At 60.2% G+C, this 114370-nt stretch carries 109 protein-coding genes, 1 tRNA gene and 3 pseudogenes (1 of these 113 only partly in view); 57 read left to right on the top strand and 56 right to left on the bottom strand.

Translation table 11 applies throughout. From position 1 onward, the window contains the following. Positions 1 to 10: 10 nt before the first annotated feature. The 5 genes from RVM27_RS12715 to RVM27_RS12695 all read right to left on the bottom strand — a co-directional run bounded on the left by RVM27_RS12715 (position 11) and on the right by RVM27_RS12695 (position 4979). Positions 11 to 259, bottom strand: coding sequence for a YkoF family thiamine/hydroxymethylpyrimidine-binding protein (locus RVM27_RS12715; protein WP_008958845.1), 249 nt, complete (start codon positions 257 to 259; stop codon positions 11 to 13). A gap of 19 nt (positions 260 to 278) precedes the next feature. Beyond that, positions 279 to 1091, bottom strand: coding sequence for an alpha/beta fold hydrolase (locus RVM27_RS12710; protein ID WP_498956751.1), 813 nt, complete (start codon positions 1089 to 1091; stop codon positions 279 to 281). A 104-nt stretch (positions 1092 to 1195) separates the two neighbouring features. Next, the gene (dinB, locus tag RVM27_RS12705) at positions 1196 to 2242 is read right to left on the bottom strand and encodes a DNA polymerase IV (protein WP_498956750.1); all 1047 of its coding nucleotides are present in this window, start codon (positions 2240 to 2242) and stop codon (positions 1196 to 1198) included. Positions 2243 to 2477: 235 nt separating this feature from the next. Next, positions 2478 to 3971, bottom strand: coding sequence for a protein adenylyltransferase SelO (locus RVM27_RS12700; protein WP_498956749.1), 1494 nt, complete (start codon positions 3969 to 3971; stop codon positions 2478 to 2480). Between the two features lie 141 nt (positions 3972 to 4112). Further along, entirely contained in the window at positions 4113 to 4979 is an 867-nt protein-coding gene (locus tag RVM27_RS12695; RefSeq protein ID WP_498956748.1) for an SIR2 family protein, read from the bottom strand. A 96-nt stretch (positions 4980 to 5075) separates the two neighbouring features. Between RVM27_RS12695 and RVM27_RS12690 the strand changes: the two genes are divergently transcribed. Then, on the top strand, positions 5076 to 6248 hold the full coding sequence (locus tag RVM27_RS12690) for a UbiH/UbiF/VisC/COQ6 family ubiquinone biosynthesis hydroxylase (RefSeq protein ID WP_287807123.1): 1173 nt from the start codon (positions 5076 to 5078) through the stop codon (positions 6246 to 6248). A 178-nt stretch (positions 6249 to 6426) separates the two neighbouring features. Here RVM27_RS12690 and RVM27_RS12685 read toward each other — a convergent pair whose 3' ends face one another. The 19 genes and pseudogenes from RVM27_RS12685 to RVM27_RS12595 all read right to left on the bottom strand — a co-directional run bounded on the left by RVM27_RS12685 (position 6427) and on the right by RVM27_RS12595 (position 24818). Next, complete coding sequence (locus RVM27_RS12685; RefSeq protein ID WP_498956747.1) at positions 6427 to 7425, bottom strand: IS5 family transposase; 999 nt, start codon at positions 7423 to 7425, stop codon at positions 6427 to 6429. An 804-nt stretch (positions 7426 to 8229) separates the two neighbouring features. After that, positions 8230 to 8883 carry a DsbA family oxidoreductase gene (locus RVM27_RS12680; protein ID WP_044628900.1) on the bottom strand — a complete coding sequence of 218 codons (654 nt, stop codon included), beginning with the start codon at positions 8881 to 8883 and terminating at the stop codon, positions 8230 to 8232. Positions 8884 to 8947: 64 nt separating this feature from the next. Next, complete coding sequence (locus tag RVM27_RS12675) at positions 8948 to 9889, bottom strand: cation diffusion facilitator family transporter (RefSeq protein ID WP_287807111.1); 942 nt, start codon at positions 9887 to 9889, stop codon at positions 8948 to 8950. A 63-nt stretch (positions 9890 to 9952) separates the two neighbouring features. Continuing rightward, on the bottom strand, positions 9953 to 10573 hold the full coding sequence (locus RVM27_RS12670; RefSeq protein WP_287807109.1) for a PAS domain-containing protein: 621 nt from the start codon (positions 10571 to 10573) through the stop codon (positions 9953 to 9955). A gap of 127 nt (positions 10574 to 10700) precedes the next feature. After that, positions 10701 to 11486 carry an MBL fold metallo-hydrolase gene (locus RVM27_RS12665; RefSeq protein ID WP_498938777.1) on the bottom strand — a complete coding sequence of 262 codons (786 nt, stop codon included), beginning with the start codon at positions 11484 to 11486 and terminating at the stop codon, positions 10701 to 10703. Between the two features lie 101 nt (positions 11487 to 11587). Continuing rightward, a pseudogene (locus RVM27_RS12660) lies at positions 11588 to 11905 on the bottom strand (RNA-guided endonuclease InsQ/TnpB family protein); the annotation flags it as partial. Positions 11906 to 11929: 24 nt separating this feature from the next. Then, positions 11930 to 12967 (bottom strand): IS630 family transposase, encoded by a 1038-nt coding sequence (locus tag RVM27_RS12655; RefSeq protein WP_498940534.1) that lies wholly within the window; start codon positions 12965 to 12967, stop codon positions 11930 to 11932. A 41-nt stretch (positions 12968 to 13008) separates the two neighbouring features. After that, a pseudogene (locus RVM27_RS12650) lies at positions 13009 to 13812 on the bottom strand (RNA-guided endonuclease InsQ/TnpB family protein); the annotation flags it as partial. A 116-nt stretch (positions 13813 to 13928) separates the two neighbouring features. Next, the gene (locus RVM27_RS12645; RefSeq protein ID WP_044628905.1) at positions 13929 to 14099 is read right to left on the bottom strand and encodes a hypothetical protein; all 171 of its coding nucleotides are present in this window, start codon (positions 14097 to 14099) and stop codon (positions 13929 to 13931) included. A gap of 302 nt (positions 14100 to 14401) precedes the next feature. Next, the gene (locus tag RVM27_RS12640; protein WP_287807104.1) at positions 14402 to 14701 is read right to left on the bottom strand and encodes a CcdB family protein; all 300 of its coding nucleotides are present in this window, start codon (positions 14699 to 14701) and stop codon (positions 14402 to 14404) included. Then, complete coding sequence (locus tag RVM27_RS12635) at positions 14701 to 14946, bottom strand: type II toxin-antitoxin system CcdA family antitoxin (RefSeq protein ID WP_287807102.1); 246 nt, start codon at positions 14944 to 14946, stop codon at positions 14701 to 14703. Before RVM27_RS12635 ends, RVM27_RS12640 begins: the two co-directional genes overlap by 1 nt. A gap of 181 nt (positions 14947 to 15127) precedes the next feature. Beyond that, the gene (locus tag RVM27_RS12630) at positions 15128 to 15430 is read right to left on the bottom strand and encodes a type II toxin-antitoxin system RelE/ParE family toxin (protein ID WP_230715935.1); all 303 of its coding nucleotides are present in this window, start codon (positions 15428 to 15430) and stop codon (positions 15128 to 15130) included. After that, positions 15418 to 15675: a type II toxin-antitoxin system Phd/YefM family antitoxin gene (locus tag RVM27_RS12625; RefSeq protein WP_022990189.1), complete on the bottom strand. Its 258-nt coding sequence runs from the start codon at positions 15673 to 15675 to the stop codon at positions 15418 to 15420. The genes RVM27_RS12630 and RVM27_RS12625 overlap by 13 nt, the downstream gene beginning before the upstream one ends. Positions 15676 to 16052: 377 nt before the next feature. Continuing rightward, positions 16053 to 17204: an IS91 family transposase gene (locus tag RVM27_RS12620; protein ID WP_498938785.1), complete on the bottom strand. Its 1152-nt coding sequence runs from the start codon at positions 17202 to 17204 to the stop codon at positions 16053 to 16055. Continuing rightward, positions 17197 to 18054, bottom strand: coding sequence for a tyrosine-type recombinase/integrase (locus tag RVM27_RS12615; RefSeq protein WP_213262753.1), 858 nt, complete (start codon positions 18052 to 18054; stop codon positions 17197 to 17199). Before RVM27_RS12615 ends, RVM27_RS12620 begins: the two co-directional genes overlap by 8 nt. A gap of 341 nt (positions 18055 to 18395) precedes the next feature. Beyond that, complete coding sequence (locus tag RVM27_RS12610) at positions 18396 to 19262, bottom strand: DUF7281 domain-containing protein (protein ID WP_498956746.1); 867 nt, start codon at positions 19260 to 19262, stop codon at positions 18396 to 18398. Beyond that, positions 19259 to 20536, bottom strand: a complete 1278-nt coding sequence (locus RVM27_RS12605; RefSeq protein WP_498956745.1) for a hypothetical protein — start codon at positions 20534 to 20536, stop codon at positions 19259 to 19261. Before RVM27_RS12605 ends, RVM27_RS12610 begins: the two co-directional genes overlap by 4 nt. Continuing rightward, on the bottom strand, positions 20533 to 21162 hold the full coding sequence (locus tag RVM27_RS12600) for a condensin complex protein MksE (RefSeq protein WP_498956744.1): 630 nt from the start codon (positions 21160 to 21162) through the stop codon (positions 20533 to 20535). Before RVM27_RS12600 ends, RVM27_RS12605 begins: the two co-directional genes overlap by 4 nt. After that, positions 21159 to 24818 (bottom strand): ATP-binding protein, encoded by a 3660-nt coding sequence (locus tag RVM27_RS12595; protein ID WP_498956743.1) that lies wholly within the window; start codon positions 24816 to 24818, stop codon positions 21159 to 21161. Before RVM27_RS12595 ends, RVM27_RS12600 begins: the two co-directional genes overlap by 4 nt. A 135-nt stretch (positions 24819 to 24953) precedes the next feature. On the opposite strand from RVM27_RS12595, the gene RVM27_RS12590 reads away from it, so the two are divergent. Both RVM27_RS12590 and RVM27_RS12585 read left to right on the top strand, forming a co-directional pair. Next, on the top strand, positions 24954 to 25328 hold the full coding sequence (locus RVM27_RS12590) for a type II toxin-antitoxin system RelE/ParE family toxin (protein ID WP_100732022.1): 375 nt from the start codon (positions 24954 to 24956) through the stop codon (positions 25326 to 25328). After that, on the top strand, positions 25321 to 25626 hold the full coding sequence (locus RVM27_RS12585; protein ID WP_039180230.1) for a helix-turn-helix domain-containing protein: 306 nt from the start codon (positions 25321 to 25323) through the stop codon (positions 25624 to 25626). Before RVM27_RS12590 ends, RVM27_RS12585 begins: the two co-directional genes overlap by 8 nt. Here RVM27_RS12585 and RVM27_RS12580 read toward each other — a convergent pair. After that, complete coding sequence (locus tag RVM27_RS12580; RefSeq protein ID WP_498956742.1) at positions 25623 to 26663, bottom strand: histone deacetylase family protein; 1041 nt, start codon at positions 26661 to 26663, stop codon at positions 25623 to 25625. The two genes, RVM27_RS12585 and RVM27_RS12580, sit on opposite strands and share 4 nt — an antisense overlap. Then, complete coding sequence (locus RVM27_RS12575; protein WP_498956741.1) at positions 26660 to 27352, bottom strand: GntR family transcriptional regulator; 693 nt, start codon at positions 27350 to 27352, stop codon at positions 26660 to 26662. Before RVM27_RS12575 ends, RVM27_RS12580 begins: the two co-directional genes overlap by 4 nt. A gap of 216 nt (positions 27353 to 27568) precedes the next feature. Between RVM27_RS12575 and RVM27_RS12570 the strand changes: the two genes are divergently transcribed. From RVM27_RS12570 to RVM27_RS12545, 6 genes are all read left to right on the top strand, one after another. Continuing rightward, positions 27569 to 29128: an ABC transporter substrate-binding protein gene (locus RVM27_RS12570; protein WP_498956740.1), complete on the top strand. Its 1560-nt coding sequence runs from the start codon at positions 27569 to 27571 to the stop codon at positions 29126 to 29128. A 61-nt stretch (positions 29129 to 29189) separates the two neighbouring features. After that, positions 29190 to 30167, top strand: coding sequence for an ABC transporter permease (locus RVM27_RS12565; RefSeq protein ID WP_144982292.1), 978 nt, complete (start codon positions 29190 to 29192; stop codon positions 30165 to 30167). Then, positions 30164 to 30997 carry an ABC transporter permease gene (locus RVM27_RS12560; protein ID WP_016914894.1) on the top strand — a complete coding sequence of 278 codons (834 nt, stop codon included), beginning with the start codon at positions 30164 to 30166 and terminating at the stop codon, positions 30995 to 30997. The genes RVM27_RS12565 and RVM27_RS12560 overlap by 4 nt, the downstream gene beginning before the upstream one ends. A gap of 9 nt (positions 30998 to 31006) precedes the next feature. Further along, on the top strand, positions 31007 to 32659 hold the full coding sequence (locus RVM27_RS12555) for an ABC transporter ATP-binding protein (RefSeq protein ID WP_498956739.1): 1653 nt from the start codon (positions 31007 to 31009) through the stop codon (positions 32657 to 32659). 119 nt (positions 32660 to 32778) lie between these two features. Beyond that, positions 32779 to 34161, top strand: a complete 1383-nt coding sequence (locus RVM27_RS12550) for an FAD-binding oxidoreductase (protein WP_498956738.1) — start codon at positions 32779 to 32781, stop codon at positions 34159 to 34161. A gap of 25 nt (positions 34162 to 34186) precedes the next feature. Beyond that, entirely contained in the window at positions 34187 to 35296 is a 1110-nt protein-coding gene (locus RVM27_RS12545; RefSeq protein ID WP_498938804.1) for a pyridoxal phosphate-dependent aminotransferase, read from the top strand. A 95-nt stretch (positions 35297 to 35391) separates the two neighbouring features. On the opposite strand, the pseudogene RVM27_RS12540 reads toward RVM27_RS12545, so the two are convergent. The 6 genes and pseudogenes from RVM27_RS12540 to RVM27_RS12515 form a co-directional block, all read right to left on the bottom strand. After that, positions 35392 to 35802: pseudogene (locus RVM27_RS12540) on the bottom strand (class II histone deacetylase); the annotation flags it as partial. Further along, a complete protein-coding gene (locus tag RVM27_RS12535) occupies positions 35799 to 36830 on the bottom strand; it encodes a histone deacetylase family protein (RefSeq protein WP_287808538.1) in 1032 nt (343 codons plus the stop codon). The pseudogene RVM27_RS12540 and the gene RVM27_RS12535, both read right to left, overlap by 4 nt. Before the next feature lie 35 nt (positions 36831 to 36865). After that, entirely contained in the window at positions 36866 to 37810 is a 945-nt protein-coding gene (lhpI, locus tag RVM27_RS12530) for a bifunctional Delta(1)-pyrroline-2-carboxylate/Delta(1)-piperideine-2-carboxylate reductase (protein ID WP_287808537.1), read from the bottom strand. A gap of 222 nt (positions 37811 to 38032) precedes the next feature. Beyond that, complete coding sequence (locus tag RVM27_RS12525) at positions 38033 to 38800, bottom strand: helix-turn-helix transcriptional regulator (protein ID WP_287808535.1); 768 nt, start codon at positions 38798 to 38800, stop codon at positions 38033 to 38035. 119 nt (positions 38801 to 38919) lie between these two features. Next, entirely contained in the window at positions 38920 to 39276 is a 357-nt protein-coding gene (locus tag RVM27_RS12520; protein ID WP_039180261.1) for a RidA family protein, read from the bottom strand. A gap of 157 nt (positions 39277 to 39433) precedes the next feature. Beyond that, the gene (locus RVM27_RS12515) at positions 39434 to 46003 is read right to left on the bottom strand and encodes a calcium-binding protein (RefSeq protein ID WP_498956737.1); all 6570 of its coding nucleotides are present in this window, start codon (positions 46001 to 46003) and stop codon (positions 39434 to 39436) included. Positions 46004 to 46214: 211 nt separating this feature from the next. Here RVM27_RS12515 and RVM27_RS12510 point away from each other — a divergent pair, with 211 nt between their 5' ends. After that, positions 46215 to 46538 carry a DUF4124 domain-containing protein gene (locus RVM27_RS12510; protein ID WP_498956736.1) on the top strand — a complete coding sequence of 108 codons (324 nt, stop codon included), beginning with the start codon at positions 46215 to 46217 and terminating at the stop codon, positions 46536 to 46538. A gap of 62 nt (positions 46539 to 46600) precedes the next feature. Here RVM27_RS12510 and RVM27_RS12505 read toward each other — a convergent pair whose 3' ends face one another. The 3 genes from RVM27_RS12505 to RVM27_RS12495 are packed head-to-tail and all read right to left on the bottom strand — an operon-like array spanning position 46601 to position 47597. Beyond that, entirely contained in the window at positions 46601 to 47071 is a 471-nt protein-coding gene (locus RVM27_RS12505; RefSeq protein WP_498956735.1) for a hypothetical protein, read from the bottom strand. 50 nt (positions 47072 to 47121) lie between these two features. Next, positions 47122 to 47454: a hypothetical protein gene (locus RVM27_RS12500; RefSeq protein WP_498956734.1), complete on the bottom strand. Its 333-nt coding sequence runs from the start codon at positions 47452 to 47454 to the stop codon at positions 47122 to 47124. Then, entirely contained in the window at positions 47454 to 47597 is a 144-nt protein-coding gene (locus RVM27_RS12495; RefSeq protein WP_498956733.1) for a hypothetical protein, read from the bottom strand. The genes RVM27_RS12500 and RVM27_RS12495 overlap by 1 nt, the downstream gene beginning before the upstream one ends. 455 nt (positions 47598 to 48052) lie before the next feature. On the opposite strand from RVM27_RS12495, the gene RVM27_RS12490 reads away from it, so the two are divergent. The 11 genes from RVM27_RS12490 to RVM27_RS12440 all read left to right on the top strand — a co-directional run bounded on the left by RVM27_RS12490 (position 48053) and on the right by RVM27_RS12440 (position 57127). Next, a complete protein-coding gene (locus tag RVM27_RS12490; RefSeq protein ID WP_498956732.1) occupies positions 48053 to 48262 on the top strand; it encodes a helix-turn-helix domain-containing protein in 210 nt (69 codons plus the stop codon). Beyond that, positions 48259 to 48945, top strand: coding sequence for a hypothetical protein (locus RVM27_RS12485; protein WP_498956731.1), 687 nt, complete (start codon positions 48259 to 48261; stop codon positions 48943 to 48945). Before RVM27_RS12490 ends, RVM27_RS12485 begins: the two co-directional genes overlap by 4 nt. Before the next feature lie 388 nt (positions 48946 to 49333). After that, positions 49334 to 49669, top strand: coding sequence for a hypothetical protein (locus RVM27_RS12480; RefSeq protein WP_144982335.1), 336 nt, complete (start codon positions 49334 to 49336; stop codon positions 49667 to 49669). Positions 49670 to 49680: 11 nt separating this feature from the next. Next, a complete protein-coding gene (locus tag RVM27_RS12475) occupies positions 49681 to 49779 on the top strand; it encodes a tail virion protein G7P-2 (RefSeq protein ID WP_498956730.1) in 99 nt (32 codons plus the stop codon). Positions 49780 to 49888: 109 nt separating this feature from the next. Beyond that, a complete protein-coding gene (locus RVM27_RS12470; protein WP_498956729.1) occupies positions 49889 to 50152 on the top strand; it encodes a major coat protein in 264 nt (87 codons plus the stop codon). A 61-nt stretch (positions 50153 to 50213) separates the two neighbouring features. After that, positions 50214 to 51920: a hypothetical protein gene (locus RVM27_RS12465; protein WP_498956728.1), complete on the top strand. Its 1707-nt coding sequence runs from the start codon at positions 50214 to 50216 to the stop codon at positions 51918 to 51920. Continuing rightward, complete coding sequence (locus RVM27_RS12460) at positions 51921 to 52271, top strand: DUF5455 family protein (protein WP_096922218.1); 351 nt, start codon at positions 51921 to 51923, stop codon at positions 52269 to 52271. It begins immediately after the preceding gene. Next, positions 52271 to 53335: a P-loop NTPase family protein gene (locus tag RVM27_RS12455; RefSeq protein WP_498938822.1), complete on the top strand. Its 1065-nt coding sequence runs from the start codon at positions 52271 to 52273 to the stop codon at positions 53333 to 53335. Before RVM27_RS12460 ends, RVM27_RS12455 begins: the two co-directional genes overlap by 1 nt. After that, positions 53316 to 54737, top strand: a complete 1422-nt coding sequence (locus tag RVM27_RS12450) for a secretin GspD/PilQ domain-containing protein (protein WP_498956727.1) — start codon at positions 53316 to 53318, stop codon at positions 54735 to 54737. Before RVM27_RS12455 ends, RVM27_RS12450 begins: the two co-directional genes overlap by 20 nt. A 69-nt stretch (positions 54738 to 54806) precedes the next feature. Beyond that, positions 54807 to 56099, top strand: a complete 1293-nt coding sequence (locus tag RVM27_RS12445; protein WP_498938825.1) for a phage replication initiation factor — start codon at positions 54807 to 54809, stop codon at positions 56097 to 56099. Positions 56100 to 56101: 2 nt separating this feature from the next. Beyond that, positions 56102 to 57127, top strand: a complete 1026-nt coding sequence (locus RVM27_RS12440) for a site-specific integrase (RefSeq protein WP_498938826.1) — start codon at positions 56102 to 56104, stop codon at positions 57125 to 57127. Positions 57128 to 57181: 54 nt separating this feature from the next. Here RVM27_RS12440 and RVM27_RS12435 read toward each other — a convergent pair. Next, positions 57182 to 57268, bottom strand: a tRNA-Leu gene (locus tag RVM27_RS12435). Between the two features lie 112 nt (positions 57269 to 57380). Between RVM27_RS12435 and queA the strand changes: the two genes are divergently transcribed. The 5 genes from queA (at position 57381) to secF (ending at position 62957) form a co-directional block, all read left to right on the top strand. Further along, on the top strand, positions 57381 to 58412 hold the full coding sequence (gene queA, locus RVM27_RS12430; protein WP_144982356.1) for a tRNA preQ1(34) S-adenosylmethionine ribosyltransferase-isomerase QueA: 1032 nt from the start codon (positions 57381 to 57383) through the stop codon (positions 58410 to 58412). Between the two features lie 53 nt (positions 58413 to 58465). Then, on the top strand, positions 58466 to 59593 hold the full coding sequence (gene tgt / locus RVM27_RS12425; RefSeq protein ID WP_498956726.1) for a tRNA guanosine(34) transglycosylase Tgt: 1128 nt from the start codon (positions 58466 to 58468) through the stop codon (positions 59591 to 59593). 74 nt (positions 59594 to 59667) lie between these two features. After that, positions 59668 to 59994 carry a preprotein translocase subunit YajC gene (gene yajC, locus RVM27_RS12420; protein WP_016914910.1) on the top strand — a complete coding sequence of 109 codons (327 nt, stop codon included), beginning with the start codon at positions 59668 to 59670 and terminating at the stop codon, positions 59992 to 59994. A 134-nt stretch (positions 59995 to 60128) separates the two neighbouring features. Further along, a complete protein-coding gene (gene secD, locus RVM27_RS12415; RefSeq protein WP_287808443.1) occupies positions 60129 to 61982 on the top strand; it encodes a protein translocase subunit SecD in 1854 nt (617 codons plus the stop codon). 48 nt (positions 61983 to 62030) lie between these two features. Then, positions 62031 to 62957, top strand: coding sequence for a protein translocase subunit SecF (gene secF, locus RVM27_RS12410; protein WP_287808444.1), 927 nt, complete (start codon positions 62031 to 62033; stop codon positions 62955 to 62957). Between the two features lie 206 nt (positions 62958 to 63163). Here secF and RVM27_RS12405 read toward each other — a convergent pair whose 3' ends face one another. Next, positions 63164 to 63958, bottom strand: coding sequence for an inositol monophosphatase family protein (locus tag RVM27_RS12405; RefSeq protein WP_039180303.1), 795 nt, complete (start codon positions 63956 to 63958; stop codon positions 63164 to 63166). Between the two features lie 141 nt (positions 63959 to 64099). Between RVM27_RS12405 and trmJ the strand changes: the two genes are divergently transcribed. The 15 genes from trmJ to RVM27_RS12330 all read left to right on the top strand — a co-directional run bounded on the left by trmJ (position 64100) and on the right by RVM27_RS12330 (position 78272). Then, positions 64100 to 64855: a tRNA (cytosine(32)/uridine(32)-2'-O)-methyltransferase TrmJ gene (trmJ, locus tag RVM27_RS12400; protein WP_144982376.1), complete on the top strand. Its 756-nt coding sequence runs from the start codon at positions 64100 to 64102 to the stop codon at positions 64853 to 64855. A 119-nt stretch (positions 64856 to 64974) separates the two neighbouring features. After that, positions 64975 to 65838 (top strand): serine O-acetyltransferase, encoded by an 864-nt coding sequence (gene cysE, locus RVM27_RS12395; protein WP_498938850.1) that lies wholly within the window; start codon positions 64975 to 64977, stop codon positions 65836 to 65838. A gap of 76 nt (positions 65839 to 65914) precedes the next feature. Further along, positions 65915 to 66382, top strand: a complete 468-nt coding sequence (iscR, locus tag RVM27_RS12390) for a Fe-S cluster assembly transcriptional regulator IscR (RefSeq protein ID WP_039180312.1) — start codon at positions 65915 to 65917, stop codon at positions 66380 to 66382. Positions 66383 to 66413: 31 nt separating this feature from the next. After that, on the top strand, positions 66414 to 67604 hold the full coding sequence (locus tag RVM27_RS12385; protein WP_287808446.1) for an aminotransferase class V-fold PLP-dependent enzyme: 1191 nt from the start codon (positions 66414 to 66416) through the stop codon (positions 67602 to 67604). Between the two features lie 28 nt (positions 67605 to 67632). After that, a complete protein-coding gene (locus tag RVM27_RS12380; protein WP_016914918.1) occupies positions 67633 to 67959 on the top strand; it encodes a HesB/IscA family protein in 327 nt (108 codons plus the stop codon). Positions 67960 to 68127: 168 nt separating this feature from the next. Beyond that, positions 68128 to 68553, top strand: a complete 426-nt coding sequence (gene ndk, locus RVM27_RS12375) for a nucleoside-diphosphate kinase (RefSeq protein ID WP_039180317.1) — start codon at positions 68128 to 68130, stop codon at positions 68551 to 68553. Between the two features lie 81 nt (positions 68554 to 68634). Beyond that, positions 68635 to 69813, top strand: coding sequence for a dual-specificity RNA methyltransferase RlmN (gene rlmN, locus RVM27_RS12370; RefSeq protein ID WP_039180320.1), 1179 nt, complete (start codon positions 68635 to 68637; stop codon positions 69811 to 69813). Between the two features lie 101 nt (positions 69814 to 69914). Beyond that, a complete protein-coding gene (gene pilW / locus RVM27_RS12365) occupies positions 69915 to 70646 on the top strand; it encodes a type IV pilus biogenesis/stability protein PilW (protein WP_144982379.1) in 732 nt (243 codons plus the stop codon). Positions 70647 to 70686: 40 nt separating this feature from the next. Then, on the top strand, positions 70687 to 71634 hold the full coding sequence (locus tag RVM27_RS12360; RefSeq protein WP_039180325.1) for a RodZ domain-containing protein: 948 nt from the start codon (positions 70687 to 70689) through the stop codon (positions 71632 to 71634). Between the two features lie 8 nt (positions 71635 to 71642). Beyond that, positions 71643 to 72758: a flavodoxin-dependent (E)-4-hydroxy-3-methylbut-2-enyl-diphosphate synthase gene (ispG, locus tag RVM27_RS12355; protein WP_039180327.1), complete on the top strand. Its 1116-nt coding sequence runs from the start codon at positions 71643 to 71645 to the stop codon at positions 72756 to 72758. Between the two features lie 68 nt (positions 72759 to 72826). Then, positions 72827 to 74143 carry a histidine--tRNA ligase gene (hisS, locus tag RVM27_RS12350; RefSeq protein ID WP_287808450.1) on the top strand — a complete coding sequence of 439 codons (1317 nt, stop codon included), beginning with the start codon at positions 72827 to 72829 and terminating at the stop codon, positions 74141 to 74143. Positions 74144 to 74226: 83 nt separating this feature from the next. Then, positions 74227 to 74886: a YfgM family protein gene (locus RVM27_RS12345; protein ID WP_287808451.1), complete on the top strand. Its 660-nt coding sequence runs from the start codon at positions 74227 to 74229 to the stop codon at positions 74884 to 74886. Continuing rightward, the gene (bamB, locus tag RVM27_RS12340; RefSeq protein WP_287808452.1) at positions 74886 to 76067 is read left to right on the top strand and encodes an outer membrane protein assembly factor BamB; all 1182 of its coding nucleotides are present in this window, start codon (positions 74886 to 74888) and stop codon (positions 76065 to 76067) included. The genes RVM27_RS12345 and bamB overlap by 1 nt, the downstream gene beginning before the upstream one ends. Then, positions 76064 to 77467 carry a ribosome biogenesis GTPase Der gene (der, locus tag RVM27_RS12335; protein WP_039180340.1) on the top strand — a complete coding sequence of 468 codons (1404 nt, stop codon included), beginning with the start codon at positions 76064 to 76066 and terminating at the stop codon, positions 77465 to 77467. The genes bamB and der overlap by 4 nt, the downstream gene beginning before the upstream one ends. Before the next feature lie 190 nt (positions 77468 to 77657). After that, complete coding sequence (locus RVM27_RS12330) at positions 77658 to 78272, top strand: hypothetical protein (protein ID WP_039180342.1); 615 nt, start codon at positions 77658 to 77660, stop codon at positions 78270 to 78272. Here the strand turns inward: RVM27_RS12330 and RVM27_RS12325 are convergent. Beyond that, positions 78263 to 79150: an ATP-binding protein gene (locus RVM27_RS12325; protein WP_498956723.1), complete on the bottom strand. Its 888-nt coding sequence runs from the start codon at positions 79148 to 79150 to the stop codon at positions 78263 to 78265. The two genes, RVM27_RS12330 and RVM27_RS12325, sit on opposite strands and share 10 nt — an antisense overlap. Before the next feature lie 97 nt (positions 79151 to 79247). On the opposite strand from RVM27_RS12325, the gene RVM27_RS12320 reads away from it, so the two are divergent. Further along, positions 79248 to 80051 carry a M48 family metallopeptidase gene (locus RVM27_RS12320; RefSeq protein WP_287808455.1) on the top strand — a complete coding sequence of 268 codons (804 nt, stop codon included), beginning with the start codon at positions 79248 to 79250 and terminating at the stop codon, positions 80049 to 80051. A gap of 26 nt (positions 80052 to 80077) precedes the next feature. Continuing rightward, positions 80078 to 80335 (top strand): hypothetical protein, encoded by a 258-nt coding sequence (locus RVM27_RS12315; protein WP_016914931.1) that lies wholly within the window; start codon positions 80078 to 80080, stop codon positions 80333 to 80335. Here RVM27_RS12315 and aroE read toward each other — a convergent pair. From aroE to RVM27_RS12290, 5 genes are all read right to left on the bottom strand, one after another. Continuing rightward, positions 80332 to 81153, bottom strand: a complete 822-nt coding sequence (gene aroE / locus RVM27_RS12310; protein WP_287808458.1) for a shikimate dehydrogenase — start codon at positions 81151 to 81153, stop codon at positions 80332 to 80334. The two genes, RVM27_RS12315 and aroE, sit on opposite strands and share 4 nt — an antisense overlap. After that, positions 81150 to 82109, bottom strand: coding sequence for an oxygen-dependent coproporphyrinogen oxidase (gene hemF / locus RVM27_RS12305; RefSeq protein ID WP_287808460.1), 960 nt, complete (start codon positions 82107 to 82109; stop codon positions 81150 to 81152). The genes aroE and hemF overlap by 4 nt, the downstream gene beginning before the upstream one ends. A gap of 77 nt (positions 82110 to 82186) precedes the next feature. Beyond that, complete coding sequence (tsaC, locus tag RVM27_RS12300) at positions 82187 to 82744, bottom strand: L-threonylcarbamoyladenylate synthase type 1 TsaC (RefSeq protein WP_193460972.1); 558 nt, start codon at positions 82742 to 82744, stop codon at positions 82187 to 82189. Positions 82745 to 82791: 47 nt separating this feature from the next. Beyond that, complete coding sequence (dprA, locus tag RVM27_RS12295; RefSeq protein ID WP_498956722.1) at positions 82792 to 83958, bottom strand: DNA-processing protein DprA; 1167 nt, start codon at positions 83956 to 83958, stop codon at positions 82792 to 82794. A gap of 112 nt (positions 83959 to 84070) precedes the next feature. Beyond that, complete coding sequence (locus RVM27_RS12290; protein ID WP_498956721.1) at positions 84071 to 85114, bottom strand: LysM peptidoglycan-binding domain-containing protein; 1044 nt, start codon at positions 85112 to 85114, stop codon at positions 84071 to 84073. Positions 85115 to 85308: 194 nt separating this feature from the next. Between RVM27_RS12290 and def the strand changes: the two genes are divergently transcribed. From def to RVM27_RS12250, 8 genes are all read left to right on the top strand, one after another. Next, the gene (gene def, locus RVM27_RS12285; RefSeq protein ID WP_016914937.1) at positions 85309 to 85821 is read left to right on the top strand and encodes a peptide deformylase; all 513 of its coding nucleotides are present in this window, start codon (positions 85309 to 85311) and stop codon (positions 85819 to 85821) included. A 136-nt stretch (positions 85822 to 85957) separates the two neighbouring features. Beyond that, positions 85958 to 86950, top strand: coding sequence for a methionyl-tRNA formyltransferase (gene fmt, locus RVM27_RS12280; RefSeq protein ID WP_287808463.1), 993 nt, complete (start codon positions 85958 to 85960; stop codon positions 86948 to 86950). Beyond that, complete coding sequence (gene rsmB, locus RVM27_RS12275) at positions 86947 to 88278, top strand: 16S rRNA (cytosine(967)-C(5))-methyltransferase (RefSeq protein WP_498956720.1); 1332 nt, start codon at positions 86947 to 86949, stop codon at positions 88276 to 88278. Before fmt ends, rsmB begins: the two co-directional genes overlap by 4 nt. A 59-nt stretch (positions 88279 to 88337) precedes the next feature. After that, positions 88338 to 88544 (top strand): dodecin, encoded by a 207-nt coding sequence (locus tag RVM27_RS12270; RefSeq protein WP_016914940.1) that lies wholly within the window; start codon positions 88338 to 88340, stop codon positions 88542 to 88544. Between the two features lie 111 nt (positions 88545 to 88655). Then, the gene (gene trkA / locus RVM27_RS12265; protein ID WP_039179559.1) at positions 88656 to 90029 is read left to right on the top strand and encodes a Trk system potassium transporter TrkA; all 1374 of its coding nucleotides are present in this window, start codon (positions 88656 to 88658) and stop codon (positions 90027 to 90029) included. Positions 90030 to 90059: 30 nt separating this feature from the next. Continuing rightward, positions 90060 to 91508, top strand: a complete 1449-nt coding sequence (locus tag RVM27_RS12260) for a TrkH family potassium uptake protein (protein WP_081136610.1) — start codon at positions 90060 to 90062, stop codon at positions 91506 to 91508. A 74-nt stretch (positions 91509 to 91582) separates the two neighbouring features. Next, complete coding sequence (locus RVM27_RS12255; RefSeq protein ID WP_498956719.1) at positions 91583 to 92827, top strand: TraB/GumN family protein; 1245 nt, start codon at positions 91583 to 91585, stop codon at positions 92825 to 92827. Between the two features lie 243 nt (positions 92828 to 93070). Next, positions 93071 to 93736, top strand: a complete 666-nt coding sequence (locus RVM27_RS12250; protein ID WP_498956718.1) for a DMT family transporter — start codon at positions 93071 to 93073, stop codon at positions 93734 to 93736. On the opposite strand, the gene RVM27_RS12245 is transcribed toward RVM27_RS12250, so the two are convergent. Then, positions 93737 to 94513, bottom strand: a complete 777-nt coding sequence (locus RVM27_RS12245) for a tRNA-uridine aminocarboxypropyltransferase (protein ID WP_096923404.1) — start codon at positions 94511 to 94513, stop codon at positions 93737 to 93739. It abuts the gene before it with no gap. A gap of 168 nt (positions 94514 to 94681) precedes the next feature. Between RVM27_RS12245 and bioB the strand changes: the two genes are divergently transcribed. Genes bioB through bioA form a run of 6 tightly spaced genes read left to right on the top strand, consistent with a single transcriptional unit; the run spans position 94682 to position 100384 of the window. Continuing rightward, positions 94682 to 95770 (top strand): biotin synthase BioB, encoded by a 1089-nt coding sequence (bioB, locus tag RVM27_RS12240; RefSeq protein ID WP_498956717.1) that lies wholly within the window; start codon positions 94682 to 94684, stop codon positions 95768 to 95770. Further along, the gene (gene bioF / locus RVM27_RS12235; protein ID WP_498956716.1) at positions 95763 to 96902 is read left to right on the top strand and encodes an aminotransferase class I/II-fold pyridoxal phosphate-dependent enzyme; all 1140 of its coding nucleotides are present in this window, start codon (positions 95763 to 95765) and stop codon (positions 96900 to 96902) included. The genes bioB and bioF overlap by 8 nt, the downstream gene beginning before the upstream one ends. Continuing rightward, on the top strand, positions 96899 to 97609 hold the full coding sequence (locus RVM27_RS12230) for an alpha/beta hydrolase family protein (protein ID WP_498956715.1): 711 nt from the start codon (positions 96899 to 96901) through the stop codon (positions 97607 to 97609). Before bioF ends, RVM27_RS12230 begins: the two co-directional genes overlap by 4 nt. After that, positions 97606 to 98391, top strand: coding sequence for a methyltransferase domain-containing protein (locus RVM27_RS12225; RefSeq protein ID WP_498956714.1), 786 nt, complete (start codon positions 97606 to 97608; stop codon positions 98389 to 98391). The genes RVM27_RS12230 and RVM27_RS12225 overlap by 4 nt, the downstream gene beginning before the upstream one ends. Then, a complete protein-coding gene (gene bioD, locus RVM27_RS12220) occupies positions 98388 to 99110 on the top strand; it encodes an ATP-dependent dethiobiotin synthetase BioD (RefSeq protein ID WP_498956713.1) in 723 nt (240 codons plus the stop codon). Before RVM27_RS12225 ends, bioD begins: the two co-directional genes overlap by 4 nt. Then, positions 99107 to 100384 carry an aspartate aminotransferase family protein gene (bioA, locus tag RVM27_RS12215; protein WP_498956712.1) on the top strand — a complete coding sequence of 426 codons (1278 nt, stop codon included), beginning with the start codon at positions 99107 to 99109 and terminating at the stop codon, positions 100382 to 100384. The genes bioD and bioA overlap by 4 nt, the downstream gene beginning before the upstream one ends. A 41-nt stretch (positions 100385 to 100425) precedes the next feature. On the opposite strand, the gene RVM27_RS12210 is transcribed toward bioA, so the two are convergent. The 12 genes from RVM27_RS12210 to RVM27_RS12155 all read right to left on the bottom strand — a co-directional run. Next, positions 100426 to 101139: an SIR2 family NAD-dependent protein deacylase gene (locus RVM27_RS12210; protein WP_486997171.1), complete on the bottom strand. Its 714-nt coding sequence runs from the start codon at positions 101137 to 101139 to the stop codon at positions 100426 to 100428. A gap of 2 nt (positions 101140 to 101141) precedes the next feature. Beyond that, positions 101142 to 102908 carry a bifunctional isocitrate dehydrogenase kinase/phosphatase gene (aceK, locus tag RVM27_RS12205; protein WP_498956711.1) on the bottom strand — a complete coding sequence of 589 codons (1767 nt, stop codon included), beginning with the start codon at positions 102906 to 102908 and terminating at the stop codon, positions 101142 to 101144. Between the two features lie 203 nt (positions 102909 to 103111). Then, positions 103112 to 105103: a polysaccharide biosynthesis protein gene (locus RVM27_RS12200; protein ID WP_498956710.1), complete on the bottom strand. Its 1992-nt coding sequence runs from the start codon at positions 105101 to 105103 to the stop codon at positions 103112 to 103114. 115 nt (positions 105104 to 105218) lie between these two features. Further along, complete coding sequence (locus RVM27_RS12195) at positions 105219 to 106385, bottom strand: UDP-glucose 6-dehydrogenase family protein (RefSeq protein ID WP_498957776.1); 1167 nt, start codon at positions 106383 to 106385, stop codon at positions 105219 to 105221. Positions 106386 to 106396: 11 nt separating this feature from the next. Beyond that, a complete protein-coding gene (locus RVM27_RS12190) occupies positions 106397 to 107605 on the bottom strand; it encodes a DegT/DnrJ/EryC1/StrS family aminotransferase (RefSeq protein WP_498956709.1) in 1209 nt (402 codons plus the stop codon). A gap of 38 nt (positions 107606 to 107643) precedes the next feature. Then, positions 107644 to 108264 carry an acetyltransferase gene (locus tag RVM27_RS12185; protein WP_498956708.1) on the bottom strand — a complete coding sequence of 207 codons (621 nt, stop codon included), beginning with the start codon at positions 108262 to 108264 and terminating at the stop codon, positions 107644 to 107646. Further along, a complete protein-coding gene (locus RVM27_RS12180; protein WP_498956707.1) occupies positions 108261 to 108854 on the bottom strand; it encodes a sugar transferase in 594 nt (197 codons plus the stop codon). The genes RVM27_RS12185 and RVM27_RS12180 overlap by 4 nt, the downstream gene beginning before the upstream one ends. Positions 108855 to 108886: 32 nt before the next feature. Further along, positions 108887 to 110146: a glycosyltransferase family 4 protein gene (locus RVM27_RS12175; protein WP_498956706.1), complete on the bottom strand. Its 1260-nt coding sequence runs from the start codon at positions 110144 to 110146 to the stop codon at positions 108887 to 108889. A gap of 2 nt (positions 110147 to 110148) precedes the next feature. Continuing rightward, complete coding sequence (gene wecB / locus RVM27_RS12170) at positions 110149 to 111216, bottom strand: UDP-N-acetyl glucosamine 2-epimerase (RefSeq protein ID WP_498956705.1); 1068 nt, start codon at positions 111214 to 111216, stop codon at positions 110149 to 110151. Between the two features lie 23 nt (positions 111217 to 111239). Then, a complete protein-coding gene (locus tag RVM27_RS12165; protein ID WP_498956704.1) occupies positions 111240 to 112739 on the bottom strand; it encodes a hypothetical protein in 1500 nt (499 codons plus the stop codon). Then, positions 112729 to 114021: a tyrosine-protein kinase family protein gene (locus RVM27_RS12160; RefSeq protein ID WP_498956703.1), complete on the bottom strand. Its 1293-nt coding sequence runs from the start codon at positions 114019 to 114021 to the stop codon at positions 112729 to 112731. The genes RVM27_RS12165 and RVM27_RS12160 overlap by 11 nt, the downstream gene beginning before the upstream one ends. Before the next feature lie 26 nt (positions 114022 to 114047). Continuing rightward, positions 114048 to 114370, bottom strand: the 3' portion of a protein-coding gene (locus tag RVM27_RS12155; RefSeq protein WP_498956702.1) for a hypothetical protein. The gene runs 49 nt beyond the window's last position; 323 of the gene's 372 nt are visible here — the last part of the coding sequence; its start codon lies off the right edge, out of view; it ends in the stop codon at positions 114048 to 114050.

Genomic DNA, 114370 nt, shown 5'->3' with positions numbered 1-114370 from the left:
ATGGCGTTATTTACCGAGGCCGCCGATCACCTTCTAAAAAGTTAGCCGTAAACACGGCTTTGCCGTGGGTCTCGAACGACCACTTCATCACGTCGCTTAGTGCCGCCATTACCTCATCGAACTCGCCAAATACCTGGGTGCTCATTCGGTTGGGATGAACCTCTAGACCTGTAGCCTCTAAACGTTTGACCACCTCTTTCACCACGGGCTTGAAATCATCGGCCAGCGGGTAGTAGCTCAGCTGTACGGAAAGATACATATCGTCTCCTTAATCGCTTCTATGGCTGTACCGTTTGAAACTGCTGCCACGCGGCCAGTATCGCCGTGCGTGTCTCCTCCGGGTGCTCCATCGGGAACATGTGTGTGCCGGGCACCATACTCACCGGCAGCCCGCGACGAGCGATGCGCTTGAGCCGTGAAGGCGTCATCAAGTGCGATTGCTGTCCCGCCACCAATTGAATGGGCACACCCACGCGCTGCGGCAGGTTAGAGAGGTGATCTGGCAGGTGGCGGAAAATTTCCAGCTCGATGCGCGGGTCGAAGGTCAGCTCGGCGCTACCGTCGTCCAGTAGTCGCGTGCCTGCTTCAATGTAGTCGTTGAGTGCCTCGGGGGTAAAGCGACGAAACAGCCCTCGCCGCCGCAGCGAGGTCGCCATCGCCTCACGGCTGGGCCACACCGTGCGCCGCCCTTTGGTTTTACCCGCGGGGGTGATACGGTCCATGAACCCAAAACGCTTGGCCGCTTTCATGGCCCAGGCGTCTGGCCCCAGCATCAGCGGCGGGTCGAGCATGATCACACCGCGAAAACGCTCCGGCTGCTTATCCGCAGCCATGGCCATCAGCGTGCCGCCCAGCGAATGCCCCACTCCCAAGAGCGGTGCATCGGTGTCGGGCAGGTAGCTCAACAACTCCTCTACCAAGTTGCCCCAGTTGTGATTCACCGGGTAGTCCGGGTGGTGGCCTAGCCGATCTAGCGGGTGTAAATCGAACGATTCTGCCAGCGGGTCTAACAGGCTGCGGTAGCTCAAACCGGGAAAGCCGTTGGCATGGGCAAACACTAAGCGGGGGCGTTGGGTGGCATCGGCAGGCATGGCAGGCTCGCAGTTAGGCTAACGGGAAGAAGCGCTATCTATCATACGTCTGTTTTAACGCGAGCCCGAGTACCCGTCAATCCACCCAAGGGTTAACAGGCTAATTAAAACAGCGAGAGCTGCTGGGCAGCGGTCTCTTCCGCCAACCGATACCCCACCCCCAGCAGGCGCACGGGGCGCTCACCCCTTGCCCATCCCACGTTCAGCAAGGTTTCGAACTGTTCCAAGTTGGGTGCGGGGTCGGCGTGTTCGACAGTGGTTTGGGTGAAGTCGTTGAATTTGATCTTCACCATTACTCCGCGCACGGCGGGTGCCGGGTCTAGGCGGGCGTAGCGGCGCTCTAAATCGCTAATCAGCTCGGGGAGCTGGCGGCGGCAGGCTGCCAGGGTGGGTAGGTCTTGGGAGTAGGTTAGCTCGGTGCTGATCGACTTGCGCTCGCGGTGGGTTTTAACTGGGCGCTCATCGCGCCCATGGCTGAGTTCATGCAGGCGATGGCCAAAGCGGCCAAAGCGCTCTATCAGCTCGGTAAGCGGCCGGGCGCGCAGATCCGCGCCGGTCTGAATGCCCAACTCCGCCAGTTTTTCAGCGGTGCGCGGCCCTACCCCGTGGATTTTTTTCACCGGAAGCTGCTGCACGAAGGCGTCGATATCGTCTGGCGTAATGACAAACAGCCCATCGGGCTTGCGCCAGTCGCTGGCGATCTTGGCGAGAAACTTGTTGGGTGCCACACCCGCCGAGACGGTAATGCCCACTTCCTGCTTCACCCGATGGCGAATGGCTTCGGCCATACGGGTGGCGCTGCCGTGGTGAAGCGTGACATCCGAGACATCCAGAAAGGCTTCGTCCAGCGAGAGCGGCTCGATCAGTTCGGTGACATCACGATAGATGGCAAACACCTGGCGTGCCACGGCCTTGTACTTCGCCATGTCGCCACGAATCACCGTGAGATGGGGGCAACGTTTGAGCGCCTGAGCCATGGGCATGGCGGAGTGGATGCCAAACGCGCGGGCAGGATAGTTACAGGTGGCCACCACCCCGCGCTGCTCCACACTGCCGCCAATGGCAATAGGGATATCGGTTAACGCGGGGTTATCGCGCATTTCTACCGCCGCATAGAAGCAGTCACAGTCGCAGTGGATAATTTTGCGCACAGGCCGACCTTGCCTCCACCCTTACCTGTAAAAAAGCACAGTTTATCACAGGGTATGCTGCAGCGCTGATAAGCAGCAAAACCCTAGGCGGGGGCGCTGTGAATCCCTCCCTGGACGCTACTTTCGCCATCTGACCACCATGGATGGTGGAAATACCGAAATAGTAGGGAACGTTATTCCGGCCCTGGCGAAAGACCCCCGCTACGGTTTTTCCGCCCATATTCGCTGATCTAAATCAAGTACCACAAAAGGTGCGCAGCACCTGCTCGCTTTCCGTGGCCGGAGCGGCCAAGCGGCGCGCTTCTGCGGATTCATCAAAGGGCTGCGTGACCGCCGCGAGCAGCGTGTGGAAAGGCGCGAAATCGCCTTCTGTTGCCGCTTCAATCACCTCTTGAATGCGGTGGTTGCGGGGAATCACCACCGGGTTGGCGCGGCGCATGGCCTCCAGACGCTCACTCTGCTGGCTGGCTTGCTGGGCGTTTTCCCAGTCGGCCAGCCAAGCGGTCAGGCCAGCGGGCTGCGTGGTCAGCGCCAGCAGCGCCTCTTTTTGGGAGTGGGCTGACGTGTCCGCGCTCAAGGCTTGGGCACCCAGTGTTTTGGCATAGTGCGTCAACGCGTCGAACGTCGCGGTCATGTCCATGCGGCCTTGATGCATCTGGATCTCTAGCGCTTCCATCAGCGCCACGGCGCGATCACTTTCCGGGGCAAGGCCCAGCTTTTCGGCATGCAGGCGGCGCTGCTCGGCGCCAAAACGAGCGGTAAAGCCGCGAAGTACCTCGGTGGCCTGCTCTACCAGGGCATCGCCCTCTTCAAGCATCAGCGGCAGCAGGGTTTCGGCAAAGCGGGCCAGGTTCCACTGGGCAATGCCCGGCTGGTTGTCGAAGGCGTAGCGCCCGCCCTGGTCAATGGAGCTATACACCTTCTGCGGGTCGAACTGCTCCATAAACGCGCAGGGGCCGTAATCGATGGTGTCGCCAGCAATGCTGCAGTTGTCGGTGTTCATCACGCCGTGAATAAAGCCCAGGCTCATCCAGCGCGCCACCAGCGCCGCCTGGCGGGCAGTAACGGCTTCCAGCAGCGCAAGGTATGGGTCTTCAGCGTTGGCCGCCTCTGGGTAGTGGCGGGCGATCACATGATCGGCCAACGCTTTGAGTGCTTCTTCATCGCGGCGAACGGCGGCAAACTGGAACGTGCCCACACGAATATGGCTGCTGGCTACACGGGTCAGCACGGCTCCCGGCTCGGCCATTTGGCGCACCACGCGCTCGCCCGTAGAGACGGCCGCCAGCGCCCGGGTGGTGGGTACGCCCACGGCGGCCATAAATTCACTCACCAGGTATTCCCGCAGCACCGGGCCAAGGGGCGAACGACCATCGCCACCCCGAGAAAACGGCGTGCGGCCGCTGCCTTTTAGCTGCACATCTCGGCGCTCACCCTGCTGGTCCACCACTTCGCCCAATAGCAGCGCGCGACCATCGCCAAGCTGGGGTACGAAGTTACCGAACTGGTGCCCGGCGTAGCCCAGCGCTCTAGGCTGGGCCCCTGGCGGTAGCTGGTTACCGCTGAACCATTGGGCCAGCGTGGCATCGTCGGGCCGCGTTTGCATGCCTAGCGCCACGGCCAAGGCATCGTTAAACGCGATCAGGCTGGGCTGCGCCACGGGCGTAGGCTGGCAAGCCACCCATAAAGGCTCTGGCAGCGTGGCAAACTGGTGTTCAAAGGTCAGCACGGGCAACTCCGCTTTTCAGTTTATCGTCTAGGAATACCCTAGCAGTTTACTCAAGTAATTGGCGATAGCCTGTCGCAGAGAGCCTCTTAACCAATATGAAATTGCTCGCTTCGATAGTAACCCGCCGGTATCCAAAACACGTTAGCCCTTTTTCAGACGCCCAACCGCATATTCCAGCACCGGCGTTAGCGGCGCGCGCCACTGGTGGGTTAAGAACCCATCGGCACGGGTCACGCCCAGCGAGAGCGACGCCACGGGCAGGCCCATGGCGTGGGCATCGCGGCAGAAGCGGTAGCCGGAATAGACCATCAACGACGTGCCCACTGCCAGCACCGCGTCGGCTTGCTGTAGCGCCGCCTGGGCCGCCAGCCGCCGCGCTGGAGGCACCACATCGCCGTAATAGACCACCTGCGGTTTGAGAATGCCCTTGCAGCGCGGGCAATCCAATACGTTAAAGGTGGAAAAGTCGGTTTCCAGATCCGCATCGCCATCCGGCGCGTGGCGGGCATCCAACGCGGCAAAGGCTGGGTTCATACGGGCCATTTCACTGTGCATGGCGTGGCGCATCATTTGATAGCCACAGGCCATACAGGCCACCACATCGGCCCTGCCGTGCAGATCAATCACCTTTTTTGAGCCTGCCCGCTGGTGCAAACGGTCAACGTTTTGCGTGACGAGAAGCTCCACATGGCCCATGGCCTCCAGCTCTGCCAGCGCCCGATGCGCCCCGCTCACCTGGGCTTCACGCATGGCTTTGAAGCCCACCAGCGCTCGCGCCCAATAGTGCTGGCGAACGGCGAAGGAACTCATGAAATCGCCGTGCTGCACCGGCGGCGGGCGCTTCCACTGGCCATCGGCATCGCGGTAATCGGGGATTCCGCTGTCGGTGCTTACGCCCGCCCCGGTAATCACCCAGAGTTTGGGGTAGCGCTTGATAAAGGCGGCCAGTGCTTCCCCGGCTGCCTCGCTGCTCTCTCGTTTTTCGACACTTTCCACGGCCTGCGTCAATGGATCACCCTAGGCAATACTGCGACAAGTCAACGATACTGTAGGACAATATAAGCACATGCAATGTGCCCTCGATAGCGGATTAAGGAGCCTCTCATGCAGTGGGATCACGAGATTGTCATTGTTGGTGGCGGCATGGTGGGCGCGGCCCTGGCGGCCAGGCTGGGCCAGGCGGGCATGTCGGTTGGCCTGGTAGAGCGCGCCAGCGCCCCCACGCCCCCCAGCGGCGATTACGACCTGCGTATTTCATCACTCAACGCCCGCTCGCTGGCGTTCGTGAAAGCCAGCGGTGCGGTCCTGCCGGGAGAGCGCTGCTGCCCGTTCCGGCACATCGATGTCTCCAACCTGGATGGCAGCGGTCACTCGCTGTTCTCGGCCCACGACAGCGGCATGAACGATTTCGGTATTTTCATCGAAAACCGCGCCCTGCAGTACGCCCTTTGGCAGCGCCTGGAGCAGCTTCCTAGCGTCACCTGCTACACCCAATGTGCCCCGGTGAGTACGCTGGCCGCCAGCACCCATCGGCTGCTGGAGCTGGACAACGGCAAGACCCTCAGCGCCCGGTTGATGGTGGCCGCAGATGGCGCACGTTCAACCCTGCGTGAGCTGGCAGGCATCTCCACCAGCAGCTACGACTACCACCAGCGGGCGATGATCATCAACGTCGAGACCGAGCTGCCCCAGCAGGATGTCAGCTGGCAGTACTTTACCCCCAAAGGCCCGCTGGCCATGCTGCCGCTGCCCGGCCACCGCGCCTCGTTGGTGTGGTACGACAGCGATGAGGCCACCAAGGCCCGCGAACAGCTTTCCAACGACGCCCTGCAACACGCCATAGAAACCACCTTCCCCAAACGGCTGGGAAAATTGACCCGGGTGGTGGCACGGGCCAGTTTCCCCATCAAGCGCCAGCACGCCAAGCGCTACATCGGCAAACGGCTCGCGCTGATCGGCGACGCCGCCCACGTGGTGCACCCGCTGGCAGGTCAAGGCTTGAACATCGGCCTGCACGACGCCGACACCCTGGCCGAGCTGATCATCAAAGGCCGTGACCCTGGCGACCACATCAGCCTGCACCGTTTCGAGTGCCACCGGCGTTTGGCCAACCAGGCGATGATTGCCGCCACCGACAGCTTCCACCACCTCTTCACCGGGGCCAAGCCGCTCCGCCAACTGGGTGATCTCAGCCTGCACCTCGCCGAGCGAGTGCCGTTTGCCAAACGCATGATGATGCAGCAGGCCAATGGGTTGAATCCGTTCAGAATGTTTTAGGGGTACTTGATGTCTTCAGAATCAGCTAATTTGGCAGCGTTAGGGAACCACTGAACAAATCGGTTCTGCGCGGCTGAACCGTTCAGCCTGACTAGATCATCGTCTCAGCGGTCATTACATGACCACGTCAAGTGGCCTGTTTACCTGGCAGCCGTGTTATCCGGCTGCCAAGCCGGATTCAGGACACACTGACCCCGTCAGCATCCCCCTCGCACCTTCTCGCCAGCACCAGGTTGCCGAGGGCGAACAGGGTGAACAGCTGCGCCTGGTTCTTGGCCAGCCCCTTGTAGCGAACCTTCCGATAGCCTAAGAGGTTCTTGATGACATGAAACGGGTGCTCCACCTTGGCGCGGATGCTGGCCTTGGCCTTCTCGAATGCCAGCAGCAGCGTTTTCCTGGGGCTGCCTTCCATCTTCTTGATGGTGCCGCGCTTGGCGGCGACACAGCATCGGGAGTTCGGGGCGTCCTTTTCCTCGTTCAGGTATTTCCCCATGCCGGTGTACCCCGCATCGCCGTATACCCGCTTGTCATCATCGCGGACCAGGGCGCCGGTCATAGTAACATCGGCGACGTTGGCCGAGGTCGCGGCAACACTGTGGGTCAGGCCGGTGACCGCATCAACGCCGATATGTGCCTTCATACCGAAAAACCACTGGTTGCCCTTCTTGGTCTGCTTCATCGCCGGATCGCGTTGCTTGGCCTTGTTCTTGGTGGAGGGCGCAGCGGCCAAGATGGTGGCATCGACGATGGTGCCCTCGCGCATGAACAGGCCCTGTTCGGTCAGGCTGGCGTTGATCTCCTCGAAGATCCGCTGGGTCAGCGCATGCTTCTCCAGCAGATGGCGGAAACGCAGCAGCGTGGTGGCATCGGGCACGCTTTCGATGGCCAGGTCGATACCGATGAAGTCACGCATGGCCTGGCTGTCATAGATGGCATCTTCGAGCGCCTCATCGGCAAGTGCATACCACTGTTGAAGGAAGTAGATCCGCAGCATGCGCTCCAGACCAATCGGCGACCGGCCCCGTTTGCCTGCCGCGTTGGGGAAGTAGGATGGCGACAGTGCGTCGATCAGGCGTTGCCATGGCACCAGGGCATCCATCTGGGTCAGGAACCGCTCTCGGCGGGTAACCTTCTTCTTGTTCTGGTGCTCAGCCTGGGCGAACGAGATCTGCTTCATCGGATAGCTCTGTCAGTAGGTGTTGAACGGGTCAGATTCTACCCCGCCGGTGGCCACGAGACAGCTCTGGCGGGATTTGTGCAGCGTTTCCCTAACGCTATCTATGCTGAGGGAGTGGCTGCCATCAGCAGACAAGGCTTCGGACTCTATCAGAGGCTCAAATGCTTACCGCCATCCGGCACTTCGCAGTTTTAACAGTAGCGCCCATAACCGGCTGCCCCCCGCTGAGCTTAAAAGCAAAACGGCTCCCACGACCACAGAAGTCCCCCCACGCCCTAACAAGTAAGCGCTAGCGTTTGGCCGCTGTTGCGCGAGAAACTCCCCCAACAGCACCGTGCCAGCAGCGATAAAATAAATACCCATGAGCGCTGTCCCCACCGCCATGCAGGCCCGGGGGCTTACCAATACACCTGACCCTTGCGGCACCAGCCATCGGCTCAATGCCTCACGCCACAGAATAAGACTCAGCCCGATCAGAGTATTGCTAAAAAAATGCACAAACTGAGCCATCAATACGCTTGAAGAAATGTCCTCTTGGCCAGCCAGAGCGATCAACAGAGAAACGGCGGCATCCGGTAGTGGACGTAGTGCCATCCATAACCCCAATAGCGCCAACAAGCTGGCCATCAACGGGCGTACTTGCATCCTTTGCATTATGACTCCCTTACTCGTTGCATTGTTGGCTGTGAAAGCTCCATCTGGCTACTCCAGATCTCCGGTAAGCACGACTGTCAGCCAGCGGCGCAGACCTTCGTCGCCCACCGGATCTCGATACCACATACTTCAGGCAGCGCTTTTCACACATTAGCCGCTGGCGTTTTCCTCGGCCACCTGACGCAGCGCATCAACCAGCACATCGGCGGGCTGGGCGCCGGAAATCAAGTAGCGGCCATCGAGAATGAAGCCCGGCACGGCACTGACGCCCATGTCCATAAAGCGCTGCTCTGCCTCACGCACTTCTTCGGTGTACTGATCGGAGCGAGCGATGGCCTCGACGGTGTCGCCATCCAGCCCCACCTCGATAGCTTTTTCGCGAAGCACCAAGGGGTCGGCGGGGTTTTTCGCCTCGCCGAAGTAGGCCTCGAACAGCGCCAGTTGAAGCGCCGTTTCCTGATGCTGCGTGCCTGCCCAGGCCAGCACACGGTGCGCGGCGAAGGTGTTGTTCGCTCGGCGCTCCAGCGCGCCACGGAAATTCAGGCCCAGCGCTTCGGCGGCAGCCATGATCTCGCGCTGGGACTGTTCCATGGTGGCCGCGTCCTTGCCGTACTTGCGGCATAGATGCTCCAGAATCGGCTCGCCCTCGGGCGGCATGTCCCGATTCAGTTCGAAAGGCTGCCAGACCAGCTCGACCTCTATTTCGCCAGCGAGCACCTCCAACGCCTGTTCCAAGCGCCGATAACCAATCGCACACCACGGGCAGGCCACATCGGATACCAGATCGATTCTTACCTTTTGCATGGGGTGTCTCCTTTGGGTTCATTCATCATGGGTAACATCCGGCAGATGGGGCCATGCCACTGCCTCAATCCGCCCACTCCAGGTCTCCGGTAAACACGACCGTCAGCCAGCGGTGCGGCCCTTCGTCGCCCAGCAAGTCACTGACTTCGTTACGCAGGGCATCCCATTCGCCAATGGTGCGCGGGGGCGCATCGGCGGGGACGATAAAATAGAGCTCGATTTCCCTGGAGCGACCCACCCGCGCAATGTAGGCGCGGTAGGTGGTAAACCCGTGCTGTTGCACGAAAGCCTGTGCCACCTGATCCACATGCTGCTTCAAGGCGCTCGGGGTGACCAGGAAGATATCCGCCAACGCGCGGCGCACGGTGGAAATCGGCAGCGGAATGATGATGACGCACACCACCGCCAGCACCGCCGGGTCGATGTAGGGCGAGATCCACTCCCACGACGTGCCCTGCACCAGATAGCCCAGCGAGAACGCCACCAGCAGCGCCGCCGTGATGCCTGCCGACATGATCCAGCCACGCACGTCCAGGCGCACGAAGTCAGAGCCGATACGGCGATTGGCACGGGCCTCCACGATAGCGGTGGCAACACACGCCACCAGGGTGATCACCGCATAAACGATTGCCCAGCCAAACTCCAGCTCGCGCCCGCCTTCCAGCAGGCTGCTGATGGCGTTGATCAGGGCATACACCGCCACGCCAATCAGCAGCGTGCCGTTGACCCCCAGCACCATGGGTTCCAGGTGCCAGAAGCCCACGGAAAAGCGCTCTCTCAGCTTGCGCGACAGCCCTTTCGACGACACGAACGAGGTAATCAGGTTCACCACCAGCAACGAGAGCAGGCTCATGCTGGCATCCACCAGGGCATAGATGCCGTCGAACATGATCGAAAACGACCCCGACATCAGACCAAAGCCGATGCCCAGCCCCGCAATCACCAGCGTGACGGCGATGGACGTTCTCAGTACGCCGCTCTCGTCGTTCAGGTCGAAACTACGCATGACGTTATCCCTTTCAGTGCGAAAATCCGCTCATCCTTCCGTTCTCTCAACCCTGCAGCTCTTTCAATCCTGCAGCTCTCTCAATTGCTTCATCAATCCCGTAATCACTTTTGCCGAGCTGCTGGTGTCATCCGCCAGGCGGCGCACGTGTTCGGCAACCACCGCGAAGCCTTTGCCGGCCTCGCCTGCCCGTCCCGCCTCGATCCCCGCGTTGATGCTGAGCAGTTGCAGCATCTTCAGTGAATGGGCAATTTTCTCGGTTTCGGTGGCAATGTCTCGGCTGATGGCACTCAGCTGCTCCTCGCTTTGCCGCCGCTGCTGGATGTCGGTGACCACCCCTTCCAGGTAGATGACGTTGCCCTCGTCATCTTTCACGGCACCGCCGTACTCGCTCACCCAGCGCAGGCGGCCATCTTTACAGCGCACCCGATAATCGGCTTGCCAGTTCTTGTCAGCGTCGATGGCCTGATCCAGCCCTGGCGCATCCTCAGCGTAGATCAACGCCACGTAGGATTGCAGGCGGTTGTCGATCAAATCGTCGATGGCATAGCCGGTCAGTTCCTGAACCCTGCCGCTCAGGTTCAGCATGGTGTAGTGCTCATCGTTGCGGCAGCGGTACAGAAACCCGTTCATGCGCGACGCAATGCTTTCATAGATACTGTCTTGCTCAGACATGCTGGTCATGGCCCTTCATGTTGGAATGCAGCGGTACGTCAGCCCTTTACCCAGCGACTTAAGTCGTACTCTTCGAGGGGCACTATGCCGAGACCGCACCGCCAAGTCCAACGCCAAACTCACTTGCAAGCAACGATTAACTAGGCGGCTCCTGGGTTTGCTCGGTGACGCGGCCCGCTTTATCCAGGTGGTACTCGCTAAAGTCCTGCGCGAGGAAGAGCGCGCCTGAGTAAACGCTTTGCGCCTCGCGTTGGATGTCCTCGATGGAAGGCACGGAATGGGAAATGAGCGGGTAGCGGGGGCTGAAGTGGGTCAGCACCAGGTGGGGCAAGCCGACCTGCTCGGCAAACGCCGCCACCTGCCTGCCGTAGCTATGCCCTACCTCACCGGCTTTCTCGGCCATCGCTTCGGTGTAAGTGGCTTCATGCACCAACACCTGCGCCCCGGCGCAGGCTTGCGCCAACAGCTCGGGCTGGTCGTTGTCTCCGGCAATCACCACTTTTCTGGGGGCGTGTTTGAACAGCAGGTAATCCTGGCTGCGCAGCGGCTTGCCCTCAAATGCTATTTCCCTCCCCTGCTTCAGCTGCCCCCACAACGGCCCTCTGGGAATGCCGTGCCGATCCAGTTTATCCACATTCAGGGCGGCCTCCACGTTGCGCTCGGTGAACGTATAGGCGTAGCACGGCACGCGATGGGAAAGCGCGCACGTTTCCACCGCCATGTTCTCGAACTCGATGCTGGGCAGGTCATCGGCGCAGATGAACTCCAGCGCGAAGGGCAGGCAGAGCTGGGTGACCGCACAGGTGGCTTCCAGCCAGGTTTGGATACCCTTGGGTGCCACAAGGGTCAGCGGCGCCGTGCGCCCACCCATGGCCGCACTGGCCAGAATGCCCGGCAGCCCGTAGCAGTGGTCGCCGTGCACATGGCTGACACTCCCCGCCCGCCGCGCTTCGCGCTTTGGGCGAGGGTTCTGAGATCACCCCCAGAACCTTCCTGCTTCCACACGCCTTCACTAGACAGCAGCTAGGCCGCTGCCCCCGCTCCGATCGCTCCACAGGCTAACCCCGCCAGCCCGGCGGTTTGTATATTCCTGGCCGCGTTGATGTCGCGGTCAATGGGATAGCCGCAGCTTTCGCAGTGCCAGTGACGTTGCGACAGCGGCAGTTTCTCAACCTTGTAGCCACAGCCATGACACCGCTTGCTGCTGGGGAACCACTGGCTCACTTTCACCAGTTGGCGCCCCGCCCAGGCGGCCTTGTATTCCAGTTGCCGGACGAACTCACCCCACCCGGCATCGCTAATGGATTTAGAAAGCCGTCTATTCTTGATCATACCAATGATATTATTAACCCGGCAATAAAATAGCTATGATGCGGCGTATCGAATTGACGGGGCTTTGAAGTATTTCGCGACTCGCCTCGGGAGCTTCTGAAGCTTCCGAAGGTGAGACATCGCCTTCCTCTTCAGCTGGTCTCTGCTGCGCGCCGGAGTACCGCTATGCACGCCGGCTTTGAGGTCGCAGTTCAGATACTCATCGGGGTTCAATTCCGGCGAGTAGGGTGGAAGGTAGAACACTTCAATCTCATCCCGATGCTCCGCCAGCCAGGCCTTGACGATCTTGGCGTGATGGACCTTGAGGTTGTCCAGGATCAGGAAGACCTTCCGCTTGGCATCACGAATCAAGCGCTTCATGAAGTCGATCAGAATTTGCGCATTCATGGTGCCGTCGAAAAACCGGAACCGTACCTTGCCCTGGTTAGTGACGGCGGAAATGAGATTGATCGTCGCTCTTCTCGCATTGAGCCGGAGGACGGGGGTGACGCCTTGGGGTGAGTAGCCACGCACATGCTGGCTATCGCTACGCAACCCGGTCTCATCGCCCCAGTAAATCTCGGCATCTTCGGCCTTGGCTCGGGCATGAATGGTTGGGTAGTCCTCCTCCAGCCAGCGCTTTACTTCGGCTGGACGCTGCTCATAGGCCTGCTTCTTGGGCTTCTGAACAGTGAACCCCCAGCGTTTCAGATATTCGCCAATGGTGCGAATTGGCACCCACTTCCCGGTTTCCAGCTTGATCAACTCCTGTACGGCCTTGCGTGTCCACAGGGCATACTGAAGCTTCAACTGGTCAGGTGTCTTGTCGACCAACATGGCCTGGAGTCGACTTTCTTCATCAGGGGTGAGCTGGCGGCCAGAGCCCTCTCTTCGCCCACGAACCTGGGCGAGCAAGGCCTTTAGACCGCCTTCACGGTATTTCGTAAGCCACCGGCCGACGGTGAGAGGGTGAACGCCAACCTCCTTGGCGATCTCTTTGTTCTTCATCCCACGCTTGGAAAGGCGAACCGCAAGTTTTCGCTTTTCTTCCTGAGCGGCGGGATGGAGTGTGCGAGCATCTTCTCTGTTCATGCTTAAGCATTATAGCATATCTATTTGGATGCCGGGTTAATAAGTGACTCGACGCACAGGACTTGGTTTTCGTTAATGAGTGCGCGGGTCGCTTTGTGGGTGGCGTCACGGCGACAGTCGGCGATCTTGGCATGTAGCCGTGCCACTTTCCGGCGGTGTTTGTTGCGGTTGTTTGAACCTGTCTGTTTTTTCGCCAACCGGCGCTGCAAGCAGGCCAGCTTCGCCTCGTAGCGTTTCAGATGACGCGGATTGCCCGATTTTGCGCCGTCACTGGTAATGAACAAATCGCTCAAGCCAAGGTCAATGCCGACCGTTTTGCGCGTGACCGGAAGCGCTTTTGGCACGAAATCACACAGGCAACTGATGAAGTAGCGTCCAGCACGATCGCGTGAAATCGTGATGGTAGAGGGTGCAGAGGGTAGTGACCGGCTCCACCGGATGGGTAACGGCGTCTTCGCTTTTGCGATAGTGATCTCACCATCCCGATAGCGGAACGCGGCCTTAGTCAGCCGGATCGACTGCCGGCAATCCTTGCGCTTGAAACGTGGGTAGCGCGCCTTGAGCTTTGGGTTGAAGAAGTTGTCGAAGGCGGCTTTCTGGTCGCGGAGCGTTTGCTGCAGGATCACGCTGGAAACATCCCGCAACCACGGAAACTCCGCCTTTAAGCCCACCAGTCGCTTTTCCGCCGATGAGTGCGAGACCGATTCACCGCGCTGCTGATACGCCTCGGTGCGATAGGCCAGGGTATTATTCCAGACAAAACGGGCACACCCGAACGACTGCGCCAGCAGCTCAGCCTGTTCGGAGGTGGGGTAGAACCGTTCTTTGTAGGCACGCTTTGTCATGCTGTATAAATATCAGGGTAATGAGGCGAAGTCAATCTGGCACCGCTACGCGGTGCGCGCTTGTATCACCACCCGACTGGGCGATGCTTTACGCGCTGCTTAGTAAATAAGGTTCATCACATATCAGCTAGCTTTTTGAAAGTCTGCTTATGCGTTCTGAGGACCAATTTCGTTTCAGACTTGACGATCTGCTGCCCAGACTCACCAGAGAGGTCAAGCTGCTTGCTAGCAACAATTCTGGGACGTTTAACAGCCTTAACGCCATACACTTCAATCTTTGTGTTCATGAGCACCTCCGAGCAATTGATTCAGATTATACACCTGGCCCCGCATAAAAAAAGCGACGCCCTACCCTGCACCCGCTCTGCGCTGCCGCTTTGAAATCCCAGACGCGTCACAGCGTCATCACAGCCCATGACGCACCACAGAACCGTAGAAAGGGGATGAGCGCAATCCACGGCTGAGCGCACTGGTCAGAATGCTCGGCTTTGGAATGGAGGCGCAACCGCAACCGCAATGAAAAAGGCGTCACATAACTGGCTTTGTTAGGACACTTCGGCATGCCGCTGAAAATTAAGAATTTCTTGCATCAAAAGCCCAAAAACAGCATGTCCAACGCTGCAGAGATTTCGTCCTGCTGCTCAGCAAGGTTACCAACACAAGAACGCAATTCGCCCTTGGGTACAGCCGCCATGTATTGAGTGGCTATGACGAAACCCTGACCTTCAATACTAAAGACAGGATTCAGCCGCTGGGCTGGGGGCGGCGCAGAAGATTGGGGCAACAGAGGCACGACAACCCGGGTGTTCAAGCCGCCGAGAAGGTCTGATTGAACGTCCAGTAGATAGCCGCCCCCACCCTCATTGTCGAAGATATCGAAGCGGGCCATCAGAATTGACGGTGCCGCGCGAGAGGCAAACCGTTAGCTTCAACGTATGCGTTCGAGCTTGCCAGAGCTTTGGCATTCTCTTTTAGCCACTTCTCCTGTTTATGCCGTTTCACAGCCTCCGCGATCCCCGCCTCTGCGGACCGCGAGACATTGATACCCAGAGCTTTTGCCTCTTTCAGAAGCGCACTATCTAGCGATAGGTTCGTTGGCTTTCGGAGAGGTTTCGTCACTTCAGGAGCAGGCATGGCTCAGTCCTCGCGGGGAATGATGCACCTACAATATGCGCATGCTACTTGCACATCAATCCTGCGCGACGGTAAGACTTTTCGCGCTATAGACCCCATGATTCGGCGGCATAACGCCGAAGCGCACCGGTGACTTTGACGTAGCGAAGCGGAGACAAAGGCATCCGAGTGACGCGCCTGATTAGCTGTTCCCAAGCATGTACGCCCGAAGCTGCCGCTCCTCTCGCATGACATAGAGAACGAGAACCCGCTGCCCATCCTCACGATAAAAAATGCGACATGGTGGAACCACTACCTCCCTGTATACCGAATTAGGGAGCTCTGGAGGAATCCGTCCGGATTGGGGAAAATCTTCCAAGCGCTCGGTCTTATCGAAAACTTCTTTAACCAGATGACTTGCGGCAGCAGGATTATCCAGAGCGATGTACTCAGCGATGGCATCCAGTTCTTGAAGGGCAGGCTCCGTCCAGATTACTTCAGCCATTTACTCATTTTCTCCCTAGCCTCACTTTGGCTGTACGTTCTTCCCTCAAGTACAGCACGCTCTCCCCGTGAGAGCCCCTCAAGCAGCTCAAGCCGGCGCTGCATAAACTCGTAATCCTGCACATCGACAAGGTATGCGGATGGCTGGCCATGCTCCGTGATCAGTACCGGTTCTTTAGACAGGTGCAGATCGGCCAGAATTTTTGTGGCTTGGCGCTTGAGGTTCGTAACAAGCTCGACTTTCATGGGCTCACCCTGAATCAGACTGTTAGTGGCACTATAGTATCACTTTTCGGGTGGGACAATCACAGCTAACAGTGAAGCATTTATTCGCCGTGCGGAGCATGGCGAATAAATGCCTGTTGGACTAAGGCGCGCCCATCAGGCGGCTATTTAATAGGGAATTGTATTGACTGACAGGTGGCCTGAGGTGCCAAACGGCGCATTGGCAGGTCGGGGGGCACGCGCTCTGATCGTCCGTTTCGTCATTATGTCGACACTTCCAAATCCAATTTAACCCAATGTAGCGCGTCTGATGGCTAAAATCCATCATCGGGACGAGCTTATCCATGACTCGCTAGCGAGCCGGTTAGCCAGGTCTGTTGTTGTCGTAGGGCGTTACATCATGCTCGATAGTGTTGCTCCTTGTCGTTAGGCGGCTGATCATGGAGGGGGCGCTGGGGTGTGAGCGTCCCGATCATCCGTAAGGTGGGCTGCTTGCAGTGTGGACAGGTGTAGGTCGGCTCCGCATCGCTGGCGGCTGTATCGACATGGGGGGCCTGGTCAACCATCGCTAGCGCTCGACGGATCTGTACCAGACGTTGCCGTCGGCAGCGATTGGCCAGAAAGCCGTAATGCCGCACTCGCATCAGTCCCCTAGGCAGGACGTGGAGCAGGAAGCGACGCACGAACTCCTCGCCATCCAGAATGAGTTGCTTGTGTCGGTCGTGGTCGCGGTAATCCTTGTAACGTAGGGTCACTTGCTGGTCGTCTACGGCGAGGATACGTGCGTTGCTGATGGCGATCTGGCGCGTGTAGCGCGCCAGGTAGCGTACTACCGCCTGGGTGTGTTCAAGGCAGTCCTTGCTGTCAACCACCCAGTCAGTGGCCATCAGTGTGTTCAATTGAGCATCGACATCGCCGGGCCGGGTAACCCGGTGGAGATCGCCAGCATGGGCGGCCTTGCGCAGAGCGCTCACCATGTGCCCACGGAAGTGGCGTGACAGGGCCCGCACGGGGAACAAGTAGTTGCTTCGCGCTTCATGCCACTTGCCATCGTCACTCAAGGCACCGCCTGGAACCAGACAATGCAGATGCACATGCTGGCTCAGGTTCTGGCCCCAGGTGTGAAGCACCGCGATCATGCCCATTTCGCCGTTGAGGCGTTTTGGGTCTCGTGCAAACGTGCACAGCGTTTGCCAGGCACTCTGGAACAGCAATCGGTGAATCACCTCGGGATGAAGCTGAACCCAGCCATTAAGACTGTGCGGTAGCGTGAATACGACGTGGTAATAGCGCACCGGCAGCATATTGGCCTGCTGACGCTCAGCCCATTGCGCCATGGCGCGGCCCTGACACTGTGGACAGTGACGATCACGACAGCCAAAGTAGCGTGGCTGTACATGAGCGCAGTCAGAGCACTGTAAGACCATCCCACCCATCGCCTTCGTTCGGCAGGCCAGCAGATGGGTACACACCCGTTGGCGCTGGCGATCAAGACCGCTTGGGTCGAGAAAGCGGGTCAATGCCTGTTGCAAGGTAGCGGCCTTAGTCATGGCTCACCTCCAGGGCGGCCACCAGGTCAATATGACACTGATCTCCCCCTTGCTGGTTCGGTAGCCAGTGCAGGTAGCGCATCGTCGACTGGAGGTTACGGTGGCCCAGTAGTCGCTGGAGCTGATGGACGGGCAGGCCTTGCTCCAGAACATGGGTGGCATAGGCATGGCGCAGACTATGGATGCCACCCACCCGCTCGACCCCGGCCAGACGCTTGGCCTGGGTAAAGGCCTTCTGTGGCGCACTGGCGTGCAGGGCTTGATCGGGAAACAGAGCGCTCGGGAACAGCCATGTGACTGGCCGATAGGCGCGCCAGTAATCGCGCAAGCGATCAAGCAGGGTCACGGGTAGTAACACCATACGATCCTTGCCGCCCTTGCCCTGCGTCACACGGAGTTGGTAACGCTGGCTGTCGATGTCACTAACTCGCAGGTGGCAGACCTCGGTCACACGCAATCCGCAGCCATAGCACAGTTCGAGCATCATGCGATGCTTGGCGTTTTGGCAGGCGGCCAGGATCCGCCGAACCTCGTCGCGGGTCAGCAGTTCTGGAATCCGCTGCGGTTTTTTGGGGACGGTGAGCGGCACATCAAACGACGGCCACTGCAACACGTGCAAATACAGGAACCGCACGCCGTGCAGATAGACACGGCAACTGGCGGCAGACAAACCGCGCTCCTGAACCAGGTGATTGAAGAAGTGTTGCAGGTCGTCGGTACTCAACGTGTCTGGCGAACGGTGGAAATAACGTGCCAGATCAGTGACCACCATCAGGTAGGTATTGTGGGTACGTTGCGCAAAGCCACGCTGACGCATGGCCGCGATCATCTTCTGTCGCAGGGCAGTCATCGTCGTCACTCCTGTTGATTGACCCACGTGGGTCAATCAATAGTGTGGCCCGATGAGGCGAAAAACGTGATTCGTCAACAGCTACCGCGAAGCGGTTTAGTTCAACAGTGATTATACGGAACGCTGTATAACCCCAATAAACGCGCGCGCTCATTCATTGAGGTTATGTAGCCTGCTCCATTGACTCTATCCCAGTGATTCGCCTGAAAGCAAAGGAAAAATAGGCAGCACAGTCCAAGTCCAAAGTTGCATGCTTGCGCGTTTTGCTTTCCCCCTGCGTACCGCAAGAAAAGCACTGCACGGCTGATTCTCCCAGCCAAGCCCAGGCAAGAGGCAATCCACTAACCAACCCCCACCGCCACCAAATCCCCCTCAAACCACTGCTGTTTGAGGCCGCGCTGTTTTTCCAGCAGTGTGAGGTAGGGCCTTAGCGGGTGTTGGGGCGGTAGGCTGACGTGGAGTTGGCGCAGCCGCCGTTGGTAGGGGAGCTGCCCGGCGGGCTGGTGCAGGGGGGTGGCGTGTTGGGTGAGCCACGCGATGTCGGGGAGCAGCAGGTGCGTGGCGCCGCTGTCCAGCGCGAGGGTAACGCCCTTGGCGTCGAAGTCGCCTGCGTAGAGGTGGGGTCGGCGGGTTTTGCGCCACACCTCGGCCAGGTGGGCGAAGCCGCCGCCGTAGTGGCTGTCGCCTCGGTAGGCGATGAGCGGCTGGGCGTAGCCGCTGAGGGCGCTGATGTTCGGGTTGAAAGCGTAGAAGCTGTCGAGGTTTTCCACCTGCACCAGCGCGCCGAAAGCCCCCAACGTGAGGTGTCGAACGTCCACGTCGCGACTGCAGCGCGGCTCGTTGGAAAGCCCCGGAGTGGGTTGCGGCGGCAGGCTGAGCAGTACGCGCCAGGCGCGGGGGCCTTCGCGGGTGGCTTTGTCTTCTTCCACGCCCTCTTTGGCCTGGGCGGCGCTGCTCAGGCCGCTGAGCGAGCGGCCCAGCGGGGCGAGGTGGGCGCTGGCCAGAACGCTATCGATCTGCGCCAGCAGCTCGGTATCGAAGCGCAGGGCCTGGCTGGAAAGCCGCATGCCGAGATCGATATCCTGCTGGCGGCACCAGGCCACCACGTCTTCCACCCACTGGCGGCGGGGCTTCTCCACCGTGGACTGGCGGTTGAGTTCCCGGGCCACGCCGTTGAGCCCTGCCCGTGCGCGGCTGGGCAGGTTCATACCGCCACCGCCAGGGCCACATCGTGAATCAGCCGCAGGTCGTTATAGGCGCTGGCCCTGCTCTCTTCCTGGTGAAGGCGGAAGGCCTGCTGCTCGCGGCGCGGCAGCCCTTGGTACTCGGCGATTACCTGGAACAGCCAAATCTCGTCCGCCCACTCCAGGCCGCTCTCTTGCAGGTACGCCAGGGCGCTGACCGGTTCGGCGGGCGGCTGGTCGAGCACCGCGAGGTAGAAGCGCTCGACGTCCAGCTTGAGGGCCTGCTGGCGGGCGGCGGCCAGGCTCTCTTCGGCGAGCTGCACGGGGTTGGCCACGGCCACGTTTTGCGCGGCGTGGCGCGGGGCGGGCAGCTCGTGCAGCAGCTCGGCCAGTACCCGGGTGTCCAGGGCGCGGTCCAGCGCCGGGGCAGCGGCGGGGTTGAGCGGCGCGGCGCGGTTGAACAGCGCGGGCACCTCGCTGCGCTGGGCGTAGTTGCCGGGCACGAAGCCCGGGTGTTCGCGCAGGAAGGCGGCCATGCCGGTCATCAGACGGCTGCGGGCCTGCTGCTTGCGGAAGCGGGCCATGAGTTCGATCAGCCGCCGCTGCACTTCCCGCAGGCTGGTGTAGTGGTGGCTCAGGCGGTTCTGAAGCTGGCTGATGAGCAGCTTGCGCAGGCTGCCGTCGCTGCCCACCAGTTCGATCAGCTCGTCGAAGTCGATCAGCGCGAGGCCGTCGAGCAAACGCACGATCTGCTTCTGGGCGCGGTCGTTCTCGCGAATCTTGTCGTTGAGCTGGCTGACGAAGCCGAAATCGCTGTTGAGCCGCTGCCACAGGCTGTCGATGGCGTCGGCAAAGCGACCGTTGAGGCCATCCACCTCCTGGCGCAGGCGCAGTAGCTGCTGTTCCTGGCGCCAGTGTTCGCCCTTGCTGCGGGCTTCCCGGTAGCTATCTACCTGAGTGCGAATCAGCTCCAGGGTTTCGGCCACGTCGGCATTGACGTGGCGGCGGGTTTCGTCGGCGAGCATTTCGGCGATCAGGTCGCGCACCTTGGGCGAGAGTTTGACGCCGCTCTGCTCGTCGGGCCGCCATAGCACCCGGGCGGCCAGCAGCTTGCGCAACGCGCCGTCGCTCAGGCCTTCCAGCGGTACGTCGTCGCGGGTGTAGGCCTGCATCAGCCGTTCGGCGTGCTTGCCCAGCAGCGCCAGGCGTTCCGCGCCGGTCTTGAGCAGGCGGCTCTCCAGCTCGCTCACGCCACTGCCCACCCCATTGCCTAAAGCACTGTTCTCACGCCGACTCACAGCAGGGCCTCCTGCGTGCCCGTGTCCTCGTCGGCATCGATGGGCAGATTCTCTTCGTCGCGGATGAAGCGCACCACGTCCACCAGGTAGTCCATCTTGCCGGTCACCACGAACACTTGGCGTTCGCTGTGGGGCTGCATCAGGTAACCGTGCTCTTTCAGCCGTTTGAAGATCTGCTTCACCTGGGCATCCAGCTGGTCGCTCTGGGAGCCAAAGAAGTTGTCCGTGGCTAGCCGTTCCAAACGCTCGCGCAGGCTCTGGTTGTCTTCGCACTTGGCGCTGAACTCGGCGGGCTTGAGCACATCACCAGGGGCGGCCAGGGCGTCGCGGCCCAGCGCTTCCTGCACCAGTTGCAGCCACTCCAGCATGGGCAGCAGGCTGTTGAGGGTGTCGGCCAGCTGGCGGGAGAGCTGCTCTCGGGCGGTGTCGTTGAGCTGCCGCCAGGCGAGGAAGTAGACGCTGGCATCCTCGTTGCTGGCCAGCCGCCGATTGAGCGGGCGCAGGTAGGCGTCGATGGCCTCGCGGGTCTCTTCGTTGGCCAGGTGGCGGTAGGCGTTCTCTTCACTGATGGCGCAGACGAAGTCGCCTGCCAGCAGGCGTTCGAGCAGGGGGCCGTGTTCGATCATGCGCTCACCTCCTGTTGGCGCTGCTTGATTTTCTGCGCCAGCGCGCTGAGGCGTGGCTCGATACGCTTGAGCTGACGCTGTTGCTGGGCGTCCCGTTCGATGAGGTAGCGGTTGGCGAACAGCAGCAGTACGTCAGATTCCGGGTTGGGGAAGGCCCCGACGATATGGATGCGGTTGCTGTCGCAGGCGTCAAACAGTTTTTCGACGTTGTGGTAGGCCAGGGTGCCGATCTCATCGATGGGCCAGTGGATGGCGATTTGCGCATCGCCCCGCAGCAGGCGGGTAAAGGCGAGCAGGAACTTGCACAGAATCAGATACGCCATGCCGTGGCTGGAGGACTCCAGCAGCTGACGGTCGTTCTTGATCACCAGGTCCGTGCCGCCCTCGTTCAGGTGCAGCTCCAGGCGCAGCAGGCTTTCGAAGCTGTACTGCTGGTCGCTGCGCAGCAAATCGACCACGTCGGCCAGGGCGTTGAGGTAGTCGTCGCTGGGCAGCGTCTGGCCGGACTCCCGCCACGCCTTGTAGCGCTGGGCGAACAGCTTGAGCGGTTCCCAGAAGCCCAGCTCGTCGATGGTGGATTGAATTCGCACTTCCGCCTTGGTGATGCCTTCCAGGCGCAGGTCGTCGGCGACCTCCTCCGAAAGCCGACGGCTCTGGGCGCTGATGCGCCGGTTCAGGTCGCGGAAGACGATGAAGAACTTGTCCAGGTCGTCGCTGAGGTTGCGGCCTTCCTGAATCAGCTGCTGCTGTTGGTCTTCCAGCAGCTTGAGCATGCCGCGCAGCAGCGGCAGCAGTAGCCGTGGGCTATCGCTGGGCAGCTTGTCGCGCTCGCTTTGCAGGGCATCGGCAAAGCCGCTGCTGGCGTCCTTGATCAGTTGGCTTTCGACGTCCAGGCAGCCTCGGCGCAGTTGCTCCAGCTGCTGGTGGCGGCTGGCCAGGGCCTGGTGGGTGCGCTCGATGCGCTCGTCCACGTCACCCACGCTAGCTTCCGCTGGCGCACCTTCGGCCACCAGCTCCAAGCTTTCCAGCTGGTTGAGCAGCGGCGTCAGGGCTTCCAGGGTGCCTCGGGCGCTGTCGCGCTGGGCCTTCAGGCCGCTCACTGCCTGCTGGTGGGCCTCTCTGGCGGCGTGGAAGGCGTTTTTCAGATGCGCTTTGTCGCGCTTGAGCTGCTGGTCGCGCTGGGCCAGCTCGGCCTCTTCCGCCACCAGCTGGGGTTTGTGCTGGCCCCACTCGATACGCATGAAGCGCTGGTACTCGGCCAGCTCCTCCTGGCGGGCGGCGGTTTTGCGAATGCGCTCGTTCTGCGCTTCCAGGCGGGCTCGGGTGGCCTTGAGCTGGGCGGGGTCGACGCCCTGTTCGGCCAGCTCCTGGCTGAAGGCCTCTTCCAGCTCGGCGCGCTGGCGCTGGTGTTCGGCATTGGCATCGCTGAGCTGCTGTTTGTAGGTGCGTAGCTGGGCATCGAGGCTATCGAGCTGGCTCTGGGCGTCGGCCTTGAGCTCCAGCAGCTGGCCCTGGTGGGTCTCGGATAGCTCGGCCAGGGCGTCGCGCTTCTCTTCGCGCAGCTCGGTTTGGGCCTGCTCCTGGCGGGTCAGGGCGGCTTCGATGTGGGCACGGCGGGCTTTCTGGCTTTCCGCGTGGCGGGCCTGCTGCTGGCGGCGCGCTTCCAGGGCGTACTCCACCTCCTGCTCGGCGCGCTGATGGGCCAGACGGGCGGTGTCCTGGGCGTCATCGGCCTGCTGTACCCGCTCGTTGTGCTGCTTGAGGGCCTTTTCAGCGGCGGTGCAGGCGGTGTGGGCACGGGCCTTGGCGCTCTCGGCTTCCTCGATAGCGGCCAGCAGGCTGGCTTCGTCCTGGGCGTAGTCGGGCAGCGCGATGGCGGAGAGGTCCAGCGTCAGCCCGAACAGGTCGTCGCTGGCGTTGTCGGCCAGTTGGGGGGCGAGGTCGCGGCGCTCCAGCAGTTCCGGGGCGATCACCTTGCCGAGCTGCTGTTCCCAGCCGGGGCGGTGGTAGCGCAGGAAATGGCGCAGGCTGCCCTGCTCGGGGGTCTGCTGCTGATAAAGGGTGTAGCAGTGCTGCTCGGCACGCTCCCGCTGCTGGCGGCACTGCACGAGATGCTGCTCAGCGATGTCGCGCTCGCGCTTGTGGGCTTCCAGCTCGCGGCGAAGCGCTTCCAGGGTGGCCCCAGCCGCACTGCGGGCCTGCTGGGCATCGTCCAGCCGCGCCTGGGCCAGCTCGGCTTCCTGGGCTTCTTCGCGGGTTTGGCTGGGCATGGCCAGCTGGGCCTTCAGCTCGGCCAACTGCTCGACGCCTAGCTCTAGCTGGGCCTGATACTCGCTCTCCAGCCGCTGGCGGGCCTGCTGGTAGCGCTCGTTATGCTGCTGCTCGGTTTGCCACTGCTGCTCGCGGCGCTCGGCTTTCTCCTCCACCAGCGCGTCGATCAGTTCCTGGTTCTCTTGAGTCTGGCGGGCGAGGTTTTCAGAGAGTTCGCGCAGTCGGCCATCCAGGCGCGCCTGGCTTTCCTTGACTGCGTCCTGCATCACTTGCAGGTGTTGCTGCAGCTGGTCGCGCTGTTCGCGCCACTGGGGCAGCGCGTTGATGTCCCGCTCCAGGCCGGGCATGTCGGCCTCGGCGTACTGCTCGAAGCGGGTTTGCAGGTCGTTGAGGCGGTGCTGGGTGTGCTGCAGCTGGCTTGCCACTTCGCTGTGCTGGTCGTTGAGCGCATCCCGCCGTTCGCCGTAGGCCTGCTCTTCGGCCTGAAACTCCCGCTGGTGGCGGTTGAGTTCACCTTCCAGGTCGGCGACCTGCCGCTGGGCCTGTTCGCGGTCGGCGGCCAACTGGGGTTTGAGTTGCCACAGGGTGGTATCAAGCTCGGCCAGTTCACGGTCGATGCCGGAGAGCTTGGCCAACGCGGCCTGCAGCGGCTCCAGGCGCATGGATTGGCGCATCTGGTGAATCCACTCACGGGCCTTGGCACTGCGAATACGAGTGACCGGCAGCTCGACACCGTCCTCTTCGAAAATCGCCGCCAGCATGGTCTTGAGGGTGTCCATCTTGCCCTCTTTGGCGTGCACCGCCGAGACCAGCTTTTCGATATGGCGAATGCGCCGCTCGGGGTTGACCAGGCTGAACTGGGCGGCGATCTGGCGCAGCTTCAGGCCATCGCGGCTGTTGCCGTGGAGCTGGGTAAAGTCGTTCTGGATCACCGAGCGGAACTCGGAGGTGGCGCCCAGCTTGGGCGACACCGGCGTACCGCTGCGGCGCAGCCCGCTGGCCCACTGGGTGTAGTCCAGCGCCAGCGGGCCCTGCTCGGTCTCTACCAGGTAGTCTTCCGGGCGGTAAGGCGCGCCGACGAAGCGATACTCCACGCCGCCTTCCTGCTTGCGGGTCAGCACCGCCTGGCACACGTTGCCCGCTTCGCGGCGGTATTCGTATACCAGGTAGCTGTTGCGATGGGGCAGATAGAACGCATCGAATTTCATGCGGGTTTTCGGCACCACCTTGTTGGGCAGCTCGCCGTAAAACACCGGCACCAGCCGCTGGAGCGTGGTTTTACCCGACGCGTTGGTGCCGCAAATATTGGTGTGGCCGTCCACACTGAGTTCGACCACGCCGTTCAGGTGGCCGTGAATCATCACGATGCGTAGCAGATGCGCCATGCCGTGTCCTTGATCGTTTAACGTCCGAAAACGCTATCTTGCCAGACACAGACCAAAGCAGCTACGCGGCTGCACAACACTGGCATGGTGTGTCACTTAGTGCTATACATATTAAAGTGATAAAAAAGGGATCCGATGCGAGTATTTAAAAACAAGGCGTTCAGTAAGTGGGCAGCCAAGGAAGGGCTGGATGATGCTGCTTTGCTCGCCGCCGTTGAGGAAATGGAGCGCGGCCTGATTGATGCCGACTTGGGTGGCCATGTGGTGAAAAAGCGCGTGGCAATCGGTAGCCGAGGCAAGAGCAGTGGTGTCAGAACCCTACTGGCTTACAAGATCGGCAATAAAGCATTTTTCGTTTACGGTTTTGCCAAAAATGCTCGCGCTAACATCAGTGCCGAAGAGCTTAAAGCATTAAAACATTTAGCCAAAGAATTGCTGGGCTACAGTGACACGGCATTGACCGAAGCCATCAGGTATGGCGCATTGATCGAGGTTAAAAACGATGGATAAATCAATTCTGGATATGGTGCATGAAACGGCTCAAGACCTGCACACGGCGGGTGTGATGAAAGACACCACGCTACGTGAGTTCGATGCGCTCTGTCTGCCGCCTGTCAAAGAGTACACAGCCATACAGATCAAGCAGATCCGTACCAGGAATCACGCCAGCCAAGGCGTGTTCGCCGCCTACCTGAACACTAGCGTGTCTACCATCCAGAAGTGGGAACAAGGCCAGAAAAAACCCAATGGTCCTTCGCTCAAGCTGCTAAACCTGGTGGCCGAAAAGGGGTTGGAAATACTGGCTTAATCGTTCTCCCTTCCTTCTTTCGCTCCCAGCAACCCTTCAAAAAAGCTCACCGCGTTGGCTTCCAGCCCTTCCAAGTAGTAACCGCCTTCCTGTACCACCAGGGTGGGCACATCGAGGTTTGCGATGGTGCGTCCCAACTCGCCAAAGCCTGGTGTCGATACCGCTACTTTGGCCTGAGGGTCGCGCTCATGAATATCGAACCCCAGCGCCAGCACCAGCGCATCGGGCTCGAACAGGCGAATGGCCTGGCAGGCTTGGGCCAGGCGGTCGAAGAACACCGCTTCTGCCGAGCCGTGGGGCATGGGCAGGTTGAGGTTGTAGCCCAGCCCGGCCCCTTCCCCGCGCTCCTCTTCGAAGCCGGAGACCGCCGGATAGAAGTTGGTGGTATCGCCATGGATGGAGATATAGAGCACATCGTCGCGCTGGTAGAAGATCTCCTGTATGCCCTGACCGTGGTGCATATCCGGGTCGAGCACGACGATGCGCGGAAACCGCGCGGTGAGATGCTGAGCCGCAATGGCGGCATTATTGAGAAAGCAGAAACCACCCGCTGAGTCGATGCCCGCGTGGTGGCCCGGTGGGCGTGATAATGCATAGGCAAACCGATCTCCAGCCAGCAACGCCTCGGCACCCGCCACGGCACTTTGCGCCGACCAGTACGCCGACTGCCAAGTGTGCTGCCCCACTGGCGCGCTGCCATCGGCCAAGTAGCGCGCCGCTTCGGCCAGGATGCCGCGCAGGGCGTTGGGCGAACGCACGAAGATATTGGAGATCACCTCCTCCCCCCAATCTTCGCCCACCGCCTGCCAGCGCCGATGGGCGCTTTCCAGAAAACGCAGATAGGGCAGCGAGTGCACGGCCCTGATCGGCCCCACGCCGTGATCCGCAGGGCTCCGAATATCAAAGCCCAGCCGCTTGGCAGCGGCCAGCAAATGCATGGCGCGTTCGGGCACTTCTTGAGGCGTGCGCATTTTGCCCCGGGAGAAGTAGGTCTGCGGATGATGAAGCGCCTGATCCGCGTGAAAGAACGTCTTCATGGTAAGGGGGCTCCGCTGTCGCTCACCCCTTTCACCACGAAATCGCGGGCGACGCCGATGTGGTAATCGATGGCATCGCGGCACGTGGCCGCCTGGCCACTGGCTAGGGCATCCAGCAGCTTGAAATGACTGGTGGCGATGGTGTCGGGGGCTTCGTGGGTCTTGGTGATGAGCGTGATACAGAGCCGCAGCTCGTGGGTCAGGTTATCGAAGGCGCGCAGCAGCCGCTCGTTGCCTGCGTAGTGCAGCATCAGGCGGTGGAACGTCAGGTCTTCTTCGATGCGGCGCGTGCCGTCGTTGCCGGCGGCAGCCTCGCACAGCACGGCTACCTGCTGCTTCAAGGCCTGTTCGGCCTCGGGCGTGTAACGCTCGCACAGGCGCTGAATGGCGTGCCGCTCCATGCACAGCCGCAGGTCGAAGACATCCTCCAGTTCAACGGTATTCAACGCACGTACGAAGAAGCCCTTGCGCGGCTTCGAAATCAGCAAACCGCGGCTCTCCAGCAAGCGCGCTGCTTCACGGACTGGCGCACGGCTCACCCCCAGCGCGCGGGAAAGCTGCACTTCAGAAAGCCGTTCGCCGGGTAAAAAGTGTTGCTGAATAATTGCTTGGGTCAGGTAGTCCGCCACCTGCTCGACCAGATTGTGCTGCTGGATAACCGCCTGCGGCGCCGTTGGCAAAGGGGCCATAAAGTCTACTCTTGGTCGCCATGACATGGCTTGAGTATGACAAAAAAACCGCACTTGTCGACGGACGATTGACGACTGTCGACAGCTTTACCAGCCGCTGCTATGGTCAAAAAGGGCCGCCAACAAACACCACAATCAGGCCCAGACACGTCACGCCTCGCTCGACTAACGACGACGTAAAGCTTTTACGTACCAATAAACCGAGGAGCAGGAAACATGAAAACACCTTTGGCTTTGGCACTCTCTGCCGTCACGCTTGCACTGGGTTCCACATCCGTGCTGGCCGCAGACCCGCAATCCGGTGGAACGATCAACACCATCATTCAACCCGAGCCGCCGGGGCTGGTACTGGGCATGATTCAGAACGCCCCCACGCGTACCGTGGCGGGCAATATCTATGAAGGCCTACTGCGCTACACCACCGACCTGGAGCCCATGCCCCAGTTGGCCGAGTCCTGGGAGGTAAGCGACGATGGCCGGGTCTATACGTTCCATTTGCGCGATAACGTCACCTGGCACGATGGAGAGCCCTTCAGCGCCGACGACGTGGTGTTTTCTGCCGATGTTTTCCACCGTGAGTTGAATCCCAGCGCGCGGGCCGTGTTACAGCATGTGGAAAGCATCGAGGCCACCGACGACCACACGGTGGTGTTTACCCTGACCGAGCCCTTCGGCCCCTTCCTGATCTCGTTCGAGGCGGGCACCTTCACCATGGTGCCCAGGCACTTGTACGAAGGCACCGACTTCCGCAATAACGAGCACAATGACCACCCGATTGGCACGGGGCCGTTCAAGTTCGCCAACTGGGAGCGTGGCACGGTCATCGAGCTGGTCAGAAACGACGACTACTACGAAGAGGGCCTGCCTTACCTGGATGGGGTCAACTGGCACGTGATTCCCGATGGCGGCTCTCGGGCCGTGGCCTTCGAGAATGGCACCATCGATGTCCTGCCCAGCGGCACCGTGGAAAACTTCGATATTCCGCGCCTTTCGGCTATGGATAACGTCTGCATGACCGAACAGGGCCATGAGTATTTCAGCCCCTTTGCCATGTTGTGGATGAACAACCGGGAAGGCCCCACCGCCGACAAGCGCTTCCGCCAGGCCGTGATGTACGCCATGGACCGCGAATTTGCCCGCGACGTGCTCTGGAATGGGCTGGGCAATGTACCGCTGTCGGCCTTTGGTTCGAATGCCAGCTTCCAGTATGACGGCCTGGAGCCCTACGACCACAACCCCGAGCGCGCTCGGGAGCTGCTGGCAGAAATGGAGTACGACGGCGAAGAGATCACCATTCTACCGCTGCCTTACGGCGAGACCTGGACTCGCTGGGCAGAAGCCGTGCAGCAGAACCTGCGTGAAGTAGGCATCAACGTCCGCACCCAGGCCACCGACGTGGGCGGCTGGAACCAGCGCCTGGGTGACTGGGATTACGACCTGGCCTTTACTTATCTTTTCCAGTACGGCGACCCTGCGCTGGGCATTTCACGTACCTACCTGTCTGACAACATCGCCAAGGGCTCCCCCTGGAATAACGTTCAGGGTTATGAGAACGAGCGGGTAGATGAGCTGTTCAATGCCGCTGCCACGGCGTTTCCTGATGAGGAGCGCGAAGCCCTCTACCGTGAAGTGCAGGAAATTCTGCATGAGGATGTCCCGGTTGGCTGGCTGATGGAGCTTGGCTTCCCCACCCTTTATCGCTGTGATGTTCAGGACCTGGTGACCTCAGGGGTCGGCGTGAACGATGGCTTCAAGGATGCCTGGCTGGACCGCTAGGTAGGTGCCACCCGGGCCGCCATGGCGACCCGGGTGTTTCAGCTATGTCAGGAATATGCTCATGTTATATGCCCGCTTGATCGTCATGCGGCTGTTCAAAGCCGTGATCGTCCTGTTTTTGATCGTGATCTTCAACTTCTTCCTGATTCAGATGGCCCCCGGCGACCCGGCGGCCATTCTGGCCGGGGAAGCCGGTGCCGCCGACCAGGAGTTTCTCGACCAGCTGCGCGTGCGCTTCGGCCTCGACCAGCCTATCTACGTGCAGCTATGGCGCTACGTCTCCGGCATTGCCATGCTGGATTTTGGCTACTCCTACCGGCTGGGCACGCCCGTCTTCGACCTGATCATGGCGCGCTTGCCCGCCACGCTGCTGCTCACCGGCACCGCCTTTGTGCTCTCGCTGGTGCTGGGCATCATTGCCGGTTCCATGGCGGCGGCCAGAGCCAAGAAACCGTCGGGCTCGCTGATCATGGCGCTGGCGCTGGTGTTTTACGCTACGCCGCTGTTCTGGGTGGCGCTGATGTCCGTGGTGGTGTTCTCGGTGTACCTGGGCTGGCTGCCTGCCTATGGGTTGTACACCGTGGGCGCTGGCCATACCGGGCTGGCCCTGGCGCTGGACGTGGCGAAACATCTGGTGCTGCCTGCCACGACCCTGGCGCTCTTTTTCATGGCGATTTACACCCGCATGACGCGCACCTCCATGCTGGATGCCGCTCAGCAGGACTATGTCAAAACGGCCCGGGCCAAGGGGCTCAAGCCGAGCGTCATCCAACGCCGCCATGTGCTCAGGAATGCGTTGCTGCCGATCATCACGCTGGCGGGCCTGCAGGCCGGGCAAATGGTGGGCGGCGCGATCCTCACCGAAACCGTGTTCGCCTGGCCCGGCATCGGCAGGCTGATGTTCGAAGCGCTGCAACAGCGTGACTACAACCTCTTGCTGGGTATTTTCTTCTTCTCTGCGGCGCTGGTGATCGTGTTCAACATTCTCACCGATCTGGTGTATCGCCTGGCAGACCCACGCATCAAGGGGGCCTCATGAGCTTTTTTGCACGTTTCGCCCAGAACCGCGGGGCGCTGGTGGGGCTGGTCATCCTGCTGGTGATCATCGCCATGGCCCTTCTTGCCCCGCTGCTGTTTCCCGAATCGCCCTGGCGCATGGTGCAGCGCCCCTTCCTGCCGCCGTTCTCGCAAGAGGGGTTCCCCCTGGGCACCGACACCATGGGCCGCAATGTGGCGGCAGGCCTGATGCATGGCGCCTGGGTATCGCTGCTGATTGGCCTGGTGTCCACCAGCGTGGCGCTGCTGATTGGCGTGCCGCTGGGGGCCATTGCCGGGTATTACGGAGGCTGGATCGATGACGTGCTGATGCGCATCACCGAGTTTTTCCAGACCATCCCCAACTTTGCCCTGGCCATCGTGCTGGTGGCCATCATGCAGCCCAGCGTGACCTCCATCGTGCTGGCCATTGCCCTGGTGAGCTGGCCGCCCGTGGCCCGCCTGGTGCGGGCGGAGTTCATGTCGCTGCGCCACCGGGAGTACGTCGAGGCCGCTCGGCTGGTCGGCCAGTCCAATACCACCATCATCCTGCGTCAGATCCTGCCCAATACGCTCTCGCCCATCATCGTGCTGGCCTCGCTCATGGTGGCCACGGCGATTCTGCTGGAGTCGTCGCTCTCGTTTCTGGGGCTGGGCGACCCGAACGTCATGTCCTGGGGCTACATGATCGGTGCCGCGCGTACCGTGATTCGCCAGGCATGGTGGCTGAGTTTCTTCCCTGGCGTGGCCATTCTGCTGACCGTTCTGGCACTCAACCTGGTCGGTGAAGGGCTGGACGATGCGCTGAACCCCAAACTTTCCCGTGAGCGTTAGGAGCCTGCCATGAACGATGTCGTGCAACCCGCTGGCCAGGACGAGGCGCCCGCCGTACTACAGATCGAAGGCTTGAGCGTGGCGTTGCCCAAAGGCGCAGACCGGCCGCTGGCGGTGGAGAATGTCAGCTATAGCGTCAACCGTGGCGAGATCATGTGCGTGGTCGGGGAGTCCGGGTCGGGCAAGTCCATGGCCGCCAACACGGTCATGGGCCTGCTGCCCAAGGGCGTTCGCCCCGTGCAGGGCAGCGTCACGTTCGAAGGCCAGAACCTGCTGGCCCTGAGCGAAAAGCAGCACCGAACGCTGCGCGGCCTGAAGATCGGCATGATCTTTCAGGAGCCAATGACAGCACTGAACCCCTTGATGCGCGTGGGCGCACAGATTGCCGAAGTGTTCGAGGCCCATGGCCAGCTCAGCCCCCGGCAGCGCCAGGCGCGGGTGCTGGAACTGCTGGTGGAAGTGGGTATCCCGCAGCCAGAGAAGGCCATCAGCGCCTACCCCTTCGAGCTTTCCGGCGGGCAGCGGCAGCGGGTGATGATTGCCATGGCGCTGGCGCTCGAACCGGTGCTGCTGATTGCCGATGAGCCCACCACGGCGCTGGATGTGACCACCCAGGCGCAGATTCTGGCGCTGATTCGTGACCTGCAACAGCGGCGTGGCATGGCCGTCATGTTCATCACCCACGATTTTGGCGTGGTGGCGGAAATCGCCAACCGTGTCTGCGTCATGCGCCATGGCCGCATCGTCGAAATCGGCAATGCCCGTGATGTGCTGGAGAACCCGCAGGATGCGTATACCCAGGCCTTGATCGCCGCCATTCCCAGCAACGCCCTTCCCCCTCACCGGGCACCTGCCACCTCGGCGCCCCTGCTGGAGATCAAGGGGCTCAACAAGGTGTTTCGTTCACGCGGGGGCTGGTTCAAGGCCACTCGGGAAGTGCGCGCGCTGGATGACGTATCGCTGACGCTGGCCAAAGGCGAGACCGTGGGTATCGTGGGCGAGTCCGGCTCGGGAAAATCGACCCTTGGCCGCTGCGTGGTGCGCCTGGAGCACCCGGATGATGGCGAGCTGCTGCTGGATGGGGTCAATTTTTCGCAGTTGAACGGCAGCGCGCTGCGCCGCGAACGCCACCGGGTGCAGATGATTTTTCAGGACCCTTATGCGTCCTTGAACCCGCGCACCCGGGTCGGCATGGCCATCGCCCAAGGCCCCATGGCCAACGGCACGCCGAAGGCCGACGCGCTCCGCCAGGCCGGTGAGCTGTTGGAACTGGTAGGGCTGGGTGCCAGTGCCGTGACGCGTTTTCCCCATGAGTTTTCAGGCGGCCAACGCCAGCGCATCGGCATTGCCAGAGCGCTGGCGCTCAACCCTGAATTGATCGTGGCCGATGAGGCGGTCTCTGCGCTGGACGTCTCCATTCAGGCGCAGGTGCTGGAGCTGCTGGAATCGCTGAAACAGCGGCTGTCGCTGTCACTGCTGTTCATCACCCACGACTTGCGGGTGGCCGCCCAGATTTGTGATCGTATCGTCGTCATGCAGCATGGGCGAATCGTCGAGCAAGGCAGCGCCGAGCAGATATTTCTGGCCCCCCAGGCGGCCTATACCCGTTCGCTGCTCGATGCGATTCCGGGGCGCGAAGCGCCTGCCGCCGCGTCTGCCTGATTAGCCTTTGATGCGTCACACGCTGTTTCATCAGCGTTGATTCATACGTCTTTATTCACACAACTGTCTTCAAACAACTGTCTTCACAAAACAATGGAACGCCACGTAAGGAAACAGGCATGCAGATTACCCTGGAGGCGCTTCGCGCCATCGTCGGCCCCGCGCACGTACTCACCGGAGACGATGTGCGTAGCCGCCGTGTCGACTGGATGACCGGCTCCCCCTGCCTTGCCGGTGCCATCGTGCGCCCGGCCAGAACCCAAGCGCTGGCCGAGGTGATGCGCGCTTGCCACGAGGTCCGACAGCCGGTGGTGACCCACGGCGGGCTGACCGGGCTGGTGCACGGCGCCGACGCCAGCGAAGAGGAGCTGGTGATTTCACTGGAGCGCATGACCGCCATCGAAGAGATCGACCACGTTGGCGGTACGCTGACCGTCCAGGCCGGTGCCCCTTTGCAGCGGGTACAGGAAGCCGCCAGCGACGCGGGCTTGCAGTTCCCGCTGGATTTGGGCGCCCGGGGCAGTTGCACGATTGGCGGTAATATCGCCACCAACGCCGGGGGCGTGCGGGTGATCCGCTATGGCATGCTGCGCCAGCAGGTGCTGGGGCTGGAAGCCGTGATGGCCGATGGCCGTATCGTGAGCTCCATGAACCGCATGCTGAAAAACAATGCCGGGTTCGACCTCAAGCAGCTGTTCATTGGCAGTGAAGGCACGCTGGGTATCGTGACCCGCGCGGTGCTGCGCTTGCAGCCGCCCACGCCCAGCGAACAAACCGCGCTGGTGGCCTGCCCCTCGTTCGAGGCCTTGACGGCCCTGCTCCGCCACATGGGCAAGGCACTGGGAGGCAGCCTGGGGGCTTTCGAGGTCATGTGGCAGAACCATTACCGCCTGCTGACGGAAACCTCGGGACGCCACACACCCCCCATTGCCACCAACCATCCGTTTTATGTCATCATCGAATCATTGGGCAGCGATGCCGAGCGCAATACGACCCAGTTCCGTGAGGCCCTGGAGAGCGCGCTGGAGAACGAGCTGATCGTCGATGCGGTGCTGGCTCAGTCAGCGGCCCAGCGAGACGGCCTGTGGGCCATTCGTGAAGACATCGAAGGCCTGGTCAAGGCCATGACCCCGGTATTGACGTTCGATGTCAGCCTGCCGATTGCCGACATGCAGCGCTACACCGATGCCCTGGAGCACCAGTTGACCCAGCGCTGGCCCGATGCCCGGCTCGTAGTCTTTGGCCACCTGGGCGATGGCAACCTGCATATTTCGGTGTGCGTGGGCAGTCATGAATTGGCGGTACGCCGGGAGGTCGAGACCCTGGTGTATCAACCCCTGGCGGCGCTGGGCGGCTCGGTGTCTGCCGAACATGGGATCGGCCTGGAAAAGCGCCCATGGCTGGAGACCTGCCGCTCGGCAGAGGAGGTTGCGCTGATGCACACCCTCAAGCAGGCACTCGACCCTCATAAGCTGCTGAACCGTGGCAAAATATTGCGTTGAACATTGAACTGATCAGGACCTGATTATGCCCCGCTACCCCGACCACCTGACGGGCGTTGGCCCCGTGAACCCTTTCCCCGGCATCAAGGTGCTGGAGCGGCGGCTCGGCCGTGAGATCCCTCACCGCCTGGGCTCCAACGAGGGGCTGGACATGCCCCACCGTGCGCTGCGGGAACACTACGGCGATGCCGTGGCACAACACGTGTATTGCTATGGCGATGCCGAAGCGCTGGGCGTTCGCCAGCGGATCAGCGCCCAACAAGACATTCCCCTCGACCACCTGCTGGTGGACGCCGGTGCCGACAGCCTGATCGCTCTGGCACTGCGCACCACCTGCATTGTGGGCGAGGCCGTGGTGAGTACCGCAGGCACCTACCCCACCTTCGGGTACTTTGCCCAAGGCCAGGGCTGCCGGTTGGTCGAGCCCAGCTACCATGAAGCGCCTGGCGTGCTCGCCCCCGATCTGGAAGCGCTGGCGGCAGCGGCCCATCAGGAGCAAGCGCGGCTGGTGTACCTGGCCAACCCGGACAACCCCAGCGGCCACCTGCACAACGATAGCGCCATTCTCAAGTTTCGCCAGGCACTCCCCAACGACTGCTGGCTGCTGCTGGATGAGGCCTACGGGGATTTTCGTGACGATGCGGGAAGTGAGTTTCTGGGCCAGGCGCTGCCGGGGGTGATTCGCCTGCGCACGCTCTCCAAGGCCCATGGTCTGGCGGGCATGCGGATTGGCTACGCAATTGCCGAGCCCGACGTGCTGGCGATGATGATGAAAGTGCGTATTCACTACGCGGTCTCTTCCTTCACCCAGGCCGCCGCCGAGGTCGTGCTCGACCACCCCGAGGAAGTGCAGCAGCATATTACGGATGTCAAAGCGCGCCGTGAACAGCTGGCGCTGCACTTCACGGCGCTGGGGGCAGACGTGCTGCCCAGCGCCACCAACTTCGTCGGCATCCGCCTATCCAGCGCCGAGCTGGCCGCCGCCGTGCATCAGGAACTGCTGGACGATGGCGTGCTGGTGGCCCGCCTTGCTCACCCGCAACTGGCCAACGTGATTCGCATCACGGCAGTAGAAGAGGCACTGCAGCCGGGCAGGTTGGCGGCGCTGGAAAAGGCGCTTCGACAGCACGGCTAGCCGCGCAGGCCCCGGCGCCACTCCCCTCTCATGCCGGGGTCAGCCAGTGCTGGTAGGCCTCCAGCTCGCCGCGTACCACCTGGTGATAGAGCTGCTGCAGCTGCGCCGTGACGCTGTGGGCGGGTATCGGCTCGCTGGGCGACGGCGTCTACGGCGGCGATGGCCAAGCCCGCCGAGTGGGTCGCTGCGGCCCAGCTGCCCGGCATGTAGGGCGCGCAGTCGCCGCCGTTACCGCCCCTTGCCGCATCGCCTGCTTGAAGCTCTTCCAGGTAGCGTGGCGTGTGAAAGCGCAGCAGGTCTTCCAGTATGGCGGCGGGCGGCTTGACCACGTAAAGCTCGTCGATCAGCCCGCTGACTTCCAGAATGTTTTTCAGCCGTCGCTTGCTTTCGGGGCTTTCCGAGGCGGCCTGGGGCTGCAAGAACTCACCCGGCGCCGAGAACACGCCGATGGCCCCCTGGTCGTGCCAGAAGCAGCGTTCGTGCCAGTAGAAGCCGGTACCGCTCATGCGTTAAACCCCTTCATGAAGGCCGCCAGGTTGGCGCTGAGATATTCGGTGGGGTAGCCGCCTTCCTGCACGATCACCATAGGGAGCGACAGCGCGGCCAGGCGTTTGCCTACCTCGATAAACGCTTCGGTTTCCACGTTCAAACCGGCCAGCGGGTCTGCCTTATGGGCATCCAGCCCCAGAGCGACCACCACCGCTTCCGGTTCGAAACGCTGCAAGTGATCGATCAAAATCGCCAGCGCGTCCAGATAGACCTCACCGTCGCTGCCTACCGGCAGGGGGAGGTTCACGTTGGCGCCCACGCCGTCATCGCTGCCTTCTTCGTCAGCCCCGCCCCAGAAAAAGGGGTAGAAGTCGCTGGGGTCGGCGTGCAGGGAACCGGTCCATACATCGTTTCTGGCGTAGAAAATGTCCTGGGTGCCGTTGCCGTGGTGCAAATCCACATCGATGATCGCCACTCTGGCAAAGCGTTCGCGCAGCACGGTCGCGGCCAGCGCCGAGTTGTTCAGCAGGCAAAAGCCGCCTGCCCGCTCGGGCCCGGCATGGTGGCCGGGTGGGCGGCACAGCGCATAGGTCACCGTCTCACCTGCCAACACGGCTTCTGCGGCTGCTTCTGCAGTGGCCGCCGAGGCCAATGCGCCCTGGAAACTGGTGGCGCTGAGCGGACAAGCCATGTCGTGCAGGTGCCAGCCCGCCTGCCCTATAGGGTGGCGGGGGTAGTGATGGCCGCCGTCGCAGGGGTGAATGTTGGGCGCCACCAGCGCGGCGGCGTTGGGCAACGCCTGCCAGCGGGCATGGATCGTTTCCAGAAAGGTCAGATAGCGCGGCGTATGAATCTGCGCCAGCCGCTGGCGCAGCTGGGGCGAGTCCGGCACGTCCGGGGCTACCAGCGCCAGGCCCACCTTTGCCAACCCCTGGGTGAGTAGCTCGGCCCGCACCGGCCCTTCCGGGGAAGGTGCCGGCTGGCCACGCAGCAGGAAAGTGGGCGGCGCATGCAGCGCCTGATCAGGATGATAAAAACACTTCATGGTCACCGTCCTTTGGCCATTGGAGCTAGCAAGGGCTACTTCAGCGTAGCGGGTAACGACTCCCAGAGCTCGATCGCCGCGGCTAAATCTTCCAGAGAAGCGCCCACCGACTTGAACAGCGTGATGGCCTGCGGGCTGGTGCGCCCGGGCTTCTCACCGCGCAAGACGTCGGCCAGCTCCGCCTGGATCTCCTCGAACTGGAAGGCGCCTTCCTCGATGGCCTGCAGGATGTCGCCCGCCTCGCCTTGTGCCCCCGCGAAGGTATCCACGAACACCTGGGCACGGCGCAGGCACTCGGCGTCGGTTTCGCGCATTTGCGGACGAAAGGCGCCGATCAGGTCCAGGTGCGTGCCTGGCGTCAGCCACTCGCCCCGGATGATGGGCTGGGTGGAGAGCGTCACGCAGCTGACGATGTCGGCCTCTGCCACGGCGGTGGCCAAGGTGTCGACGACCTGGGTATCGAAGCGGTCTGCATACTCTTCGGCAATGGCGGCTGCCTTGTGGGGGTTACGCCCCCAGACCAGCACGCGCTTGATGGGCCTGACGCTTGCGTGGGCTTCGATCACCATGGGGGCCAGCTTGCCGGCCCCCACCACCAGCAGCGTTTCGGCGTCTTCCCTGGCCAGCACCTGAGCCGCCAGCGCAGAAGCAGCGGCGGTGCGGCGGCGGGTCAGTTCGCTGCCATCGATGCACGCCAGCGGCTGGCCGTGTTGACCTTCGCTGAGCAGGTAAAGGCCGGAAATGGCCGGCAGGCCGTGTTCGGCATTATGCGGAAACACGTTGACCATCTTCACCCCGATATAGCCTGCCGCTTCCCAGGCGGGCATCAGCAGCATGGTGGCTTCGCCATCCGGCCGATGCATGGCGTGATGGTGGCGCGGTGGCGACTCCACCCCGTTCACGAAGGTGTGGCGCAGGCGCTCGATCAGGCCTGGCCAGACTAGAGACTGCTCGACTTCCTTGGCAGAAATGACCTTCATGCCCACTCCCCCTGCAGGTGATAGACGAGGCCTTGCACAATGACCCGATGGGTAGCAAAGTCCACCGCGTGCGTGTGGGTATGGGGATAAAACAAGGGTGGTAGCATCAGCGCTCTCCAGCGTCATCGAACTTCTCTTGAGACTACGACGATGCAGCGGCGGTTGCTTGCCCGAGACTCTGGCAAGTTTGCCCGCAAGTCAGGTAGGCCGAGGTTTCAGACGCTAGCGATCCGACGAAGGGGAAATGTCGAAGTAACGACGGTAGGCGCGGGAAAAGCTGCCCTGGTCGCGAAAACCCACCAACATGGCGATATGGCCAAGGCTCATGGCGCTATGGCGCACCAGGGTGCGCGCGTGCTCCAGCCGCCTGCGCTGCACATAGGCCAGCGGCGTCACCCCGGTGAGCTCACGAAAGCAGCTATGAAAGTGGCCGGGACTCAAGGCGCATAGGGCGGCCATCTGCTCGACACGAATGTCATCGGCCAGGTGCTGATCGAGCCAGGCATCCAGGCGCTCCAGGTCCAGCCGCTCACTGATGCAGCGCGCGCCCATCTGGGCTGCCGTCTGGAGCGGTGCATCCTGCAGGTACATGTAGAGCGCCCGCAGTAACAGTGCGGCAATTTCGTTTTGCAGGGCCGGGCACTGATCCAACTGATGGGCCAGCGCATGGGTGAGCTGGTTCAAGGCGGGGGGAACGGTAAAGAAGCGCGGTTTATCGAACAGCCGCTCGATCTCACTGCCCTTTTCCAGCGTGGCCAGGTGCTGCACGGGGATATCCAGCACCAGGGTTCGGTTGCTGCCATCGCCCTGATACTCGTGCTGGCGTGACGAAGGGATCAAGCAGCCCCGGCGAGCGGTCACCCGCTCCCCCTGGCCTTCCATGGACAGTTCCGTCACGCCACACGTGGCCAGTATCAACTGGTGAAAATCGTGGGTGTGCGCCACCTGCTCTTGCGCCAGATTGCGGCTATGCAGCTCGAACTGGACCATGACCGTACCGTTCGGGAAGTGTGAGAAGGAAGCTCCACTATAAAACGATCACGAAATAAAAATCGAGGGGGCGTTAACGCTCGGTTAACGCCCCCTCATGACAGCCTTGAAGCAACCGATCAGGCGTCGGGCAGTGCCGCGATGACCATGATTTCCACTTTCCACTCGGGCTTGGCCAGCTTGGCTTCCAGCGCAGCGCGCACCGGCGGACGACCCGGTACTACCCAGGCTTCCCACGCTTCGTTCATTTCCGCGAACTCGGCCATGTCGGTGACCCATACCTGCGCAGAGATCAGGTGCTCTTTGGAAGTGCCCGCCTGCGCCAGCAGCTCATCGATACGCGCCAGTACCTGCTCGGTTTGGCCACGCATGCCCACCGTGGCATCGGCTGGAACCTGGCCCGCGAGGTAGACGGTTCCGTTATGAACAGCCACTTGGCTCATACGCGCATTGCTTTCGTGATAGGTCACGCCCATGGGGTTGTCTCCCGCGACATTGGGTTGATGAAGTGATGACATGCGTGGCCAGCCAATTGCCTGGCCACGCTCTGATAGTGGCATGATTTACGCTGCACACCAACACAAGCCCGCCCCTGCCAGGCCTATCTTGCCACTGCAGGGGCTTTCACATGCATCAAGTGATGTTGTAGTTGGTATTCCAGTTCTCTTCGAGGAAGCCGTTGAGGTCCAAGTTTTCGAAGTTGGCGAGCGCTTGAGTATTAATATCTTCTCCTGAGAAGGAGACGCGCAGCAGCAAAGCATCATCAGGGTCTTCTGACGTATCACTATTACCTGCCAGCAGATAGACTATCTCGTCGTTTGCAAGCCCAAGCTGACTAAGCCAATCAGCACCTTCCGCGCCAAATTCGGCGGTTGTAAATACGGCAAAGGCAATATCAGCACCAACTAAAGTATTGCTGTCGATATCATTTTGATTGACATCATACTTTCCAAAGCCTCCGCTATAAATACCATCAATGACGTTACTTTCCTCAAAACCACGCAGCGCTTCAACATCAGCGGGAGTTAGATCAACAAATAATTCATCACGTCCATCAGCATCACCTACGCGAAAATCAGTAATTAGTTCAACATCACTACCTTGCTGCATATTGATGGAAAACGCTTTAGAGAGTTGAACAATACTGCCCCCAGGTTCAAGCTCGGGACGTAACTCAAACCCACCTAGACCCAATGAAAGCTCTAGATCTTCGATATCGCCAGGAGTAAGGGCATCGTCAACAACATAAATAGTCGCTGCATCACTCACCAAAAATGCGGCTGGCTCACCACCATTCCCAACAACATTCTGTGTATAGATGTTCTCAAACGTATCTTGAACGATCCAAGAGGTTAGAGAAGATATCGACACGTCACTATTGACTGCGCCATCAATCAGCGCTGTCGCCGTATCATAGAGGCGCTCTGCGGCATGAACATCTAACGCACCTGCCTCAAAGAGCGCCGCTCCGGTATCAATCGCATAGGTAGTAGGAATATCTTCCCCGCTGAGAAAGCGCTCTACCAGCTCACCCAACGGATAAGAGACCGTCAAGCCATCCTGATTGAAGTTATCTAAAACACTTAATGCTTCAAAGTCCTCATAACCAATTTCCGGCACATCAACGCGCACACTATTAGCACCCGTCACTGCGGTGTCGCCGATAGAAGCAATAAGGTTATCCGCACTATCTTCCACAGCCCAACTGAAGAGCTCGCTGCGATCCAAATCAACACTATTGCTAGCGTCAGCCAACACAGCATCAACCGTTCCTAACAATATATTTACTTGGCTAACTGTTTGAGCGTTAGCTGGGCTAAATACTGTCGAAGATTCAACTTGGTAACTACCTGGACGATCCGCTGCTTGCCCAGGAAGTACGCCGCCACCGTCTACTAACTCCACCGCTTGCTGCAACGTATACTCGACACTTGCAGAGTCAAGGTTCACATTCTCCAATACTAAAAATGCCTCATACTGCTGAGGAGTGAGCGTTGCGCCAGCCGGTAAGTCGAGGGTAATGCTATCAGCTCCTGTTACCCATGCCTCTGCCCTTGCATTGAATAGCTCTACCGGGCTTGCATCAGCAATTGTCCACGTTTGAAGCTGTTCGACCGACACGTCATTTCTGTTGAGCGCGCCATCCACGATTTCTTGCGTTGCTGTATAACGTACCTCGGCTCCTGAAACGCCTAATAAGTTAAAGTTCGGAATATCGCCTTCATGAGGAAGAATCTGATAGTTTTCAGTAATCCCTTCGATCTGAGCAAGCGTACGAGTTTCTGTAAACGTAAAACTAACCGGCGTTTCACCTAAGACAAAATTTTCAAAGTTGTTTCTAAGTTCTTGAGCAATTGATGACGTTATCACGGCATCATTGACAGACACCTCATCAGCGTCTGAAAGTCGTCCATTTGTATCTGCAGCACCTAATATTGCAGCAGCACTGTCAAGGACGGTCCAGCTATAAAGATCATCCAAAGCTGCGCTATCTAAGCGCGCATTCCTTGCAGACTGCTCGCTTTCATCCAAGATCAAACTAACAGCATTTCTGTACTCTAAAGCCTCCTCAACGGATAGGGCCTCAGCTACATATGCTGTTGAATCATCGATGATATAATTCGTCGCCAGCCCACCATTATCTTCTAGATAAATCCCCACCGCGTCCTCAAGCGTATAAGACTGAATCTCAAAGCCAACGATTTGTTCCAGAATGGCATATTTCTCAAACGTAATAACCGCTGTGTCGTTTATTTCAACCAGCGTTGCGTCGCGGATGTGAGGAGGATGTTGATTACCGTTATTTGTATAGGCCGTGACAATGGCGGCAGCACTATCTAAAACGCTCCACTCGTAGATGTCCGTCACTGACAAATTGTCGGTGCTTGCATTCACCAGCGCTAATACGGCGTTGTAATACCCTGCTGCGTCGGCCACATTGATGTTGCCTTCGCCAACGGCTTCGTCAATGTCGAACACGTCGCGAGTGAAGAAGAAACGCTCAGCTATATCGCCGGGAGCGGCGAACGTTTCAGTCGTTTCATCAAATACGTAGGTCAGGGTATAAGCGACCTCGTTATAATCAAAGCCATCTTCACCAAGGCCATTGACCAAGGCGTCATACTCAGCGGCTAGAATATTGCCATCTGCACCACCATTGGCCGCAAAGATCCTGTCTGCGCCCTCAAGTACTTCCGGAATACCGCTTGTATTGCTCTCAATGACAGCCAGAATATTGCTGGCAGAATCGGTGATGTGCCAATTATAAAAAGCTTCAAAATTGGCTGCGTCGCGGTTGGTAGAACCATCAAGAATGCTCTTGACGGTTTCAATATCCGCCAGCGCATTTGCAACACTCAACGGGCCATCGGGGTTTGTGTAGGGCGTGGTCGCTGTAATGGAGTAAAACTCGCTGGGGGCTAGTACACCATCGGCCTCGGCCTCCACGGCTGCTTGCAGGTTCGCATAGGTGACAGTGGTTCTGGCAGCACTGTCACTGGCATCCAAACGCAGCGTATTACCTAACACATCTAGCAGCTCCTCGTACTGAGCTTGAGTGATAGTCGTACCTGTTACACGCACCGCCTCTGCATTGATAATAGCGTCGTCGTCAAAAGCATTATCATTGGCACTAACGTTACTGACACCTGCCAGCAGATTGCCAATGGTATCTTCGATTTGCCATACAACCGCATCACTGGCGAGCAAAGCAGCTCGGTTCTCTGCACCCGCGATTATAGCGAAATAACTTTCCCCTTGAGCTACCGTCCATACGTCACTGAACGCTGTCTCCAGGTCGATCACGTAGTCGGCGACGAGTGGGCCATTGCCAGCATCAATGACGGAGATGGCGTTAGACAACGTGTACTTCACCAGTTCATCAAGGCGCACGTAGTTGAACTCAGCGGCACTCAGCGCTTCAAACTGCGCGATAGTGATAATGTCATCACTCACGTTTACTGCATCCGCGCGCGTAAGATGAGAGACATTACCCGCTTCTATGATCGCCGCAGCGTTATCAACGACCGTCCAGTTGAACAGCGCATCTGCATTAGGCGTTTGAGGATTGAGCGCGCCAGCGAGAATACGCTCAACCGCAGCCAGCGTTGTGGCGGCGGCGTCGACGCTGACCTCACCAGATTCAAAGGGCAAGGTGGTGTCGATGTCGTAATTGGCGGCTAGCTCATCTGCATTGACGGCGTTTTCCAGCGTATAGCGAACGATGGTCGTACCCAGCTCAAAGTTGTCCAGCGTGTTGAGCTGGTCGAATTGAGCCGACGAGATCACTCGGTTGCTGGCCGAGACTTGGTTCGCCTCGGTCACGTGCCCTTGATCCAGGTCCGCGATAATGGCTTCTGCCGTATCGCGAATGACCCACTCGAACAGGGTCAGTGGCGGCTGATTGTTCGCCCCTTCCAGTATCCGGCTAACGTCGGCAAAGGCCGCTTCTGCCTGGGCTACCGTCACGGTGCCTGCATTCAAGACGGCTTGCAGGTCGATGATGTAGTTGCTGGCAAGCGGGTCAGCCTCCAGCGCTTCGGCAAGGGTGTAATCTACTTCGGTCTCGCCCAGCACGAAACTCTCCAGCCTGCTGAGCTGCACGAACTGCGCAGGCGTGATGATGGCTTCCGTGACGCTAATGCTATTGGCTTCAGCAATTTGCGGGCGTGCGGCGGGCGTTCCTAAAATCGTCTCGAGGCTATCAACGATGTTCCACTCCAACAACAAGTCACGAGAGAGGTTATCGCTGTCGGTATTCTGGGCAAGATCCAGCAGCCTGCGGGTGTCGTCGATAAGCTCGGCCGCTTCCCGTACGGTCAAATTCCCTGCAGCAAAAGGCGTGTCCGGGTTCAGCGTATAATTGGCAGGCATCACATCGGTCGCCAATGCTTCTTCCAGCGTATAAGGCACGACAGTGCTGCCCAGAACGAAATTATCGAGGGTATTGAGATCGGCAAACTGGTCCGGACGGATTGTGGCATTTGTAAGCATCACACTCTGTGCACCAACGACCTCAGGACGACCCAAACCACCACTGACCAGGACATCTTCGGCATTTGCATGAATCGACCACGTGTAGATATCCTCCAAGGCAATAGGCGCCGTCGCAACGTCAAAGTCACCTGCCAATATCGCCTCGACCCGTGCCAGCTGGTTGCCAGCAGCCGTTAGCCCTAGCGTACCAGCAGCAAACGGCTGGTTAGGGTTGATCAAATACTGTGAGGGCAATTCGTCATTGGCCGCCATCGATACTGCCTGCTGCAGCGTCAAATAGGGCACATCTGCCCGAGAGTCGATCGTTGTTGAAAGATCGCTGTCAGGATCTTGTGCTGCCAGTTGGGCATCTCGCAGCGGGTTGCGCGAGCCATCGCGATAGGCATCTATATCCAGGTTTTCACCCGCGGCATCGATGGTATCCAGTGCTTGCTTCACCTGGCCTGCAATGGCTGGCAGCCCCAGCGCGTCGGCCATTTCCTGATTGGTCAGCGCACGCCCTTCTTCTCCTGCCTGATTGAATGCCACGCCCAGCCGCGACAAGGCGTCGGCAGAGCTGATGCCTGCCGTAGCCGCCATGGCCAAAAGGCTTGCGACTTTGACACCGGCAATCAGCAACTCCACGTTTGGAGAGGACACGCTGAGTGGGTCGGTGGTCATCAGGTCGATGCGTGCATCGAGATTCAAGGCGGCCTTGATGGCTGCTTGTGCATCGGCATTATTGAGACCGAACTGCTGACTCAGCTGCACCATCATGGTGGTGAGGGGAGTAATGACCGTTGAGCCATCCGGGGCCCGCAGAACCCCCGTGAAGGGCAATTCCGTCGAGATATCGACACCACCGGTGGCAGTCAAGATTCCACTGCCCTGCAAACCAGAGAAGAAACCGTTACCGTCCGTGGTGACACTGTTGGCATCGAACTCACGAGTGACGGTCGCCCCGGAAATATACCCATCGATCACATAGCCGCTGATGGTCACGGGAGGCACTGGAGGTGGTGTAGTACCGCCACCACCGCCACCACCACCTGCAGCCGCGCCTACGGCAATGGCACCACCACCGATATAAAGCCATGGCGGGATATCGGCAAACGAGCTGACCGGCGCACTGTTCGAGCCAGTGGTCCCCGCCACGGCAGCCGTGCTCGACGGTGCCGACGTAAACGAGGCGCTGGGTACGAACAGCAAGTTGCCAAAATCTTCACCGTCAGCCAGACCTTGTTGCAGGGCATCACTGGGGCTGATCAGCAGCAGGTCACCCTGCTCGACCACCGCCCAACGTGGCACCACGAGCTGTGAACCATCGGCCATCGTCACCAGAACGTTCCCGTCCGGCAACAGCTCCCAGGTTTGCACATCCGGCAACTGACTGAGCGGCACAAGAAGACCGCTGTCATTACCGAGCTGTTGCATGAGAGCGTCCACATCGACCACGACACGCCCGTTGGCCAGCGCCACGTCCGCCGCCACCAGATCGATACGCTGGCCGCTGTTCATCATCAGTGTGAGGCTGCCGTTGGGCTGGCGAATGACTTCTGACACCCCTTGCAGGTCATTCACTGGCACCATCTTGTCGGCCAAGGCCTGCTGGGCGAGCAAGGGCAGCACCAATGTAGCGGCCATACCGCCTTGCTTGAGGGTCTTCTGGTTCTTTTCCATCCAGCGGCGCACGAAAGCCACGCGCTCATGGGGGTCCGCCGGTATCTCAATGCGCGATACGTCGCTGCGGGTGTCGGCAAGTGCTTGCCAAGCGCCCTGAGACTCTACACTGCTGACCCTGACGCCATTGAGCAAATGACCGTTGACAACGCCCGGCTGCGTCGACTTGAGAATATCGGCTGATGACATCGCCATTGAGCACATCTCCACTGAAGGTTCGCAAGCGCCCATGGCGAATGCTTTTTCTAGTTGGTTAGGCGAACATCGCCCCGGCAGCCTCACGGAAAGGCGCCATTCAAATGGGGTCAAGTGTTTCATAAAGAAGTAGGAAAGAAACCTGAAAAAAGAGGGGGTAATGCCCTGTTTAAGAGCATTAGAAAACGCATGGGCGCTCTCGGGCAGAATACCGCGACACAAAAGGGCACTTTGGACATGATAAAAAAGGGCCTGACGTTGAATGTCAGGCCCTTCATGTTTGGTGCCGGTGGCCAGACTCGAACTGGCACACCCGTAAAGGCGGCGGATTTTGAAGCCTTTGTATTTCAGCACGTTACGGCACACTGCTTGCATTTCAAGCGTTTACGCCACTTGTACCCGCTCGCTTTGGCCTGTTGCAGCACACCATGCTGGACACTTTTTTGTCACCGTTCCCAGCACTGTGCACAAGCGCGCATGTGAAAAAATTCAACCAGGACGGCCCCAACCTGCACTTTTTCTTGGTAACCTTCCGTTACCGATATTCGCTTAGGGGTCATGGACGATGAAAAAGCCTGCGTTGGTTGCCCTCCTGGTACTGCTGCCTCTCTCTGCTCATGCTGAGGTTTTCAGGTGTGTGGTGAACGGCAAGACCACCTTTCAGGATTTCCCATGTGCCGGTGTCGCCTCTGAACGTGTCAACACCAACAACCTCACCGTGCTTCCCCCTGCTCCTCCCAGCTCACGGCCTCAAACGCCAGCCCGATCTGTGACGCCACGCCATCAATATCGTGTCGTCATTCCCAGCCCAGATCACCGGACTACAATTGAGCGCCGTAATGCTAGAGTGAAAGAACGTGCTCGACTCCCTTTGAGGCGCGGCTGGTGATAGCCATTACAGGCACTTGTGTAGCGTAAGCTTGGCATTACTTGTGTATATCTAAAGGCATGTTATTTACTTCCTTCTTTAAACCCTGCAGCTGCAAGTGTAACTAACATACCAAGAAAATTAATGCCAAACATTAATTGGTTCAAAAAATAGCCAATTTGTGCCGCCCCCTTTTCCCACCTTCCAACAAAACCAGTACTACCATAAAAGTGGGAATATATATAAACAAGGTAAGCGCTAAATATAAAAAGAATTGTAAATGCAAAGAAAGCGCTTGTTTCATGACCCTTCTTTTTTAGAGCAAAAAGCGTAGCAACTATTGCTAAAGGAGTAAGCAATTGCTTTTCAAGAAGCACTTTCGTTAAACTTGGCACATTACTGTATACCAATGGAGCGATAGCTACAATCGAAAAAGTGTAAATACAAAAACACAATGCAAAAAACATCAGCATAAGGAAATTCCACTTACTCTTTCTCGGCAATTTTCTTGCCACTTTTTCTTTATAACTTTTGGCAGCGTATTGACGTCTCATTCAACATCCTTTAATAAATCCTTATTAACCAAGGGAATAGAGAACTGCATCTAGAGTCTCACATTACTGCCGAAAGCCCCCTCCTGATCATTAAATCTTTTATCTAGCTCATCGCTTAACATGAACTCTGTCTTTAGGCGCTTTATCTCGAACTCTTCTCTAGTCTTTTTCGTTAGCAAGTACTGCCTTTCCGTCTTCTTCAACCTTACGCTTTCATCGACCATCTTCTTATAGTTAAGCACGTATACACAACAGCACCAAATAAAGACAAATAGCGCTATCAGCAACACCACATCAATAAAAATTGCGTAGTAAATGGCTTGCTGCAGCCCTGCCTCAAAGTCGCGCCATGCGCTTGACCAAGCCCTTTCAAATCCACTCATTATTTACGCCCCCTACGTTTATTCTTCCACTTCTTCAATAGCTTAGCTTCTGCCCAGATATAAAAAATGGCTATTCCGAAAAACGGAATAACCATTTTGAATACGGTATAAAAAAGCTCCCTCATTGCCTCATCAGGACTCATCTACGCTGCTCCCTGTTACCCACAACCCCTACCTCCTTGGAACCATCTATCCACAACCCTTTGTGCTAGCCGGTATCCGTTCCCGTTTTCTTCAACGCGCTGCGTGCCCTCTCTATCTCGGGGCTTATTTGTCCGCACGTCTCATCTGTCATACCAGTCATTAGCCAAAGTGTGTATTTCGGCCATTGCTTGCATACAGCCTCAAGAAGCTCCCCTTTCGGGGTTCTTCCAGTCTGCTCCATACCCTCAATAGTTTTCTTTGAAATTCCAATAAGTTGCGAAAACTCCGCACGTCCTGAAGTTTCGGCTTCTCTTATTAATCGAATTCTTTTTGCTAAGTCGCTTGCCATATACTCGCCAAAGGGGCTACCCTTACACGGTGACCTCGCAGAAGAGTACACCTCTACTGCACTCTTACAAACATACCACAACATGCCACAGCGAGCAGGTACAGCATGGAAACGAGCAACACGCCCTACGTCCCCGCATCTCAGGTGCCCGTCATGACGATCGAGCGTTTCTCCGAGCTTTCTGGCCTATCCCCCGACACCGTTCGCGGCCAGATCAACCAGGGCAACCTCCCCATCATCAAGGTGGGTCGTCGTCGCCTCGTGAACGTCGCGCTCTTTACCGCTGAGTGCCTGCAATCGGAGGACTGGTCATGAGCTGCTACACCCTGAACCCAGCGTTCCGCTCAAGCCTGTCTGCTGAACGTCTTGTCACGCTGTCTCTGAACGGTGTGAAGCAAAGCCCCGACGACGCCGCCTTTGCCACTCTGTTTGACGTTCAGCACTACAACGGCTCCATGGCCTTTGTGTGTGTCCCTAGCCACGTCTATCAAGCCAATAGCGACCGCCTGGAACAGTCACCAGCCTTCATCGCCAAGGACGGCAAATGTTCGTTCGATTTCGACTCCCATGACGCAGCTCTGGACTTCCTGCGGCATCTCTACGGAATCGACACCCCCGAAGACCCAAGCACCACCCGACGCGCTGCAGTACACCGGTGGCACCCGCACCCACCGATGCCCCCCCCTTGCCCCTCGGTGATTGTGGCACCCGCGCACCTATCCACACCCACTCGGCTAACGCGTCGTCCGTTATCCACAACGGCCTTTAGCCCCACCGGAGTTATGCACATGAGTAAAAAACAGCCCATCCGCGTGTTCCTTACCCCCGACACCCACAGCCGCCACCTCATCCAGGCAGGCACCAACGGCCTGACCTCCTCGGCGCTGTCCGAACGGCTCATCGAGTACGGTTTGGCGGAACTGGAACGCGGCAATACCGACCCGCTGGAAGCCATTTCCCGTGCGGCCTCCCCCGCTCCCCACACCACAGAAGCTTGATCCCATGTCCCCCTGCCCGTCATCCGTCGCCCTTCGGTCGCACGGCGTCCTTAGCCAGCAGCGGACAGACTGTCAACCCCTTTTTGTGGGGTTAAAAAAGGGGTTTACCGGCTGGCCGATGTTGGCTGCCGTGCAGAAAGACCGACGGGCAAACGGAGGGCGGGTAGGGGGACCCCCCTGCCTTGATTCCCGAGCTTTGAGGGAGCGGGGCCAGCGGTGCCTCCACAGCCGGGATTATGCACGGGCCGCGACCTACTACGCCCAGGCAGAGTACCAGACGCTGGTAGACGAAGGCGTCACCCCAGAAACCACTGAGCTATCCATTCTCGCGGATTACTGCCTTAAGCAAGCCGCCAGAACCCAACGCTAACGAAAAGGAACTACACCCATGATCAACACCATTCACGCCCACGTTATCGGTGCCACCCGCTACAAGATGGACAACGGCGTCTCCGGCGCCAAGATCAGCGTCATGCAAGCGGCCTCCGCTGACAGCGAAAATGCCCTGGGCAACCAGGTCAGCATCATGACCGCCAATTACGACATCTTCGACCAGCTCCACGCCGCTGCCCCGCACATGCCTTGCGCCATGGAACTGGATATCGAACTGCGCACGTCCTCTGCCGCCGCGGGTGGCAAGACCGTGATTCACGTCATCGGGGCACGCCGCCCCAACGCCACCGGCAGTGCCCAAGCACCCGCCGCCACCAGCGACAAGAAATAGGAATTTGAGCCATGGACACCAGCACACCTGAAGGTCTGTGGCTCCTGATTTACTGCGTCGGTCTCGTTCTCGCCTTCGGGATCGGCGCGGTAAGTGGGGGCCAACGATGAGCGACCCAAGCATTACGTTTGTTGTTGGTTCTCTGTTCACCTCGTATGCCACCGGTTGGGCATTCGGACACATCATCGTCTTTACAAAGAAATTTATGGAGTCAGTCGTATGACCATGAAAACCCTCATTAACAGCGCAAAAAATGCCGTTCACTCCACTACTGCCAAAGTAGCCGCTGGCTCTGTTCTAGCCGCTAGTTTTGTCAGCAGCGCTCATGCACAAACCGCGTCAACTACAGCCTCTGACGTCTTTGATGACATCACTTCACAAGCGACACAAATGGGTGGCTATGCCTTAGGTGCTGTCGCCGTGATTACCGGCTCACTCATCGGCATCAAGTTGATCAAGAAGTTTGCCAACCGCGCGTCTTAATACCGCTAAGCAAGGGACAACCAAGGGGCGGAAACGCCCCTTTTTATATAACGAGGACAACATGATTAAAAAAGCCGTTTTATTAACCACTTTAACGCCTTTTTTAATGGTGTTTTCTGATTATTCTTTTGCTCAAGCTGTTAATGATATGTCAGATACAACAATCTCTTTAGATGAGGCTAATAACCTTCCTGGAGTTAAATTTTCTGATAGTGCGCAATATGCTTCTTCTGCTGACAATAATAGACGTTATGTTATAAATCGTGTTAGAGAAAGGGTTTCATCTTATTGTGCTACTAGGGATTGTGTTTCTGTAGCTTACGGTTCCTCATTTGATAGCAGTGACAGGAGTAGATTTCGTTTTGTTGGTTCTGTTTCTACTACAGTTGTTTATGATATCCCTTCTAATATGAATTATGGTTTAAGGTCAGATGATGTCTGTCAGTCAGAAAATGGCGACAGTTATTCAACAAATAACCCTGACGTTTACAATTATCTATCTGCTGGTGGTGTGGTAAAAACTCACAGCGGTGCTTGTTCTGTTTCTGCTTCTGGTGGCGTTGATGGTTGTTTCGGTTCTGGTGATGATCTTCAGTGCCTTGTTTCTATAACTTCTGAGTCTACTGGCTCTATTGGTGACTTTGGTCAACATATTGCCGGTAGTTTAGGTTCTAGTTCAGATGGTACTTTTTCAGTTGTTGACTTTTCTGGTAATGATTATTTAACAGAGCTTCCTGGCGGTTGTTCCGATAATGCTAGCTGTGTCTCTATCGGTGATAAGTCGTACTTAGTTGATTGGGATAGCGCGCCTGATTATTTTCAGTATATCGGTTCAGACGGCAATATTTACTCAAAGCCAAGTTCCGGTGGCGGTTCTGGCGGTGACAATGGTGGTGATACTGGCGGCGGTGATCCTACCGACCCAACAACCCCTACCGACCCCACCGACCCAGGCGGTAACGATGGCGGCGATTCTGGTGGCAACTCCGGTGGTAGCGATGGCGGCAACGACTCCGGCGATGGTTCTGGCGGTTCCTCCGGTGGCGGTGGCTCTACCGTACCGGAGTTTGAATTTGATGAATCCGGCATTATTGAAGCGATTCGTTCTTCTGGCCAATCCAACCAGAACGCGCTCGAGGCCGTCTCCAACGACCTTTCAGGCGCGATCAATAGTCAGTCCGAAGGCATCAGCGAAGGCTTGGAAGCCCTCGGCGAAGGCTTTGGCGATGCCATTGGCGAACAGACCGAAGAAGTCCAGGGCATGTTTGACGGCCTCGGCAACACGATCACCAACGCGCTCGGCCTAGGCACTTGCTACCCCGATGGCCAACAAACCGATGATGGCCATACCGCCGCGACCAACGATAAGGGGCTCCTGGGCTGCATCCAGAACATTGCTAACGGCATGGTGAACAACCTCGTGGGTCGTTTAACCGAGGAAGTGGGCGAAGGCAACGACCTGCTGAACACCTCGGGCATGGATGAAACCCTCGATGGCCTCGAAGAAGAACGCCAACGCTATAACGAAGAAGTAGATGCCTTCATGGATCAGATCGGTGATGGCTCAAGTTCTGGTATAGCCGATCAAGTTACCACCCGCTTGCCTTCACTACCTTCACGCGGCTGTGCTCCGCTTGATTTCGGCCCCATAGAAATCTCTTGCCGCCCGTTTGACCTCATCAAGTCGTGGCTAACGTGGATCGTCTACTTCTGGACGGTCGTTAGCGTCGTGGACACCTTCTTCCGCTCCGGTCAGAGGACTGCATAAATGGCCTTACCCGCTCTGCTTGGCATGGGGGCCTTGATTGGCTTCTTCACCCGCATCGTTGAATGGTTCGTCACCCGTATTGCTGCCCGCTTTACCAATCGCCTAGCGGGCATTTTGGTCTGGACGACCCTTTACCTCTCTCTCCTGGTCGGCTTGGCCGTTACCTTTGTGGCCATCATCAGCGGCGTGAGCGCCTCACTGCCTTCCGACCTTGCCCAAGGCATCGGTGCCATCAAACCCGACAACTTCGAAGCCTGCATGGCGGCCATCTACAGCAGCAAGGTCGCGGTATGGGTCTTCCAGCAGAAACGCCAGTTGATCGACTGGGAGCAAGGGAGGCCCGTTCTCTAATGGCCGTTTACGTTGTCACTGGCAAACTCGGCGCGGGCAAAACCCTGGTCGCCGTGGGCAAGATTAAGGACAAGCTGAACCAGGGCTGCAAGGTGGCCACCAACCTGGACTTGAACCTCGATAAGCTCATCGGTGAAAAGCCCAGGAATACCCGCTGCTACCGCATCCCTGATAAGCCTGTCCTGGCCGACCTGGAAGCCATCGGCACGGGCACTGACTCCTACGACGAACACAAGAACGGCCTGCTCGTTCTCGATGAGTGCGGCACCTGGTTCAACGCCCGCTCCTGGGCGGATAAAAGCCGTCAGGACGTCATCAACTGGTTTCTCCATGCCCGTAAATTGGGCTGGGATATCATTTTTCTGATTCAAGACTTAACGATCATGGACAAGCAAGCCCGCGTCGCCCTGGCGGAACACGTGGTCTATTGCCGTCGTCTGGATCGTGTGGCCGTGCCCTTCGTGGGGGCCATCTACTCCCTGTTCATGGGCTCCAAAATGCCCATGCCGAAAGTACACCTTGGCATCGTCAAGTATGGCGACTCCCCGCAAAGCCTCACCGTCGAACGCTGGACCTACACAGGCCGCGCCCTCTACCCCGCGTACGACACCAAGCAATCCTTCTCCGACCACTACCCACACGGCACGTACTCCGTGCTGCCGCCCTGGTACACCCACGGCATGCACCGCGTACCGCATGACGCGAGGTTTTACATGAAGATGACCCGTATTTACTGGAAGCGCTTCAACCGCCCCTTCCTCACGCTCGCCTCGTTCGCCCTGGGCTGCTTTATCACCCTCTCGGTACTCGTCGCCGACCGCGTCAACGCCCGCACAGACAACACACCGGCACCCGTGGCACCCCTTGAGCTACCCAACCTCAGCACCACCCGCATCGCCAGCTTTAGCCAGTTTGGTGACCGCACCACTTACCGCCTCATTGATAGCGACCGCACCCCATCCACCACCGACGACCTCGCCCGCCAGGGCTTCACCATCGTCCCCGTGAATGCTTGCCTCGTCCGCATAGAAAATGGAGTCACCCATGAAGAAGTTCGCTGCTAACACCCTCGCCGCCATCGCGCTCACCACGGCTTCTCTCACCAGCGCGTATGCCACGCCGATCCAGATGCAAGATACCGATATTCGGGACTTCGTGCGCTGGTACGTGGAACAGACCAACACCCCGTTGGCCATTCACCCCAGCACCACCGGAACGCTCACCGTCTACGCCCCCGATGTGCCCGATCACCAGCTCGAGGAGTTCTTTCTGGGCGTGCTGAGTTCACACGGCTACACCATTCTGCCCGGCAACCCGCCCACGGTCGCACCCACCCAGCAGCGGCCCAGCACCCCCACGGCCAGCCCAGCACCGTCCACCCCAACCGCCAACGCCTTCGCCAATACGCCCGTGCTGACCCCACGACCGGAGCCCCAGGCCACCCACCTGTTCCAGTTCGACAACGTGCGGGCCGACGATATCGCCCCGCTAATCACCACCTTCCTGAACCAGCACAACCAGGACGGCACCGCCCAGCCCCGCGTTCAGGTACTCCACGCCTCCAACGCCATCCTGGCCAGGGGGGCCGAAAAGCAGCTTGAACAGCTCCAGGGCATGCTGCCCCAGGTCGATGTATCCCACCCTCAAGTCCTCATCCAGGCCGTCATCTTCGAAACCAGCGACGGCGATACCTTCGATCTTGGCGTAGCGCTTGGACGCACTACACCGACTGCGGGCTCACGCATCGCCGGTGGCTTCAACACCGCCAGCCTGGGCACCTCGCTGGCCTCATCAGGGGGCACGTTCGGCATCTTTGACGGCGATGTACTGGCCTTTGCCATCAACGCCCTCCAGCGCGACTCCCGCTCTAACGTCCTCTCTACGCCGCAGATCCTCACGCTCTCCGGCAAGCGCGGCAATATCTCGATTGGCCAGAACGTCCCCTTCGTCACCGGACGCGTCACGGGGCAGTCCGCCGACGTCAACAGCCCCTTTCAGACCATCGAACGCCGCGACGTGGGCATACGCCTGAACGTCCTGCCCGTGGTCACCGCCTCCGGCCTAGTGATCATGGACATCACCACCTCCGCCGACTCGCTCACGGATTCCCTGCTGGCGTCCGACATCATCACCAACCAGCGCCAAATCAACACCACCGTGCAAATCCGCTCCGGCCAGACCCTGCTCCTGGGCGGCCTATCATCACAGGATGACCGCTCCCAGGTCTCCGGTGTGCCAGGGCTCTCAAGCGTCCCCGTAGCGGGCCGCCTCTTTCAGAACGAATCCACCTCCACCCAGCGCACCAACCTCCACGTACTGCTCCAGGCCACGGTGCTGCCCCGTTATGACGCGACTCAACCCAGTTCCATACCGACGGCTGCCAGCCCGCTACCCCCTGCGCAGCGGGGGGTAGCGGGCTGGCGGCAGGAGGTCGAGACCCTCCCTGTAACACGTCTCGCAGAGTAATTCGTTCAACCGAGCTATCGGCTCACTACAGCACATTACGGCATTTCAAAAAATACAGGGAATCAGGCTATGGAACGTTGGGAACGCTACTCGCTTGCGTCACTGCAACGCGGTGAACAGGACAAGTTCGGAAGGCTGCTCATCAGCTCGCTGGGTCAGCGAGAACTGAACCACTTACGCATCTTGAACGCAGGCGTGGACACCGTCCGGCAGCTCTACCAGGGCAAGCCGTGCCTTCACCAGTTTCATGAAATCATCGACGTCTACAACGAAGGCAAAGGCGCCACCATGCGCCTCTTTGATCAAACCTGGTCAGTAGGGGCCGGCGCTGCCGGTTCCGGCTTCCGCTATCGACTCCAGAACAATGAACTGGGCGTCATCGTCTTTTTCCAGGCCCGTCACGTCAAAGTCGAGAACATCGGTACCCACCTGAAAATCGAACTCTCGCCCCACTTCATCCAGGAGCGCAGCCCTCAGGAGTGCCAGGACTTCATGGACAACATCGCCGCCCACATGCTGGCTCATATCGAGCCCATCGGTGCCGCTGTCCACCTCGCCCTGGACGTCCAGGGCTGGGAGCCCCCCAGGGATTTCATGGAGCGTTTCATCACCCGTTCGAAGAAGGTCATGGCGATCGACGGCGTCGCTACCCTGGAGTTTGACCACTCCAACATCGCCACCACCTATGGCCGCGGGGAAACCTTCATGTTTGGTACGGCAGGCGCGCTGCAATGCTGTATCTACAACAAGACATTAGAAGCCAGCCACCGCGACAAGATGCACTTCTGGGAAGGTATCTGGAAGAACGCCGTCGATGACGACCTCAATGGCACCTACGACCCCGAAGAAACCGTGTGGCGCATCGAGCTACGCTTTCACCAGTCCGTCCTGCGTGAATACGCCCAGGGCATCCCCTGCAACGTCGATACCGGTGAAGTCCTCGATCACACCCACGGCTTTAACCGCTTTGTGGACGTGGTACCGCACCTCTCCGGCCTATGGCGTACCGCCATGCAATCCTATCGACTGGACACACGCCGCAACCTCATTGATCCCGCGTGGCAAGTCATGCAGGAAGACGCCCGTTTCTACTGCCATGAACCAGGCTTCATGTACAAACGGGCACGCAAAGCCCCAGGGCTTGGCAACGAAAAGAACGTCACCCTGGCGTTCGGCAACCTCATTAGCATCTATGCCCGCCAGGGATACCGCACCCACGAAGCCGTCCGCTTCCTCCAACGTTCCGGCATGTGGGACGACCTCGCAGAATACTACCGACGACGAGGGGTGGATTCAGGGCAATTCCGGCAGATCGTGGAACAGAAGCTCATCGAGCGACGGCTAATAGGGAAGGCAGCGTAGAAATGGCCATCAAAAGAGTAGAGAAAGGCTGGCAGGTCGATGTACGGCCCTTTGGTGCCCATGGCAAACGGGTTCGTAAAACCTTCCCCACCCAGGCCAAGGCAAAGCGTTTTGAAAGCTACGTGCTGGGTCAGGCTGCTATAGGTGAGCCCTACGAGCCCAAGCCACGCGACAAGCGCCGTTTAAAGGATCTCATTGAGCTTTGGTATAACCACCACGGCGTATCGCTCAGAGACGGCAAACGGCGGTGCTCACAGCTCAATGCATTGGCCGACATGATCGGCAACCCGCTGGCCAGCACGATCACCCCCGCCGATGCCTCCCTGCTCAGGCAGAAACGCCTGGCGTCTGGCATTACCCCCAACACCGTCAACCATGACCAGGCGCACCTGCGCGCCGTGTTCAACACCCTGATAAGACTCGACGAATGGACCGAAGGAAACCCCTTCGCCAAGGTGCAGCCCCTGCGCCTGCATGAACAGGAACTCACTTACCTGACGCATGACGATATCAAGGCCCTGTTTACCGCCCTCAGCGCATCCAACAACCCCCACGTGGATCTGATCACACGTCTATGCCTGGTCACGGGTGCCCGCTGGAGCGAAGCCCAGTACCTGCGTGCTGAAATGCTTCGTAATGGCCGCGTCACCTACACCGCGACCAAGAACCGCAGGAACCGCACGATCCCCCTTCCACAGGATCTCTACGACGCCCTGAAAGCACACGGCCCCAGAGTCGGCAGGCTTTTCCCCAAGCCCGCCTACAAAGCCTTCTCGGCTGCCGTCCTCGAGGCGCAAATCAACCTGCCCCCTGGGCAACGCACACACGTACTGCGCCACACCTTCGCGTCGCATTTCATGATGAACGGGGGAGACGTATTGACGTTACAAAAGATTCTCGGACACCAAAGCATCACCATGACCATGCGTTATGCACACCTGTCGCCCGACCATTTGGCCGATGCCATCAAGTACGCGCCGCACATTCCGATGGACACAAAGTGGACAACCGAAGGAAAAGAGGACTAGAAAAACGAGGCATTCAGAGACGAAAAAAGGGGCCTAAGCCCCTGATTCTAAATATGGTGCCGGTGGCCAGACTCGAACTGGCACACCCGTAAAGGCGGCGGATTTTGAATCCGCTGCGTCTACCAATTCCGCCACACCGGCATAGGAGGCGCATTATACGGAGTTAACCTGCAAGGTCAATCACATCGACTGACTTTATGCGTCTAAAGCGCTATCCTAGGCGGCTTGTTTGACCACCGAAAGAGCACTCCCCATGCAGCGAGCAGATTTCCATTTCGAGCTACCCGATGAGCTGATTGCCCGCTATCCGTCCGAGCAGCGCAGCGATTGCCGCTTGCTATGCGTGGATGGCCAGAGCGGTGCGCTGGCGCATCGTCGCTTTCCCGATCTGCTGGAGCTGCTGGAGCCAGGCGACCTGCTGGTATTCAACGACACCCGAGTGATACCGGCACGCCTGCACGGCCACAAGGCCAGTGGCGGAAAAGTCGAGATGCTGCTGGAGCGCCCGCTGGACAGCCACCGTGGGCTTGCCCATCTGCGTTCCAGCAAGTCGCCCAAGCCGGGCACCGAGCTGATCTTCGAAGGCGACATTCATGCCGTGGTGGAAGGCCGCCGCGATGCGCTGTTCGAGCTGCGCTTTCTGGGCGACACGCCGATGATTGCTCTGCTGGAGCAGCACGGCCATATGCCGCTGCCGCCCTACATCACTCGAGAAGACGAGCTGAGCGACCGCGAACGCTATCAGACCGTGTATGCGCGCCGCGACGGTGCCGTGGCCGCTCCTACGGCGGGGCTGCACTTCGATCAGCCGCTGCTGGATGCACTGGCCGAAAAAGGCATTCAAAGTGCCTTCGTGACCCTGCATGTGGGCGCAGGCACCTTTCAGCCCGTGCGCGTCGACAATATCCTCGAACACCACATGCACAGCGAGTGGATCGAGGTCACCGAAGCCACCTGCCAGCAGGTGCGTGATACCCAGGCGGCCGGCAAGCGAGTGGTGGCGGTAGGCACCACCAGCGTGCGCTGCCTGGAGAGTGCCTGCATGAAAAGCAGCGACGGCGAGATCGCCCCGTTCAGCGGCGATACCGATATCTTTATCTACCCTGGCTACCAGTGGCGCTGTGTCGATGCACTGATCACCAACTTTCACCTGCCCGAGTCGACGCTGCTGATGCTGGTGTCGTCCTTTGCAGGCTATGACCACATCATGCACGCCTACCGCACGGCGGTAGAAGAGCGCTACGCCTTTTTCAGCTATGGCGATGCCATGCTGCTCACCCGCTAGCGCTGTGCCACCCGATAGATCAACGAGCGATTGTGATGCGAAACGAATGCTTTATGCGCTTTGAGCGCCTTGCGGAAGACGGCCGTGCGCGCCGGGGCCGCCTTCACTTCCCACGGGGCACGGTAGAAACGCCAGCCTTCATGCCGGTGGGTACCTACGGCACCGTCAAGGGCATGACGCCCGAGTCGGTGAAAGAGATCGGCGCGGAAATCATCCTGGGCAACACGTTCCACCTCTGGCTGCGCCCAGGCACCGATGTCATCGAAGCCCACGGCGACTTGCACGATTTCGCCCAGTGGGACAAGCCGATCCTCACCGACTCAGGCGGCTTTCAGGTCTTCTCGCTGGGCGAAATGCGCAAAATCACCGAGCAAGGCGTGCATTTCCGCTCGCCGGTGGACGGCAGCAAAGTGTTCATGGGGCCGGAAGAGTCCATGGCCGTGCAGCGCTCGCTGGGCTCTGACGTGGTGATGATCTTCGATGAGTGCACCCCCTACCCGGCCACCTTCGAAGAAGCCGAGAAGTCGATGGAGCTGTCGCTGCGCTGGGCAAAGCGCTCACGCACGGCACACGGTGATTCGCCTTCGGCGCTGTTCGGCATCATTCAGGGCGGCATGTACCCTGAATTGCGCGAACGCTCGCTCAAGGGGCTGCTGGACATTGGCTTCGACGGCCTGGCCATCGGCGGCCTGTCGGTGGGTGAGCCCAAGGAAGAGATGATCAAGGTCCTCGACTACCTGCCCACCTGGATGCCCGACGACACCCCGCGTTACCTGATGGGGGTCGGCAAACCCGAGGATCTGGTCGAGGGGGTACGCCGCGGCGTGGACATGTTCGACTGCGTCATGCCCACCCGCAATGCGCGTAACGGGCACCTGTTCACCTCGGACGGCATCGTCAAGATCCGCAATGCCAAGCACCGCTTCGACACGCGTCCGCTGGATGAAGAGTGCGATTGCCACACCTGCCAGAATTTTTCCCGTGGCTACCTGCACCACCTGGACCGCTGCAACGAAATGCTCGGCTCGATGCTCAATACCATCCATAACTTGCGCTACTACCAGCGCGTCATGACTGATTTGCGCGCAGCAATCGAAGCGGGTACATTGACGACCTTTGTGGAAGGCTTCTATGCACGGCGCGGCTTGCCGGTGCCTCCCCTTGCGGGACCTGAAACCTGATAACTAACCGCCACCGGCCATGCTGAGTGGCGTCAACCGGTTCACCCATTGTTCTAACTCAGGAGTTCTCTGCAATGCTGGATTTCTTCATCTCACCAGCCCATGCCCAGGAAGCCGCCGCTGGCGGTGGCATTGCGCAAATCGTCATGCTCGTCGGCTTTGTGCTGATTTTCTACTTCCTGCTGTGGCGCCCCCAGGCAAAACGTGCCAAGCAGCACCGTCAGCTGGTCTCCAGCCTGGCCAAGGGTGATGAAGTGGTCATCGGTGGTGGTCTGGTAGGCCGCGTGACCAAAGTCAGCGATGAGTTCCTGACCCTGGAAGTATCGGAAGGTACCGAAGTCAACGTGCAGAAGAATGCCGTGGCTGCCGTACTGCCCAAGGGCACCATTAAGTCCATCTAACGCTCACACCTCCCCCTGCCGACTCCGTGCCAGCCACCCCGGCAGGGGTGACATGGTAGCGTCGATGGTGAACGTTGCTGTGCACAGCTTGTCTGTGCACAGCGATTCCGTTTGTAATTGAAGGCAGGGCTTGCATGCTCAACCGTTACCCCCTGTGGAAGTATCTGCTGATACTGGTCGTCCTGGTGGTTGGCCTTATCTATTCACTTCCCAATCTATTTCCCGCCGATCCCGCCATTCAGGTGAGCGATGCCCAAGGCAACATGCTCGATGAGCGGCAAATCAATCGCGTCGAACAAGCGCTGAACGACAACGACATTGCCATCAAGGCCGTGGAAGAGGTCGATGGGCAGTGGTTGATTCGTTTGCAAAGCAACGATGACCAGCTGAATGCTCGGGATATCGCGGCTGACGTGCTGGGTAGCGGCGCCACCGTTGCCTTGAACCTGGCGGAAGCCACGCCCGGTTGGCTGCAGGCCTTCTCCGCCACGCCCATGACGCTGGGTCTGGACTTGCGCGGCGGCGTTCACTTCCTGCTGGAAGTAGACATGGAAGCGGCTCTGAGCCAGCGCCTGGAGGTCAATGCCAGCGCCATCCGTGAACTGCTGCGTAGCGAGCGTATCCGTTACCGCAATACGGAGATTGCCGAGCGTTCGCTGTCCATCGATTTTGCCAGCAGCGAAGATCGCGACGCTGCGCGTCGAGTGATCAGCCGCGACTTCCCCAACTTCGATTACAGCAACCAGGGCGATGGCCGCGCTTCCAGCCTGGTCATGTCGCTGAGCGACGCGACGGTCAGAGAAATTCAGGACTATGCGGTCAACCAGAACCTGACCACCCTGCGTAACCGTGTCAACGAGCTGGGCGTGGCCGAGCCGATGGTACAGCGCCAGGGCCCCAGCCAGATCGTGGTCGAACTGCCCGGCATTCAGGACACAGTGGCGGCCAAGCGCATCGTCGGCGCCACGGCCAACCTGGAGTTCCGTCTGGAAGCACGTAACGACACGCCCGACATGGAAACCGAGCGCTTCGACTTCCGCAACGACAGCGGCCGTTCTGCGGACCTGATGCGGGACGTGATCATTACCGGTGACAGCGTTTCCAGCGCCAGCCACAGCTTCGATGAAAATGGCCGCCCACAGGTCAACATCAACCTGGATGGCACCGGCGGTACGCTGATGAACCGCGCCACGCGCACCAACATCGGACGCAACATGGCCGTGCTGTTCATCGAGCACAAGAGCGAAGACCGCGTCGAGACCGACCCGGAGACTGGCGAGCAGACCATCATTCGCGAGCCCTACACGGAACGCGGCTTGATCAGCCTGGCGACCATCCAGAGCGCGCTGGGCAACAGCTTCCGCATTACCGGGCTCGACTCGCCCACCGAAGCTGCCGAACTGGCCCTGCTGCTGCGTTCAGGCTCTCTGGCTGCGCCCATCTACTTCGTGCAGGAACGCACCATTGGCCCGAGCCTGGGTCAGGACAACATCGAACGCGGCCTGCTCTCGGTCCAGATTGGCCTGTTGCTGGTGGTGATGTTCATGCTGGTGCGCTACAAGGTGTTCGGCGTATTTGCCAACGTGGCGCTGGCGCTCAACCTGACCCTGCTGATTGCCGTGATGTCGATGCTGGGGGCCACCCTCACCCTGCCGGGCATTGCCGGTATCGTGCTGACCCTGGGTATGGCGGTAGATGCCAACGTACTGATCTTCGAACGTATACGCGAAGAGCTGCGCAACGGTCTGTCGATTCAACAAGCCATTCATGCGGGTTACGAGCGTGCCTTCACCTCGATCGTGGATGCCAACATCACCACCCTGCTGGTCGCCATCATCCTGTTCTCGATTGGCACCGGCCCGGTAAAAGGCTTCGCGGTAACGCTCTCCATCGGTATCTTGACCTCCATGTTCACGGCCTTGATGGTCACACGAGCCATGGTCAACCTCACCTATGGCAGCAAGCCCGTCAAGAAGCTCTGGATCTGATCTCGTGAAGCAGACATACGCGCTCCGCACAGAATTGAAGAGGTGGTAATGAAACCCCTATCGCAGCTACGCATCGACTTCATGGGACGACGCAACCTTGCGTTCATCGTCTCGGCGGTGATGCTAATCGTCTCTATCGGTGCCATCGTTTTTCAGCAGCTCAACCTGGGGCTGGACTTCACGGGCGGCACCCTGGTCGAAGTACGTTACGGTGCCGCACCGTCACTGGATGCCATCCGCCAACTGCTGGAAAACAGCGGCTTTCAGGATGTGTCCGTACAAACCTTCGGTGCTTCTACCGAAATTCTGATTCGCCTTCAGCAGGCCTTTGACCCCGACATCGGCAGCGAGATCGTCGGGCTGCTGCGCGCCGAAGGCGCTGACGTCAACCTGGTGCGCGCGGAGTTCGTGGGTGCTCAGGTAGGTGAGCAACTGCGCGACCAGAGCGGCATGGGCATGCTGGTGGCCCTCGGCGTCGTGATGGTCTACGTGGCCTTGCGCTTTCAGTACAAGTTCGCCGTCGGCGCTCTGCTGGCGCTGATGCACGACGTGGTCATCGTGGTGGGTGTCTTCGCGCTGTTCCAGCTCGACTTCAACCTGACGGTACTGGCCGCACTGCTCGCGGTCATCGGTTATTCCCTCAACGATACCATCGTGGTGTACGACCGCATCCGCGAGTCCATTCGCACGTCGCGGATCGACAACATGCCGCAAATCATCAACGAAGCGATCAATGCCACGCTCTCGCGTACGCTGGCAACGTCGGGTACCACCATCCTGGTGCTGCTGGCCTTGCTGCTGCTGGGCGGCGACATGATCGAGAACTTCGCCATCGCACTATTGATTGGCATCGTGGTGGGCACCTTCTCCTCCATCTATATCTCTGGCGCCCTGCTGATCCCGCTCAAGCTCTCTCGGGAAGACCTGATCCCGACCAAGAAAGAGAGCGATGAAGAGGAAGAAGAGCTGCCGTAAGCACGCAAAAGCAGCCAACGAAAAGGCCCTGCCGGGATTACCCGACAGGGCCTTTTTACTACCATTTTAGTGACTACTCACTACTCACTACTCACTACTCACTACTCACTACTCACTACTCACCACTCACCACTCACCACTCACCACTCACCACTCACCACTCACCACTCACCACTCACCACGCAGCGCGACCGCGCCGCCAGTGATTAAAAGTGCGGCGCCAGCTGCTTGATCAGTGCTTTATAGAGGCGCGGGCCAGCGGCCATCAGTTGGCCTTCTGCGGTGACGGTGGGTTGACCGTTGGGCGTGCCCATCAGCGCGCCGGCTTCTTTCAGCAGCAGCGTACCGACCTGCATGTCCTGCTCTTCCAGGCCCAGAACGAACACGCTGTCGACGCGGCCAGCGGCCAGTTCGCAAATGTCCAGCAGGCCAGAGCCCGTGGCGACCAGGGTTTCCACCTGGGGGGCCAGTTGCTGCGTCACGGTCAGGTAGGCAGGCAGATGGCTAGGGCGCAGCCAGGCTTCCGGCAGGCTCATGGCCATGCGGGTGCCGGGAATGGCCGTAGGCTTGCTCACGCGCATGCGTTTGTCGTTGTGCTGGGCGCCACGGCCACGGCTGGCGATGTATTCGTCATCGCCAAAGGGAGAGACCACCACCGCGTGTTCGGGGCGACCTTTGATCAGACACACCACTGAGAGTGCAAAGCCCTTGCCTGCCACGGCCAGGTTGGAATAGCCATGCAGGGGTTCGATCTTCCAAACGATCTCTTCGCCTTCACCCTCACCCGCCTGATGGGGGGTGTAGCGGCCGGAGAAGCCATGCTGCGGATAGCCGCGCTGCAGTTGCTGAACGATGGTGGCTTCGGCCTTGCGGGCCGTGTCTTCCAGCAGGCGGTCGAGATTGAATTCTTCGTGGGCGTTTTCGATACGCTCACGGACACGCAGAAAATGTTCAACCGCGCTACGCGCAGCGCGCAGCGTAAATTGGACCATTGGATTCATGATCGGGCCTTGTCACAGTGATGTTAAAGAACGGGGGCAGGCGCAGGACACCTTGATGGCGGGCAATTCTACCAGAGGCCCCTCGGGCATGCCATCGACTCGTGCTAAACTGCGCTTTTTACGTCGTGAACCGGGCTTATCATGCTTGACCGCATTCGAATCGTTCTTATTGGCACCAGCCATCCTGGCAATATTGGCGGCGTGGCACGCGCCATGCACAACATGGGCCTGGCGGATCTGGCGCTCGTCGCCCCCCGCTGCGACGTGCTCACTCAGGAGAGCATCTCACGGGCGTCAGGGGCCGACCATCTGCTCCATCAGGCGGCCATTCATGCCACGCTGGAAGATGCCGTGGCCGACTGCACCCTGGCCGTGGGTGCCAGTGCCCGCTCACGTACGCTGCCTTGGCCGATGATCTCTCCCCGAGAGCTGGCCGAACGCCTGCCAGCCGAGTGCCGCCCTGCCAATGCGCGCATCGCGCTGGTGTTTGGGCGCGAGGACAGCGGCTTGACCAATGCCGAGCTGCAGCGCTGCCATGCCCACGTACACATTCCCACCAATGCGGATTTCAGCTCGCTGAACCTGGCGGCAGCGGTACAGGTACTCGCCTACGAGTGTCGCATGGCCTGGCTGACGCAAGCCGACGCGCCCCCCGCTCAAGAGGATGACGAAGAGGCCGCGCTGGCGTCCCACGAAGAGCTGGAGCGGTACTTCGAGCACCTGGAGCGCACGCTGATCGCCATCGAGTTTCATGACCCCGCACAGCCGCGCCAGCTGATGGCACGCCTGCGCCGCCTGTACCTGCGTGCTCGCCCCGAGAAAATGGAAATGAACATCCTGCGCGGTATCCTATCGGCCACGGAGAAGGCAGCCCAACAGCACACGACACCTCGTTGATACGCGCCACGGTCAGCCCGATGGCCTAAACTTGAAGTTATCCGGTGGTGCCCCCACATTTGGGGGCCGACCCCAGCACAGCCTGCCCTGCTGCCGCTTTTACGCCCAAGGACACTCCCATGTTTCAACGCCTGCGCGAAGACATCAACAGCGTATTCGACCGCGACCCAGCGGCACGCAACTTTCTCGAGGTCTTGACCAACTACCCGGGGCTGCATGCTCTGCTGCTGCACCGCTGTGGCCACTGGTTATGGAAGAAGAACTTCAAGTGGCTGGCGCGTACGGTATCGACCTTCTCCCGCTGGATGACCGGTATCGAGATCCACCCCGGCGCCACCATTGGTCGGCGCTTCTTCATCGATCACGGCATGGGCGTGGTGATCGGTGAGACCGCCAAGGTCGGCGACAACGTGACGCTCTACCAAGGAGTCACGCTAGGCGGCACCAGCTGGAATAAAGGCAAGCGTCACCCCACGTTGGAAGATGGCGTGATCGTCGGGGCAGGTGCCAAAATTCTGGGCCCGTTCACGGTTGGAGCCGGTGCCAAGATTGGCTCCAACGCCGTGGTGACCAAAGAGGTGCCCGCAGGCGCAACGGTGGTCGGCATTCCTGGCAAGATCGTCAAGCGCGCCGAGCCTGATGTAGAGGAAGCGCTGGATATCGACCCGGCTCGCCGCGAAGCCATCTGCCAGAAATTCGGTTTCGATGCCTACGGCGTCAGCCAGGACATGCCCGATCCGGTAGCACGCTCCATGCAGGCCATGCTGGACCATATGCACGCGGTGGACGAGCGTATCGAACGCATGTGCTCTACCCTGCGCAAGCTGGATGCCAGCTACCGTGACGGCCAGCTGCCCGAACTGAGGGATGAGGACTTCGCCGACATTCTCGACGAAGGCGAATCGGGCTGCGCTGGGTCAGGCAAACACCGCAGTGACAAGGTCAGCGCTGCCGAAACCTCCGACACGCGCCCCAATAGTTGACCAAAGCACTCAGGATTTCCATAATGGCGCTACACTTGCCGCCAGTGCGCTGAGGTTCAGCGACGAGGTACCTGTTATGCGCTTGACTACCAAAGGCCGATACGCCGTTACCGCCATGCTGGACCTGGCGATCAATACGCCTCAAGGCCCTACCAGCCTTGGCGATATATCCCAGCGCCAGGAGATCTCGCTCTCGTATCTGGAGCAGCTGTTTGCGCGGCTGCGGCGCAGCGGGCTGGTTACCAGCGTGCGTGGCCCTGGTGGTGGCTATCTACTGGCCAAGCCTGCCGCCGAGATCAGCGTGTCCCAGGTCATCGATGCGGTCAATGAAACCGTCGATGCCACCCGCTGCCAGGGGCTTTCCGACTGCCAGCAGGGCGACACCTGCCTGACCCATCACTTGTGGTGCGAACTTTCGGGGCAAATACGCCACTTTCTGGATGACGTGACGCTGGCGCAGTTGATGCAGCGCCCGGACGTCATTCGTATTGCCGCTCGACAGAAGCAGCGCGCCGACGCCGGGATTCTTGCCTCTTCCCCCTGACGCCATTCACTGCCCGTTGGAACTCAAACTCATGACAGCCACGCCCTCACTGCCCATTTACCTCGACTATGCCGCCACTACGCCGGTAGATGAGCGCGTGGCCGAGGTGATGACGCGCTACCTGACCGTCGACCAGCTGTTTGCCAACCCGGCATCGCGCAGCCACATGCTGGGCTGGCAGGCAGAACAGGTGGTGGAGCAGGCACGGCGCCAGGTGGCCGACCTGATTCATGCCGACCCTCGCGAGATCGTGTGGACCAGCGGTGCTACCGAAGCCAACAATCTGGCGCTGATCGGCTTCATGCGCGCCAACCGTCAGCGCGGCATGCACCTGGTCACTTCGTCCATCGAACACAAGGCCGTGGTGGATACCGCCAAGGCACTGGAAAGCGAAGGCTTCGAGGTCACCTGGCTCAAGCCCCAGCGGGACGGGCGCATCACCCCCGAACAACTGCGCGAGGCCATGCGGGATGACACCGCCCTGGTGTCGCTGATGGCAGTGAACAACGAGCTGGGCAGCATCAACGACATCGCGGCGCTGGCAGCCGTGGCCCACGACTTTGGCGCGGCCTTCCATACCGATGCCGCTCAGGCGGTAGGACGCATCCCGCTGGACGTGGTCGAACAGCACATCGACTTGATGTCGCTGTCTGCCCATAAAGCCTATGGCCCCAAAGGGGTGGGCGCTCTGTACGTGAAGCGCCATCCGGACATGCGTGTCGAAGCGCTGATTCACGGCGGCGGGCACGAGCGCGGCATGCGTTCCGGCACGCTGCCCACCCACCAGATTGCGGGCATGGGGGAAGCCTTTGCCGTCATGCAGCAGCAGCAGGCTCAGGACCAGGCGCATGTTGCCGCCCTTCGCGAGCAACTGCTGAATGGCCTGAGCACGCTGGAGGGCGTCATTCCCAACTCGCCCCCGCAGCACGGGGTGCCCAATATTCTCAATCTCGCGTTCGAGGGTGTCGATGGTGAAGCGCTGCTGATGGCCCTGCGCGACGTTGCCGTGTCTACAGGCTCTGCCTGCAACTCGGCCAGCGTCGACCCCTCTTACGTCCTGCTGGGCATCGGAACGCCCCGTCGGCTGGCGCTCTCTTCACTGCGCTTGAGCTTTGGACGGTTTACCCAGCCAGCCGATATCGACCACGCACTGACACTACTGCACCACGCCGTCAGCGGCCTGCGTGCTTCGGCGCGCCAGGCCACTGCGCCTGGCCGCTGACCGACCGACTTTTCAAGGAGAGTGCTCCATGGCAACGCTTAACATTTCCCCCGCCGCCGCCGAGCAGATCCACCGCGTCCTCGAAGAGCGCGGCAAGGGGCTTGGCCTTCGGGTATCCGTCAAACCCAGCGGCTGCTCTGGCTACAGCTACGTGCTCGATTTTGCCGACGAGGCTCAGCCGGATGACGTGCACTTCGAGTCCCACGGGGCCAGCGTCTACGTGGCCACCGATGCCGTCGAGATGCTGGACGGCAGCGAAGTGGACTACGTCAGCGAAGGGCTCAATCGCTTCTTCCGCTTCAACAATCCCAACGTCAAGGATCAGTGCGGCTGCGGTGAAAGCTTTACCGTTTAAGCGCTCTTTGACGTCACTCATCGGTATTCATCCCCTGCGTGAGACGCTATAATCGCGGCCACTCGGCCTGCGGCATAGCGTCCAGACAAGGCCGGACACATTTTCCTGTGCCGCCCTGGCTTTCCGGGGCGGCAATTTCTGCTTTATCCCTTTCTAGGAGATCTCTGCATGGCGACTGAACGTACTCTTTCCATCATCAAGCCCGATGCCGTAGCCAAGAATGCCATCGGCGACATCATCGCACGCTTCGAAAAGGCTGGCCTGCAAGTGGTCGCGGCCAAGATGCTGCACCTCTCCGAAGAGAAAGCCGGTGGTTTCTACGCCGAGCACAAAGAGCGCCCCTTCTTCAAGGATCTGGTCGGTTTCATGACCTCTGGCCCGGTCGTCGTACAAGTGCTGGAAGGTGAAGGCGCCATCGCCAAGAACCGTGAGCTGATGGGTGCTACCAACCCGAAAGAAGCCGCTCCGGGCACCATCCGCGCCGACTTCGCGGAAACAATCGACGCCAACGCTGTCCATGGTTCCGACTCTGCCGAAAGCGCTGCACGCGAAATTAGCTACTTCTTCGGTAACGACGAAATCTGCCCGCGCTAAACCAGCGCTGCCGTTTCAACATTCGTTGCCGGCCATTTTTGCGGGGGCCTGGCCCCCGCCTCTTTCTGAACGCTGACCGCCATGACCACCACTGTCGCTCCATCATCACCGTCTTCTCTATCCATCGCTGACCACGCCACGCAGGCGGAGCCCGCACGCCAGAACCTGCTGGGGCTCTCTCGTGAGCAAATGGAAGCTTTCTTTTCATCTATCGGTGAGAAGAAATTCCGTGCCACCCAGGTCATGAAGTGGATCCACCAGGAGGGCGTCGATGACTTTGCCGTGATGACCAACCTGTCCAAACCGCTGCGCGACAAGCTCGCTCAGGTGGCCGAGATTCGCGGCCCGGGCGTCGTGTATGAAGGCACGTCCAGCGACGGCACGCGCAAGTGGGTACTCGAAGTGGAAGATGGCAGCTATGTCGAAACGGTGCTGATCCCGGCAGAGAACGGTAAGCGACGCACCCTGTGCGTGTCGTCACAGGTCGGCTGCTCGCTGGATTGCAGCTTCTGCTCCACGGGCAAACAGGGCTTCCAGCGCAACCTCACGGCCGCTGAAATCATTGGTCAGGTCTGGGTAGCGCAACGCAGCGTTGGCCCTCGGCGGGATACCGCCAACCGTCCGGTGACCAACGTGGTCATGATGGGCATGGGCGAGCCGCTATTGAATTTCGACAACGTCGTGCCTGCCATGAAGCTGATGCTCGACGACAACGGCTATGGCCTCTCCAAGCGCCGCGTCACCCTCTCCACGTCGGGCGTGGTGCCGATGATGGATAAACTGGGCGATGAGATGGACGTCAGCCTGGCGATTTCGCTGCACGCCTCCACCGATGAGCTGCGTAACGAACTCGTCCCGATCAACCGCAAGTACAACATTCGTGCCTTGCTGGATGCCTGTCACCGCTACCTGGCCAAATGCCCGGACAACCGTCAGGTGACCATCGAGTACACCTTGATCAAAGGTGTGAATGACCAGCAGGAACACGCCGAACAGCTGGCGGCGCTTCTCAAGGAGCTGCCCTGCAAGATCAACCTGATTCCTTTTAACCCGTTCCCCAATTCGGGTTATGAAAAGCCCTCGCGCAACCAGGTCATGCGTTTTCAGCAATGGCTTTATGACCTGGAGTACAACGCCACCGTCCGCACCACCCGAGGGGATGACATCGATGCCGCCTGCGGCCAACTGGTCGGACGCGTAAAAGACCGCACCAAGCGCAGTGCGCGCTATATTCAATCGGTTCAACTGGATGCAGACTAAGGCCGCTGTCTTGACTTCCACACAACACAGCGCTTTGATGGTCACGTTTTTTTATTAACGTCATCAGTGCGAGCAAGGCCGCACTGTTCAAGAGGACATACATGATCGGTCATCGCAGGTGCTTCTCCTTTTTCAGAGTGCCCATGCTGTCCGTCCTTGCTGGCAGCCTGCTGCTGGCGGGGTGTGCGACCTCGACGCCCACGTTCAACGAGAGCAACCCGGATGCCGCCGATGCCTATGCCCAATTGGGGGTGGCCTACCTGGAGCGGGACAACCTGCCCCGCGCCCTGAGCGCGCTGGACCGAGCACTGGAACTGGATGCTCGCCACCCAGAGGCACTTCAGGCGATTGCGCTGGTCTATCAGCAGCAGGGAGAGCGCGATCTCGCCAATCGCTATTTCCAGCAGGCGCTGAGCGCCTCGCCCTCGTTTACGCGGGCACGCAACAACTATGCTGCCTTTTTGTATCAGCAGGGGCGCTACCCAGAGGCCTGCGAGCAGTTGGAAGCCGCCTCTGAGGATGCCCAATATGCCAATCGTGCCCAGCTATTCACCAACCTGGGTCAGTGCTATTTGGCGATTGACGAATTCGACAGGGCGCGCGACCGTTTGCAGCGCGCCCAGAGTATCGACCCGCGCAACACTCGCGGGTATTTAATGTTAGCCGAACTGGAAGTTTCGCAGGGACGATACGATCAGGCCTGGGAGCCGCTGCAAAGCTACCTGCAGTTGGCTGGCCCCGACCCGGCAGCGTTGGAAATGGCGATAGATATCGCCCTCGCCCGCGGCGACAGCGCGGCGGCCGCCGAATACCAACGCCTGCTGAACCCTTGATCAGTGCCCTGACCACCTATTTTTTGAAGGATGCTCAGCCATGAGCGAGACACAGTTACACGATAGCGTTACCTCCACCAGCACCGCTGGCGAACTGCTCTCCCGTCAACGTGAAGCGCTGGGCGTGCCGATTGTTGATGCTGCCCGTGCGCTGAATCTGCGCACCGCCGTGGTCGAAGGCCTGGAAAAGGACAACTACGAAGAAATTCCTGTCACCGCTTATCGCCGTGGCTACCTGCGTGCCTATGCAAAATACCTGGGCCTGGATGACAAGCTGGTGCTGGATGCCTATCAAGCGCGCCACGGCAGCAGCGAAACCGAGCGAAAGATCGCGCCCGTTGCCGTCACTCGCCCCCCATCAAAGGTGGGCGCCTGGTTATTCAAGCTGGTCACCCTGCTGGTGATCGTGGGCCTGATCGGCGTCACCGTTGCCTGGTGGCAAAGCCGTGGCGGCAGCGAGCCCCCAAGCATGGGCACGTCTTCCACGTTGGAAGAGGATGCCGCCGACAGTGCGACGCCGCCACCCGCCGAGCCGATGGTCGAGCCCGATCCCGTGGTGATCCCGCCCATGATCGACGAGCCTCAGGTCAGCATGGAGGACGAAGACGCCAGCACTGACGCCGATGCCAGCACTGAACCCGCCAGCGACGTGGCCGATGCCAGCGCCGAGCCGGTGACCGATGTCGCCGAGGCACAGGCGCCGGAAGCGCCCGCGGAAGATGCCGCGCCGGAACCCGTCGCCAACCCCAATCTGCTGGAACTGACCTTCAACGAGCAGTCCTGGACCGAGATCTTCGATGCCAACAACCAGCGCGTCTTCGTTGGCCTGCAAACGCCCGGCACCACCGCCAGCGTCGAGGGTACGCCGCCCTTCCGCCTGACCATCGGTAATGCCACCGGTGTCGAGCTGCGCTATCAAGGCGATACCGTCAACCTGGCGCAACGCGCCGGTGCCAACAATGTTGCCCGCTTTACTCTAGGAGAGTGACCCGTCCTATGCACGCCCCTTCTCCGATCAAACGTCGCCCCTCGCGCCAGATACACGTTGGTAACGTCGCCGTGGGCGGCGATGCCCCGATTGCCGTTCAAAGCATGACCAACACCAACACCCTGGACGTAGACGCCACCGTGGGTCAGATCCAGCAGTTGGAAAAAGCCGGTGCAGACATCGTCCGTGTGTCGGTCCCCGACATGGATGCTGCCGAAGCCTTCGGCAAGATCAAACAGCGGGTCGATGTGCCGCTGGTGGCCGACATCCACTTCGATTACAAGATTGCCCTGCGGGTCGCCGAGTTGGGCGTGGATTGCCTGCGTATCAACCCGGGCAATATTGGCCGGGAAGATCGCGTCCGCGCGGTGGTCAGTGCGGCCAGAGAGCACGGCATTCCGATTCGCATTGGCGTCAATGCCGGTTCGCTGGAAAAGGACCTGCAAAAGAAATATGGCGAGCCCACGCCTGCCGCGCTGGTCGAGTCGGCCATGCGTCACATCGACTACCTGGATCGGCTCGACTTCCAGGAGTTCAAGGTCAGCGTCAAAGCCTCGGACGTGTTCATGGCCGTGGCCGCCTACCGTGATTTGGCCACCCGCATCGAACAGCCGCTGCACCTGGGCATTACCGAAGCGGGTGGCCTGCGCTCGGGTACGGTCAAGTCATCGATTGGCCTCGGCATGCTGTTGATGGATGGTATCGGCGATACCATTCGCGTCTCGCTGGCCGCCGACCCGGTGGAAGAGATCAAGGTCGGCTTCGACATGCTCAAGAGCCTGAGACTGCGCGCCAAAGGCATCAACTTCATCGCCTGCCCCAGCTGTTCACGGCAGAACTTCGATGTCATCAGCACCATGAACCAGCTGGAAGAGCGCCTGGAAGACATCATGACCCCGCTGGATGTCTCGGTGATTGGCTGCGTGGTCAACGGCCCTGGCGAAGCCAAGGAGACCGATATCGGCCTGACCGGTGGCTCACCCGCCAACCTGGTCTACATCGACGGAAAACCGGCCAGCAAACTGCGTAACGACCATCTGGTGGATGACCTGGAAAAGCTGATCCGCGACAAGGTACGCCAGAAAGAGCAGCAGCAAGAGAACATGATTGCACGCAGCGTTTGACACCTGCGTTGCCTGCAACAGGCGGCACGCCTTGCGCCTCGCGCTGCCGCCCAGACAAGGAGTTTTCATTGAGCAAGTCCGCCGCTAAAAAGATTCAAGCCATCCGTGGAATGAACGACCTATTGCCCAGCGACAGCCCTCGCTGGCAATTTTTTGAGGCCAAGGTACGCCACTTGATGCAGCGCTACGGCTTTGATGAGATCCGTACGCCAATCGTGGAGCAAACCGCCCTGTTTGCCCGTTCCATCGGGGAAGTCACCGATATCGTCGAAAAAGAGATGTACACCTTCGACGACCGCAACGGCGACAGCCTGACCCTGCGTCCGGAAGGCACCGCCAGCTGCGTACGCGCTGCCATGGAGCATGGCCTGCTGCACAACCAGACCCAGCGGCTTTGGTACCAAGGGCCGATGTTCCGCCACGAACGGCCTCAGAAAGGGCGTTACCGTCAGTTTCACCAAGTGGGCGTGGAAACCTACGGCTTTGATGGCCCGGACATTGATGCCGAAGTCATACTGCTCTCGGCACGGCTATGGCAAGAGCTTGGCTTGATGGAGCACGTCACCCTGGAGCTGAACTCTCTGGGTTCCGCTGAAGCACGGGCGGCCTACCGAGACAAACTGGTGGCCTACTTTGAGCAGCACCAAGACGTTCTCGATGAAGACTCCAAACGACGCTTAACCAGCAATCCGCTGCGCATTCTGGATTCCAAGAATCCCGACATGGCCGAGATGCTGAACGGTGCACCGCAGCTGATGGATCATCTGGACGAGGCTTCGCGGGAGCACTTCGAGCAGCTCAAGGCCATGCTCGACGCGGCCAACATTCCCTACGTGGTCAACCCGCGCCTGGTGCGGGGCCTGGACTACTACTGCCGCACGGTGTTCGAGTGGACCACCACGGCGTTGGGCAGCCAGGGCACCGTCTGTGCCGGTGGCCGCTACGATGGGCTGGTCGAGCAGCTGGGCGGCAAGCCCACACCTGCCGTGGGCTTTGCCATGGGGATCGAGCGGCTGATTCTGCTGCTGGAAACTCTCGACCTGGTACCGGAAGAGGCCTTGGGCGGCTGCGACGTCTACCTGGTGCCGATGGATGACAGCGCCACCGTGGCAGCTCTCACCCTGGCAGAACAGCTGCGCAGCGCACTGCCCGACCTGCGCCTGCAGCTGCACTGCGGCGGTGGCAGCTTCAAGAGTCGCATGAAAAAGGCCGACAAGAGCGCCGCGCCCATTGCCATTCTGCTGGGTGAAGACGAGCTGGCTCAGCAAACGGCCACCCTGAAATTCCTGCGTGATGACCGTGAGCAGCAGCAGGTCGCCCAGGCCAGCCTTGCCAGCATGCTGAGCGACCTGCTGGCCGCCACACCAGGCAACGCGACCCACTAAACGCTGCCCACCGAGCGTCTCGGGTGGGCGATGCATACCTGTCAGCCGCTGCAGCGGCTGAGTGATTGAATAGGAGGCCGCCCGTGGCGGATCTGAGAAGCGAAGAAGAACAGCTGGACGTCGTCAAGCGCTGGTGGAAAGAGAACGGTACGTCGCTGATTGCCGGCGCGGTGCTGGCTGCCGCCGGTGTGTTCGGCTGGAATGCCTGGCAGAACTACCAGGAAGGCCAGTCGGAAGCGGCCTCTGCCCGCTACCAGCAGCTGGTGACCATCACGGCCGCCAACTCGCTGGAAGAGGACCAGCTCGCGGCAGCGAGGGAACTGATCGGTGAACTGACCGACCAGCATGGCCGCACTCTGTATGCCGAACTTGCCCAGTTGCTGGAAGCCCGCCTGGCCGTGCAGGAAGGCGATCTGGCCGCGGCCAAAGCAGCCCTCGAAAGCGTCGCCGACGGCTCGTCACGCCGTTATGTTCAAAGCCTGGCCTGGCTGCGGCTGGCGCGTATCGAACTGGCCGAAGGCAACCCCGAGGCGGCACTGGAGCTATTGGACCAGCCGATCACCGACACGCTGGCCGCCCAACAGGCCAACGTACGCGGCGATGCTCATCTGGCGCTTGGCCAGCCCGAGCAGGCTCGCGAAGCATGGCAAGCCGCGCTGGAGATTGCCCAAACGCAGAACCAGCCGCTTTATGGCGTGCAGTTCAAGCTCGACGATATCGGCGCCGAGGAGGCGAATCAGTGATGACCAACAGCCTGTTAAAACCACGTTTTTCCACTGCGCTGATGCGTGCCACGCTGGGCGCCGTTGCGCTGGCCTTGCTGGCGGGTTGCGCCAGCAAGGGTGAGCCTGCCTACACCCCCAAAGAGCTGCGTAGCTTCAATGAAACCTCATCACTGGATAGCCAGTGGCGGCGCAGCGTTGGCGACGGTTTTGGCCGTGCCCGCTACCCGATTGCACCGGCACGCGAGGGTAATACCGTGTTTGCCGCCGATGCCAACGGCCTGGTAGCCGCCTTCAGTGCCCAGAGCGGTGAGCGTGAGTGGCAAGTCGAGCTGGATACCCCCATCTCCAGTGCACTCAACGCCATTGCCGGCCAAGTTTACCTGGGCACCCGCAACGGTGAAGTGATTGCGCTGAGCCAGCGTGACGGCAGCGTGAGCTGGCGTTCGCGCGTGTCCAGCGAAGTGCTGGCCGCTCCCCAGGCCAACCAGCAACTGCTGCTGGTGCAGAGCATCGACGGCCAGATAACGGCCCTGGATCGCGCCAGCGGTGAAGAGCGCTGGGTCTACACCAGCTCTCAGCCTGCGCTGACACTGCGCGGCACCGGCACGCCCATGGTCATCGACCCGGTCACCTTCGTGGGTACGGCCAACGGACGCCTGGCGACGCTGGATAACCGCAGCGGCCAGCCCCTTTGGGAAATGCAGATTGCCACACCACGTGGCCGTAGCGATGTCGAACGTCTGGTGGACCTCTCTGGTCAACCGGTATTGAGCCCGGATGGTCGCCTGTTCGTCACCAGCTACAATGGCCGTGTGGTGGCGCTGGAAGCTACTCAGGGCGGTACGCTGTGGGAAGCCAACATTTCCAGTCGCCATACTCCCGTTCTGGTCGGCAACCTGCTGCTGGTGGTGAGCGACAATAGCCACGTCATTGCCCTGGATGCCAATAGCGGCCAGGAAGTATGGCGTAATACGGATCTGGAAGATCGCTGGCTGACGCCGCCCGCCTTTGCGGATGGCCGTCTGGTGGTCGGTGATTTCGAAGGTTATGTGCACCTGCTGGATGCCCGTGAAGGCAATCTGGTAGGACGTACCCGCGTCCACAGCTCCGGTATCAGCGTGCGCCCTGTCACTGAAGGCAGCACCATTCATGTCCAGGCCAACAATGGTCGCCTGGAAACCCTGGAAGTCACTCCATGACACCCGTCATAGCGTTAGTGGGTCGACCCAATGTGGGAAAATCGACCCTGTTCAACCGCCTTACCCGCTCGCGCGATGCGCTGGTGGCGGATTTTCCCGGCCTGACCCGAGACCGTAAATACGGTAACGGCATGCTGGGCAACAAAGCCTATACCGTGATCGACACGGGCGGCATCAGCGGCGACGAGGAAGGTATCGACGCCGCCATGGCAGAGCAATCCCTGGCCGCCATCGACGAAGCAGACATCGTGCTGTTTCTGGTGGACGCCCGAGCGGGGCTCAACGTGGCCGACGAGGCCATCGCCAATCACCTGCGTGTCAATCAGAAGAAAACCTGGCTGGTGGTCAACAAGACCGATGGGCTCGAAGAGCACTCTGCCATGGCCGACTTCTGGAAACTGGGCCTGGGCGACCCGTGGCCTATCGCCGCCGCCCACGGGCGCAACGTGTCACTGCTCATCGATACCGTGCTGGAACCCTTCCCCGAGCGCGACCCGACCATTCCTGCCGACACCGGCACGAAAGGCATTCGTATCGGCGTGATTGGCCGCCCGAACGTGGGCAAGTCCACGCTGGTCAACCGGCTGCTGGGTGAAGACCGCGTCGTGGTGTTCGATGAAGCAGGCACCACTCGCGATGCCATCGAGATCCCCTTCGAGCGTAACGGCCACCCCTATGTGCTGATCGACACGGCCGGGATACGGCGACGCAAGAACGTGCGTGAAATTGCCGAGAAGTTCTCCATCATCAAGACGCTGGACGCCATCAAGGAGAGCCATGTGGCGGTGATGGTGCTGGATGCCCGCAGCGGTCTGGTCGAACAGGATCTGCACCTGCTGGACTACGTCCTGACCACGGGCCGCGCCTTGGTGCTGGCAGTGAACAAGTGGGACGGGCTGGAAAGCGAAGCCAAGGAGAAGATGCGGGCGGACATCAAGCGTCGCCTGGGCTTCGCCGACTACGCCGAGCTGCATTTCATCTCGGCACTGCACGGCACCGCCGTTGGCGACCTCTACCCCTCCATCGAGCGGGCCTTCAAGGCAGCCAATGCCCACTGGTCCACCAACCGCCTGACCACGCTGCTGCAAGATGCGGTCAGCCAGCATCCGCCCCCCATGGTCAACGGTCGGCGGATCAAGCTGCGCATGGCCCACCAGGGCGGCAGCAACCCGCCCATCATCGTGGTCCACGGCAACCAGACCGAATCGCTGCCCGAGGCCTACCGCCGTTACCTGATCAACACCTTCCGCAAGGTGCTGAAGGTACGCGGCACGCCCATGCGCTTCGAGTTCCGTTCAGGCAGCAACCCTTTCGACAAGATGGCAGGTGCCAGCGACAAGGAGAAAGCCAAGAAACGCGAGCTGAACCGCACCAAGGAAGCCCGCAAGAGCCGCCGCTAGGCGCTGCTGGAAAACTGGCCTTGTCTGCATCGCCCGCCTATATGGCGGGCGATGGCTTTTCGGGATTTGCGACCGGCGCGACGCTCGGTGCCAACAAATCCACTTGACAGCCATGGGCGGTAGCCCTCAAATAGCGGCGCTTTCGAGCATCCGCTACACTGACCTTTTGCCCTTTCTCTGGGGGAAACACATGCACCATGCCCTTCGCCGTGGCCGCAGCCTGATTCTGCTGCTGCTCGCTGCTCTACTGACCGGCTGCCTTGCGCTGCCACAAACCGGCCTGTTTGCCTTCCGGCTGGCCGTTACTTCTCTGGGAGTCGAAGAGGTACGCATCGGACCATACAGCGTGAATGCCGGCCTGGATACCAGCGACATGACTCGCCTGCTGGCCTCTAGCCTGGGCGCTGGCAGCCTGCCCGTGCAGGCCACCCTGGCCATGGGTCTCGGACTACCGGCAGGCATGCCTGCCGTTGAAATGTCCGGGTTTCGCTGGACGCTGGACATGCCGGGCGTCGACCCCGTGCAGGGGCAGTATCAACAGGACGTGACCCTCACCCCAGGCGACGACGCCAACCTGCGCCTGCCGGTGGCGTTCGATATTCTGGCCACCGACACCCAGCGCATGACGCCCATGATCGAGCTGGCCAGCCAGTTGGCAAGCCAGGGTGAGCTGCCCCCCGGTAGCGAGCTGGCCATCACCCCTGGGGATCTGCGCGGCCTGGGCATGACGCTGCCCTCCGGCCTGCTGACGCCGACCATCCGCTTGAACGTCGGCGCCGATGGGCAGCTGATTCCTCAGCGCTGATCGGCGCGCTGACGCTCCTCTTGCAGCCGCTTGCGGCCCACGTACTGGGCCGCAAACTGCCACGCCGTTCGGCCGCTGCGCCCACCGCGCAGGGTGGCAAAACGTACGGCTTCCGCCCGCGTGCCATCGTCCCAGTCGTTACCGCTACCCGTGCGGTTGACCCAGTGCTCACACACCTCCAGATAGGTTGCCTGGTTGAACGGGTGAAAGCCCAGCCACAGCCCGAAACGGTCTGACAGCGAGATCTTCTCCTCCACGGCGTCACCATGGTGCAGCTCTTCGCCTACCAAGCGGCTTCCCTGATTATCTTTCATCGACTCCGGCAGCAAGTGACGGCGGTTGGAAGTGGCATACAGCAGCACGTTCTCGGGAGGGCCGGTCAAGGCGCCGTCCAGCACGCTTTTCAGCGCCTTGTAGGCATCATCGTTGCCTTCGAACGACAGGTCATCGCAGTACACCACGAAGCGGTGAGGCTGATGGCGCAACTGCTCGACCAACCGTGGCAGGCTTGCCAGGTCATGGCGGTCGACCTGAATCAGGCGTAACCCTTCACTGGCCAGAGAGTTGAGCAGCGCACGCACCACCGACGACTTGCCGCTGCCACGAGAGCCCCACAGCAAGGCATGGTTGGCGGGCAGCCCCTGCAGAAAGGCGCGGGTATTATCGACCAATGCCAGTTTCTGCCTCTCGATGCCCAGCAGGTCGTCCAGCGTCATGCCATCTCGGGGCGGCACCGGCACCAGTTGGCCGCCCAGCGGGTGGCGCTGCCAAATGGCCGCCACATGGGTCTGCCAGTTCACCGGGGTGGGCACTGGCGGCAACCAGTGGTCGATGTGATCGAGTAGCTGCGTCAAGCGCTGGCTTAATTGCGCATCCATGGTGGCCCTCAGAGTAGGTTATGATAAGAGTTGATTTACCGCTGTCAGTGGTTATCTTGTGTGCAAGGATCCCTTCTCGTCTATTAGGAAACCGTCTATGCGCTGGCTTCGCCCCTTTGCCGTCACCGCTTTGTGCGCCTCTCTGGCTGCCTGCTCCACGTCCCCCACCGGCCGTTCGCAGCTGTTGCTGCTCTCGGAAGACCAGCTCAATCAGATGGGCCAGCAGGCGTTCGCGCAGTACCAGCGCGACGTGCCTACGGCCAACCAGGCGAGCCATCGCTATGTCCAGTGCATCACCAACGCCATCGTCGACATTCTGCCCGGCGAACAGCGTAATCTGGATTGGCAAATTCGCGTGTTCGAGTCCGAGCAGCCCAACGCCTTCGCCCTCCCCGGGGGCTACATGGGCGTCAATACCGGCATGCTGAACGTGGCCACCAATCAGGATCAGCTGGCATCGGTCGTCGGCCACGAGATGGGGCACGTGCTGGCACGCCATGCCAACGAGCGCGCCTCGACCCAAAGCGCCACTTCGCTTGGCCTGTCGGTCATTTCCAGCGCCTCCGGCATGCAAACCCCGGCGGGCCAGCAGTTGATGGGCGTGCTGGGCATGGGCGCCGAGTACGGCATTTCGCTGCCCTTCTCTCGCCGCCATGAAAGCGAAGCCGACGTCATCGGCCTGCAGCTGATGGCACAGGCAGGCTTCGATCCTCGCGAAAGCGTGACTTTGTGGGAAAACATGCAGGCCGCGTCCAGCGGTGGCGCGCCCCCCGCCTGGATGTCGACGCACCCAAGCCAGGGGCAGCGCATCCAGGGCCTGCAGGCCAACATGGAGCCCGCCATGGCCAGCTTCGAAGAAGCTCGCCAAAGCGGCCGCACGCCCAACTGCCCACGCCCCTGATATACGCTCCTGACATTGAGGTTTAGATGATCCGACTGGGTTTACTGCTGCTGGTACTGCCGATTCTGGTGCTGCTGAGCGTCTATTTCTGGGAACTGGGCGACGTGCGCGCCTGCCATCTCGAAGGGGGCTACTGGAACTACCTGGAAAGCGCCTGCCGCGAGACGCCCCAGCCGTTCGTCTCCTGGCTGGAGCGTTCTCCCTTGCTGGTGAACGGCGGCATGCTGCTCTCCGTGGTGGGGCTGGTGATGTGCATGGTGGGGTTCTACACCAAACCCCGCTAGCCGCCCGTCAATGACTGTCGAAGCCGCGTGCGCACCTGAGACGTCTCGGGGCGCACGTTGCGCCACAGGAAGAACGACTCGGCGGCCTGCTCGACCAGCATCCCCAGGCCGTCCCGCGGCTGTGCGCCCTGCGCCTCGGCCCAGCGCAGAAAGACCGTGGGCTCGGCCCCGTACATCATGTCGTAGGCCCAGGCACCCTCGCTGAACAGCGCCTCTGGCAGCGGCGGCAGCGCACCAGAGAGGCTGGCACTGGTGCCGTTGATCACCAGATCGAACGGCCCCTCGATGGCCGCGTAACCACTGCCGCTGATCGGCCCCAGGTCGGCGAACGCAGCGGCCAGCTGAGTGGCTTTTTCAGCCGTCCGGTTGGCCACCTGCAGGCAGGCAGGCTTTTCCGCCAGCAGCGGCTCCAGCACACCCCGCACGGCACCGCCAGCACCCAGCACCAGCAGGCGTTTACCCTTCAACGTCACTCCCTGATAGGCAAGGTCACGTACCAGCCCGACCCCATCCGTGGTATCGCCATAGGTGCGGCCATTGCCGCCGACGATCAGCGTATTGACGGCCTGCGCGCGCTTGGCCCGGTGGCTGAGCGTGTCGCACAGCGCAAAGGCATCGCCTTTGAAAGGCACGGTCACATTGGCACCGCGCCCGCCCGCCGCCACGAAGGCCTGCCAGGCACGGGCGAAGCCGTCGGTGGGTGCCAGCTGCGCGACGTACTCCATGTCCTGCTCGGTCTGGCGGGCAAACTCAGCGTGAATCATCGGAGATTTGGAGTGCTCGATGGGGTTGCCGAACACACAGTAACGGTCGCTCATGAGATCTCTCCGCTGGGCTGGGCCTGAGCTTGAGACGACTGGCCCGCTTCACCCAGCCAGTCACGCGGCACCAGGTAATCGTGCAGTTGCGCTTCGCGGCTGCCCTGGGCAGGCGTGAAGTCATACTCCCAGCGCGCCAGAGGTGGCATGGACATCAGAATCGACTCCGTGCGCCCACCGCTTTGCAGGCCAAACAGGGTGCCTCGGTCCCATACCAGGTTGAACTCCACGTAGCGGCCACGACGATAGAGCTGGAAGTCGCGCTCCTGCTCGCCCCAGGCATCGGCCTGACGACGCTCGACGATGGGCAGGTACGCCGCCAGGAAACTGTCCCCCACGGCGCGCTGAAAGGCAAAGCACTCCTCGAAGCTGCCTTCGTTGAGGTCGTCGAAAAACAGCCCGCCCACGCCTCGGGTCTCCTCCCGGTGCTTGAGGTAGAAATAGTCATCGCACCACGCCTTGTAACGCTCGTACACCCCTTTTCCGAACGGAGCGCAGGCGTCACGCGCCACGCGATGCCAGTGCACCACATCCTCGAACACGGGATAGTAGGGCGTGAGATCGAAACCGCCGCCAAACCACCAGACCGGCGGCTCGCCCTCCTTCTCGGCAATGAAAAAGCGCACATTGCCGTGGCTGGTGGGAATATGCGGGTTTTCAGGGTGCATGACCCAGGAAACCCCCACCGCATGGAAACTGCGCCCAGCCAGCTCCGGGCGGGCGGCCGTGGCCGACGGGGGCAACTGAGCACCAAAGACATGCGAGAAATTGACGCCGCCCTTTTCGAACACCCGCCCATCGGTCATGACGCGTGAGCGACCACCGCCGCCCTCTTCACGCTGCCAGCTATCCTCCCTGAACGTGGCCTGGCCATCGGCGGCGCTCAAACCGGCGCACAGCCGATCCTGCAGATCCAGAAGGTAGTGTTTGACGTCGTCGAGGTGTTCGTGGGCCACGGTAGCTCCTGGTGAGATGAATCGTGAGTCGTGAGTCGTGAGTCGTGAGTCGCTGACAGTGTGACGAAGCCGAGCGGCTAGTCACGCATCACTTTGCCGGTCACTAAATCGCGGATGGTGCTGGGTTTGGCATTGCCGCCCAATTCACCCGCCACGATAGCGGCGACGTCATCGCCAAAGATCGTGGCGACTTCTTCCGCGCTCATGGCGGGCGGATCGCCTGCACGGTTAGCGGAAGTGGAGACGAGCGGCCCGCCAAAGGCTTCGCACAGTGCTTTCATCAGCGGATGGTCGGTCACCCGCAGGGCGACGCTTTGGTGGGCACCACGCACCAAGCCATGGCTACGGCCATTATCGGGCACCAGCCACGTATTGGGGCCAGGCCAACTGGCGGCCAGCGGCGCATGCAGCGCCAAGGGTAGCTGGCTCAGCCAGGGCTGGAACTGTTGAATACTGGCCGCCACCAGAATGACGCCCTTGGCCGGGTCACGCTCTTTCATGCGCATCAGGTGCGCCAGCGCCTCGTCATTGTCCGGGTCACAGCTCAACCCCCACACGGCTTCGGTAGGGCAGGCAATCACTCCCCCTTCCCGTAGCGCCTGCACCGCTGCTTTCACATCAACCGCCGTTTTCATGGACGCTCCTACTGGCTATCGAACCATCAGATCAAGAAAGCGCCATCTTACCATGCTGCCGTCAGCCGAACCCAGCCACCCGCACGCTGGGCCACCTGCCCCTCCAGCTCCAGCATCAACAGCCGCTGCTGACACTCACTGACCGACAGCCCCGTGCTCTGCACCAGCCAGTCGATGGGCGTGGGGGAAGGCCCCAGCGCGTGCAGCAGGCGGTCAGGCGGCTCTGTCTGGGCAGAGTCTGTCTGGGCAGAGGGCGCTGGCGACATCGGCGCGGGGGCCACAGGCGAGGCCTTCTCGGCAGGCGCTTCCTCCGAGGGCGTTAGCATCGGCCAATAATGCGGTGCCCAGTGCTGAAGCTCGGCCAGAATGTCCTCCACGTGGCGCACCAGCGTCGCGCCATTGCGCAGCAGCTGCAGGCAACCACGGGCTTGAACGTTATGCAGCGACCCCGGCAGGGCAAACAGCTCTCGCCCCTGCTCCAGCGCCAGCCGGGCACTCACCAGCGAGCCGCTTTTCTCGGTGGCTTCGACCACCAGGGTTCCCAACGAAAGCCCCGTGATGATGCGGTTGCGGCGTGGAAAAAAGGCCGGCCGCGCCACGGTGCCCGGCGGGTGTTCGGAAAGCAGCAGCCCGCCGGGCTGGGTGCTCAGCTGCTCGTGCAGCTCGCGGTGGCGCGCCGGATAAATGACGTCCACCCCACACCCCAGCACGGCGATCGAATGCCCACCGGCGGCCAGCGCGGCGCGCTGGGCAACGCCATCGACGCCCAGCGCCATACCGCTGACAATACACCAGCCACGGCTGGCCAGCTCACGGGCAAACGCCTGGGCATGGCCACTGCCTTCGGCGGTCGGTTTGCGGGTACCCACCATGGCCAGGCCCGGGCCCTCCAGCGCCTGCAAATCCCCTTGTGCCCACAGCACCACGGGCGGGTCCGGCAATTGGTTCAGCAAGGCAGGCCAGGCCGGGTGGTCGCGGTGCAGCAGATGACGACGGGGCGCCTTGCCCAACCACGCCTCGGTCTCTTCCACCACCTGCTGAAGCGGGCTGCGCTGAGGCTGCGCCAGCCATAATCTGAGGGCATTGGCCGCCGCACTGGGCAGCGCCGCCAGCCAGCCCTGTGGCCACTGGGGCGAGCGGGCCACCAGCTGTGCAATACGGGCTGCGCCCATGCCGGGCAATGCATTGATTACCAGCCACTCCCTGGCGTCCATCGCCACCTCCTTTTCATCGTTCGAGTACACCTGCGGCCTAACAGGTTATGTACGAAAGCCAGGCTATGTACAAAAACCAGGTTATGTACGAAAACCAGGCTGAGTACGAAAACTAGTGCTGAGGAGATCTCACCACGTCACCCACGGCCAACACATTGGAAGCCTGCATGACCAGCGCATAGCTCATGTGACTGTAGGGTTTGAAGATCATCACGAGACCCGCCTCGGTGGCGGGCAACTGAATCAGCTCCTGGGTGCGCGGGTCGTTGACCACTTCGCCTTGCTGATCGACACGCAAGACATGGCCGGGCTGCAGGCCATCCTGGGTGCCCACATCCAGCGCCACGACCTGCAACCGGCCAATGAAGCGAACGCCGCCGGGCACGGCCACGATCCGCCCGGCCACCTGGTTCAGCGGCGCTCTGGGAGTAAAGGCCTCGCTGACCGGAATATCTTCCAGCGGCAGCAGGATGTCGTTGTTGCGCACTTCCTGGTTGGCACTCAGCACTTCGACACGTGAAATATCGCCTTCACTGCTGATGCGCTGCGCTTCGCCGATACTGATCAACTCGTCGCCCAGCAGGGTGCCGTCCGCCGCCAGATAAGGCTCGCCGGGGCGATAGATCCCCAGCCGCTGGCGGGCAGGCAGCTCGCCACGCACATAGAGCGTATCCCCGGCACCGCTGATCAGCCGCTGGTTGTCGCCACCCACCACATAGGCCAGTTCCTGAACATCCTCACCCGGCTCGACCACCCGGTGATCGCGCAAGAAAGAGCGCACCACGTCCATGGGAATGGGCGTGATCGCTTCCCGCTCGGGAACGCTGCGCATTTGTGGCGATAGCCGAACCACGCCTTGGCCACGCTCCAGCGTCAGGCACGGCTGACCCTGGCAATCGCCCAGTACCAGTACGTCGCCTGGGTAGATGAGATGCGGGTTGCGAATCTGCGGGTTGGCTTGCCATAGTGCGGGCCACTGCCAGGGGGAGCGCAGGTAGCGTGCGGAGATATCCCATAGCGTATCCCCGGCGACCACTTCGTAGCGCTCGGGTGCATCGCTGCGCAGCCGCTCCCAGGCCTGCGCTGCCGGGCTCAGCGCCAGCCAGGCCAGCAGCACTCCCAACACGCTGTGATAAAACGGCTTTCCAGCTACCATCCTAGCCACCATCCGTTCTCCCCTCGTTATCCCCTGGTGATTGTTTGAAGCAGTTGCGGGGGCGCCACGGCGCGGCGCGTGCCCAGGAACGCTTATGGCATGATATAGTGGTCAATATAAAGCACTTAGGCCCGCCGACACAGCGCGGCGCCTGCTCATCTTCAAGACTCTGCATAAACGGTGACGGTAACGCCATGGCCAAACTTCCTATTCTCGTATTTCCTGACGAGCGCCTGCGCACCAAGGCGGTCGCGGTGGAAACCGTGGACGACGAGGTCCGCCAGCTCGTGGATGACATGCTGGAGACCATGTACGACGCCCGTGGCATCGGCCTGGCCGCCACGCAAATCGACGTGCACCGCCGGGTGGTGGTCATGGACGTCAGCGACGATAACTCCCAGCCGCTGGTGATGATCAACCCCCGCTATGAGCCTATCGGCGAAGAGCGTGAGCCGCTGTCGGAAGGCTGCCTGTCGATTCCCGAGTATTACGCCGAAGTACCGCGCTACCTGAAGGTCAAGCTGACGGCGCTGGACCGCCACGGCGAGCCCTACGAGCTGGAAGCCGACGGCTTGCTGGCCCACTGCATTCAGCATGAGTACGATCACCTGGAAGGCGTGCTGTTCGTGGATTATCTGTCCCCGCTCAAGCGCGACCGGGTCATGAAAAAAATGCAGAAACGCTACAAGCAGATGAACGACGCCTGACCCCGGTTGCGTCATCTGGCCCTGGGCCGAGCTGACAACGTTGCCCCACAAGCTTACCTGTGACGACAACGCTGCCTCTCGGCCCTCCTGCGTTTCATCGGCAGCACTTTCTCTTTTCACTCAAGGGCTCTCCACCATGTCACCGTTACGCGTTGTTTTTGCTGGCACGCCAGACTTCGCCGCCTCCAGCCTTGCTGCCCTTCTCGACAGCGAACACGAAGTGGTGGCGGTCTACACCCAGCCCGACCGCCCCGCCGGTCGGGGACGTAAACTCACTCCCAGCCCGGTCAAACAGCTGGCTCAAGCCCAGGCACTGCCGGTGTATCAACCCGTCAGCCTGAAAGACGCCGAGGCCCAGGCCGAGCTGGCGGCACTGAACGCCGATGTGATGGTCGTGGTGGCCTACGGGCTGCTGCTCCCCCAGGCAGTGCTGGACACGCCGCGCCTGGGCTGCATTAACGTACACGCCTCGCTGCTTCCCCGCTGGCGGGGTGCGGCGCCCATTCAGCGTGCCATTGAAGCGGGCGACAGCGCCTCGGGCGTCACCATCATGCAGATGGATGCGGGGCTGGATACCGGCGCCATGCTGTATGAAGTGCGTACCCCAATTACCTCCCGCACCACCGGTGGCGACCTCCACGACCGACTGGCCATTCAAGGGGCCAATGCGCTGGTGAACGTGCTAGACCAGCTGGACAACGGCAGCCTAGAGGCAACGCCTCAGCCGGAAGAGGGCGTGACCTACGCCGCCAAGCTCAGCAAAGCCGAGGCCGAGCTAGACTTTAGCCAGCCCGCCGAGCAGCTGGCGCGCAAAATCCGCGCCTTCAACCCGTGGCCGGTGGCTTGGTGCACGCTAGGTAACGACCGCCTGCGCCTACTCATGGCCAGCGTCGAGCAAGGTGAGCAGCCGCAATCGCCCCCCGGTACGCTGTTGGCACATGGCGACGAACACCTGCGCATTGCCTGCGGTGCCCAGGGCCAGGAAGTGCTGTGCGTTAGCCGTGCCCAGCTGCCCGGCGGCAAAGCCATGGCAGTGCGTGATCTTTTGAATGCCCGCCAAACGCCCTTGAGCGAGGGTGTTCGCCTTGGACAGCCTTCACAGCCAGCCTCGCAAGGAGCGCACCCATGAGCGAGCGACCCACCAAAGGCGGTAGCGGCCTGGACGTGCGCGCGGCGGCGGCCAGAAGCCTGGTGCCGATTCTCACCGATAAAGGCTCCCTGGCCGGGCTCGATGAGCACAGCGTCATTGCCAGAGACCGCGCGCTGCTCAAAGAACTCTGTTACGGCACCTGCCGACGTTTGCCGCGACTGCAAGCGTTGGCCAGCCGCCTGCTGAAGCAGCCCTTCAAAAAGCGTGACGCGGATATCCAGGCGCTGCTGCTGATCGGTATCTATCAACTGCTCTACATGCGCACACCTGCCCACGCCGCCGTGGGGGAAACCGCCGGGGCCGCACGCCTGCTGGACAAAGAGTGGGCAACTCGCGTGCTCAACGGTTGCCTGCGCCGACTGCAGCGCGAGGCCGATGCGCTGCAGGCCGAAGTGGACCGTGATGAGAGCGTGGCCTTGGAACACCCCCAGTGGCTGCTCGGCAAGCTGCGCAGCGCCTGGCCCGAGCAGTGGCGTGTCATTGCCGAGGCCAACAACGAACCGGGGCCGATGACGCTGCGCGTCAACCAGCGCCACAATGATCGTGAAGCGTACCTCACTCGACTCACCGAGCAGGGGTTGGGCGGCGAGCTGTGTCTGCACGCCCCGGACGGCATTACGCTGCACACCCCCTGCGACGTGACCGTACTGCCCGGCTTTGCCCAGGGGCACGTCAGCGTGCAGGACGAAGCTGCCCAGCTGTCGGCCGCTCTGCTGGGCCCGGCCCTGGCGCCCAGGCCCGGCGCCCATGTGCTGGATGCCTGCTGCGCCCCGGGCGGCAAGACGGCCCATTTGCTGGAGCAGTTCGATATCGCCCTGACAGCGCTGGACAGCGACAATCAGCGTCTGGCCCGTGTCGATGACACCCTCGCTCGGCTGGGGCTCGCTGCAGAGCTGAAGCATGCCGATGCGACCACCCGCGACTGGTGGAGCGGGACGCCGTTCGATGCCATTTTGCTGGATGCCCCCTGCTCCGGCACGGGCGTGATTCGCCGCCATCCGGACATCAAGGCCCTGCGCCGCAAGGAGGACATTCGTCAGTTGGCCAGCCTGCAGCAGCGCCTGCTCGACAACCTGTGGCCGCTGCTCCGCCCCGGCGGCACGCTGCTCTACGCCACCTGCTCGGTGCTGCCGGAAGAGAACTGCGGCCAGATCGAAGCCTTCCTGGCCCGCACCCCCGACGCCCGGGCCACCACGCCGAACGATGTGGCCTGGGGCGAGCCCAGTGGGCCGGGCAGGCAACTGTTTCCCGCACAAAACAGTCACGATGGCTTTTTTTATGCCAGACTGGAGAAGCAGACTGCCTAAGGCAAGCGCCTGGCCTCAGGGGCATTAGGCAGTGAATTCATGACAAGGATGGAGAACACATGAGTCATCACACCTACAAGCACATCGAACTTACCGGCTCTTCCGAAAAAGGTATTGAGGAAGCCGTTCAGAACGCATTGGCCAAAGCGTCCGAAAGCGTGCACAACATGCGTTGGCTGGAAGTGACCGATACGCGCGGTCACATCGAAGATGGGCGTGTTGCCCACTGGCAGGTCACGATCAAGGTCGGCTTCACGCTGGAGTAATCGTCACCTGCTTTTCGACGGCGGCTGGTTTACACTGGCCGCCGTCTTTGTTGCAGCGCACACCGCGTGCTGATAAAACGCTGGCGCTCATAACGGAACCGATGCTTAGCGATGAAAATCATCATTCTCGGCGCCGGCCAGGTCGGCGGCACCCTGGCGGAGCACCTTGCCCGCGAGGAAAACGACATTACCGTCGTCGACACCGACGGCGCCAAGCTACGCGAGCTGCACACCAAGCTGGATATCCGCACGGTCACCGGTGCGGGCTCTTACCCCATCGTGCTGCGTCAGGCGGGCTGCGAAGACGCCGACATGCTGATCGCGGTGACCAACACCGACGAGATCAACATGATCGCCTGTCAGGTGGCCCACACGCTGTTTCGCACTCCCACCAAGATCGCGCGGGTACGCTCCACGGCCTACCTCACCCGCAAGGGCCTGTTTGCCCACGAAGCCATTCCCATCGACGTCTTGATCAGCCCGGAACAGGTGGTGACCGACCACGTACGCCGTTTGATCGAGCATCCCGGCGCCCTGCAGGTGCTGGAGTTTGCCGGAGGGCTGGTGCAGCTGGTGGCGGTGAAAGCCTTCTATGGCGGCCCGCTGGTGGGCCAGAACCTCGCCTTCCTGGGCAAGCACATGCCCAACGTGGAAACCCGCGTCGCCGCCATCTACCGGCGCAATCGGCCGATCATCCCCCAGGGCGACACGGTCATCGAAGCCGACGACGAAGTGTTCTTCCTGGCGGCGCGGCGGGATATCCGCGCGGTGATGAGCGAGCTGCGCAAGGTGGAGCGCGACTTCCGCCGGGTGGTGATTGCCGGGGGTGGCAACATCGGCGAACGCCTGGCGGAGCATCTGGAGCATAGCCATCAGGTCAAGATCATCGAGCACAGCCTGGAGCGCTGCACCACGCTCTCGGAGCGGCTGGACCGCACCGTGGTGCTGCACGGCAGCGCCACCAGCAAGCGCCTGCTGGAAGAAGAGAACATCGAGGATTGCGACATCTTCTGTGCCCTGACCAACGACGACGAGGTGAACATCATGTCGTCGCTGCTGGCCAAGCGGCTGGGGGCCAAGAAGGTGCTCACGCTGATCAACAACGCCGCCTACGTGGACCTGGTCCAGGGTGGCGATATCGATATCGCCATTTCACCGCAGCAGGCCACCATCGGCAGCCTGCTGACCCACGTGCGCCGGGGCGATATCGTCAACGTGCACTCCCTGCGCCGGGGTGCGGCGGAAGCCATCGAGGCGATTGCCCACGGCGACAAGCAGTCTTCCAAGGTGGTGGGCCGCACCATCGATGAGATCGAGCTTCCCGAAGGCACCACCATCGGTGCCGTGGTGCGCGGCAAGGAAGTGATGATTGCCCACGGCGACGTGCGCGTGGAGAGCGGTGATCACCTGATTCTGTTCGTGATCGACAAACGGCGTATCCGCGACGTCGAGCGGCTTTTCCAGGTGGGATTGACGTTTTTCTAGGAACCAGCCAGCAATGAGACCATCCCTGCCATGAGCCTGCGGATTATTCTACGTATCTTGGGCCTGCTGCTGATGCTGTTCAGCCTCACCATGCTGCCTCCCATGCTGATGTCGCTGTGGTTTCGCGACGGCGTTTGGCATGCGTTCATGAGCGGCATTGCGATTTCCGTCATCACCGGCCTGCTGATCTACCTGCCGAACCGCCGGGCGCGCAAGGAGCTGCGCATTCGGGACGGTTTCATCATCGCGGCCATGTTCTGGACCGTGCTGGCACTGTTCGGCTCGCTGCCGCTGATGCTGTTTGGCGAGGACTCCCTGAGCATTACCGATGCCGTCTTCGAATCCTTTTCGGGCCTGACCACCACCGGGGCCACGGTCATTACCGGCATCGATTTTCTGCCCGAGTCGATCCGCTACTACCGCCAGCAGCTGCAGTGGCTGGGCGGTATGGGCATCGTGGTACTGGCGGTGGCCATCCTGCCGACCTTGGGGGTCGGGGGCATGGCCCTGTACCGCACGGAAATTCCGGGGCCGCTGAAAGACTCCAAGCTGACGCCGCGCATCACCGAAACCGCCAAGGCACTGTGGTATATCTACGCCACCTTGACCTTTGCCTGCTTCGTGGCTTACATGGTCGCGGGCATGGATTGGTTCGATGCGCTGGGCCACAGCTTTTCCACGGTCGCCATCGGCGGATTTTCGACCCATGACCTGAGCATCGGCTATTTCGATAGCGCCGCCATCGAGCTGATCTGCATCAGCTTCATGCTGATTTCGGCGGTGAGCTTCAGCCTCCACTTCGTGGCCTGGCGCGAGAAGCGCCTGACCCACTATTTTCAGGACCCGGAAGCCCGGTTTCTGCTGCTGTTCCTGACGGGTCTGACCGTGATTACCGTCATTACCCTGTGGCTGACCAAGACCTATGACGACATCACCGGCCTGCGGCATGCGCTGTTCGAGGTCGTCTCCGTGGCTACCACGGCGGGATTCGCCGTGGCCGACTTCTCAGGCTGGCCTGGGGCAATTCCGTTTCTGCTGTTCATTGCCGCCTTCGTAGGGGGCTGCTCGGGCTCCACCGCTGGCGGCATGAAAGTGATCCGCATCATCCTGATTCTCAAGCAGGGCATGCGCGAAGTCATGCGCCTGATTCACCCCAACGCGGTGATTGCGGTGAAGGTCGGCAAGGTCAGCGTACCCGACAGCATCGCGCAGGCGGTATGGGGCTTTTTTTCGGCCTATGTCATGCTGTTCTTCCTGATGCTGGTGGGTGTGATGGCCACCGGCGTGGATCAAGTGACCGCCTGGTCGGCGGTGGGCTCGGCGCTCAACAACCTGGGCCCTGCGCTGGGCGAAGCCAGCAGCCACTATGGCGACTTACCCAGCCTGGCCAAATGGATTCTGGTACTGGCCATGCTGATGGGGCGCCTGGAAATTTTCACCGTCCTGGTGCTCTTTACTCCGGCCTTCTGGCGGCGTTGATACACCACTGAGCCCCGGTATTGACGGCTTGTGTACGTTTTCACCTTTTTATACTTATACATCGAGACTGTTGAATGACCCACGATGACACTACGCGGCCACCGACGCCGCCCCTGCCCTCCACTAGCGGCCCGCTGAAAACCGTGACCGTGGGCGACACCTGCTACACCCTGCTGGGCACGGCCCATGTCTCGGCCGAAAGCGCCGACGACGTGCGCCAATTGATTGCTACCGGCCATTTCGATGCGGTGGCCATCGAGCTGTGTGACGCCCGCCATCACAGCATGGACAACCCCGATGCCATGGGCGAGCAGGACCTGTTTCAGGTATTCAAGCAGGGCAAGGCCGGCATGGTCGCCGCCAGCCTGGCGCTGGGGGCCTTCCAGCAGCGTATCGCCGAGCAGTCCGGCATCCAGCCAGGCGCCGAAATGCGCGCGGCGGTGGATGAGTGTCGTGCTCGCCAGCTGCCGCTGCTGCTGGTGGACCGCGATGTGGGCATTACGCTCAAACGCATCTACAGCAACGTGCCCTGGTGGCAGCGCTACTCGCTCTTCTCAGGGCTGATTGGCAGCGTGCTCTCCCGCCAGGATGTCTCCAAAGAGGAGATCGAAAAGCTCAAAGAGGGCGACATGCTGGAAGCCACCTTCAGCGAGTTTGCCGCAGAGTCGGAGGCACTCTATACGCCGCTGATTCGTGAGCGTGACCGCTACATGGCGCTGCGTTTGGCGGAAGACGCACCTCCCGGACGCTACCAGAACGTGCTGGTGGTATTGGGCGCCGGACATTTGAAGGGGACGAGCGAGCACCTGGAAACACCGCTGCCGGAAAACCCCACCATCGAGAGGGCGTCACTCGAAGCGACACCGCCGCCCTCCAAACTGTGGAAAGCCACTCCCTGGCTGATTACCGCGCTGGTCATTACCGGTTTCGTGGTGGGCTTTTCGCGCAATACCGAGCTTGGCTGGCAGCTAGTCATCGAGTGGTTTTTGATCAACGGGATTCTGTCCGGTGGTGCCACCATTGCCGCTCTCGCCCACCCGGTCACAGTGATTGCTACCTTCTTCGCTGCCCCGCTTACATCACTTAATCCCACCATTGGAGCAGGCTTTGTAGCGGCGGGGGTCGAGCTGTATATGCGCAAGCCCAAGGTGCGCGACTTCTCCACCCTGCGCCATGATGTGACGCAACTGAAAGGCTGGTGGAAAAACCGCGTGTCACGCACGCTGCTGGTGTTCATTCTCGCCACGGTAGGTTCGGCCATTGGCACCTGGGTGGCAGGCTTCAGAATTGCCGGGGCGCTGTTTGGCGGCGCCGCGTGAGCCATAGCACCATTCGGCAAGCTCCCTGGCAGGCCGATGCCCTGCTGCTGCTGGTGACCACCCTGGCAGCAGGCGGGTGGATATTTTCCAAGGAAGCGCTGGCAGGCATGCCTCCGCTGCTGTTCATCGGCACTCGCTTTCTGCTCGCGGGGGTCATTCTGCTGGGCTTCGCCTGGCCGACGCTGCGCCATCTCTTTAAGCTGGCGTATTCGCCGCGGCCTGCTGGTAGGCGTACTGTTCAGTGTGGCCATCGCCTTCTGGGTGCTGGGATTGCATCACTCCCAGCATCTGGGCGAAAGCGCCTTCATCAACAGCCTGGGCATTCTGCTGGTGCCGGTGGTGGCCCGCCTGCTGTTTGGCGACCGTCCCGCCACCAGCACCTGGGTAGCCCTGCCCGTCGCGCTGACAGGCTTTGCGCTGTTATCGCTGAATGCCGGTTTTCGGGTAGAGGCTAGCCAGCTGCTGATGCTTTGCGCGGCCTTGTGCTTCGCGCTGCTGATCAACGTCAATGCGCGGGTGGTGCGCAATGTGCCTGCCCTGTCGTTGACCACGCTGCAGCTGCTTTCCGTGGGCATCGTGTTGACCGCTGTTTCATGGGTCATGGAAGAGCAGACGCTCTCCCTCGATGCCCCGATTCTGGGCTGGTTTCTGGCCAGCGTGCTGCTGGCCAGCTCACTGCGGTTCTTTCTTCAGATCAAGGCGCAGGGCATGACCACGCCGAGCCATGCCGCGGTCATTCTGATGCTGGAGGCCGTCTGGACAGCGCTGCTGGCCGCCTGGTGGTTCAACGAAACCATGTCGGTGCTTCAACTCACCGGCTGCACGCTGATTTTCGCGGCCCTGCTGATCAACCGCTGGTACTGGGTGCGCAAGCTGCTGTTGCGCTGGCTCCCCGCCGCCAGACCCTGATCAGCGCGGCGCATCCCCCGCTTTTCGGGCCAACAGCCGAGTCATGGCCGCCGTTGGCTCCTCGATCTTGCGGTAATAGCGGCTCTCGGCGTAGCTGTCGTTGAACACATCGAAGTAGTCGTCCAGCACGCTGGCGGCGTTTTCATCACCGCTCTGACGCAGCAGTTCGATGGCCACCTCGGCGGTGCACAGGTGGGCTTTCGAGGCGGGCTTGCGCAGCCGGTAGCGGGTTTCGCGCTCGGTACGCAGCGGCAATACCGGCAGCGTGTCCAGATAAGGGCTCTTGCGGAACATACGCCGGGCCTGCCGCCAGGTGCCGTCCAGAATGATGAAGACTGGAATACGCGACTGCTGCTTGACCGCCTGGACGGCCTCCAGCCCCACCACCCGCTCCGCGTAATCCGGCTGGTCATCAGGAAAAATCACAAACGGCGCATAGCGCGGGTCTTGCAGCAGCGCGGCCAGCGCCTCGTCCGGCGCCGTGCGATACCAGGTAAATACCCGAGTGTTGGTCAGCACATCGCCAATCAGGCGGCCGGTATTGGTCGGCTTGAAGTGCTCGATGGAGTGGGTCAGCAGCCACACCTGGGCGTCACTCTCTGCCTTGACCTGATAAGGGCACAGGCAGTTCAACTCGGGCAGATTGCACCCTTCGCAGCGCTTGACGAAGCTGCCGCGCGCTTTGAATTCACGCCGCGGCGGTCGCGGGTGCCCCGTAGCCGGGTCGCGGTCGGTCAAGGCATCATGCTCAGGGGGCAGCGAGGTCGCGTCAGGCATCTGCGCTCCAGTGGTGATCAAAAGGCGCAGAGTATAAAGCAGGCCGTGCACCGTGACGAATGTTCCCTTCCCCCGCCCTCCAGTAAACCAACCAATCATTAAAAGTTGACACCCTTGACATCTCACCGCTAGAGTTCTGTCAACTTTCAAATTAAAAAAGGTTTACCCGTGACCACTCACACGACGGCTTCTCACTCGGCTGACGCCGCTCCGCGCCATGACTGGACCCTCGAGGAAATCGACGCGCTGTTTGCGTTGCCCTTCAACGACCTGCTGTTTCAGGCCCAGCAGGTCCACCGGGCACACTTCGATGCCAACGCGGTGCAGGTGTCTACTCTGCTGTCGATCAAGACCGGGGCCTGCCCAGAAGACTGCAAGTACTGCCCGCAGTCGGGCCACTACAACACCCAGTTGGAAAAAGAGAAGCTGCTGGAAATCGAGAAGGTAGTGGCCCAGGCCCAGGCGGCCAAAGAAGCCGGCGCTAGCCGTTTCTGCATGGGGGCCGCGTGGCGCAGTCCACGGGATAAGGATTTACTGCTAGTCGAAGAGATGGTTCGCCAGGTAAAAGCCCTGGGGCTTGAAACCTGCATGACGCTGGGCATGGTGGATGGTGAGCAAGCCAATCGTCTTGCCGCCGCGGGGCTTGATTACTACAACCACAATCTGGATACCTCGCCGGATTTCTACGGCGAAATTATCACCACCCGTACTTACAGCGACCGCTTAGAGACCCTGGCCACCGTGCGCGATGCCGGTATGAAAGTGTGCTCTGGCGGCATTTTGGGCATGGGCGAAGGCGCACAGGATCGCAGCGCTCTGCTGCAGCAGTTGGCCAAGCTCTCGCCACATCCTGAATCGGTGCCTATCAACATGCTGGTCAAAGTACCGGGGACGCCGCTTGAGAACGTGGAGGATTTAGACCCGTTGGCGTTCATCCGCGCCATTGCCGTGGCGCGCATCATGATGCCCCAAAGCCATGTGCGGCTCTCCGCAGGCCGTGAGCAGATGAGCGAATCCACCCAGGCGCTGGCCTTCCTGGCCGGTGCCAACTCCATTTTTTACGGCGACAAGCTGCTGACCACCGGCAACCCCCAAGCAGAGCGCGACCGCGCGCTGTTTGCCAAGCTGGGCCTGCACCCCGAGCGCCGCGATACCTGCGAAGACGACACGCAGCATAGCGAGCGGCTGGCTCAGCAGGCTCAGCGCAATGCCCAGGCCGAACGCGCCGCGGCGCTGGCGGTGGACGCCAGTGTCTGAGGCGTGGCAGCAGCGCTTGGCAACCGCCCGCGATCAGCGGGAGCGCCTGCATCGCTGGCGCTCCCGCCGAGTCGCGTCTCACGATGCGCTGGACTTTGCCGGCAACGACTACCTGGGCCTCGCCCAGGACCCACGGGTGCAGGCCGCCCAGGCAGAAGGCGCCAAGCGCTTTGGTGCCGGGGCCGGGGCGTCGCATCTGGTCAGCGGCCACCTGGGCATTCACGACGCCCTGGAAGCTGCGCTGGCCGAGTGGACCGGGCGCGAGCGGGCGCTGCTGTTCTCCACCGGCTATATGGCGAACCTGGGCGTGCTGCAAGCGCTGGCGGATTCCCACACCGCGATTTTTCAGGACCGCCTCAATCACGCCTCGCTACTCGACGGGGCCGCGCTGAGCGGCGCCCGTTCCCGACGCTACCACCACCGCGATGGCCAGGATCTGGCGCGTTTACTGGCGCACAGCCGGGCCACCCATCAGCTGGTGGTGAGCGACGGCGTGTTCAGCATGGACGGTGATATCGCCGACATCGAACAGCTCGCCCACCTCAGCCAGCAACATGGCGCCTGGCTGATGATCGACGATGCCCACGGGCTTGGCGTCCTTGGCGAAAACGGCGCAGGCTGCGTGGCAGGCTTCAATAGCCAGCAGGTGCCGATTCTGGTCGGCACCCTGGGCAAAGCGCTGGGCACCGCGGGCGCTTTCGTGGCGGGGGATGCGGCACTGATCGAACACTTGATTCAGTTTGCCCGCAGCTATGTGTACACCACCGCCCAACCGCCCGGCATTGCCGCCGCCACCCTGGAAGCGCTCACCATCGTCCAGCGGGAACCGGAGCACCGCCAGCGGCTTGCGCGCCACATCGACTACTTCCGCCAGCAGGCCACGGCCCTGGGGCTTCCTTTGGGCCACTCCCAAACGCCGATTCAGCCGCTGCTGCTGGGTAGCGAGCAGCGCACCATGGCCTGGGCCGCCCGTTTCGATAAACACAACGTTCAGGTAGGCGCGATACGCCCGCCCACGGTGGCCAACGGCGAGGCGCGACTGCGTATCACGCTCAGCGCCCGCCATACCCAGAGCGATATCGACCGACTGTTGGACGTGGCCGCGACCTGCCTGCACGAGGAGCCGCGATGAAGCTCATACTGCTGTCGGGCTGGGGCGTCGACCGCCGTATATGGCAGACGCTTTCGGAGCATTGGCCCAATACGGTCGTCCCCAGCGCAGTGGAGTGGCCCGGCTACGGCGATGCTCCAGCGCTACCTACCCCCACGAGCATTGCCGCGCTCGCCAAGCGTATGGCCCCCGAGCTACCCAGCGACGCCGTCTGGGTAGGCTGGTCGCTGGGGGGGTTGCTGGCCACAGCGCTGCTCGATCACTTGCCGCCGCCCAAGGCCCTGCTGCTACTGGGTGCAGGCAGCCGTTTTTGCAGTGACGGGAAGGATGGCGGTGTGACACACGAGGAGCTGGCCAGCTTTCAGCGCGCTTTCCGCCGCGCCCCCGTTGCCACGTGGCGGCACTTTCTGCGCTGGCAGGCCCAAGGCGAACCCAACGCTCGCGAGGCCCACCGCCAACTCAGTGGGCTGCTGGGCGACGCGCCCTGCGCGGACTCTGCCACCCTGGCCCAGGGCCTGACATGGCTGGCCACGCTGGACAACCGCGCGCACTTCGCGGCACCGCCCTGTCCTATCCACCTGCTCGCAGGCACCCAGGACCCGCTGCTGCCAAACCGCACTCGCCAACAGGCCTTGCGGCTGGAAGACGCCGGGCACTGCCCGATGCTCTCACGCCCAGCCCGGCTCGCCGCTCGGCTGGCCGAGCAGGCGACACAGGTGCCGCGATGAACTCACCGTTGCTCTCTACCCCCGTCCCCCACTGGCAGACCCGCGTTGCCCGGGCCTTCTCCCGAGCGGCGCCGCGCTATGACGCGCTCGCCAGCGCCCAGCGCGATATCGGCGAAGCGCTCTGGCAAACGCTGCCGAAGAGCGCCCAGCAGGTGCTCGATCTGGGCTGCGGCACCGGCTACTGGACCCAGCGGCTGGCCACCCATTACCCGGAGGCCACCATCACCGGGCTCGACCTGGCCCCGGGCATGCTCGCCTACGCCCAGGCAACCTATGGCGAGGCTATCCGCTGGCAGCTGGGGGACGCCGCCGCGCTGCCGCAAAACGATGCCAGCGTTGAGCTGGTGTTCTCCAATCTGGCGATTCAGTGGTGCCCAAGCATCGAGGATGTCATGCAGGAGCTGGCGCGGGTGCTTGCCCCTGGCGGGCAGGCGCGCATCACCACCCTGCTGCCCGGCACGCTTCATGAGGTGGCCACCGCCTGGCAGCGGCCCGAGGCCCTGCTGCAAACGCCGGACGCCAGCACCGTGCGACGGGCGATTGCACGAAGCGGCTTGCGGCTTACCCACCACGTGCGCGAGCAGCGGCGCTTTTTCTACCCCGACCTGAATGCCGTCATGGCCTCCATCAAGGGCGTGGGCGCTCAGGTGGCAAGACCCCACGCGCAGCTCACCCGCCAGGCACTGAGCGATGCCCGGTTGCGCTATGAAGCACTGCGCACGCCGCGGGGGCTGCCGGTGAGCTACCACTGCCTGACGCTATGCCTGGAAAGCGCGAAATGAACAACACCTATTTCATCACCGGTACCGACACCGATGCGGGCAAGACCCTGGCCGCCAGCGCGCTGCTGTGTGCTGCCCGTCAGCGCCAGTACACCACGCTGGGGTTGAAACCGATTGCCTCCGGCAGCGAGGCCACGCTCAGCGGCTTGCGCAACCGCGATGCTCTGGCGCTACAGGCACAAAGCCTCCCGCCGGTGGATTACTCGACGGTCAATCCGTGGGCCTTTGCCCCCGCCATTGCGCCCCATTTGGCGGCTCTGGAAGCGGGCATGGTGCTGCGCGTGACCAGCGTGACTCAAGCGCTACGCGCTACCTTGAGCCACACGCCACGCGACCTGACGCTGATCGAAGGCGCCGGCGGCTGGCGAGTGCCGCTCAATGAGGAGGAGGATTTTTCCGACCTGCCCCGTGCACTGGGCCTGCCGGTGATTCTGGTCGTTGGGCTGAAACTCGGCTGCCTCAACCATGCGCGGCTCACCGCCGAGGCCATCGCCGCCGATGGCGTGACGCTGGCGGGCTGGGTGGGCAGCGTGGTGGACCCGGCCTTTGCCAGCGATAGCGCACGCTTTGCGGCCAATGTGGCGCTGCTCGAACGCGCCCTACCTGCGCCCTGTTTAGGGCTCATTCCCTATTTGGTACAGGCAGATGCCGCTACCGCGCAGCGCTTTATCTTCCTTGATGCGCTGCTCACTCCCACGGCCCAGGAGGCTACGCCATGAACTCTCCCGTGTGGCACCCCTACGCCCATCTCAAGACCCAGACACCGGCCCCCAAGGTGGTGGGCGGTAGCGGCAGCCACTTTACGCTGGAAAGCGGTGAACGCCTGCTGGATGCCACCTGCTCTTGGTGGTGCATGATTCACGGCTACGGCCACCCGCGCCTGGTGGCCGCCATCCGCGAACAGGCCGGCGAGCTGTGCCATGTGATGCTGGGCGGCCTGACCCACGGCCCCGCCGACCAGCTGGCACGGGCGCTGGTGCGCATTACCCCGCCGGGGCTGAACCACGTGTTCTTCTCCGACAGCGGTTCGGTGGGCATGGAGGTGGCCATGAAGATGGCGCTGCAGTATCAGGTGCTCATCGGCCAACCCGGCAAGCGCAAGATGCTCTCGCTGATGAAGGCGTACCATGGCGACACCACCGGCTGCATGGCGGTATGCGACCCCGAAGAGGGCATGCACGGCCTGTTCGCCAGCCTGCTGCCTCAGCACCACTTCGCCCCGGCCCCCACGGCACCCTTCGATGCCACGCCAGCCCAGGTAGCGCATGACCTCGCTGCGCTACGTGAGGTGCTGTCGCGCCACCACCAGGAGATCGCCGCACTACTGATGGAGCCGCTGCTGCAAGCGGCGGGCGGGCTGAACATGACCTCGCCGCACTACCTGCGCGGCGCCCGCGCGCTGTGCGACGAGTTTGGCGTGCTGCTGATTTTCGACGAAGTGGCCACCGGCTTTGGCCGCACCGGCAGGCTGTTTGCCGCCGACCACGCGGGCGTCACGCCGGATATCATGGTGCTCTCCAAGGGGCTGACCGGCGGGTATCTGGGCCATGCGGCCACGCTGGCCACCGACAGGGTGCACGAGGCGTTCATTGGCGACAGTCAGCACCACGCCTTCATGCACGGCCCCACCTTCATGGGCAATCCACTGGCTTGCCGCGTGGCGCTGGAGAGCCTGCGGGTGTTCGAAGAGGAGCATTACCTGGAGAAAATCGCCGCGCTCAGCCAAGTGCTACAGCGCGAGCTGCTGGAGGACGCGGCGCTGCGCGCGCACCCGGCGGTGGCGGATGTCCGGGTGCTGGGCGCGACAGCGGTGATCGAGACCCATGGCAGCGAGGCGCTGGCGGGCGTGGCCGCGTTTGCCAGAGCACGGGGCGTATGGCTGCGCCCCATTGGCCGCTGGCTCTACACCATGCCCGCCTATATTGCGACGAACGCCGAGATCACCCAGATTACCGGAGTCATGAAAGCGTGGTTTCTCAAAGCGCACCGGTAACCTGCCATCCATCGGTTCGCTCACCCCGCCCCGTCATTGACTCAAGGCAAGAGCAAGTTGCCCTGCTTGCGCCACTGGTGAACCAGCGCTGGCACGCCTTCCCCCGCCGTGGTGTTGATCGCCAGCACGCCAGGCGGGCTGAGCGCATCGGCATCGGGGTCTATCAGTGCACAGGGGGTATCGTAGTCGATGTAGGTCAGCAGCGACGCGGCGGGCATCACCGCCAGCGAGGTGCCCACCACCAGCAGGAAATCGGCCTGGCTGACCAGCTCGCAGGCCTCTTCGAAGAGCGGCACGGCTTCCCCGAACCACACCACGTCCGGGCGCAGCTGGCTGCCTTTGTCGCACACCTCCCCCAGGCGGATTCCTCCCTTGGGCAGCGGGTAGCGCAGCCGGGCATCGACGGATGAGCGTGCCTTGAGAATCTCGCCGTGCAGGTGCAGCACGTGGCGCGAACCGGCACGCTCGTGCAGGTCATCGATATTCTGCGTCACCACGCTGACTCGGAAGCCTTCCTGCTCCAGCGCGGCCAGCGCCTTGTGGGCGGCATTGGGTTTGGCCCGGCGGATCTGCTCACGGCGCTGGTCGTAGAAGGCCAGCACCCGTTCGGGGTTGCGCCGCCAGCCCACGGGCGTGGCGACGTCCTCCACGGGATGATCTTCCCACAGGCCGTCGCTGGCCCGAAAGGTCTCGATGCCGCTTTCGGCGCTAATACCCGATCCGGTCAGTACCACCAGGTGAGGGGGTTGAGTCATGACTAATGTACCAGTTGGCCGATGGTTCCGGAGAACCGTTGCTTGTTGCGGTAAGGGTAGACATCGATCACCCGCCCATTGCGAATGGCCTGCTGCAACCCTAGCCAATAGTCCGGGTCGAACAGCTCCGGGTGCTGCTCCATGAACAGCGCGCGAAGTTCGGGGTTGGCAAACATGAACGGACCGAACTCCTCGGGGAAGATATCGTGAGGGCCGATGGAGAGGCTAGCGCCGCCATCCATGTAACTATCGCCCTGCTGGGCTTTGGGCATGTGGCGAAAACGACACTCCGTAAGGTAGCTCACTTCGTCGTAGTCGTAAAAAATCACCCGTCCGTGACGGGTAACGCCAAAATTCTTCAGCAACATATCGCCCGGAAAGATATTGGCGGCTGCCATCTGTTTGATGGCATTGCCGTAATCCTTCAGCACCATTACTCGCTCATCGGTGCTGCACTGCTCCAGATAGAGGTTCAACGGCGTCATCATCCGCTCGGTGTAGCAGTGTTTGATAATCACCTTGTCGCCTTTCAGCGATACCGTGGAAGGAGCGACTTCCAGCAAATGGGCCAGACACTCCGGCGCGAAGTGATCCTGACGCACGATGAAGTTGGAAAACTCCTGGGTATCGGCCATCCGCCCTACCCGGTCGTGACGCTTCACCAGCCGATACTTCTCTCGCACGATGGCTGGCGTAACCTCCTTGGCCGGGTCGAACTTGTCCTTGATGATCTTGAACACGGTGCGAAAGCTGGGCAGCACGAACACCGCCATCACCATGCCCCGCACCCCCGGGGCGATGATGAAGCGCTCTTCGCGCTTGGCCACCTGCTGGTTCAGGGCGCGAAAAAACTCGGTTTTACCGTGTTTGAAAAAGCCGATGGCAGCGTACAGCTCGCCTTCCGGCTTGTGGGGCATGAGCTGTTTCAGGTAGCCCACGAACTCCCCGGGAACCGGCACATCGACCTGAAAGTAAGCGCGGGTGAACGAGAAGATGATCGACACTTCATCGGTTTCGGTGAGCACGGTATCCAGATGCAGGCGGGGGTCACCGCCCTGCTGCTCGCCGTACCCTTCGCCATGCAGAATCGGCAGCACCAGCGGCACCTGCTCGCCGCCGCCGAGTATACGGCCCACCAGGTAGGCCCCTTTGTTGCGGTAGAAGACGCTGTGGAGCAGCTCCACCCGTGCATCCACCGCCTGCCAGAGGCGGGCGGGCAGCTGGGCTTCCAGCAAGCCCGCACCCAACTGGCTATCGCGTTCCAGATGGGCAAAGGGCGTTTCCAGCGGCGCCTCTTGCAGCGCCCAGGCCAGCGCTCCGGCCCAGTCGCCGTTGACCGCATGACGGCGGCACAGCTCGATGCCCGAACGGTGCGCGGCATCTTCACGGGAGCTGTAGACGAACATCCAGTCGTTGCGGATATGGCGATGCTCAAACACCGAACAGAACAGCGAATTGAAAAAGGTCTCGGCCAGCTCGTAATCCAACCGCTGGCCGATCAAATTGGCATAGTGCCCGCGGGCTTCGCGCCAGGTCTCGCAGTGGGCCAGCACGTCCTGGGGAAACGTACGCTGCAGGCGCCCCAGCGTGTCCTGGACTTTTTCGCCGTAGAGATTGATCCGCGCCGCCGAGGCTTGCTGCGCCTCGCGCCACGCCGCATCGCGAAAGCGGCGGCTGGCATCCTGAGTGATCTGCTGGAAGCGTGCACGGTACTCATCGAACCCATGCAGCACCGTCGCCGCCAGGCGGTAGGCCGGAGAGTGTTTCATCAGGCTGGCTCACGTCGATAGAAAGCTTCCCAGACTCCTTGAACGGCAAACTACATACGAGACGACCTTAGTCCTGTGAAGCCTGCTCGAATTGCGGCGTACAGCCCAAGGAGAGGCCGAAAGGTATCGCAGAGCCTGGCGCTCGGGGCCGGGCATGGCTCAAGCAGTTGGAATCCCCCACCTTTTGGCGGGGAGGATGTCGATCAAAGTGGCGTACGAGACAACACAAGTTTCTCATCATGCGGAAGCTGCTGTAGGGCCATCACCGCTTGTTTGCGCTCAGAGCACTGCCACAGGTGGTCCACCAAACCAGCATTGGGGCGGTACCCCAGGGGCGCTTCAACGAGCAACTGCTGCAAGCGCGTGGAGTCGCCCTGCTTGCTAGCATTCAGCAGCTTACTTAATAGCGCCTGCACTTCCGGCAGAGAAAGCGCCACCTCATTCGCCGACATAATGCGTGGGTGCGCTGTTTTTACCACTTCCTCACCAATCAGCAGCTCTTCGTAAAGTTTTTCGCCAGGCCGCAAGCCGGTAAACTGGATTTCGATATCTCCATCATGAGGTTTCTTAGCGTCACGCGTGTCAGAAAAATAAGGCTCAAAACCCGACAAGCGCACCATCTTGCCTGCCAAATCCTTGATTTTGACCGGCTCGCCCATATCCAGCACAAACACATCCCCACCGTTAGCCATGGCACCCGCTTGAATGACAAGCTGTGCTGCTTCAGGAATGGTCATGAAATAACGCGTGATGTCAGGATGTGTAACGGTGACCGGGCCACCAGCAGCAATTTGCCGACGAAACAACGGCACCACGGAGCCGCTCGACCCCAGCACGTTACCAAACCGTACCATACAGAAGCGCGTATCGGTCTGAGCGTCGGCCATGGCCTGGCACACCAATTCAGCTAACCGCTTGCTGGCGCCCATCACGTTGGTAGGCCGCACCGCTTTATCGGTCGAGACCAGTACAAAATCCGTTACGCCGCAGGCAACCGCCGCCTTCGCACAGTTCAGCGTACCCAGCGCATTATTGAAAAGGCCCTCTTCAACGTTGTGCTCTACCATGGGCACATGCTTATACGCCGCCGCATGATACACCGTTTGCACTTGGTAGTACGCCATGACGGCTTGCAGGCGTTGCTCGTGTTGCACAGACCCCAGCAACGCGTGAATTGCCACCTCTTCAAGCCCTTCTGCATGCGCGATGGCACAGAGGCTCTGCTCGATGGCATACAGGTTGTATTCCGAAATTTCTAACAACAGCAGCGTGGCTGGACGCTGGCGCAAAATCTGCCGACACAACTCGCTACCAATCGACCCCCCCGCTCCGGTCACCAACACCACTTTGCCCGCAATATTCGCCGCCATCAGCGATTCGTTGGGCGGCACGGGGTCACGCCCCAGCAAGTCCTCAACGGCGACATCACGAATTTCAGTCATTTTCGCACGCCCAGACACCATATCCGCCAAGCCCGGTACCGTTTGCACCGGCACCGAAAGAGGCTCTAAAACTTCCAGAATTTCACGGCGCTTGGCACGGCTTGCACTTGGCATGGCCAACAAGATCTTCTCAACGCCCAAGGCCTCTACCAACTCCTCTACCTTGCGGGGATGGTACACCTTCAGCCCTTGTACTGAATGGCGCTGCAGGTCTTTGCTGTCATCCACAAACCCTACAGGCTCATACTCTTTCCCGTTACGCAGTGACACCACCAACTGCCGTCCCGAGCTACCAGCACCATAAATCAGCACACGCGTTTTATAACGCACCTGGCCACGATGATAGAGGCCACGCAGTATCAACCGCACCCCCCCGATACTCAGCATGGCCAACATGGCATAAATGAACGGCACCGAGCGAGGAATTGGCAGCAATAACATATAGTTAACAACCACCAGAGCGGCCATAGAAGCAAACACCCCCATCAAAATAGTGATAGTGGCTTGCATACTCATGTAGCGAATAATGGCTCGGTAGAAACCGAGCCTCATAAAAATAAACAAACTGATAGGGATAATGGCTGGCAGCACCCACCAAACCTCTGTTTTACTTAAAAAAGCCCAGCTGTCTAGCCGCAAAAACATGGCCAGCACGTAACTCAGTGTGATGAGTAAGGCATCTACCACTAGCTGAATAGCGCGCTTTTGCGCTCTAGACAGGCGAAACAAATAATGTAACGTGCGCGATAGCATACGGTTAACGCCCCCTTGAAATCCCAAAACCACTTCCCCACTCCCTCATACCGCATACCGCATACCGCATACCGCTAATTTTTGTTTTGTTTATCAATAATGCGGGTTAAACAGCTCAGTCGCTGCCGAACAGGTCGCGGGTGTAGACCTTCTCGGCGACGTCGGTGAGCTCTTCCGCCATGCGATTGCTCAAGATGACATCGGAGAGCACCTTGAAGGCGTCAAGGTCACGCATCACCCGCGAGTTGAAGAACTCGTCTTCCTTCAGCACCGGCTCGTAGACCACCACCTCGATGCCCTTGGCCTTGAGGCGCTTCATCACCCCCTGCATGGCGCTGGCGCGGAAGTTGTCGGAGCCGGCCTTCATGATCAGCCGGTAGACCCCCACCACCCGGGGCTGGCGCTTGAGGATCTGCTCGGCGATGAAGTCCTTGCGGGTGCGGTTGGCATCCACAATCGCCTGGATGATATTGCTGGGCACATCCTGATAGTTGGCCAGTAGCTGCTTGGTGTCCTTGGGCAGGCAATAACCGCCATAACCAAAGCTGGGGTTGTTGTAGTGATCACCAATCCGTGGATCTAGGCCCACCCCTTCGATGATCTGGCGGGTATCCAGGCCGTGGGTCGCGGCATAGCTGTCCAGCTCGTTGAAGTAGGCGACTCGCATGGCGAGATAGGTATTGGCGAACAGCTTGATCGCCTCGGCCTCGGTGCTGTGGGTGAAGAGCACCGGGATCTCCTCCTTCACCGCCCCCTGGGTGAGCAGCCCGGCGAAGGCCTCGGCACGGGCGGAACGCTCGCCGACGATGATCCGCGACGGGTAGAGGTTGTCATACAGGGCCCTGCCCTCGCGCAGAAACTCCGGCGAGAAGATCAGGTTCTGGGTGCCGAAGCGCTCGCAGGCCTCCACGGTGTAGCCCACCGGCACGGTGGACTTGATCACCATCGTCGCCTCGGGGTTGATCGCCATCACGTCCTGGATCACCGCCTCGACGCTTGAGGTATCGAAATAGTGGGTCTTGGGGTCGTAATCGGTGGGCGTGGCGATCACCACGAAGTCCGCGCCCCGGTAGGCGGCTTCGCGGTTCAGGGTGGCGGTAAAGTCGAGCTCGCGGTGGGCCAGAAACTCGCTGATCTCGGCATCTTCGATGGGCGATAGGCGATCATTGAGCATCGCCACCTTCTCGGGGACGATATCCAGCGCCACGACCTGGTTATGCTGGGCCAGCAGCATGGCGTTGGAGAGGCCGACGTAGCCGGTGCCGACAATGGCGATTTTCAACTTGCGCTCTTTCATTCTGTTACGTCTCCGCCACTCGCGGCCATCCGCATGACCTCACCCAGCACCCGGCAGGTCTTGTCGATCTCCGCCTCGGTCAGCGTGGGGTGGCAGAGGAACATCAGGCTGGTCTCGCCCAACTCACGCGCCACCGGTAACGGCGCTTCAGGCCGGAAGCCAGTGCCGTCGAACGCTTTCTCCAGGTACACCTCCGAGCAGGAGCCGGAGAAGCAAGGTACTCCGCGGCTGACGATCTCATTCATGATCCGGTCGCGGTCCCAGCCGTCGGCCAGCTGGTCAGGCTCCACGAACACATAGCACTTGTAGGCGGCGTGTTCGATATGCTCAGGAGTTACGGGCACTCGAAGCCCCGAGCACTCGGAAGCCGCCTCCCAGATCTGCCCGGCATTGGCCTGGCGAGCCGCCTTCCACTCCGGCATGCGAGCCAGCTGAATGCGCCCGATGGCCGACTGCATCTCGGTCAGCCGCCAGTTGGTACCGAAGCTTTCATGCAGCCAACGAAACCCCGGCGGGTGCTGGCGTTCGTACACCACTTCCCAGCTTTTGCCGTGGTCTTTGTATGCCCACATGGTGCGCCATAGGTGTTCATCGTTGGTGGTGACCATGCCGCCTTCGCCGCCGGTGGTCATAATTTTATCTTGGCAAAACGACCAGCAGCCCACATGGCCAATGGCCCCAACGGAACGCTCTTGGTAACGGGCACCATGGGCTTGGGCGCAATCTTCAATAACGCTCAGGCCATGCTGTTCCGCCAGGGCCATTAGGGGTTCCATCTCGCACGGCCACCCGGCCAAATGCACGGCAATAATGGCCCGCGTATAGGGGGTAATTTTTTCCGCCACCGTTTTGGCGGTGATGTTTTGCGATTCCGCATCTACATCAGCAAACACCGGCACGGCACCGGCGGTGACGATGCTAGAGACCGAGGCCAAAAACGTACGCGAGGTGACAATGACTTCATCGCGGCCACGGCCCTCGCCTTCCCCAATGCCTAAGCCTTTTAGCGCGAGGTCTAACGCCGTGGTGCCGTTGGAAACGGCAATGGCGTATTCACACTCGGCAAACTGGGCAAATTCACGTTCAAACTGGCGGCCCTCTTGGCCTGTCCAGTAATTCACTTGATTAGAGAGCAGCACGCGCTGCACGGCTTGGGCTTCTTCCTCAGTGAAAGAGGGCCAAGGGGAGAAAGGGCCATTCAGCATTCAATCGCCACCATGTGTTAAAAGAGAAAAAAGAAACGTTATGAAACAACAGGGCGCGCAGGCACACCGATAACACACTGATGATCGTTAACATGGTCAACGACGACAGCGCCCGCACCGATAGTGACATCGTGGCCCACCTGCATTAACTGCTTAATGCTGGCCCCAATGCCGACCCAGCTACACTCGCCAATAGTTACCAACCCTGCGACAGCACTGCCGGGGCAAACATGTACCCCTGCGCCCAAGCGGCAATCGTGGTCGACACTGGCGTTGGTGTTAATAATGCAGCCTTCGCCACAATGGGTATCTATTTGAACGACCGCACCAGCAAAGACCACCGTGCCAGCACCGAGTACCGTTCCACTGCTTACCGTCGCTTTAGGATGGACAAGCACGGGCATATACGCCCCGGCCTTCGTAAGCGCTTGCTGCTTTGCTAAACGGATACGATTGTTGCCGATGCCCACTACCACACCATCAAATGAGAGGTGCTGTTCTAGTAAATCGTGGCTGTTGCCGATCACCTGCCAGCGGCCATTAGTGGTGACGCCCGGCCATGCATCATCAAAAAAAACCACCTGCTGCCAACCGGCAGCCAGGGCCGTGTCAGCTACCACTTTGCCATGACCGCTAGCCCCCAAAATGGCCAGCTTCATTTTCCACTGCCCCGAAAGCGCTCCATAGTGGCTTGCCCTTCTGCTGAAATACCGTCTCGCACCAGCACCTTTTTAACGGTAAGCAACAGGATTTTAATATCCAGCCAGAACGAACGGTTCTCGACGTACCACACATCCAGCTTAAACTTTTCATCCCAGCTTAAGGCGTTGCGGCCGTTCACTTGCGCCCAGCCGGTAACGCCAGGGCGTACGTCGTGGCGGCGGTACTGTTCTTTTGAGTAGAGCGGCAAGTATTCCATTAGCAGTGGCCGTGGGCCGACTAAGCTCATATCGCCCTTTAGCACGTTCCATAGCTCTGGCAACTCATCTAGGCTGGTGGCGCGCAGCACATGGCCTAGCCGGGTCATTCGCTGTTCATCCGGTAGTGGGTTGCCCTGGTTATCGACGGCATCGCGCATGGTACGAAACTTGATCATTTCGAAGGGCTTGCCATTTAAGCCTGGGCGGGTTTGGCGGAAGAATACCGGGGAGCCGAGTTTGCAGCGTACAAGTAATGCCACAACCAGGAGAGCTGGGGACAAAAAAACAAGGGAAAAGAGCGCGACCAGCGTGTCAAACAAACGCTTCATAGCAAACAGCTCCTTTTGCCGTATAAATACAATCAACGAGTATATTTGCCAGGAGCAATATTCTGACACTCATGCGCCTTACCAGCCACTGCAGCCTCAAGAACTGACATCAGTTGACTTGCCAACACATCTCGGGAGAAAGAGTTCTCAGCTAGCTTCCTCGCAGAAGCCCCAGCATCATTGAGCCAGTTTTTATCATGAAGTTTATCATGTAGCTCCTTCGCCACTTCATCAATTGGCTTCTGCCACATAGCAAGTCCACAGCCACTATCGATGACAAGATCATGCATCCAGCCACCATAGTTCAGCATCACGGGAGTGCCTGAAGCTAGCGCATCAAAAAACTTGTTTGCGGAGTTGTTACGCATTTCCGGAAGGTCGACGAATAGAGAGGTCGCCATAGTGGCAGCACTCAATAATGATGGAACATCTTTTTTCGGCAGAGGATTTTCGACGAACAGGTTAATATTATAAACACCTGCCGCCTCGGCGGCTAACACCACCTCTCCCTTCTCTGCTCCATCACCAACTAACAGAATACGGACATCAGATCCTATAGAAAGCAGCTGCTTCGCCAACTCCACCATATAGCCCACACCATTTACCTTGCCAAAGGTGCCGGCATAGACCAAAAGTGGATTGTTACCCAACCATTCGCGCTCTGCCCTAAACCTTGCTCCGGCTTCCGGGTCATACTGAAATTCAACGTTGTCACTACTATTAGGAATTACTGCAATATTTTCCTCAGGAAAACCTCTGCGAAGCACCCCCTCTTTCATGCCAGGAGACAGGGCTACAACAGCCGTAGAGTTACGATATGCCCAATGTTCAAGCTTGCGAGCAATAAATTTGAGTACGGGATTTTTTAACGCGCCTACAGCAATCGGCATCTCGGGCCAAAGGTCTCGGACCTCAAAGACCATTGGCACTCCTTTTTTACGTGCAGCAGGTACGGCAGGAAGTGCTATTGTCAAGGGAGTGCTAGTGGCAAAGATAACATCAGCACTTATTTCCTCAGCCTTCTTCCGGGCGGCAAAGGCGAATGAGAAGAATGCCCTGATTCGTTCCGCGAAGCCCATATGATTCGAATATGGAACGGGATACCAATGAACATGGATTCCGGCCTCATCGGTTTCAAACCAACCCTTGGGCTTCTCTCCTGACTCACGAAAGCTAGTTACCATGTGGACTTCATGGCCTGCAGCAACCATACGCCTAGCCATTTCATAAGAGCGAGTGCCACCAGACATTTCGGGGGTGTTGAAATACTGGTGAAGGTAGACAATCTTCATAATCAAGATCCAGCCAAATGAGCGACAATTCTCTCCGCTGCCCGACCACCACCATACATTTCGTGGCGATCCTCGACGCGGCGACCGAAGTGCTGTCGAGCGGCGGCTACAATACGCTCCTTGTCTGCCCCTACCAGCTCATTGGCCCCGGCGTCGTCGACCAGTTCGACCCACTCCGTCTGGTCCCGCAGGGTGACGCAGGCCTTGCCGAAGAAGAATGCCTCCTTCTGCACCCCACCGCTGTCGGTTAACACCAGGCCACAGTGGTTAAGCAGCCACACCATCTCGAAATAGCCCACGGGATCGATGACATGCACCTCAAGGCTCAGCCCGGCCCTGTCGATCGCAGCACGCGTGCGAGGGTGCAGCGGTAACACCACCGGCGCCAGTTCCTGATGCACCTGGTTCAATGCCGACACGATGGCACTCAGCCGCTCGGGGTCATCTGTATTCTCGGCGCGATGCAGTGTGCCAAGCACGAAGTTCCCAACCACGCCGAGGTCAGCCGGCCTGACCGCCCGCTGGGCGAAGAACAGCGCCGCATCCTGCATCACATCTCCCACCTGCAGCACCTGAGCCGGCTTGTGGGCGAACCCCTCGCTTTCCAGGTTACGCACGGCGGTATCCGTGGGGCAGAACAGCAGGTCGCTGATCTGATCGGTCAGGATGCGGTTGACCTCCTCCGGCATCCGCATGTTGAAGCTGCGCAGGCCCGCCTCTACATGGGCAACGGGAATGTGCAGTTTTGCTGCCGCCAAGGCTCCGGCTAAGGTCGAGTTGGTGTCGCCATATACCAGCACACAATCTGGCTCTTCCAGCAGCAGCACCTTCTCGATTTCTATCAACATGCGCCCCGTCATGTCGCCATGAGTGCCACCATGGATGTTTAACAGGTGGTGTGGACGCGGGATGCCCAGTTGATCGAAGAAAATATCGCTCATATTGGCATCAAAATGCTGGCCAGTATGTAGCATGATCTCTTCGATGCCGTCAGTTTGTTGAATAGCGCGGGATACTACGCTGGCTTTGATAAATTGTGGGCGTGCGCCGATGATGGTTAAAATTTTCATTGTGTTCCTTTGAATATGAAGGCTTAGCGTGCAGCCTTGACTCCTCCTCGCCGCTTAATGCCTGCAGCAACGCGGTATAGATCAGGTATATTCACCCGCCCATCTGGCAGGTAACGTAAAACGCCAATGCCTTCAAGAGTATGCAGCAGGCCTTGGTACTTCTGCTTGGGTGTTTGAGCACCTTCCAATGCGTAGGGTGGCAAGTAGGGGCGCTCATCCGTTGTATCAGTTGATGGTGCATCCAACAGTGCCATCAGGTCTTTGGCTTTCCAAAGCTTGATCAGCTCGGCCGGTTCTGCCGGTACGGTTAAACCATGTAAAGGGTTAAGGACTTCAGATATCCAGGGGTAGTCTTCTTTAAGTTCCTGAAGACGTATTTCGGATGCCTTGATTACGCCTGACTTTATTCCCTCGTAGTGCAGCACACGCTCGGTATCCCGTTGCTCCGACTCTATAAGCGCCTGTTTAACAGCCAATAAAAAACTGCGCGGACTGACTTGGCCTTTGGCATCAGACAGATGATTTGGCAGCCAAGTATAGGTTTTGCCTCGTCGCCGGTTAGTTCCCATATAAGGACTCGAGAGCAAATTCAGAAGTTTTTCCTGATCAGCTTCGTTGTTCTTCAGTGCAGCAGGGAGTGCGTACACAGACGATGTGGCATTCGACTCGAGAGGTTCAAATACACAATTCAATGTGCTTTCAATGGTATTGCGAATAGTCAGGCCTACATCACCCTCACGATTAGCCAACCAGTGCCAGAGCAGGCCATACAGATCAACTTTGCGCCACTCCAGCATGACTTGGTTATGCTGCAGTTTAGAGGCATCCGGAAAGGCCCACAGGCTTTTGTCTTCCCACATATCAGGGCGCATGAAGAGCTTCAGGTGAATAGCAGAAAAGCCTTGCATATCAAGGCACACACGCAACAGACCCTGTGTTAGCTCACGAATGTTAGACCAGCTGCTGCCCAAGCGATCCAGCGCATCAAACACAATCAAAAAGCCCTCGCGCCTTTGCTGCAACACAGAATTGATATTGACCAGCCAATCCTCTTCCTGATCCGGGTTTTTATCAATAAAGGCCACACGCTCTGACCAGTTATCTCCCGGTAATGGCTGCTCAATCACCGGCAATACCTGATGCAATATCACGGCACGCCAGATGCTTTCAGCGGTAAAACCCTCTCTCAGCAGCTTTTCAAGTATCTGTCTGGATGGATAGCGCGCATCACCTCTGACACCGGCAAAACCGACCGACACTTGATAGTGATCCAATCGCAGGCGCGGCAACTGCCGGCTGATTAAGGCACGCGCCTTGGATTCGCTTAAGGCAGCTGACCAGAAACTTTTGCCGCTGCCACGATCCCCTACAACCAGCAAAGCATCGGGATTGAGCGCTTTTTCATGACCGGCAACCACATAAATATCACTGACTTGGGGAGCCTCTGCCCCCTGCTGAGCCGCAACCTCAGGGATAGCTTCCAGTCCCTGCTTAACGGCTGTAAAAAAAGTTTCATTGTTCATCTTCTACAACCTCCAACCGTTCATCCAGGCCACGGAACAGCTCACCAAACACCTGGTCGAGCTGCGTCTTTTCAATTCGGCTCAAGTCACGGCAGGGATCAAAGGTTTCAAAGGTATCCGAGCGGGGAATCATCAGTGGGTAATGCGGTGCCGAGTCATCCTGCTCATCAAAGCCGAATACCTCACCGAACGACTCATCGCTTTCCTCATACAGCGTATCGGACCATAAGCCGTAGGAACGGCCAACAAAATCGTCCAAGCCGGTCATTTTGGAGCGGGCGCTGACCATTTTAAAACGCTCCCGCCAATCCACCGCGCTGCCATCGCTGTGAGCCAGCTGCGACAAATGGCTGAACAGATAACGGTAGCCCTGCCAAGTCACTTCCAGATTCGTTGCAAAACAAAGTACTTCAGCGTCCAGATGCAGCAAACTGGCTGCAACCGTTTCGTGTAAGCCCGCCCGACTGTCGATCAGCACCACATCAGGCGAATAGGCTTCCTCCAGTTCTGTAACCATACGACGCAGGCGCTGAGCAAAATGCTGCAGCCCCTGCTCATCCTGTTTATCCAAATAGGCGCGCGCCAGTTTGGCAATGACGTTTTGTGGTGACTCATCTGTCACCGAACCAAATGCCGGTACAACCCACAAGCCTGCCGATACAATCGGGCTTTGTCGTGCCATATCCGGCACCATTGCTACCACATCATTACCGGCGATGTCCTCCACCAACCAATCGGCCACACCAAAGCGAGGCTTGCCTTTACGTTCCAGCAATTGAGCGCCTAATCCCGGAGCCTCCAAATCAAGGTCAACCACCAACAGAGTCTTACCCTGCTGACATAAATGGTAAGCCCATAACGCCAATGCGGTACTGCGCCCGACACCGCCTTTCAAACTAAAAAAAACGAACCGCGGCGGGTGTGTGGGCGGGTTTTCAGCGGGCTGTAACACCCAGTCTTCACCCATGGCACGGCGTTCGATGAGGTGAACCGGAAAGTCATCCAGATGCTGTATAACATGAGGCTCTTGCAACAGAGCATCGCCAGTCAGCGTATCGGATTTACGCACTGCGGGTGTTGATGAACCTGCATAATATCCCAGCGAAGCCACCAACTGTTGATTAAGCCGTTCCAAAACGTCTTCGGGAAGACTATCAGGCACCACCACAAACAAACGACCCTGCATATCACGAATAACGCGCATTGCATCGGGTGCAACCGCCGGCTGTACTGACTTGAGGCATTGAACAACAAGGCTCAAACTTTGATCAAAGGTTATCATCACTCACCCTATTCAATGGCCTGCGATTAAATGGCCGCAACACAGCGTAACGTATCGGTTGCATCCCGCTTGTAATCTTTGCACTGCTGCTGACTGAACTGCTGATCAGCCCAGTAGCGATTCGCGATTTGCCAACCTGCCATGTAATCAGGGCGTGAAATCAGATTCAATAAATGAGACCGTGCCCGACCACTCATCAAGCGTTTGGCATCATCCAGTAGCTCTGGCAAGTGCTTAAAAGGTACATTCGTTTGTCCTGGCTGCTGCAGAATGAAGGTCTTGATAGAACACTCTGCTGACAAACCATACAGGTGACTGGCTGTTGCGTAACGCTGCTGATCATAGAGGG

This window comes from Halomonas sp. KM007 (assembly GCF_050709225.1).
Classification (GTDB): Bacteria; Pseudomonadota; Gammaproteobacteria; order Pseudomonadales; family Halomonadaceae; genus Vreelandella; species Vreelandella hamiltonii.
This window is presented reverse-complemented; position numbering and strand designations above follow the sequence as displayed.

Coding starts and splice junctions, on each gene's coding strand:
- RVM27_RS12715 (WP_008958845.1), bottom strand. CDS start 259: ATGTATCTTTCCGTACAGCTGAGCTACTACCCGCTGGCCGATGATTTC.
- RVM27_RS12710 (WP_498956751.1), bottom strand. CDS start 1,091: ATGCCTGCCGATGCCACCCAACGCCCCCGCTTAGTGTTTGCCCATGCC.
- RVM27_RS12690 (WP_287807123.1), top strand. CDS start 5,076: ATGCAGTGGGATCACGAGATTGTCATTGTTGGTGGCGGCATGGTGGGC.
- RVM27_RS12685 (WP_498956747.1), bottom strand. CDS start 7,425: ATGAAGCAGATCTCGTTCGCCCAGGCTGAGCACCAGAACAAGAAGAAG.
- RVM27_RS12680 (WP_044628900.1), bottom strand. CDS start 8,883: ATGCAAAAGGTAAGAATCGATCTGGTATCCGATGTGGCCTGCCCGTGG.
- RVM27_RS12675 (WP_287807111.1), bottom strand. CDS start 9,889: ATGCGTAGTTTCGACCTGAACGACGAGAGCGGCGTACTGAGAACGTCC.
- RVM27_RS12670 (WP_287807109.1), bottom strand. CDS start 10,573: ATGACCAGCATGTCTGAGCAAGACAGTATCTATGAAAGCATTGCGTCG.
- RVM27_RS12655 (WP_498940534.1), bottom strand. CDS start 12,967: ATGAACAGAGAAGATGCTCGCACACTCCATCCCGCCGCTCAGGAAGAA.
- RVM27_RS12645 (WP_044628905.1), bottom strand. CDS start 14,099: ATGAACACAAAGATTGAAGTGTATGGCGTTAAGGCTGTTAAACGTCCC.
- RVM27_RS12640 (WP_287807104.1), bottom strand. CDS start 14,701: ATGGCCCGCTTCGATATCTTCGACAATGAGGGTGGGGGCGGCTATCTA.
- RVM27_RS12635 (WP_287807102.1), bottom strand. CDS start 14,946: ATGCCTGCTCCTGAAGTGACGAAACCTCTCCGAAAGCCAACGAACCTA.
- RVM27_RS12630 (WP_230715935.1), bottom strand. CDS start 15,430: ATGGCTGAAGTAATCTGGACGGAGCCTGCCCTTCAAGAACTGGATGCC.
- RVM27_RS12625 (WP_022990189.1), bottom strand. CDS start 15,675: ATGAAAGTCGAGCTTGTTACGAACCTCAAGCGCCAAGCCACAAAAATT.
- RVM27_RS12620 (WP_498938785.1), bottom strand. CDS start 17,204: ATGACTAAGGCCGCTACCTTGCAACAGGCATTGACCCGCTTTCTCGAC.
- RVM27_RS12615 (WP_213262753.1), bottom strand. CDS start 18,054: ATGACTGCCCTGCGACAGAAGATGATCGCGGCCATGCGTCAGCGTGGC.
- RVM27_RS12610 (WP_498956746.1), bottom strand. CDS start 19,262: ATGAACCTGCCCAGCCGCGCACGGGCAGGGCTCAACGGCGTGGCCCGG.
- RVM27_RS12600 (WP_498956744.1), bottom strand. CDS start 21,162: ATGATCGAACACGGCCCCCTGCTCGAACGCCTGCTGGCAGGCGACTTC.
- RVM27_RS12595 (WP_498956743.1), bottom strand. CDS start 24,818: ATGGCGCATCTGCTACGCATCGTGATGATTCACGGCCACCTGAACGGC.
- RVM27_RS12590 (WP_100732022.1), top strand. CDS start 24,954: ATGCGAGTATTTAAAAACAAGGCGTTCAGTAAGTGGGCAGCCAAGGAA.
- RVM27_RS12585 (WP_039180230.1), top strand. CDS start 25,321: ATGGATAAATCAATTCTGGATATGGTGCATGAAACGGCTCAAGACCTG.
- RVM27_RS12580 (WP_498956742.1), bottom strand. CDS start 26,663: ATGAAGACGTTCTTTCACGCGGATCAGGCGCTTCATCATCCGCAGACC.
- RVM27_RS12575 (WP_498956741.1), bottom strand. CDS start 27,352: ATGGCCCCTTTGCCAACGGCGCCGCAGGCGGTTATCCAGCAGCACAAT.
- RVM27_RS12570 (WP_498956740.1), top strand. CDS start 27,569: ATGAAAACACCTTTGGCTTTGGCACTCTCTGCCGTCACGCTTGCACTG.
- RVM27_RS12565 (WP_144982292.1), top strand. CDS start 29,190: ATGTTATATGCCCGCTTGATCGTCATGCGGCTGTTCAAAGCCGTGATC.
- RVM27_RS12560 (WP_016914894.1), top strand. CDS start 30,164: ATGAGCTTTTTTGCACGTTTCGCCCAGAACCGCGGGGCGCTGGTGGGG.
- RVM27_RS12555 (WP_498956739.1), top strand. CDS start 31,007: ATGAACGATGTCGTGCAACCCGCTGGCCAGGACGAGGCGCCCGCCGTA.
- RVM27_RS12550 (WP_498956738.1), top strand. CDS start 32,779: ATGCAGATTACCCTGGAGGCGCTTCGCGCCATCGTCGGCCCCGCGCAC.
- RVM27_RS12545 (WP_498938804.1), top strand. CDS start 34,187: ATGCCCCGCTACCCCGACCACCTGACGGGCGTTGGCCCCGTGAACCCT.
- RVM27_RS12535 (WP_287808538.1), bottom strand. CDS start 36,830: ATGAAGTGTTTTTATCATCCTGATCAGGCGCTGCATGCGCCGCCCACT.
- lhpI (WP_287808537.1), bottom strand. CDS start 37,810: ATGAAGGTCATTTCTGCCAAGGAAGTCGAGCAGTCTCTAGTCTGGCCA.
- RVM27_RS12525 (WP_287808535.1), bottom strand. CDS start 38,800: ATGGTCCAGTTCGAGCTGCATAGCCGCAATCTGGCGCAAGAGCAGGTG.
- RVM27_RS12520 (WP_039180261.1), bottom strand. CDS start 39,276: ATGGGCGTGACCTATCACGAAAGCAATGCGCGTATGAGCCAAGTGGCT.
- RVM27_RS12510 (WP_498956736.1), top strand. CDS start 46,215: ATGAAAAAGCCTGCGTTGGTTGCCCTCCTGGTACTGCTGCCTCTCTCT.
- RVM27_RS12505 (WP_498956735.1), bottom strand. CDS start 47,071: ATGAGACGTCAATACGCTGCCAAAAGTTATAAAGAAAAAGTGGCAAGA.
- RVM27_RS12500 (WP_498956734.1), bottom strand. CDS start 47,454: ATGAGTGGATTTGAAAGGGCTTGGTCAAGCGCATGGCGCGACTTTGAG.
- RVM27_RS12495 (WP_498956733.1), bottom strand. CDS start 47,597: ATGAGTCCTGATGAGGCAATGAGGGAGCTTTTTTATACCGTATTCAAA.
- RVM27_RS12490 (WP_498956732.1), top strand. CDS start 48,053: ATGGAAACGAGCAACACGCCCTACGTCCCCGCATCTCAGGTGCCCGTC.
- RVM27_RS12485 (WP_498956731.1), top strand. CDS start 48,259: ATGAGCTGCTACACCCTGAACCCAGCGTTCCGCTCAAGCCTGTCTGCT.
- RVM27_RS12480 (WP_144982335.1), top strand. CDS start 49,334: ATGATCAACACCATTCACGCCCACGTTATCGGTGCCACCCGCTACAAG.
- RVM27_RS12475 (WP_498956730.1), top strand. CDS start 49,681: ATGGACACCAGCACACCTGAAGGTCTGTGGCTCCTGATTTACTGCGTC.
- RVM27_RS12470 (WP_498956729.1), top strand. CDS start 49,889: ATGACCATGAAAACCCTCATTAACAGCGCAAAAAATGCCGTTCACTCC.
- RVM27_RS12465 (WP_498956728.1), top strand. CDS start 50,214: ATGATTAAAAAAGCCGTTTTATTAACCACTTTAACGCCTTTTTTAATG.
- RVM27_RS12460 (WP_096922218.1), top strand. CDS start 51,921: ATGGCCTTACCCGCTCTGCTTGGCATGGGGGCCTTGATTGGCTTCTTC.
- RVM27_RS12455 (WP_498938822.1), top strand. CDS start 52,271: ATGGCCGTTTACGTTGTCACTGGCAAACTCGGCGCGGGCAAAACCCTG.
- RVM27_RS12450 (WP_498956727.1), top strand. CDS start 53,316: ATGAAGAAGTTCGCTGCTAACACCCTCGCCGCCATCGCGCTCACCACG.
- RVM27_RS12445 (WP_498938825.1), top strand. CDS start 54,807: ATGGAACGTTGGGAACGCTACTCGCTTGCGTCACTGCAACGCGGTGAA.
- RVM27_RS12440 (WP_498938826.1), top strand. CDS start 56,102: ATGGCCATCAAAAGAGTAGAGAAAGGCTGGCAGGTCGATGTACGGCCC.
- queA (WP_144982356.1), top strand. CDS start 57,381: ATGCAGCGAGCAGATTTCCATTTCGAGCTACCCGATGAGCTGATTGCC.
- tgt (WP_498956726.1), top strand. CDS start 58,466: ATGCGCTTTGAGCGCCTTGCGGAAGACGGCCGTGCGCGCCGGGGCCGC.
- yajC (WP_016914910.1), top strand. CDS start 59,668: ATGCTGGATTTCTTCATCTCACCAGCCCATGCCCAGGAAGCCGCCGCT.
- secD (WP_287808443.1), top strand. CDS start 60,129: ATGCTCAACCGTTACCCCCTGTGGAAGTATCTGCTGATACTGGTCGTC.
- secF (WP_287808444.1), top strand. CDS start 62,031: ATGAAACCCCTATCGCAGCTACGCATCGACTTCATGGGACGACGCAAC.
- RVM27_RS12405 (WP_039180303.1), bottom strand. CDS start 63,958: ATGAATCCAATGGTCCAATTTACGCTGCGCGCTGCGCGTAGCGCGGTT.
- trmJ (WP_144982376.1), top strand. CDS start 64,100: ATGCTTGACCGCATTCGAATCGTTCTTATTGGCACCAGCCATCCTGGC.
- cysE (WP_498938850.1), top strand. CDS start 64,975: ATGTTTCAACGCCTGCGCGAAGACATCAACAGCGTATTCGACCGCGAC.
- iscR (WP_039180312.1), top strand. CDS start 65,915: ATGCGCTTGACTACCAAAGGCCGATACGCCGTTACCGCCATGCTGGAC.
- RVM27_RS12385 (WP_287808446.1), top strand. CDS start 66,414: ATGACAGCCACGCCCTCACTGCCCATTTACCTCGACTATGCCGCCACT.
- RVM27_RS12380 (WP_016914918.1), top strand. CDS start 67,633: ATGGCAACGCTTAACATTTCCCCCGCCGCCGCCGAGCAGATCCACCGC.
- ndk (WP_039180317.1), top strand. CDS start 68,128: ATGGCGACTGAACGTACTCTTTCCATCATCAAGCCCGATGCCGTAGCC.
- rlmN (WP_039180320.1), top strand. CDS start 68,635: ATGACCACCACTGTCGCTCCATCATCACCGTCTTCTCTATCCATCGCT.
- pilW (WP_144982379.1), top strand. CDS start 69,915: ATGATCGGTCATCGCAGGTGCTTCTCCTTTTTCAGAGTGCCCATGCTG.
- RVM27_RS12360 (WP_039180325.1), top strand. CDS start 70,687: ATGAGCGAGACACAGTTACACGATAGCGTTACCTCCACCAGCACCGCT.
- ispG (WP_039180327.1), top strand. CDS start 71,643: ATGCACGCCCCTTCTCCGATCAAACGTCGCCCCTCGCGCCAGATACAC.
- bamB (WP_287808452.1), top strand. CDS start 74,886: ATGACCAACAGCCTGTTAAAACCACGTTTTTCCACTGCGCTGATGCGT.
- der (WP_039180340.1), top strand. CDS start 76,064: ATGACACCCGTCATAGCGTTAGTGGGTCGACCCAATGTGGGAAAATCG.
- RVM27_RS12330 (WP_039180342.1), top strand. CDS start 77,658: ATGCACCATGCCCTTCGCCGTGGCCGCAGCCTGATTCTGCTGCTGCTC.
- RVM27_RS12325 (WP_498956723.1), bottom strand. CDS start 79,150: ATGGATGCGCAATTAAGCCAGCGCTTGACGCAGCTACTCGATCACATC.
- RVM27_RS12320 (WP_287808455.1), top strand. CDS start 79,248: ATGCGCTGGCTTCGCCCCTTTGCCGTCACCGCTTTGTGCGCCTCTCTG.
- RVM27_RS12315 (WP_016914931.1), top strand. CDS start 80,078: ATGATCCGACTGGGTTTACTGCTGCTGGTACTGCCGATTCTGGTGCTG.
- aroE (WP_287808458.1), bottom strand. CDS start 81,153: ATGAGCGACCGTTACTGTGTGTTCGGCAACCCCATCGAGCACTCCAAA.
- tsaC (WP_193460972.1), bottom strand. CDS start 82,744: ATGAAAACGGCGGTTGATGTGAAAGCAGCGGTGCAGGCGCTACGGGAA.
- dprA (WP_498956722.1), bottom strand. CDS start 83,958: ATGGACGCCAGGGAGTGGCTGGTAATCAATGCATTGCCCGGCATGGGC.
- RVM27_RS12290 (WP_498956721.1), bottom strand. CDS start 85,114: ATGGTAGCTGGAAAGCCGTTTTATCACAGCGTGTTGGGAGTGCTGCTG.
- def (WP_016914937.1), top strand. CDS start 85,309: ATGGCCAAACTTCCTATTCTCGTATTTCCTGACGAGCGCCTGCGCACC.
- fmt (WP_287808463.1), top strand. CDS start 85,958: ATGTCACCGTTACGCGTTGTTTTTGCTGGCACGCCAGACTTCGCCGCC.
- rsmB (WP_498956720.1), top strand. CDS start 86,947: ATGAGCGAGCGACCCACCAAAGGCGGTAGCGGCCTGGACGTGCGCGCG.
- RVM27_RS12270 (WP_016914940.1), top strand. CDS start 88,338: ATGAGTCATCACACCTACAAGCACATCGAACTTACCGGCTCTTCCGAA.
- trkA (WP_039179559.1), top strand. CDS start 88,656: ATGAAAATCATCATTCTCGGCGCCGGCCAGGTCGGCGGCACCCTGGCG.
- RVM27_RS12260 (WP_081136610.1), top strand. CDS start 90,060: ATGAGCCTGCGGATTATTCTACGTATCTTGGGCCTGCTGCTGATGCTG.
- RVM27_RS12255 (WP_498956719.1), top strand. CDS start 91,583: ATGACCCACGATGACACTACGCGGCCACCGACGCCGCCCCTGCCCTCC.
- RVM27_RS12245 (WP_096923404.1), bottom strand. CDS start 94,513: ATGCCTGACGCGACCTCGCTGCCCCCTGAGCATGATGCCTTGACCGAC.
- RVM27_RS12230 (WP_498956715.1), top strand. CDS start 96,899: ATGAAGCTCATACTGCTGTCGGGCTGGGGCGTCGACCGCCGTATATGG.
- RVM27_RS12225 (WP_498956714.1), top strand. CDS start 97,606: ATGAACTCACCGTTGCTCTCTACCCCCGTCCCCCACTGGCAGACCCGC.
- bioD (WP_498956713.1), top strand. CDS start 98,388: ATGAACAACACCTATTTCATCACCGGTACCGACACCGATGCGGGCAAG.
- bioA (WP_498956712.1), top strand. CDS start 99,107: ATGAACTCTCCCGTGTGGCACCCCTACGCCCATCTCAAGACCCAGACA.
- RVM27_RS12210 (WP_486997171.1), bottom strand. CDS start 101,139: ATGACTCAACCCCCTCACCTGGTGGTACTGACCGGATCGGGTATTAGC.
- aceK (WP_498956711.1), bottom strand. CDS start 102,908: ATGAAACACTCTCCGGCCTACCGCCTGGCGGCGACGGTGCTGCATGGG.
- RVM27_RS12200 (WP_498956710.1), bottom strand. CDS start 105,103: ATGCTATCGCGCACGTTACATTATTTGTTTCGCCTGTCTAGAGCGCAA.
- RVM27_RS12190 (WP_498956709.1), bottom strand. CDS start 107,605: ATGCTGAATGGCCCTTTCTCCCCTTGGCCCTCTTTCACTGAGGAAGAA.
- RVM27_RS12185 (WP_498956708.1), bottom strand. CDS start 108,264: ATGAAGCTGGCCATTTTGGGGGCTAGCGGTCATGGCAAAGTGGTAGCT.
- RVM27_RS12180 (WP_498956707.1), bottom strand. CDS start 108,854: ATGAAGCGTTTGTTTGACACGCTGGTCGCGCTCTTTTCCCTTGTTTTT.
- RVM27_RS12175 (WP_498956706.1), bottom strand. CDS start 110,146: ATGAAGATTGTCTACCTTCACCAGTATTTCAACACCCCCGAAATGTCT.
- wecB (WP_498956705.1), bottom strand. CDS start 111,216: ATGAAAATTTTAACCATCATCGGCGCACGCCCACAATTTATCAAAGCC.
- RVM27_RS12165 (WP_498956704.1), bottom strand. CDS start 112,739: ATGAACAATGAAACTTTTTTTACAGCCGTTAAGCAGGGACTGGAAGCT.
- RVM27_RS12160 (WP_498956703.1), bottom strand. CDS start 114,021: ATGATAACCTTTGATCAAAGTTTGAGCCTTGTTGTTCAATGCCTCAAG.